Here is a 100,000-nt window from a genome sequence, read left to right as displayed (position 1 = left end):
GACCCGTTCCAGGAAACAGCCCCCGCATCAGACCGTACCCCAAACCGACACAGGTGGACTGGTAGAGTATACCCAGGCGCTTGAGAGAATGGTGTTGAAGGAACTCGGCAAATTGCCCTCGTAACTTCGGAAGAAGAGGGCCCCGTCGCGGCGCAAGCCGGGGCGGGGGGCACAGACCAGGGGGTGGCGACTGTTTACTAAAAACACAGGGCTCTGCGAAGCCGTACAAGGCGACGTATAGGGTCTGACGCCTGCCCGGTGCCGGAAGGTTAAGAGGAGGGGTTCACGCTCCGAATTGAAGCCCCGGTAAACGGCGGCCGTAACTATAACGGTCCTAAGGTAGCGAAATTCCTTGTCGGGTAAGTTCCGACCTGCACGAATGGCGTAACGACTTCCCCGCTGTCTCCAACACCAACTCAGCGAAATTGAACTCTCCGTGAAGATGCGGAGTACCCGCGGTCAGACGGAAAGACCCCGTGCACCTTTACTACAGCTTTGCAGTGGTGCTAGGGATCTCATGTGTAGGATAGGTGGGAGGCTAGGAAACCCGGGCGCCAGCTCGGGCGGAGCCATCCTTGAAATACCACCCTTGAGGTCTCTGGCATCTAACCGCGCTCCGTTCATCCGGAGCCGGGACCCTGCATGGCGGGTAGTTTGACTGGGGCGGTCGCCTCCCAAAGTGTAACGGAGGCGCGCGATGGTGGGCTCAGAGCGGTCGGAAATCGCTCGACGAGTGCAATGGCATAAGCCCGCCTGACTGCAAGACAGACAAGTCGAGCAGAGACGAAAGTCGGCCATAGTGATCCGGTGGTCCCACGTGGACGGGCCATCGCTCAACGGATAAAAGGTACGCCGGGGATAACAGGCTGATGACTCCCAAGAGTCCATATCGACGGAGTCGTTTGGCACCTCGATGTCGGCTCATCACATCCTGGGGCTGGAGCAGGTCCCAAGGGTTCGGCTGTTCGCCGATTAAAGTGGTACGTGAGCTGGGTTTAGAACGTCGTGAGACAGTTCGGTCCCTATCTGCCGTGGGTGTCGGAGTTTTGCGAGGATCTGTCCCTAGTACGAGAGGACCGGGATGGACATACCTCTGGTGCACCGGTTGTCACGCCAGTGGCATGGCCGGGTAGCTAAGTATGGACGGGATAACCGCTGAAAGCATCTAAGCGGGAAACCCACCTCAAAACCAGAACTCCCTTGAGAGCCGTGACAGACCATCACGTCGATAGGAGGCATGTGGACGGGCGGCAACGCCTGAAGCTGAGCCTTACTAATCGCTCGATCGGCTTGATCCTTCCCAGCAGGATGCCCGCGCGCAGCGGCAAGCCCTGGGCGCACGAGCCAACACCGCAAGACCAAGAATGCAGACGTCCTCACTTAACGAAACCCGCCCGTCCGGTCCGGATGGTTCGCGTGTGCCTTGGTGACCTGGTGGTCATGGCGAGGCTCCCAACACCCGATCCCATTCCGAACTCGGCCGTGAAACGCCTCAGCGCCAATGGTACTGCGTCTTAAGACGTGGGAGAGTAGGTCGCCGCCAGGTCACCACGGCACACGCCAAGCCATCAAGGACTTGGATGGATGGGTTTCAATCGCTTGACAATCGGCTTCATGAACGGCAAGGCCGGCGCTTTCCCCCAACGGGAAGCGCCGGCTTTACGTTGTGTCCGACAGAGGGCATTTTTCCGGCCCTGAAACTCAGCCGTAGAGGTCGTTTCGCATCGCATGGTCGTAGTGCGCATCGATGGCCTCCGCGGCGGAGGCGTCCTGCCTGGTCATGGCGGCGAGCATTTGACCGGGGGTCGGAAGCGCGCCGCGCCCGATCCGGGATCCCGGAGCCCACAGCTTGGCCCGGTTCACCGCCTTGCCGCAGTGGAACAGCACCTCGTCCACGCTCACGACGATGACCGTCTTGGGAATTTTCGTCCCCTCGGCGAGGCTGACGCGGAGATCCGCGTCGTCCGAGACGCGACCGCGTCCATTGATCCGCATGAAGACGTCCAGGCCGGGGAACAGGAAGAGCATCCCCAAGAGGTCGTCCTCCAGCAGGTTGCGCATGGACTCGATCCGGTTGTTGCCAGGCCAGTCGGCGAAGGCGACGGTCTTGGCATCGAGCATCCTGACGAAACCCGGCGGGCCGCCGCGCGGCGAGGCGTCCAGACCCGCAGTGCGACCGGTCGCGAGGCAGAAGAAGGTGGCCTTGGCGAGGTAGTCGGCGTGGAAGGAGATCAACTCCGTCATGACCGCCTTCTGGACATGTTCCATCGGCGGGTCGTAAAGCCGGTCGAGGTCGGGCGTGGGGGTAGGGGGATTCTGCGGAATCATGGTTTTCTCCTGTCGCGAGCAGTCTAGCGGGCAACCGAAGGCGGCGCTAAGCTATGGCGGCCATTCGATAACGGGTTGACGCCATGTCCGAGGAACGGTTCGCCTTCGCCGCGAGTGATGCGCGCGAACCGGTCATCGTCGCCATTTACGAGACGCAGGCCGAACATCGCGCGCTAGGGCTGCACAGCCACCCGCGCGGCCAGCTCTCCGGTCTGCGCCGCGGCCTGCTCACCATCGGCACGGAGACGGACACCTGGGTGGTTCCCGCCGAGCACGCGGTCTGGCTTCCGCCCCACCAGCCGCACCATGGCTACACCCACGGGGCCGTCGAGGGGTGGAGCTGCTACATCGCGGAGGCCGCCTGCGCGACGCTGCCGGACCGGCCCTGCATCATCAAGGTGTCCGGCCTGTTGCGCGAGGCGGTGATCCGCGCCTCCGGATGGCGGGGGTGGGAGCTGGACGAGGCGCAATGGCGCCTTGCCATGGTCCTCCTCGACGAACTCAGGGCCTCGCCCATCAATCCCTTTACCCTGCCCATGCCGCGCGATCCGCGCCTTCTCCGGATCGCGCGAGCCTTGCTCGACGACCCCGGGGATCGGCGCGGCATGGACGCCTGGGCTTCCTGGGCGGGCGTGTCCGAAAGGACGCTGAGCCGCCGCTTCGTGGCGGAGACCGGCTACAGCTACACCGCGTGGCGGCAGCGGGCGCGCCTGATGCGCGCGCTGGAGATGCTGGCCGAAGGCGCGCCGGTGACGACCGTGGCCATCGACCTCGGCTATGACAGCGTCAGCGCCTTCATCGCCTTGTTCAAGCGGACACTGGGCGTAACGCCATCTGCCTATTTCGGCTGAGCGGAATGGGGAAGGAACGGGTTGGCACCAAGCGACGTCTGAAACGACGAGGGGCCGCTTGATGAACAAGCGGCCCCTGTAGACACTGTCGTGCCCCGAAACTGGAGCGGGCGAAGGGATTCGAACCCTCGACCCCAACCTTGGCAAGGTTGTGCTCTACCCCTGAGCTACGCCCGCAATGTGGCGCGAGTGACGGGACTTGAACCCGCGGCCTCCGGCGTGACAGGCCGGCGCTCTAACCAACTGAGCTACACCCGCAATATGGCTCCGGATGCTGGACTCGAACCAGCGACACGCGGATTAACAGTCCGCTGCTCTACCGACTGAGCTAATCCGGAACGGAGGCCGGCTTATACGGGTCCCTGCGGCGCAGCGCAAGCAGGAACTTCACCGGAGAGCGAACTTTTTTCGCTGCCACCCTCCGGCGGTCCGGTCAGGCGACCCCGAGCAGGCTCTGCACCGCCCGGACGATGCTGTCCTCGGAGAAGGGCTTCTGGACGACGGAGAGCTGCCCCGGCTCCTCCTTGGGCAGGTTGTCGCTGTAGCCGGTGGTGACCAGGATGGGCAACTCGGGGCGCTGCTCCTGCATGCGGGCAATCAAGCTGGTGCCGTCGAAGTGCGGCATGCGCAGGTCGGTGATCAGGATGTCGGCGGGATCGTTCTGGTCGATCTTGAAGGCATCGAACCCGTTGCGCCCGATGGTCACGCGAAAGCCGCGCTCCTCCAGGGTTTCGGCAATGGTGACCGCGACGACGGGGTCGTCTTCGGCAACGATCACGTGAAAGGTCTGGGGGAAGGTCTGGGACATGACGGACGGGCCTCTTGTCTGCACGGTCCCGATTCCTGTAGCCCATCGGGCGGCGGCAGACCAATGCGCAATAGGTCATAAACCGCTGTCTCCGCCATACCGCCCCCGGCCAAGGTGCCGGCCGTTCAGCGCAGACCGATCGGCGCCAGCCGGTCAGCGGATGATCCGCAGGTTGCTGAGCTGGCCGGCGATGGTGCGGAACACCGTCTGCAGGTCCGTCGGCGTCGGGCTGTCGAAATAATGGTTCGGGCCGGGCGAGGCGCAGCTTTCGTAAAGGGTGCGGGTGGCACTGCTGGCGCTGTCGCCGACGGTGATGGTGAAGAGGGTGATCCCCGCCGCCTTCATGTTGCTGCACAGCGTCAGCATGCGGTTGTTGATCGCCGTCGTCACCTGATTGGTGTCGGTGGTGCCCAGCAGCCCGTCGCTGAGGCGCTGGTAGCTGGTGTAGTCGCCCTGCGGCTTGTACTTGAACCACTCGTTGTTGCCGTCGGTCAGCAGGACGACCGCCTTGGACATGTCGGGCGTGCCGTAATCGAGCGGCAGCGTGTCCGGCGTCGTGCCGCCCCACAGGCCGCGCCACTTCGGCGACAGGGTGAACCATCCCGCCTGCAGCCCTTGGTTCGCCATGGTGCCGCCGCGGTTCACCGGCTTCAGCCCGGCGATCTTGGCGAGCAGCGCCGAGCGGTCGTTGGTCAGCGCCATGATCGGCGGCGGACAGCCGAGATTCGGTCCGGCCATGTCGTTGGTCTGGCGGTAGGTGCCGTCGTCGGTGATGTTCGTGGGGGTCCAGGGGTTGTCGTTGTTGGTCCCGTTGTACTGGTTGTTCGGGTACCAGAAGGGCTTGAACGGCGCGGAGGCCGGCGGGGTGTCGGTCTGGTCCTGCGGCTGGGTGCGCGCCAGGACGCAGCCGCGCCAGCCCTGGGAGGCCCATTTGGTGGCGTCGTAGCTGCCCGCCGCCAGCCAGTTGGTGCGGGTCTTGCCGATGTTGACCTCCGCTGCGTAGGGGGCGATGGAGACCCACAGGTTTTTCGGCGGCGCGCTGCCCGGCCCGAACAGGATGTTGACGAGGTCGGTGGCGGCGCTGCGCAGCTCCCCGATGCGGTTGTTGGTCGCCATGGAGCCGGTGACGTCGAGCACCAGCGCCAGTTCCAGCCCGGCGTTGGCGCGCTGCACCTGATTGGTGACGGAGATGGTCAGCTCGTTCACCTGCAGGACCCGCAGGAAGGTCGTCGGCAGGGTGGCGGTGACCGACACCCCGACGCGCTGGTTCGTCTGGTCCAGCGTCACCGCCGGGGTGCCGATGGCCGCCCCCAGGAAGCCCGGCGGCAGGTTGGCCGCGACGAACATGGCGATGTCGCTCTGGGCGTCCGCCGTGGAGTTCAGCATCTTGCCGGCGGCCAGCGCCCCGGCGTCGATGGCGGTCTGAAGCCGCGACTGCACGAGGAAGGCCCGCCCGTAATCCACCGCCAGCCCGACCATGCCCAGCAGGGGCACCGCGGCGGCGGCGAACATCAGCGCGGTGGCGCCCCGGCGGTCCCGCGTCACCCTCCCCAGAGAGGCGAGCAGGCGGGCCGCGGTAAGGAAGCGTGTCCTCATGGCCCGGTCTCCAGCGTGGTGAGCGTGCCGAGCCGGGGCTGGTAGACGGCGCTGGCGTAGAGCGTCGTGGAGGTCCCGGCGTCGCCGAGCCACGGTCCGCTCAGCAGATAGGGGGTGAAGCGGTAGAACAGCTCGGTGAAGATGGCGTTGTCGCCGGGCTGCTGGGTGAAGCCGGGCGGCAGCGTGGCCGCCCCGCCTGCGGCGCCGTAATGGCTGATGGCGGAGCCGGTGCCGGCCCGTTCCTGCCACATCACCCGCGATCCTTGGCCCATGTTGGCGACCGAGGTGACGATCACCTGCCCGCCGGCCATCAGGTCCAGAGGCTGGGCGACCTCCGTCGCGGCGAGGAACAGCACGCCGACCTCGTTCCCCTTCACCACGGTCATGCCGGCGCGCAGCTTGTCGAACTGGGTGGCGATGTCGCTGACGTTGGCGGCGGTGCGGTTCAGGGTCAGGGTGATGCTGACGTAGCGCACCACGTCCACCGTGGCGGTGACCAGCACGAGAAGGACCGGCGCCAGCAGCGCCATCTCCAGCGCCGCGACGCCGCGGCGGTCGCGCGGCAGGGGCCGGCGCCAGAATGTCGGGACATGTGTCGCCATGCCGGTCACTCCCCCACCATGAAGGGTTCGTTGCGCACGGCCAGCCGGGCCTCGTGGATCAGTTCCGCCCGTCCCAGGACCGTGGCGCCCAGCCCGGTCAGCACCGGCTGGGTGTAGCGCAGCGTGTAGACGACGACCTGCCCGCTGCCGCCCAGCGCCGTCCCGGTCTGATTGGCGTCCCAGTCGGTGGAGCCGCAATTCAGGTCGGTGAGCGAGGTGGAGGGCGGAACCCCGCCGTTGATCTGGCCCAGCGTGGTGAAGGAGGCGTAGCTGTGGCTGCGCACCGACAGGCGGCTCTGGTCGAGCACCCGGCTGGTCAAGCGGTACACCGTGTCGCAGACCTGGGCGCGGCGGTCGGTGAAGCCGGTCGCCAGCTCCCCGGTGAAGCCGCTGCGGGCGGCGGCTCGGGCGGCGTGGTTGAGCAGGCCGTCCACGGTCAGCGAGTAGGACACCTCGGCCAGCGCGATCATGCCCGCGATCAGCGCCGGGGAGACGATCGCCAGCTCCAGCGTGGTCAGGCCCCGGCGGTCACGCGGGAGACGGAGGCCGGGAAGAGGGCGGCTGCGGCTGCGCATGGGGCCGCCTCACGGTTTGAAGGCGACGAACTGACGCGCCGTCTCGTAGAAGGCCAGGTTGGAACGCACGTTGGCGTCGTCGAGGTCGAGCCGGGCCACGCGGGCCGCCGCCTCCAGATCGCCTTTCAGCCCGTAGGCCAGCGCGAGGTTCTGGCGCACGCGGGGGGAGTCCACCCCGCCTTGGACCAGCCCTTCCAGGATCGCCACGCCCTCCGCACTGCCGTTCAGCGCCAGCGACAGGCCGAGGTTGGCCATGGCCGCCGCGTTGTTCGGCTCAGCCTTCAGGACGTGGCGGTATTCGCCCTGGGCCTCCGCGTGCCGCCCGGCGAGATCGAGGGCGACGCCGCGGTTCAGACGAGCGCGCAGGTCGTCGTCGTTGCGGCGGAGCAGGGCGTCGAAGCGGTTCAGCGCGTCGGCGGGGCGGTTGGCGCGGATCAGCGCGCGGCCCAGCGCCGTCTGCACCTCCACATTGTCGGGCACCGCAGCGGCGGCCTTCTGGAGCTCGACCACCGCGTCGGCGGCGGACCCGCTCTCCGACAGGGTTTCGCCCAGCCCGAGCAGGGCGCCGACATGGCCCGGCGCCTGATCCAGCACCGCCCGGTAGAAGCGCACCGCGGAGCCGGTGTTGCCGGCCTCCTGGGCGGCGCGGGCGAGGCGGAGCTGCACGCGCGCTTTGTCGTCCAGCGTGGCGTTGGCCGTCGGGCCGCTCCTCGACCCCACCGGCCCGCCGCCCGGCGCCGAGGCGCAGGCGCTGACCGACAGCAGCAGGAGGGCGGCCGCCGCGGCGCGGCCCAGACCGGAGAGACGCTTGCGGGTCGGGCGCTGGCTGGACGGGAGGAGGGACGGGGTGGCGATCATGGCTGACCTCCCTTGGTCTGGCTGTGGGGCGGGTTGGAGTGGGATTGGCTGGAATGGGTTTGCTGGCTGGTGCCGGCGCTGTCGAAGCTGCGCGAGACGTCGAGCATGGCGGGGCCGCCGACGACGATGAAGACGCAGGGCAGGATGAAGACCACCATGGGCAGGGTCAGCAGCACCGGCAGGCGGGCCGCCTTCTCCTCGAACCGGGCGAGGCGCTGGGCGCGCATCTCCCCGGCCAGGACGCGCAGCGCCTGGGCCAGCGGCGTGCCGTAGCGCATGGCCTGGATCAGCGTCGTCGCCATGCCGCGCACGCCCTCCATGTCCAGCCGGGCGGCCAGATTGTTGAGCGCGCCGCCGCGGTCGGACAGCACGCGCATCTCCGCCGCGGTGGCCGACAGCTCGGCGCTCAGCGCCGGGTAGGCGGTCGCCACCTCGCGGGCCACGCGGTCCACCGCCGCTTCCAGGCCGAGGCCGGCCTCGCCGCAGATCACCAGCAGGTCGAGCGCGTCGGGCAGGCCGTTGCGCACCTCCTCCAGGCGGCGGTCGCGCATCCGGCCCAGCGCCAGATCGGGCAGCCGCCAGCCGAGCAGGGCGCCGGCCACCACCTGCGCCGCCGCACCCGGCGCGCCGATCAGCGAGGGCAGCAGGTCGCCCGCCGCCGCCGGGACCAGCGCCATCCCGGCCCCGATGCACAGCAGCTTGATGCCGAGCAGGGAATAGAGGTGACCGGGCTGGTTGTAGCCGGCGGCGATCAGGCTCTTGCGCATCCGCTCCCGGTCGGCGGAGCCGACGAGCGGCGTGCGGGCCAGCGTGGCGCCGATCCGGCTCAGCAGGCTGCGGCGCTCCGTCTCCGGGGCGGCGGAGGGCGCGGTTCCGGCGCGCAGCCGCTCCAGCCGGGCCAGCAGCCGCTCGCGCAGCGCGCAGGAGCGCAACCCGGCCACCCCGGTCAGGATCATCAGGACGCCGAAGCCGAGAAGGACCGGCTGCGGGATCAGGCCGCCGCTCATGAGGCCGCCGCTCATGACAGGGTCTTCCGGATGAGGAGCTGCATGGAGCCGACGCCGACCAGCAGCAGCCCGCCGGCCACCATCAGCATCGTCTGCCCGCTCGGCTCGTCGATCAGCCGCCACGCGTAGTCGGGGTTCAGCATCGCCATGCCGCCGCCGGCCAGGAAGGGCAGGGCGGCCAGAACGGCGGCGGAGCTGCGCGCCTCCGAGGTCAGGGCGCGGGTGCGCATCTGCACGCGGCGGCGCTGGCGGATCATGTCGGCCAGATTCTCCAGCGGCTCCGTCAGGTTGCCGCCGGTCTCCCGCTGCAGCAGAAGGGTGACGACGAAGAAGCGGAACTCCGGCAGGCGGACGTTGGCGGCGGCGCGGGCCAGCACGGTCTCCAGGTCGATGCCCATGGCCGTCTCGTCGACGATGCGGCGGAACAGCGGGGCGATCGGCTCCGACAGCTCGGTGCCGACCATCCGCAGGCTTTCCGACACCGGGATGCCGGCGCGGGTGGCGCGGACGACGAGGCTGATCGCGTCGGGAAGCTGGTTCATCAGCGCTTCCAGCGTCCTGCGGCGGCTGGCGGCGAAGACGAGGCGCGGGGTGACCAGCAGGGCCACGGCGGCGGCGGTCGTGGCGCCCGCGTCGCCCATCACCGGCCCGCCCAGCCACCAGCACAGGCCCGCGGCGATCACGGCATACAGCAGCGCCCGCCACAGCCGGATGCCCGGCGGCAGATAGACGGTCTGGCGCCGCGCGTAGAAACGCGACATGCGCCGCTTCACCCGGTCGGCGATGGTCAGGGGGCCGGCGCCGGTGATGTCGGGGCTGCCGTCCTCCACCACGGCCCGCGCCTCGGCCGACAGGGCGGCCAGCCGGCGGCGCAGCGCCTTGCGGCGGCGGAACGCGCGCAGGGTGGACAGGGCGAACAGCAGCGTCCCGACGCCGAGGAGGAGGGTGGCGAGCTGAAGGAGGGCCTGGATGCGGTCCATCGCGTGTCCCCTCCCGCTACAGGCCGGTGGTGGCGGTGTTCCAGGCCGCCTCCTGCCCGAAATAGGCCAGCCGGTCGGCGAAGCGCGGGCGCAGGCCGGTGGCGGCATAGCGCCCCTCCAGGATCCCGTCGCGGTTCTCGCCGCGGAACTCGAAGGTGAAGAGGTCCTGGGTCAGGATCACGTCGCCCTCCATGCCGACCAGCTCGGTGACGTGGGTGATGCGGCGCACGCCGTCGCGCATGCGCTGGACCTGGACGATGACGTTGACCGCCCCGGCGATCTGCTGGCGGATGGCGCGGCTGGGCAGGTTCATGCCGGCCATCAGCACCATGTTCTCGACGCGGCTCAGCGCGTCGCGCGGGTTGTTGGCGTGGATGGTCGACATCGACCCGTCATGGCCGGTGTTCATGGCCTGGAGCATGTCGAAGGCCTCCGCCCCGCGCACCTCGCCGATGATGATGCGGTCGGGCCGCATGCGCAGCGCGTTGCGGACGAGGTCGCGCTGCGTCACCTGCCCCTGGCCCTCCAGGTTGGGCGGGCGGGTCTCCAGCCGGACGACGTGAGGCTGCTGGAGCTGGAGTTCGGCGGCGTCCTCGATGGTGATGACGCGCTCCGTCGGCTCGATGGGGCGGGACATGGCGTTGAGCAGCGTCGTCTTGCCCGAGCCGGTGCCGCCGGAGATGATGACGTTCAGCCGGCAGCGACCGATGATCTCCAGCGCGCGGGCCATCGGCTCGGACATGCTGCGGAACTCCACCAGCTCGCGGAAGCCGATGGTGCGGCGGGCGAACTTGCGGATGGAGATGCAGGCGCCGTCGAGCGCCAGCGGCGGCACCACGATGTTGACGCGGCTGCCGTCGGCCAGCCGGGCGTCGACCATCGGGCTGGACTCGTCCACCCGCCGCCCGACCGCCGAGGCGATGCGCTGCGCGATGTTCAGCAGATGCCCGGCGTCGCGGAAGCGCACCGGCATCTCCACCAGCTTGCCGCGCTGCTCGGCGAAGGTGCGGGAGGGGCCGTTGACCATGATGTCGGTGATCGCATCGTCGGCCAGCAGCGGCTCCAGCGGCCCCAGCCCGATCATGTCGTGGACCAGCTCCGTCGCCAGCGTGGCCTGCTCGCGCCCGTTCAACTGGCTGCGGCTGGTGGTGGCAATGTCGTCGATCAGCCGCTCGACCAGCGGGCGCAGCGTCTCCGCCGGCATGTCGGCGATGGTCGCCGGGTCGATGCGGGCCAGCACCTGCGACCGGATGTCGTTCAGGGAGCGGTTGACCGGGCGGACCGCGGCCAGCGGCGGGGCGGGGACCGCCGCCGGTGCGGGGGCCGGGGTGGGCTTCGGCTCCTCGGGCGGCGGGCCGGCCACCGCCAGGGAGGGGGGTGCCGCCTTGCGGCCGAACAGCGTGCTCATCGCCGCACCCAGCGGCGGAACAGGCCGTCCTGGGCGGCGGGCTGGCCGGCGACGTCGGCGCCCAGCCGCTCCATCGCCTCGCGGAAGCGGCGGCAATGGCGGAAGGCCGGCTCGCCGACGCCCGCGGCGACAGCCAGCGGCACCGGGCGGTAGGGCAGGGCGTGTTCCGGCGGCTCGCCCAACGTGCGCATCAGGTCCGCCGCGGGAAGCTCCCCGGGGGCGCCGCGCCGGTTCAGGACGGAGACGAGCCGGCCGCCACCGGCCCGCCGCGCGATGGCGGCGCGCAGCCGCACCAGATCGCGCAGACCGGCGACGCTGGCGTCGCCGACCAGAACCACGATGGAGGCCGCCTCCAGCGCGGCGCGGGCGGCTCCGCCCTGGGCGCGGCCGGCGTCCACGACGACGTAGTTGTGGCGTGCCTGGAGACGGTTCAGCACCGACAGGGCGGCGGTCGGCGCGATGTCGATCACGTCCTCCACCGGCTCCTCCGCCGCCAGGACGGACAGCCGGTCGGAGGCGGCGACCATGGCGCGCTCCATGAACACGTCGTCCACCCGGTCGGGGGCCTCGACCGCCTCGCGCAGCGCCGGCTCGGGCCGCAGGTTGAGGGCCAGCGCCACCGTGCCGTTCTGCAGGTCGAGGTCGACCAGCGCCGTGCGCCCGCGCGCCCCGTCGGCCAGCCAGCAGCCGAGATGCACCGCCACCGTGGTCGTGCCCACGCCGCCGCGCGCGCCGACCACCGCCACCAGCTTGCCCAGCCGGCCCGCCGCCTCGTCCGCCGCGGCGCCGGCGCCAGCGGCGCGCAGCGCCCCCTCCAGCAGGTCGCGGGACAGCGGCTTGAACAGATAGTCGGTGACCCCGATCCGGCGCAGGTCGCGGTAAAGGCCGATGTCGTTGCTGTCGCCGACCGCGATGACCCGCACCGATGGGTCGCAAACCCCGGCCAGCGCCTCCATGGCGGCCAGCGGGTCGGCGACGCCGGACAGATCGACCAGCAGCAGGTCGGTCGAGCGCTGGCGAGCGAGATCGCGGACGGCGCTGCGGATGTCGCCGGTCCGCACCTCGCAGGGCAGCAGGGGCGGGGCCGCGCTGTTCAGCAGGGCGGCGCTGGCCGCGTCGGCGACATAGGCGAGCAGGCGGGGGCCGGTGCCGCGGGCGGCGTCGGCCGGTGACGGCGCGTCGCCGAGGAGGGTGGCGAGCAGGCTCATTGGTCCTCCTGGCTTCCGTTCAGGGCGGGGGACAGCACGAAGGCGCTGGTGCTGTTGCCCTTCACGAAGGGCTTCACCTGGTCGGCGCGGTAGCGCTGGACGGCGCCGGCTATGCGCTGGCCGTCGGCGGGCACGGTCTCCCGGCCCTGCATGAGGTCGCGCGGGTCGGCCAGCATCAGAGCGAGGTTGCGCCGGTTGCTGCAGCCCAGCGCCTCGGTCGGGCTGTTCTGGTACCAGCCGCTGTAGATGTCGCTCCATGCCGCGCAGTCCGGGGCCAGCGCGACGTAGGTGGTCACCTGGAGCGCCGGGGCGCCGGTCTGGTCGGGGGCGAAGGTGACGTTCTCCGGCGGCACACCGGCCGCGCCCAGCAGGGAGGCGACGGCGGACCGCGCCGGGGCGGCCAGCAGCGGACCGGTGACCGTCACGTGGGGGGTGGTGTCGCGGCCGAGCCCGGCCACCGTGCGGGCCACCCGGGCGCGCTCCTCCGCCGCGATGGCGCCGCTGCGCGGGTCGATGGCGAAGGGGACGGCATTGCTGAGCGCCCTCACGGCGGGTACTTGGGCGGTGGGCATCGAAGGGGGCGTCTGTGGCACGGCGCAGCCGCCCAGCAGACCCGTGAGGAGTGGCAGAAGCAGCATCGGCGTTCGCATGGCTCTGGGCATGGCGCTGTGCTCCGCGAAAGGGGTCATTGGAGGCTAAAGCCGGCGTCGCCGTGCAGGCGGGCGGCGCCCGGCCCGATCGCCATCGGGGCGGCGAGCGGGGCGGTGCCGGCCGCGCTGCCGCCGCCCGTCGGGGGCTGCAGGCTCTGGGCGCGGTTCAGGAAGATGCGCTCCACGTCGGTCGCCGCGACGAAGCCGTCGGTCGGGGCGGACAGGGCGTTGGCGGCGGACACCGGACGGACGAGGTAGGGGGTCACGACGATGACCAGCTCCGTCTCGTTGCGGCGGAACTTGCTGGAGTGGAACAGCGCCCCCAGCACCGGTACGTCGCCCAGCCCCGGCACGGCGTCCAGCGTCGCCGTGGTGTTGTTCTGAAGCAGGCCGGCGATGGCGAAGCTCTGCCCGCTGGCCAGCTCGATGGTCGTCTCGGCGCGGCGCACCGACAGGCCGGGGATGCGGATGGAGTCGACCACGACGGCGCCATTGTTGGTCAGTTCGCTGACCTCCGGGCGGACGCGCATGCTGATCTGGCCGCCGCCCAGCACGGTCGGGGTGAAGTCCAGGCTGACGCCGTACTTCTTGAACTGGATGGTGGTGGTGCGGTCGTACTGGGCGACCGGGATGGGGAACTCGCCGCCGGCCAGGAAGCTGGCCGTCTCGCCGGACAGGGCGGTCAGGTTCGGCTCGGCCAGCACGGTGATCAGCCCGTCCTCGGCCAGCGCGTCCACCACCGTGTTGATGTCCACCCGCCCGTTGCTGGAGCGGTAGCTGCCGCCGATGGAGTTGGTGGGAGGGATGGCGCGGATCAGGTTGCCTGCGGCGTCCAGGATGGGCCGTCCGGTGGCGATCCCGAAGGCGAAGGAGCCGATGTTGAACATGCTCTCGAAATTGACGCCCAGCTCCTTGGTCACTTGGCGCGATACCTCGGCGACGCGGACCCGCAGGTTGACCTGGGCGGGGGAGGCGACGGTCAGGCGGTTGGTGACGGTCTGCCCCTGCCCGACGTAGCGTTCGGCCAGCTCGACCATCTGCCGCGCCGTGGCGGGGGAGGAGACGGTGCCGGTCAGCGTGATGCCGTTGCCGTTGCTCTGCACGTCGATGGCGGCGTTGGGTACCTGGGCGACCAGCTTGGACCGCAGGTCGCCGATGGGCATGGTGACGACGACGCTGAAGGAGGCGAGCGGCTTGTTGTCCGCCGACAGGGCGTAGACGCTGGCCCGCCCCGGCGTCTTGGCGACGATGAAGAAGGCCTGCGGGCCGGACGCCTGCACGTCGGCGATCTCCGGGGCGGAGGTGAAGACGCTGGCCGCGGGGGCCGGCAGGTTGACCGGCTGTCCGCCGCCGACCTCCAGCGTGATCTCGCGGGGGCGCTGCTGCGCCTGGACGGGCGACGCGGCCAGCGCCGCGAACAGCCCGGCCAGGAAGGCCGCCCCCATGATCCTGAAGGCCGCGACCCGGCTTGTGGTGTTGATGGTTGCCATCGTCATGATTTCGTCCCCCCAGGGTCGGCGCACCGGTTCAGCGTTCGAGCGTTTCCGTCTTGGAGCCGCGGATGATGAGCAGCGCCGGGCGGCGGGCGGCGGGCGCCTCCGCGCTGTGGGGTGCGGGAAGCTGGCGCAGGGCGGGCGACACGTCCTCGGCCCAAGTCGGGGCCGAGATGGCTTCCGCATCGCCCGTGGCGAGGACGGTCTCGTCGGAAAGCAGGCTGCGCAGCGCCAGTGACAGCTTGCCCATGGCGGCGGCGACGGTGACCGTCTCGCTCTGGCGGGCGGTGACCTCCAGCGTCACGGTGCGGGGGATGCGCCCGTCCGGCCCGTTCTTCGCCATGCCCGCCTCGCCGAGCTGCTGGTCGATGGCGATGACGCGCAGGTTCTGGAGTACGGTTTCGCCGACCGCCCGGCTGCGCAGGTCGCGTCCCGCCTGGGATTCGAAATTCTGGGTCAGGATCAGGTCCACGCGGTCGCCCGGCCAGATCAGCCCGCCGGTCGCGCTGACCGCGTCCACCGCCACCGAGACGGCGCGGCTGCCCGGCGACAGGACGGCGGCGAGGAAGCCGCGCTCCCCCGGCGCGACGATGTGGCCGGCCATGATCGGCTCGCCCGCCGCGAAGGACCGGCGGGTGACGGCGCCGCTGTAGGCGCTTTCGGCCACGCGGCCCCGCACCATGTAGCCGTCCACCAGACGGCCCGGCGGCCAGGCTTCCCAACGCAGATCCTCGGCGCGCAGAAGCATGCCGGTGGAGATCGGGCGGGCGGCGACCAGAACGGAGTCCATCGGCGCCTGGGGCGCCGGGACCGCGACGGCGGCGGTCGGGGCCGGCAGCATCGAGAAGGACACGTAGCCCACCAGCGACAGCCCGACGAGCAGCAGGGACAGGAAAAGCACTCTCAGAACCATGCCGCTCCTCCGGTGGGGTTGGAGAGGGTGAGCAGCCCGCCGGCGGCCAGGGCGACGCCGTAGGGCACGGAATGGCGGGTGGCGATGCGGTGCGCCTCGGCCGCCAGGAGATGGGCCAGGTTGCGGGCCGGGCCGGGCCGGCCGCCGAAGCGGCGCAGCAACCGGCGCGCCGGGCGCGCGTTGCGCAGGGCGAACCATCCGGCGAGATAGAGAAGGGAGAGCACTCCGCCGGCCAGCGCGGTGGCGGTCGCGAAGGGGGCAGCCCGCTCCACCCCGACCAGCAGCAGGATGGCCGAGGCCAGCTTCACGTCCCCGCCACCCAGCCAGCCCCGCCCATGAAGGGCGCACAGGATGAGGAACAGCGTGGCGGCGGCGGCAAGGGTGGCCCAGGGAAAGGGGGCGCCCTGCCACAGGGGAAGCGCGAGACCGAGGCTGGCGAGGAGGATCGACACCGTGTCCGGAATGATGCGCCGGCACAGGTCGTCCGCCGCCGCCCAGCCCAGCGCAAGCCCCGCCATGGGCAGTGCCAAGGAGAGGGGATCGAAGACCGCGATCGTATCCATGGCGGGAGCTTTGCGTGGGAGGGGAGGAGCGGCGTTTACGGAATTTTCGTCGAGGTGCCGCTGACCGTGGAGCCGATGCCGGTGAACAGGGTGCTGACGTTGGTGCCGAAGGTGCGGGCGCCGCCGATGATGACCAGCGCGACGAGCGCCGCCGCCAGACCGTATTCGAGGGCCGTGATGCCCTTGCGATCCTTGGTGGCGGCCTGGGCTGGGGAAATGATGGTGCGGATGTTGGCGAACAGGGTCATTGATTGTCTCCGTTGATAATTGTTATGCGAAGGGTTTTCGCTTCGTCATTGTGAAGCGGAGGGGGCTGATTACTGATTTTCAGGGAATGCACGGCGTCTGTGATTTCAGGATGTCGAAAGCCGGTATTTTAATAAACCTATCGATTGGGGTAGTCCGGCGGGCCGGCATCGTTGTCTTTGCGATCCGTAACGCAACTTTTCGCGCTGCCTTCAGGCAAAGTGCAGGCATCGCCATGTGCAGCGGCGTCGGGTCAAAAAAACGGGAAGGAGAGCGCCGCGCGGGGGCGGGAATGACGATCGGATTGCTTTGAAAGAAAATAATTAGAATTTGAAGTGATTATCGGGCTATGCCGGGATTGTGTGGGTGCCGCGGCGGCCGCTCCCTTCGCGGCGTGCGGAGCATTTGGAGTCCCGACGGTGGTGCGGTCTTCTCCCGAAATGGCGGTGAGCCCTCCGGATGGCGAAGCAGAGTCGGTAGCCGGGTCGGGGTACCCTTTTCCGTCATGCCGAAACCCCCGCACCGGATCGTCCATCCGGGAACGGGGCCGGACGAACGGGGCAAGGGGTTAATCCCGCCGGTCCTACGACCAGTGGCAATAGGTCGCACGTTCGTGATAATGAGAATAACTATCATCCAGGCCGAAGGGCATGGATACTGACCGGCAGGCCCCGCCATGGATTGCCGCCGTGGGCCACCGCCGTCAAGGAGCGAGAGTCAGGATGTCATTGTTCGGCAAATATGTCGCGCCGGCCGCGGCGCTGTCCTCCCTGTTGATCGCTGGCCTGTTGATCACTGGTGGCTCCGGCTTGGCGGCCGATCCGGCGGAGATGCAGAAGGCGGACCTGCAGAAGGCCAAGGCCGAGCTGGGCAAAGCGCTGTTCTTCGACAACAACCTGTCCTCCACGCGCAGCCAGTCCTGCGCGACCTGCCACAACCCGGAATTCGGCTTTGCCGACCCGCGCGGCGCTGCGTCGCTGGGGGCCGACGGCAAGTCGCTGGGCGACCGCAACGCGCCGACCGCCGCCTATGCCCACCTTTCCCCGCGCTTCGGCTTCAAGGCCAACGGGGTTCCCTTCGGCGGGCAGTTCCACGACGGCCGCGCCGCCACCCTCCAGGAGCAGGCCGGCGGCCCGCCGCTGAACCCCGCCGAGATGGCCATGGCCTCCAAGGCGGAGGTGCAGGGGCGGTTGAAAGAGAACGCCGACTACGCGCGGAGCTTCGTCGCCCTCTATGGCGCGGGGGTGCTGGACGACGCCGACCGCGCCTATGACGCGATGACCGACAGCATCGCCGCCTTCGAGACGACCGACGTCTTCTCGCCCTTCGATTCCAAGTACGACCGTTATCTGCGCGGCGAATACAAGATGACCGGCGAGGAGGAGCTGGGGATGACCCTGTTCTTCTCGCAGCAGTTCACCAACTGCAACGTCTGCCACAAGCTGAACGCCATGCCGGCGGCGACGAACGAGGTCTTCACCAACTACGAGTACCACAACATTGGCGTTCCGGTGAACGCGGAGCTGCGGGCGGCCAACGGGGTGGCGGCGACGCATATCGACCGTGGACTGGCCGAGAATCCGGCGCTGAAGGGCCAGAAGGCCCATGAGGGGAAATTCAAGACGCCGACCCTGCGCAACGTCGCGGTCACCGGCCCCTACATGCACAACGGCGTCTTCAAGGACCTGGAGACCGTCGTCCGCTTCTACAACAAGTACAACAGCACCAAGCCGGCAGACCAGATCAACCCGGAGACCGGCAAGCCCTGGGTCAATCCGGAAATCGCCGCCACCGTCTCCATCAAGGAGCTGGAGGAGGGGCCGGCGCTCGACGATCGCCGAATCAAGGCGCTGGTCGCCTTCATGAAGACGCTGACCGACGCCCGCTACGAACCGCTGGTGAAGTGAGCGCGGGCGGGCGGGGCCGCCGCCATGGCCCCGCCGTCGGCCGCAAAATCGGCAATGCGCAGCCTGCTTGGCAATTGCATCTTGACAATGAGAGTGATTAGCGGCGCATGTTGAGAATGCTTCGCACTTTCATGGCTCTGACGCCACCGATCACCGACGCTTGAGGAGACCTTCATGTTCAAGCACGCCTCCGGCTTGGCCGCCGCGGCTCTCATCGCGCTGGCGCCGCTCGCCGCCGACGCCCAGTCGTCCAAGCCCGCCTACAAGGACGTGGTGAAGACCTACGCCGACATCGCCCAGGCCAGCTACGAGGACTCCGCCAGCACCGCCAAGGCGCTGAAGAAGGCCGTCGACGCGCTGGTGGCCAACCCGTCGGAGGCGACGCTGGCCGCCGCCCGCACGGCGTGGCTGAACGCCCGCGTCCCCTACATGCAGACCGAGGCCTTCCGCTTCGGCAACCCGATCGTCGACGAGTGGGAAGGCAAGGTCAACGCTTGGCCGCTCGACGAGGGTCTGATCGACTATGTGGACGACAGCTACGCCGGCGGCGACAGCAACCCGTTCGCCAAGGCCAACGTGATCGCCAACCCGAAGATCAAGGCCGGGGACAAGACCATCGACGCCCGCAAGATCACCAAGGAGCTGCTGGCCGACAAGCTGCATGAGGCCGGCAAGGTCGAGGCCAACGTGGCGACCGGCTACCACGCCGTCGAGTTCCTGCTGTGGGGCCAGGACCTGAACGGCACGGGTCCGGGAGCCGGCGACCGTAAGGCGACCGACTACGCCAAGGGCAAGGACTGCACCAACGGCAATTGCGACCGCCGCGCCCAGTTCCTGACCGTCGCCACCCAGATGCTGGTCGAGGATCTGGAGGAGATGGCCAAGGCCTGGGGCGCCAAGGGCAAGGCCCGCGCGTCCGTCGCCAAGGCCAAGGAGTCGGAGGGCGTCGCCCGCATCCTGACCGGCCTCGGCAGCCTCAGCTACGGCGAGCTGGCCGGCGAGCGCATGAAGCTCGGCCTCATGCTGCACGATCCGGAGGAGGAGCATGACTGCTTCTCCGACAACACCCACAACTCGCACTATTACGACCAGATCGGCATGGTCAACGTCTACAGCGGCCGCTACACCCGCGTGGACGGCAAGGTCGTGACCGGCCCGTCGCTGTCGCAGTATGTCGCCGCCACCGCGCCGGAGGCCGACGCCAAGGTGAAGGAGGCGATGACCGCCACCACCGCCGCGATGAAGGTCATGAAGGACACCGCCGACAGCGGCAAGATGGCCTACGATCAGATGATCGGCACCGACAACGCCGAGGGCAACGCGATCATCGCGACCGCGGTGGACCGTCTGGTCGACCAGAAGAAGGCCCTGGAAGGCGTCGTCGCCGCCCTGGGCGTCTCGGTCGAGCTGGCCGGTTCGGACAGCCTCGACAACCCGTCGGCCGTCGGCAAGTAAGCCGGCGGGCCACGGGTTGCGGTCCCTCTTTCCCGCGTGGGGCGGCGTTGTCCGCTCCCCGCCGACCGCCCGCGCGGGGGAGGGACCGCAGCCCGGCCTTTTCGTCTTTATGAAATGGGGCACTCCGCCCGACCGATGCCCGCCCGACCGATGAAAGCCCGCCTCGCCTTCCTGCTCGCTCTGCTGCCGGCCCTGCCGGCGGCGGGGGGTGACCTCGACGTCCGGATCGGCGAGAAGCTGTTCCGGCGGATGTGGGTCAGCGCCCCGACGGTGACGCACGCCAACGACGGGCTGGGTCCGCTCTACGACGCCCGCTCCTGCGCCGCCTGCCATCCGGCGGCCCGCCAGGGGCGCCCGCCCGATCCCGAGACGTCCGACGACCGCGGCGTCGGCTACGCGCTGAAGCTCAGCGGCGACCCGGTCTACGGGCGGCAGATCCAGACCAACGCGGTGCTCGGCTTCGCCATCGAGGGCAAGCCGTCCCTGAGCTACCGCGAGGAGACGGTGCGATTCCCCGACGGCGACACGGCGACGCTGCGCCGCCCGCTGGTGACCGTCACCGACCTCAATTACGGGCCGCTGGCCGAGGCGACGGCCATCTCCGCCCGCATCGCTCCGTCCGTGCGCGGCATGGGCCTTCTGGAGCGCATCCCCGAGGCCGACATCCTGTCCGGCGCCGATCCGGAGGACCGCGACGGCGACGGCATCGCCGGACGCCCCAACTGGGTGGCGCCGGAGGGCACACGGCAGCTCGGCCGCTTCGGCTGGAAGGCCGTCCACCCGACGCTGCACCGCCAGAATTCGGAGGCCTTCAGCCTCGACATCGGCATGTCGACCCCGGCCTATCCCGAGCCCTGGGGCGACTGCACCCCGGCGCAGACCGAATGCCGGAACGCCCCGCACGGCGATTCCCCGCAGTATGAGGGGTTGGAGATCCCCTCCACGGTGATTGGGCTGATCGACGGCTATCTGCGCACCCTGTCGCCCGACGGCGGGCTGGAGGCGCCGCGCGACACGGCGGGCAGCGCGCTGTTCGCCGCCACCGGCTGCGCGTCCTGCCACCGCCCCTCCTTCACCACGGCGGAGGACGCCGCGCATCCCGTGCTGTCCCGCCGGACGATTTTCCCTTACAGCGACCTGCTTCTCCACGATCTGGGCGAGGATCTGGCCGACGGCGTGGCGATGGGCGAGGCTCGGGGCCGCGACTGGCGCACGACGCCGCTGTGGGGGATGAAGCGGCTGGCAGAGTCCGACGGCAGACTGGCCCTGCTCCACGACGGGCGGGCGCGCAGCGTGACCGAGGCCATCCTGTGGCACGGCGGCGAGGCAGACAGGGCGCGCGGCGCCTTCATGGCCCTGCCGCGCGGCGACCGGGAAACGTTGGTGCGTTTCGTTCTGGGGCTCTAAAGTCCACACGGTTTGAATGGCATAGGTGATGAGATGCAACGCCGCCGCATGATCGGCCTGATGTCGGCCGCCGCCCTGTCGATCCTCCTGCCGGGCAAGCTCGCCCTGGCGGCGCGGGAGCCGGCGGGGGACGCCGCCGTGCTGGGCGGTCTGGTCCGAACCCATGCCCTGCCGCGCTTCGACGCGCTGGCCGGTGCCGCCGGCATCTACGCGGAGCGGCTGGACCAGTTCGCCGCGGCGCCGACCGCGGACGGGCTGGAGAGCTGCCGCGCCGCCCACCGCGCCGTTTACGAGGCCTGGGCCGGCGTCCAGCACCTGCGCGCCGGGCCGCTGTCGATGGAACTGCGCGCCGACCGCATCGCCTTCTGGCCGGAGCGGGCCGGGGTGGTGCAGCGCCAGATCCTCGCCATGCTGAAGAACCGCGATCCGAAGCTGCTGGAGCCGGGCGGGCTGGCCCGCCAGAGCGCCGCGGTGCAGGGGCTGACCGCGCTGGAGCGGCTGCTGTTCGACGAGGGCGTCACCGTCGCGTCGTTCCAGGGGGATGAGGCCGGGCGCTTCCGCGGCGCGCTGGCCGCCGCGGTGGCGCAGAACGTCCTCGCCATCACCCGCGAGGTCCGCGACGGCTGGAAGGCCCTGGAGGCGCCGCTGACCGCCGGGGAGCAGACCGCGCTCGGCCCCGACGCCGGGTCGGCGGTCAACGTCCTCTTCACCGGGTCGCTCACCGCCCTGCAGGTGGTCGCCGACCAGAAGCTGCTGGCGCCGCTCGGCCCCAACACCGGGGAGGCCAAGCCGGCGGTAGCCGAGGCGCTGCGCAGCGGCCAGTCGGCGCGCAACGTCCGCATCAACCTGGAGGCGCTGCGCGCCCTGCTGCTGGGCGAGGGCGGCGGTCCCGGCCTGACCACGCTGCTGCCCGCCGGCGACCCCGGCGCGCAGGCCCGCCGCGCGCTGGAGGAGGGCTTCACCGCCGCGGTCCGCGCCGCCGAGGCGATCCCCACGCCGATCAACGTCGCCGTCGCCGATCCGGCCAAGCGTAAGACCGTGGAAGCCACCCTGCAACGGGCCAAGGACCTGCGCAACCTGCTGACCGGCACCGTCGCGCCGCTGCTGGACATCAGCATCGGCTTCAACGAACTGGATGGAGACTGAGCGATGGACGCGACCCGCCGGGGCACCCTGCTGCTGATTGGCGGCGGCCTGCTTGGAGGAGGGCTGCTTGGTGCCCTCCTGGGGCCGGCGCGGGCGGAGACCGCGGGGGGCACGCTGTTCCTCAACGCCTACGCCACCGCCGCGGCTTCGCCGGACTATGGCGTGGCGGCGCTGGACGGGGCGGGCGGCGTGCGCTTCACCACCCCGACGCCGGGCCGCGCCCACGGCATCGTCGTCCACCCGACCCGGGCCGAGGCGGTCGCCTTCGCCCGCCGTCCGGGGCGCTGGTTCATGCCGCTGTCGTTGGTTGACGGGCACCCGGGGCCGGTGATCCGCGCGCCGGACGACCGCCGCTTCACCGGCCATGGCGCCTTCTCCACCGACGGGCGACTGCTCTACGTGGCGGAGGACGACGTGCCGCGCGAGACCGGGTCGATCGGCGTCTACGACGCGATGGACGGCTACCGCCGCGTCGGCGCGATGCCGACCCACGGGCTGGGGCCGCACGAGCTTCTGATGATCGCGGACGGCACGGTCCTGGCGGTCGGCAACGGCGGCGTCATCACCCACCCGGACACCGGCCGGGCCAAGCTGAACCTGGACGAGATGGACTCCTCGATCACCTACGTCGAGGTGGCGAGCGGGAAACTGCTCGATCAGGTGCGCCTGCCGGAGGAGCATGCGAATCTCGGCATCCGCCACATCGCCGCCCTGGCCGACGGCGGCATCGCCTTCGGCGCGCAGGACGAGCGGCCCGTCGGCATGCTCCAGCCGCTGACCGGCACGCACCGTCCGGGCGGCGGCGCGGTGCGCCTGTTCGAGACGCCGGACGACGAGCTGTCCCGGTTCGAGGGCTACATCGGCAGCGTCGCCGCCGACAAGGGCAAGGTCGCGGCCAGCTCGCCCAAGGGCGGCATCATCGGGCTGTGGGACGACGCCACCGGTGCGTGGCTGGGGTCGGCGGCGCTGCCCGACGGCTGCGGCATTGCCCCGGACGGCGACGGCTTCCTGGCGAGCAGCGGGCTGGGCAATCTCCGGACGGTCGGCGCGGCGCCGGACCTGCCGGGCGACGGCCTGCGGCTCGCCGACTTCCGCTGGGACAATCACATGACTCGTTTTGCCACATGACTCGTTTTGCCGCATGACGCGCCGTCCGTAAGGTCTTCTATGAAAAAGCGCCGGGCGGCGGCCTGTACGGTGGCCCGCCGCCCGCGGTGCTGGTAGGCTTGGGAACACTGCCGCCAAGACACTGCCGCCGGACGCCATGATCGTTGATGAATATCTGGGGTTTCGCGCCGGGGACGAGGTTCTCGACCTTGCGGAGCTGACCGCCGGAACCGCGCGCATCAAGGAACTTCACCTCGTGCCCAGCGACTGGGCGAACGGGCCGACCGTCATCGCCGTGATGGTCAACGGCGCCGAGCGTTACGTCATCCAACTCAAGAAGGTGCACGCCCACGGCGCGGAAGAGCCGGAGGTGCGGGGGCGCCGCGTGGTCCCCCTGCGCCGCAGCCCCCATTGATCCTCTTCCCCGGTCCGGAGGCTTCCATCGTGATGCGTGACTTCTGCCGGCCCGGACGGTCGGCGCTGGTGGCGGCGGAGGCCGCGGTGGCCACCTCGCACCCGCTGGCGAGCGCGGCGGCCCTTGAGATCCTGGCGGCGGGCGGCAACGCCGTGGACGCGGCCATCGCCGCCGTCGCGGTGCAATGCGTGGTCGAGCCGCACATGACCGGCATCGGCGGCGATGCATTCGCCCTCTACGCCCCGGCGAACGGGGCGGTGGTCGCCCTGAACGGCAGCGGACGCGCGCCCGCCGCCGCGAGCGTTGAGCGTCTGGCCGAGCTGGGCGTCACCGGCGAGATCCCGCGCCACGGCGCCCACGCGGTCACCGTGCCGGGCGCCGTCGCCGCCTGGACGCGGCTGCACGCCGACCACGGGCGGCTTCCGCTCGACCGGATCTTCCTCCGCGCCATCCGTTACGCCGAGGAGGGCTACGGCGTCTCCCCGCGGGTGGCCCGGGATTGGGCGGCGGCGGTCCCCCTTCTGGCGGCGGACGAGGGCTGCCGCGCCGTCTTCCTGCCCGGTGGCCGCGCCCCGCGCGCCGGGGAACGCCATGCCCAGCCCTTGCTCGGCCAGCGGCTGCGCGACATCGCGGCGCACGGGGCGGCCGCCTTCTACACGGGGGCGACGGCGGAGTCGCTGGTCGGCTTCCTGCGCGCCCGCGGCGGGTTGCACACGCTGGACGACTTCGTGGCGGCGCAGGACGGGGCGGAGTATGTGACGCCCATCGCGACCGACTACCGCGGCTATGAGATTCTCGAGTGCCCGCCGAACGGCCAGGGCCTCGCCGCGCTGATGATCCTGAACGCGCTGGGCGGCTTCGATCTGTCGCCGTCGGTCGGCGACGCGGACCGCCACCATCTGCACGCCGAGGCGACCAAGCTCGCCTACCACCACCGCGATGTTCTGGTGGGGGAGGGCGGATCGGACGCCGTCGCGGCGCTGCTGTCGGCGGAGGCGACGGCGGCGCTGCGCCGCCGCATCGACCCGGCCCGCGCCCAGGCCCCCGCGCTGTGGACGGAAGCGGAGCACAAGGACACGGTCTGCCTCAGCGTCGTCGACCGCGACGGCAACGCCATTTCCTTCATCAACTCGATCTTCCACAGCTTCGGCAGCGTGCAACTCGACCCGGCGACCGGCGTCCTCCTGCACAGCCGCGGCACCTCCTTCCGCCTGACCGAGGGGCACCCCAACGCCCTGGCGCCACGGCGCCGCCCGCTGCACACCATCATCCCCGGCCTGATCCGCAAGGACGGGCGCGCGGTCTGCCCCTTCGGCGTGATGGGCGGCCATTATCAGGCGGCCGGGCACGGTGCCTTCGTGTCGGCGGTGATCGACCGTGGGCTGGACGTCCAGACCGCCATCGACCAGCCGCGCAGCTTCGCCTTCAACGGCATGCTGGAGATCGAGCCCACCGTGGCGGAGGACACTGCGGCGGAGCTGGCGCGCCGCGGCCACGCGGTGCTCCGCCGGGACGAGCCGATGGGCGGCGGACAGGCGATCTGGATCGACCACGCGGCCGGCCTGCTGATCGCCGGTTCGGACCACCGCAAGGACGGCTGCGCCCTAGGGTTTTGATGGGGACCTCTTGGGAGGGGCGGTTGCGCCGCCCCCCTCGCGTCAGGCGCCCACCACCGGTTCCACCGCCGCGGCGATGGACAGCAGGCGCCGGTCGGCCCCCGCAGCACCCACCAGCATCAGGCCGCTGGGCAGGTCGCCGGCGCGCTGCATCGGCAGGCTGATGGCGCAGCGGTCCAGAAAATTGAACAGCGCGCAGTTGCGCAGCAGCAGCAGGTTCAGCCGTGCGAACTCCGCATCATCGGCGAAGGCGTCGATGCACGGCGCCAGCAGCGGCACGGTCGGCATCAGCAGCGCGTCGTAGTCCGCCGTGGTCCGGTCGGTGCGGGCGATCAGGTCGGCGCGGCGCTGCGTGACCTCGATGTAATCGGCGGCGCTCATGGTCCGGCCGCGCTCGATCCGCACGCGGACGCGGGGATCGTAGAGGTCGCCCTTCTCCGCCAGCAGGTCGCGGTGCCAGTGGGCCGCCTCCGCCGCGGGCAGGCCGCCCTTGGCGTTGGCCGGGCCGACTTCCGCCAACTCCGCCATGGGGATGTCGACGATGCGCGCCCCGGCCTCGGACAGGCGGCGGCAGGCGGCGTCGAAGGCGGCGGCCACCGCGTCCTCCATGCCATCCAGGACCACGGTTTGCGGCACGGCGAAGCGCAGCCCGGCCAGCCCGACCGCCGGCGGCACCCACTCCGCCTCGCCGGCCAGCAAGGCGTCGGCGATGGCGCAGCACTCCACCGTCCGGGCGAGCGGCCCGATGGAATCCAGCGACCAGGACAGCGGCAGGGCGCCGCGCAGCGACACCCGGCGCTGCGTCGGCTTGAAGCCGACGATGCCGCAGAGCGCCGCCGGGATGCGGATCGATCCGCCGGTGTCGGTGCCCAGCGCCAGCGGGACATGGCCGGCCGCCACCGACACCCCGGCGCCCGATGACGAGCCGCCGGGAATGCGCGCGGGATCGGCGGGGTTGCCGGGGGTGCCGTAATGCGGGTTGATGCCGACGCCGGAGAAGGCGAACTCCGTCATGTTGGTCCGCCCCACCACCACCGCCCCGGCGGCGCGCAGCCGGGCCACCGCGTCGGCGTCGCGGCTGGCCGGAACGGCGCCTTCCAGCGCCCGCGACCCGGCCCGCGTGACGTGCCCGGCCTCGTCGAACAGGTCCTTGACCGAGACCGGCAGCCCGGCCAGCGGGGAGGGGCGCGGCCCGGCCCGGCGCAGCAGGTCCTGGGCGTCCGCCGCCGCGCGGGCCGGCTCGGCGTGCAGGGCGGTGTAGGTCTTGCGCGCCTCCTCGCCGCCGGCCGCGATGGCGGCGAGGGCGGCGTCGACGAGCTGGCGGCTGGTGGTGGTGCCGTCGTCGAGCCGGCGGGACAGGGTGGCGATGGTGGGCGTCGTCATGGCGGGAACCGACCGGGTTTGAAGGAGGGAAGGGGTGTCAGGCGTCGCCGGCCAGGGCGCGCAGCTCGGCCAGCCGGGCGGGGGCCAGCGGGATGCCGTCGCGCAGGGTGCGGGCGCGGCGGGCGTAGCGGCGCTCGCCCGGCATGCGGTCCTGCCCCGCCTCCTTGACGTTCCCGATGAGGCCGGCGACGCGGTCGGCAAAGGCGCCGGTCCCGCCGCGCTCCGGGTCGATGACGATGAAGAGCTGGCCGGTGCAGGGCGTCTCGGCGCCGGGATGGGCCGACCAATCGACCTCGCGCGAGTATTTGCCGCCGGTCAGCGCCGCCGCCAGCACCTCGATCATGAAGGCGATGGAGCCGCCCTTGTGGCCGCCGAAGGGCAGCAGGGCGCCGCCGTCGAGAACGGCCTTGGGGTCGGTGGTCGGCTTGCCGTCGCGGTCCACGCCGGAGCCGGCGGGGATGGTGTGCCCCTCGCGCGCTGCGATGCGCACGTCGCCGTTGGCCATGGAGCTGGCCGCCTGGTCGAACACCATCGGGTCGCCGCCAGCCACCGGGGTGGCGAAGGCCATCGGGTTGGTGCCGTAGACGGCGGCCTTGCCGCCCGGCGGGACGACGCAGGCGAAGCTGTTGACGAAGGAGAGCGCGACCAGCCCCTCCCGCGCGAAGGGCTCGACGTCCGGCCACAGGGCGCTGAAATGGTGGGAGTTGCGGATCGCCATCACGGCGACGCCGTTGTCGCGCACCATCTCCAGGAAACGGTCGCGGGCGGCCAGGAAGGCGGGCTGGGTGAAGCCATTGGCGGCATCGACGCGCAGGAAGGCGGGACCGGCCTCCTCCACCGTCGGTTCGGCCCGCCCGTTCACCCATCCGCTCTTCAGCGAGCCCACATAGCCGGGGATGCGGAACACGCCGTGGCTGGTGGAGCCGTCGCGCTCGCAGGACGCGCAGTTCTCCGCCAGGATCGCCGCCACCCGCTCCGACGCACCGTGGCGCCGGAAGATGCGCTCCAGAAGGGCCACCAGATCGGCGAAGGCGACGGGAGTCGCGGTGTCCGCGGTCTGGGCGAAGGCCGCGGCGGCGCGGCGGCTGGGGGTCTCGTCACTCATGCTCGTCCCTTCCGGTTCTCGTGCTCTTTGTCTTTGTGCTTGTCTTGCGGGCGCTCCGGACTCTTACCGGTCCACCGGTCGCCGGGCGCACCATAGCGCGTGGCGGCGGCGCGGGTGAAAGGGAATGGCATCCGAGCGTCCGCAATCGTTCTGCGGGGCGTGGGATTGAAGGGCAGGCTTCGTTTGTAGTCCTGAATGTGCGTAAGTATAACCAACTGACTTTGTTGGCGAATCGGACGGCGACGGGAACCATGTCGCCGCCGGGACCGTTGTCTGGGAGACTGCCGGCCAACGGCGCATCCGCTGGTCGTCACGGTGCTCCGGCACGGAGGAGCGGCAAATTGCCGCGTTCATCGCCACGCGGGCGTGAAAGCGCGCGGAATCAGCCCTGCCATGCTTCCGGTGGGTGTTGACGGGCAGATGTTGCGGTGCACAATAAGCAATGAACCGGACGAGCATTATAAAATGCTTGTTCTGGATCAAGGTCACGGGCCTGCGTTCCTGTCAAACAGACGGGGACACTGCAGACGCCGGTTGCCGCGGTTGAGTGTTTTGTAGAGGGGCTACGATGCGCGATCATTCCAGCCGTCACGGTGATTCCGGTTTCGACGCCGGGGTTCTCTGGGGAACCTCCATCGCTGGCATCGCTCTGTCCGGCCTCATGGCGTTCACCTGGAATCCCGCGGACGCGTCCTCGTCCGGGCCGGCCTCGGCCATCATCGATCGCGGCGCCCACCAGCTCGAACACGCCGCCTGCACGGAGGCGCTGTCCACCCTGCTGGCCCGCTTCCGCGACAACCCGGACGTTCTCTGGATTTGGGTGGAGCAGAGCGTTCCGACGGGCCATGGGCTGGTCGTGCGGACCAAGGCCACCTCGGTGTCGCCCGATGCGCCGCGGCCCTACGCCTTCCGTCCCAACGCCGCCGTGAATCCGGAGCAGGCCTGCGGCTTCTCCAGCAATTCGGTTCACGCCCTGTCGATGGGCGGCATCGCCCAGCCCTATGAAGTGACCGCTCCCGATCCCTGGAGCGTGGCCGGCGGCCCGTAAGGGACTGCGCGGAAAACGGCGTCAGGCCCGGGTGGCCCGCCGGATCCTCTTCTGGACATACATGGCGGCGTCGGCGGCGCGCAGCGCGTGGTCGGGCGTCGTGGTGCCGGGGTCGGCGCTGACCACACCGACGCTCGCCCCCGGATAGTCGAAGGCGCAGCTGTCCAGGCGGTAGGTGCCGCGGATCAGCGGCTCCACCCGCTCGCGCAGAGCGTCGGCGGCGTCATCCCCCTCGGCGCCGGGCGTAGCCCCCATGCCGACGATGATGAACTCGTCGCCGCCCAGCCGGCCCAGCGTGTCGCCCGCCCGCAGCCCAGTGCCGATGCGCCGCCCCACCTCGGTCAGGAACGCATCGCCCGCCTCGTGCCCGTGGGTGTCGTTGATGGCCTTGAAGCCGTCCAGGTCGATGAAGCCGATCAGCACGCTCTGGCCGGCCCGCTCGGCCATGGCGAACAGCCGGTGCAACTCCGCGACCACGGCGCGCCGGTTCGGCAGACCGGTCAGCGCGTCGGTGTAGGAATAGGATTCCAGCGCCGCGTTCAATTCCCGGAACTGGGTCAGGAGTTGTTCGCGCTGGATGTGAAGGGCGATCAGCGAGGCGAACAGGCGCAGCACCTGCTCTCCCTTGGGCGTCAGCGGCTTTTGCTCCGAGCTGGCGGCGCAGAGCGTGCCGAACAGGCTGCCGTCGTCGAGATGGACGGGCGTGCTGACATAGGTGCGGATGCCCAGCGCAGCCGCCGCCTCGGAGTCGCCCCAGCAGTTGGGCACGTCGTCGGTGTAGAGCTTCCCTTCGTCGAGCGCCCGCTTGCACAGCGTGCCCTCCCACGGAACGGCCAGCCCTTCAGGAATGGTCAGGGTTTTGGTGTTGCAGGAGAAGAGAATGCGCTGGATGCCGTGTTCCAGCTCGATCCGGGTGAGGTAGGTGGCCTCCAGCTCCGTCACCAGCTCCAGAAGCGACAGCAGGGGCCGGGTCAGCTCCTCCACCGTCTTCGCCGACGAAAGGGTGTCTGTAAGTTGTGCAAACAGTTCGTCGGCCATGCGGTCAATCACTCTAAAATCAAGCGCTCAAACCCGCATCGCGTGCGGGAACGCAGTTTCATGTCCATTCACGGGAATTTTTATCAAACATCATACTAACGAATGGCCTATGGTGAGGCAACGAAGGAATGATTTCACGCCTATGACGGTGCCGCCGGGTCCTGTGGGGGCTTGGTGCCGAAAAAATCCGCATGGTGGCGTTTGACCGGGCAGGCCGCCGCGGAGTAACCCTTGCCGCGCAACCACCGATACGGGAACCGCAGTTCATGACAGCCCCGCGCGACCGGGTGCTGGACGTCCACGACCGTCCGCCCCCGGCCACCTTTTTCCTGCTCAGCCTCCAGCACCTGTTCGCCATGTTCGGCGCCAACGTGCTGGTGCCGATCCTCACCGGTCTCGACCCGTCGGTGGCGCTCGTCACCAGCGGTCTGGGCACCCTGATCTATCTGGCCTTCACCAAATGGCGGCTGCCCGCCTATCTGGGCTCCTCCTTCGCCTTCATCGGCCCGATCGTCGCCGCCACCCAGATCGGCGGGACCGGCGGCGCGCTGGTCGGGGCCTGTGCGGCGGGGGCGGTCTATGTGGCGGTCGCCCTGCTGATCCGCGCCTTCGGCGTGCGCTGGCTGCTGGCCATCCTGCCGCCCATCGTCGTCGGGCCGGTGATCGTGGTGATCGGCCTCGGCCTCGCCTCGGTCGCCGTGGGCATGGCCCAGAACACCGCCGGCGGCGGCGAGTACAGCCTGCCGCACTTCCTGCTGGCGCTGGCGACGCTGGGCAGCATTTTCCTCTACTCCATCGTGCTGCGCGGCTTCTTCACGGTGGTGCCGATCCTGCTGGGCATCCTGACCGGCTATGCGCTGGGCGTGGTCTTCGGCATGGTGGACTTCGGACCGGTCGCCGCGGCGCCCTTCCTGCGGATGCCCGACTTCCACCTGCTGTTCTCCGGCATGAAGGAGGGCGTCTCGGCCTGGGCGATGATCCTGCTGGTGGCGCCGGTGGCGCTGGTCACCATCGCCGAGCACATCGGCGGGCAGATCGTGCTGAGCCGCGTCGTCGGCCGCAACTTCATCGCCGATCCGGGCCTGCACCGCTCGGTGTTCGGCGACGGGGTGGCAACCATGGTGGCGGGCGCGCTGGGCGGTCCCCCGGCGACGACCTACGGTGAGAACATCGGCGTGCTGGCGGTGACCCGCGTGTTCAGCGTCTGGGTGATCGGCGGGGCGGCGACGCTCGCCATCATCCTGGGCTTCGTGGGCAAGCTGTCGGCTTTCCTGTCCAGCATCCCCACGGCGGTGATGGGCGGCGTGTCCATCGCCCTGTTCGGCGTCATCGCGTCCTCGGGCATCCGCACGCTGATCGAGGGCAAGGTGGATCTGGGCGACAAGCGCAACCTGCTGATCTCCTCGACCATCCTGGTGATCGGCATCGGCGGGGCGTCGCTGAAGTTCGGCGACGGCGGCTTCGTCGTCTCATCGATGGCGCTGGCGGCGCTGATGGGCGTCGTCCTGAACGCAGTCCTGCCGGGCCGCGGCACTGGCGGCGACGCTGAGGCCATCCTGTCCTCCGACCACATCTGAGCAACCGGGTCGCGGCCGGCCAAGGCGGAGTCCCCCTGGGGGCTCCGCCTTTTTTATTCCCCAGCCCTCTTATTCCCCGGCCCTTTTATTCCTCGTTTTGGCCCATCAGGATCGCGTCGATTCGCCCGACCAGTTCGTCGATCCGATAGGGCTTCGCCAGCACCGGGATGCCGGTGGCGCGGGCGATGTCCTCGCTGTAGCCGGTCGCCAGGATGACCGGCAGGCTGGGTCGCCGCTCGCGGGCTTCGCGGGCTAGGTCGATGCCGCTCATCCCACCGGGCATCACCACGTCGCTCAGCAGCACGTCGACCCCGTCGTCCGACAGGTGGGGCAGCGCTTCCTCCGCAGTGGCTGCGGAGAGCACGGCGAACCCGGCGTCCTCCAGCGCCGTGCTGACGGTCATGGCGACGATGGGATCGTCCTCCACCACGAGGACGCGGCCATGGCGCCGCGCGCCAACCGACGGCGGCACGATGGCGGCGGGCAGGGCGGGCTCCACCGCCGGAGTCACGGCGGAGCGGCGGAGCAGAAGATGCACCGTCGTGCCGCGGTCCGGCGCGCTGTCGATCCAGGCGGTGCCGCCGGCTTGCCGGGCGAGGCCGTAGACCTGGGCCAGCCCCAGCCCCGTCCCCTTACCGAGGTCCTTCGTCGTGAAGAACGGCTCGAAGGCGCGGGCTGCCACCGCGGCGGGCATGCCGCAGCCGGTGTCCGACATGGACAGGTGCAGGAATTCGCCCTCCACCCCCCGCGGATCGCCCGGAGGAAACACCGTGTTGACCGCCTCCACCGTCAGCCGCCCGCCCGACGGCATGGCGTCGCGCGCGTTGACGGCGAGGTTGATGACCGCCAGCTCGAACTGGGTCGGGTCCACCTCGACGTGCCAGAGATCGTCGCCAAGGCGGAGATCCAGCGCGATGTCGGCGCGCAGCGCCCGTTCCAGCAGGGCCGACATGGCGAGCATCCGGTCACGCACGCCGATGGATTCCGGGCGCAGGCTGTCGCGCCGGGCGAAGGCCATGAGCTGCTGCACCAGTTTGGCCCCGCGCCCCACCGCCTGCTGCCCGGCGTCGATCAGGGCGTGGACCTGCGGCTCCTCCGTGCGGCGCCCGATCATCGACAGGCATCCTTCCAGCGCCTGGAGCAGATTGTTGAAGTCGTGAGCCACGCCGCCGGTCAACTGGCCGACCGCCTCCATCTTCTGGGCTTGGCGAAGCTGCTCCTCGGTCTGCCGCAGGGCGGCGTCGGCCTCCTTCTGGGCGGTGATGTCGCGGCCCACGGCGTGGATGAAGCGGTCGTCCGGCACGGCGACCCAGGACAGCCAGAGATAACGCCCGTCCTTGTGGCGGTAGCGGTTCTCGAAGCGCGGCGTGATGTGCCCGGCGCCCAGCCGTGCCGCTTCGGCCCGCGTGCGCTCCAGATCGTCCGGATGCACGAAGTCCAAGAAGTTGCGCGTCGCCAGCTCCCCCTCCGACCAGCCCAGCAGGCTGGTCCAGGCCGGGTTCACCGCGCTGATGGCGCCGTCGAAGCGCGCCACCAGCATGACATCGGTGGACAGGCGCCACATGCGGTCGCGGTCGGCGGTGCGTTCGGCGACGCGCTGCTCCAGCGTGGCGTTCAGGTCGCGCAGCGCGTCCTCGGCCCGCTTGGCCTCGGTAACGTCGCTGCCTTCGCAGAAGATCCCGGTCACCCGCCCGTCGGCGTCCTTGATCGGCTGGTAGATGAAGGTGATGAAGCGTACCTCGACGGGCGCGCCGGGTTGGCGGACGACCCGCACCGGCAGGGCGTGCCCGACGAAGGGCTTCCCGCTGTCGTAGACGCGGCCCAGCAGCTCGAAGAAGCCCTGCCCGGCGACCTCCGGCATGGCCTCGTGCACCGGCTTGCCGATCAGGGGGCGGTCGCCGACCAGTTGCCGGTAGGAGTCGTTGGCCAGTTCGAACACATGGTCCGGGCCGCGCAGCACACACATGAAGTTGGGCGCCTGCCGGAACAGGGTGCGCATCTGCTCCCCCTCCGCGGCCAGCCGGGCGTTGGCGCGGCGCAGCGATTCCTCTGCCTGGGCGCGCTCCAGCGCCGACCATGTGCGCTCCGCCACCTCCTCGACCAGCCGGACCTCGTCCGGGTGCCAGCGCCGGGGCTTCCGGTCGTGGACGTAGAGGGCGGCGACCATTCGCCCGTTCTTGACCAGGCTAGCGGTGACGGCGGAGGCGATGTTCAGCGCCGCAAAGGCGGCTTGGCGGTCCGGCGCGGCGAAGCGCGGGTCCGTTGCTGTGTCGTGGATGGTCAGCGTCCCGCCGCCGCGCAGCGTGTCCAGAAGTTCCGGTCCGAAGCTCAGCAGGTCATGGGTGCCGGCCTGATGATCGACGCTGCCATCGGTCCAGTTCCGCTCCGTCGTGAAAAAGCGCGCGGTCTCGTCCATCACGCCGTAACCGACGCGGCTGGCTCCCAGGTGGCGACCCAGGGCTTCCGCCGCCGCCGCCGCCACCGCGAAGGGGTCGGAGAGCTGGCGCAGCCGGGCCTCCAGCTTCAGGTGGAAGTCGGTGCGCCGAGTGGCGAGCACTTGCCCGGTCGTCTCGATGGCGGCGCAGAACATGCCGGGGATGCGCCCGTCCTCGCCGCGCACCGGGGTGTAGGAGAAGGTGAACCAGGCATCCTCGCGGAACCCCCGGCGCTCCATCGGGATCAGCAGATCCTCGTACCAGGACGCCTCGCCGGCCAGCGTGCGGTCGACCAGCGGCTTGATCTGGTGCCAGATGTCCCACCACACCTCGGCGAAGGGGCGGCCGAGCGCCTCCGGGTGCTTGGCCCCGAAGATCGGCACATAGCCGTCGTTGTAGAGGAAGGCCAACTCGGGCCCCCAGGCCACGAACATCGCCTGTCGGGAGGAGAGGACGACGCTGACGATGGTGCGCAGGCTCTGCGGCCAGCCCTCCGGCGGGCCGAGCGCCGTGGATGCCCAGTCGTGGGAGCGCATCCGCTCTCCCATTTCGCCCCCGCCGGACAGGAAATCCAAGTTGCCGCCAATCACCGGCAGGTCGGTCATACGCCGGCTCCGTGACTTTTACGCGGAATTCGGGTGGTTGCTTTGGGGATGCTATCGTCGGTCGTGGCTTTCATCGAGCTTTCGGGCCGAAGCGAAGTTGCGTCTGGTGTCTTAACACATGACGCCCGGAAAGATAGCCCGTCGAAGGGCGGTCTTCCCTAACCGTTCCGGCTGATGCGACCTCCGCGCCACGGTGCGGAGGCCGCCGGGTAGGCTCCGGCTACTCCGCCGCGAAGCCCTGTGCCTGAAGTTGCCAGAGAGAGTTGAACAGCCCGCCGCGCCGCCGCAGCTCCGTGGGGTGGCCGTCCTCGGCGATGCGGCCGTCCATCAGAACCAGCACGCGATCGAAGGCCGACACGGTGGACAGGCGGTGGGCCACCGCGACCACCGTCCGCCCCTGGGCCAGATCGGCCAGCGCCGCCTGGATCTCCTGCTCCGACTGGGTGTCGAGCGCGGAGGTCGCCTCGTCGAGGATCAGGATCGGCGCGTTCTTCAGGAAGGCGCGGGCGATGCCTAGCCGCTGCCGCTGCCCGCCCGACAGCCGCACGCCGCGTTCGCCGACCAGCGTGCCGTAGCCCTCCGGCAACTGCCGGATGAAGCCGTCGCAGAAGGCGTGGCGGGCGGCCTCGAACACCTCCTCGTCGCTGGCGTCGGGGCGGCCGTAGCGGATGTTCTCCAGGATCGGGCGGTGGAACAGAGCGATGTCCTGGGGCACCACGGCGATCTTGGCGCGCAGGTCGTCCTGGGCGAGCGCGGTCAGCGGCTGCCCGTCGATGAGGATGTCGCCGCGCTGCACGTCGTCCAGCCGCTGGATCAGGCTGATGATGGTGGACTTGCCGGCTCCCGACGGCCCGACCAGCCCGACCTTCTGCCCGGCCGGGATGGTCAGGCTGAAATCCTCCAGCACCTTGCGCCCTTCGGGATAGCGGTAGGAGACCCGCTCGAACGCGATGGCACCGCCGCCGGGCGTGGCGGGCTGCGCCGGCACGGGGTCGAGCACGTCGTGCGGGCGGGCGATCACCCGCAGGCTCTCGTCGATGGCACTGACCTGCTGGGTCGCGGTGACCAGCGCGAAGGCGAGGTCGCGGGAGCCATGCAGGATGCGGAAGGTCAGGGCGCTGACGATCACCACGTCGCCGGTCGTGATTGTCCCGTCCCGCCACAGCAGCAGCGCCCACAGCAGCATAGACCCGGCCATCACCCACAGGCAGACGTCATGGACGACGCGGGTCTTCTCCAGATGCATCCAACTGCGGCGGTGCGCCCCGGCCTCGACCGTGAAGGCCTGCCGCAGGCGCTCGCGCTCCCGCCCTCGGGCGGAGAAGGCCTTCACCGTCCAGACGTTGGACACGACATCAACCAACTCGCCGTTGGTGCGGGCGGACTGTTCGGCGAAGGCGTGGTGCACCGTCCGCCCGCGCAGCCCCAGCCCGACGATGGCGACGGCGACCACCACGGCGAACATCACCAGCGCCGCCGCCATGCCCCAATGGATGGTCAGCAGCACCAGCACCGCCCCCAGAAAATCGGTGACCGGCGGGACGATGCTCCAGGTCAGGGTGCGGAAGATGGTGGTGGCGGCGTTCTCGGTGGCGGCGATGCGGTTGCCCAGCGACCCGGCCAGATGCGTCGAGAAGTAGCGCATCGAATGGCCGGTCAGGTGCCGGAACAGGTCCAGCCGCATGTCGACGCCGGTCGCCAGCACGGTCCGGCAGCCGAGCCAGCCGCCCAGCCGCCACAGCACGTTTTCCGCCGCGATGAAGCCCAGGAACAGGCCGAGCGGAGTCCACACGTCCGCCGCCGCCCGGTCGGGGGAGGCCATGGCATCGATCAGCAGCTTCATCCCGTACTGCACGGCGACCGCGCAGCCCGCCGCCGCCACGATCACCGAGAACAGCCCGCCGAACGACCAGGGCCGCCGCCGGATGTAGCGCAGCAGGAAGCGGCCGGGACGGTTCGGGATGGTGTCCTTGCTCGAACCGCTCATTGAGCCGCCTGATACTGCGGCTGGCCGAGCAGCGCGCCGACGCGGGCCTGCGCGCGCTCCAGGGCGGCGGCCAGCGGTTGGTGGAGGCAACGCCCGCCATCCTCGTCGCACAGGCCGTAGAGGCCGGTCTCGCAATGGCGGTCGTTGGCCCAGCCGGGATAGTCGAGGATCGGGTAGAGGCAGACGCCCTCCACCGGCACATCGGCCTTCAAGGCCGCGATCACCTCCCCCGTCACATAGTCGAGCCAGGGCACGCGGGCGTCTCCCTCGGCCCCGGTCTCGGCCACCAGGACCGGGCGGCCGTAACGCCGGTGCACCTCAGCCAGGATGTCGGCGAAGGGGCGGTAGCGCGGGTCGTCGCGTCCGATGGTGCCGCCCTTCAGGAACCACTGGTTGTCGGAGTAGTAGTTGACCCCGATCACGTCCAGATACTCCGGCTTGCCGCCCAGCCCCGGCCAGGCGTAGCCACCGATCATGTCCCACGCCTCGTATTGAGCCAGCCTGGCCTCCTCCGCAGCTCCGGCGTCGCCCTTGCGGTCGGGGCGTGGCAGCACATTGATGACCGGATCGACCTGGACAATGCGGGCGCGCGGGTCGGTGGCGCGGATCGCGTCGATGGCCGCGATGCTGGCGCGGACGAGCTGGTGCTTGAGTTCGGCCCCGCGGCGCTCGGCCATGGGGTTGAAGCGCTTCATGTCGCCGCCGGCCCAGGCCCAGTAGGAGATTTCATTGACCGGGCAATAGGCGGGCGCCTCCACGCCCTCGTCGCGGAGCAGGGCCGCGGTGGCCGCGGCGAAGCGGGCGAAACGCTCCACGAAGCCGGGACGCCAGATGTCGATGTCGTCCGGCCAGCCGTAATGGCAGAGATCCCAGATCACTTGGACCCCGGCCTCCCGCGCCGCGCGGACCATGGGCAGCAGGCTGGACCAGTCGTAGTGGCCCGGCGTGGTCTCGATGAGGTGCCAGCGCACGCCGTCGCGCACGCTGCGCAGGCCGTGGGCGGCCATGCGCCGGTAGTCCTCGGCGGCCAGCCGGTCGTGGCCGGTCGCCGCGAGCAGGTCGAGCCGGCGCCCGTCGTGCCGCCGGTGCGTCGAGCATTCGAAGCCGCCGAGGAAGACGCTGTCGAACAGGGTGGGGGTGTGCATGGGGGGCTCTGTGTTTTTTGGGGCGTTCCGGGTGTGCGGAGTCTTGCCCCCTCCCTAACCCTCCCCCGCTTCGCAGGGGAGGGGATAAGAAAGCGCCCTCCCCCGCTCAGCGGGGGAAAAAGGGTGGGGGCAAGAGTGCGCGCGCTCCTCCTAATCCCCCATCCCCGCGACCCGCACCTCCCGCTCCGCGCCCAGCGAGCCGAAGGCCCGCGCGGCGGCGGCGAGACCGCGGCTCTGCTGCTCCTCCTTCTCCAGGCGGGCGTAGACCGCCAGCGCCTGCGCCACCACCTGATCCATGTTGTAGTAGCGGTAGGTGCCGAGCCGGCCCAGGAAGATCACGTCCGGCGTGCCGTCGGCCAGCGCCTGGTACTTGCGGAACAGCTCCTGGTTCTCCGGGCGGGGGATCGGGTAGTAGGGATCGCCCTGTGCGGAGGGGTACTCGTAGGTGATGCTGGTCTTCGGGTGGCTTTGTCCGGTCAGATGCTTGTACTCGGTGACGCGGGTGTAGGGCACCGCCTCCGACGGCTCGTTCACCACGGCGACGGGCTGGAACCACTCCCGGTCGACCGTCTCGTGCCGGAAGGTCAGGGAGCGGTAGGGCAGCTTGCCGAAGCGGTGCCCGAAATACTCGTCGATCGGGCCGGTGAAGACGATGCGGTCGTAGGCGATCTCGTCGCGCACGTCGTCGAAATCGGTGTTCAGCATCACCTTGATGTTCGGGTGGTCGAGCATGCTCTCGAACATGCGCGTGTAGCCGTTCAGCGGCATCGCCTGGAAGCTGTCGCCGAAATAGCGGTCGTCGTCGTTGGTCCGCGTCGGCACGCGGGCGGTCACCGCCTTGTCGAGCTGCGACGGGTCGAGGCCCCATTGCTTGCGGGTGTAGCCGCGGAAGAACTTCTCGTACAGCTCCCGCCCGACCGCGCCGACCACCACGTCCTCCGAGGTGCGGACGTCGGCCACCGGCTCCGCCCGGCTCTTCAGGAACTCCGCCACGCCGGCCTCGTCGAGGTCCAGCCCGTACAGTTGGTTGACCGTCGTCCGGTTGATCGGGATCGGGACGAGCCTCTCGTCCACCCGCGCCAGGACGCGGTGCTCGTAGGGGCGCCACTTGGTGAAGCGCGACAGGTAGTCGGCGACCGGCTTGGCATTGGTGTGGAAGATGTGCGGGCCGTAGCGGTGGATCAGCACGCCCGCGTCGTCGTAGTGATCGTAGGCGTTGCCGCCGATGTGCGGGCGCCGGTCGATCAGCAGGACGCGCTTGTTCAGCCCCGTCGCCAGACGTTCCGCCAGCACGCTGCCGGCGAAGCCCGCCCCGACGATCAGATAGTCGAAGCCGGAGCGGCGGCCGGCGGCGCGCCCGTTGACGTGCCTGACCGGGTGAGTGGCCGGATGGATCGCCGGTGCCGGGCGGTGGGCCGGCGGTGCGGCGCGTCCGCGCTGGCGGGCCTGTTCCATCAGCGTCTTCATGCGGCCCTGCGTCTTGTCCCAGGACATGTCGCGCAGGACGTGGTCGGCGGTGGCGCGCAGCCGCTCCGGATCGGCGGAGTCGGCCAGGGCGGCCGCGACGGCGGCGACGAAATCCTCCGGTGCGTCGGCGATGCGCACGACGCCGCTGTCGCCATAGCCGCGCACCACGTCGGTGATCGAGGTGGAGACGACCGGGCGCCCGGCGGCCAGATATTCCGGCGTCTTCGTCGGGCTGATGAAGCGGGTGGACTCGTTGCGCGCGAAGGGCATCAGGGCAACGTCCCAGCTCGCCAGATAATGCGGCAGGTCGTCGTAGCTCTTCGGGCCGAGATAGTGGATGTTCGGGCGGCGGGGCAGGTCGGCCGGGTCGATCTTCACCACCGGGCCGACCAGGACGAATTGCCAGTCGGGCCGGGCCGCGGCGGCGGCGTCCAGCAGGGCGATGTCCAGCCGCTCGTCGATGACGCCGTAGAAGCCCAGCCGCGGGTGCGGGATGGCCGCCTGATCGGCGGGCTCCTCGACGATGCCGCGGGCGGCGGCGAAATGGGCGACGTCGACGCTGCTGGGGAAGGCGTGGGCGTTGGGGTGCAGGGTGCGCTTGGCCTCGTAGAGACTGACGCCGCCGGTGAACACCACGTCGGCCCGCGCCATCAGCTGCCGCTCGCGCTCGACCAGCTCCGGCGGGGCGCCGTGGAAGGCCGACAGCTCGTCCATGCAGTCGTAGACCACCAGCGCCCCGCGCAGATGGCCGGACAGGCCGAGGCTCATCGGCGTGTAGTACCAGAGGATCGGGTCGGTCACCCCCTCCTCGGCCAGATAGCGGTCGAGCAGCTGGCGCTGGGCGGTGACGGCCGCCTCGCCGTCCATGCCGGCGGGCAGGCGGGGCACCAGGACGAGGACGCCCTCATCCTCGCGCACGTCCAGCCAGGGCTCGGGCGTATCGTTGTGGATCGGCTCCTCGACGAACAGCACGCGGTGGTCGCGCGCAAATCGCGACATAAGATGTTGTGGCCGCTGGTAAACGAAGCTCCAGCGCAGGTGCGAAAAGCAGATCAGGGTCTGCGAGGGCGGGGTGGTGATCTCAGAGTGTGGAGAGTCGGCGGTCGGACGTGTTCTTTTTCGGTTTCTGCCGATTGGGAACTGGTGTTGGCCGGCCCAACTCATGTGTCCATCCTCTCATCAATGACGTGTCATCGGATTGCCGCCGGGGAATTCGCCACGAATACAGTGGATTTTTGCGGCGCAGCGGAGTGACGTCGAAAACCGGAAACCAATAACGGGGTCGGCGGGGGTGGGTTCCGTGACAGAAATGCGTTGCGGAAAACGGTTCCCCATATTTTCAACGCTCGTTCTTTTGCGCCGGGTTGGCTGAGGTAAGCGCATATTTCAGCGGGCGGGGGTGGTATCCGGGGAAGACTGCGCGTCTCCAGTGTTTTTCGATGCGCGCGGATTTGGTGATGTTTTTCCCTCTTCACTCGACCTGAGCGGGTTCCGTCTTGCGGAAATTAATGCGCATTACGGATTTTCCGTTCATAGTGCATTCAAGGAGTCGGGGAAGTTTGGAAGGAGACGAGGGATGTGCCGAATTTTTGCCGGTCAGGACCCGGAGCGCTTCCGCATGGTAACCCGGCGGGTCCGCCTCAGCGGTCATTCGACGAGTGTCTGTCTGGAAGCGGCCTTCTGGGGCGCACTGGAGGAAATCGCGGCGATGCAGGGCGTTTCGCTGGGGCGCTTCTTGTCAAAGTTGCACGACGAAGTCTTGGCCCGCGGGGTGGAGCGGCGCAATTTTGCCGGCCTTCTGCGCTGCGCCTGTCTGACATACGCCCAGGAAGTGAAGGGCCACCGCCCCTGCGTGGAAGAACTGGAGCGAGAGGCGCGCACCGATTTCGCCGCGGTGGCCGCCGCCGTCCTTCCGGCGGGAATTCCGGCCTCTTTCACCGCCCCGGAAAAAGAACGCGAGACGGCCTGAGCGCAAAAGAGTGCCCCCCTCCTCCGTCCGGAAGAGAGGGGCTGTAATCCGCGGAGCATCCCGAATAATGGGACAGAGCAGCGATCAGATCGCGTTCTTGGCCATTTGGCCGGCGATGTAGTCGGCTTGCCGCAGCGCCAGCGCGACGATGGTCAGGGTGGGATTTTCGGCCCCGCCCGTGGTGAACTGCGAGCCGTCGGAGACGAACAGGTTCGCCACATCGTGGGTCTGGCCCCACTTGTTTACCACGCCGTCGCTTGCCTTCCCGCTCATCCGGTTGGTGCCCAGATTGTGGGTGGACGGGTAGGGCGGCGTCGGGAAGCTGCGGGTCGCCCCCACCGATTCATACAGCGCCATGCCCTGCCGGTAGGCGTGCTGGCGCATGGCGACGTCGTTGGGGTGGTCGTCGAAATGGACGTTGGGGACGGGCATCCCGAACTTGTCCTTCTTGTCGGCGTGCAGGGTGATGCGGTTGCTTTCCTGCGGCATGTCCTCGCCGACCAGCCACATGCCGGCCATGTGGTCGTAGCCGTCGAGCGCCGAGGTGAATTCCCGCCCCCAGGCGCCGGGGTCGAGGAAGGCGGCCATAAAGGGCAGGCCGAGCGACAGGGTCTCGATCTCGTAGCCACCGACGAAGCCGCGGTCGGGCTTGTTCTTCGCCTCGTCGCGGATGATGCCGGCCATGGTGGTGCCGCGGTGCATGCGCACCGGCTTCTCGAACACGCCGTAGACCGAGCCTGTCATGTGCCGCATGTAGTTCCGCCCCACCTGTCCGGAGGAGTTGGCGAGACCGTCCGGGAACAGGGAGGACGCGGAATTCAGCAGCAGCCGGGGACTTTCGATGGAGTTGCCGGCCACCGCGACGATGCGGGCCTTCTGGCGCTGGATCGCCCCGTCCTTGTCGGCGTAGACGACGCCGGTCACCTTGCCCTTGGCGTCATGCTCGATCTTCAGCACCTGGGCGTTGGCGCGGACCTCCAGCTTGCCGGTCTCCTCGCCCTTGGGAATCTCGGCGATCAGGGTCGACCATTTCGCTCCGGACTTGCAGCCCTGGAAGCAGAAGCCGATCTGCTGGCAGCTCCCGCGCCCGTCGCGGGGCGCCGAGTTGATGGCCATGTTGCCGGTGTGGCACTCCGTGTAGCCCATCTTGTCGGCGCCGGCCTTCAGAACCTTGAAGTTGTTGTTGCCGGGCAGGCCGGGGATGCCGTTGGTGCGGGTGACGCCCATGCGGTCCTCGGCCTTGGCGTACCAGGGCTCCAGCTCCTCCAGCGTGATCGGCCAGTCCAGCAGGTTGGCGCCGGCGACCTCGCCGTAGGCGGTCCGCGTCTTGAACTCGTGCGGCTGGAAGCGCAGCGCCGCACCCGCCCAATGCACGGTGGAGCCGCCGACCGCCTTGACGATCCAGGCCGGCAGGCCGGGGAAATCCCGCGACACCCGCCAGCTTCCCGAGGTGGTGCGCGGGTCGAGCCAGGAGATCTGGGCGAAGCTGGCCCATTCGTCGTTCTGGAAATCCTCCATGTTGTGGCGGCCGCCGGCTTCCAGGATCACCGTCTTGATGCCCTTCAGCGCCAGTTGGGTGCCCAGCGTGCCGCCGCCGGCCCCGGAGCCCACGATCACCACGACGCTGTCGTCGTTCAGGTCGAATTTCGCTGCCATGGCTGAAACATCCTTCCTGGGACGGTGGTCAGAGCCACTCGATGTCGTTGAATCCGCGGTCGATGTAGCCGCCCTTGGCCGCGCTCTCGCCCTCGTAGCCGAAGAGCGGCCAGACCTCCTGGTTGTTGTAGATCCCGGTGACCAGCCCGCCGCGCACCGTCTGGAAGAAGGGATCGGCCTCGATCTCGTGCAGCAGCCGGACCCGGTCGGCCTCCCAGCCGACCTCCGCGTAGGGCGCGTCGTGCTTGGCCTTGGCCAGCCGGTCGAGCTTCGCCATGCCGGACTCGTACAGCTCCTTGAGCGCGGCGTCGGCGGCCGCCTTCTCGTCCTGCGCCTTCATGGCGACGGCGTAGAAGCGGTCGGCCAGCCGGTCGTGCGGGTAGATGTCCCGCGACACCCGGATCAGCGAGCGCATGGTGTCGGGCGCCAGCGCCTTGGTCTCATACCCCCAGGCCTCGCGCGGGCAGAGGATCGCCCCGCCCGACACCAGGATGGCCGTCGCCGCCGCGGCGGTGGCCGAGGCCGCCAGGAAGGCGCGCCGGTGCATGGTGGGGTTCGGGACGGGTTTTGCTGTTGTGCTCGTCGGAGAACGCATGGCTTCCTCCCAAGACCGATTATGATTTTTGCTTCGAGGGGGCCGCGCCTGTGTCAGCGGTAGCGGCCGTGGCGCTGCAGGACCTCGATCTTGTAGCCGTCGGGGTCCTGGACGAAGAAGAAGCGGGCCATCAGCGCGCCGTCCCGCGCGAACTCCTTGATCGGGTTGGGGCCGTAGCCGAGCGCGGTGAAGCGCCGGTGTTCCCCGTCCAGATCCTCGACGCAGACGGCCAGATGGCCGTAGCCGTCGCCGTGGGCGTAGGGTTCGCTGCGGCCGTGGTTGATGGTCAGCTCGATCTCGAAGTCGTTTTCGGCGTTGCGCAGATAGACCAGGGTGAAGCCGTCGAAGGCGTAGCGGTCGGCGCATTCCAGGCCGAACGCGCGGGCGTAGAAATCCCGCGACCGTTCCTCGTCGAGGACTCGGATCATCATGTGGATGGCCTTGGCCATGGGGCTGGCTCCGTTCCGGTTGGTGGCTCCAGCATGAATGTTAGTGAGACGGATTGTCAGCGTGGCAGTAAGTATCTACTACAGGCCCGACGCGAAGGGGGTAGCCCGGCCGGCGGCCGCTCATCCCTGCTTTCGGGACGGCGTTCCGGCCACGATGGCGTATCCTCACGGCCTGGAAAAAGGAGCTTCCCATGCGACACAGGACGTGCCGTCCCCTCGCCGCGGCGGGCCTCGCCACGCTGGTGCTTATGGCCGCACCGGTGGCCCAGGCCGCGTCGCCAGCATCGGAGGGGCGGGCGGAATGGCGTGGCTGGCTGTCCGACAGTGCGGGCGGGCTGCGCGACGGGGCGGAGCGCGCGATCATCCTCGGCGGCGCCCTGCTGTACCAGAACCGGCATACGGTGGCGGGGCTGACGCTCGGCTGTCTGACCGGCGGGGCGATGGGGGCGACGGGCGCCGTCGCTGCGGGGGCGGCGACCGGCGGGGCCGCCCTGCCGGCGACCGGCCCGGCGGCGGCGCTGGGCTGCGCCCTGGGGGCGGCGGCGGGTGGGGCGCTGGGCCGCCCGCTCGATCAGCCAATGGAGTAGCCGCCACCACCCTGCGTGGGGAACCATCGTCGGCACCTTCAGTTTGCCTACGAATGGTGAGTGGTGCCGACCCTCACCCATCGCAGCACGGAGGACGGCGCATGGCGCGGCAGATCCCTCTCGATTCCGCGGGGCGTGCCGACGATCCGGAGCGGGACCGGGCGCGCGACGACGGCATGCACGAGATCGCCCCCGATCTGGCCTACCGGCGGCTCGCCATCGTCAACGTCGTCTTCGTCGGCGCGCCGGGGGGCGGCGACCGGCCCAGTGACAGGCAGTGGGTGCTGATCGACGCCGGTATCATGGGCATGGCGGGCCTCATCGCCAGGGCGGCGGAGGAGCGGTTCGGGCCGGACTCGCGACCCGCGGCCATCGTGATGACCCACGGGCATTTCGACCATGTCGGCGCCCTTGAAGAGCTGGCCAAGCGCTGGGAAGCGCCCGTCTACGCCCACGGGCTGGAGCATCCCTATCTCGATGGCAGCGCGTCCTATCCGCCGCCCGATCCGTCGGTCGGCGGCGGCCTGATGTCCCTGATGGCGCCGCTCTACCCCCGCGGGCCGGTGAATGTGGGTGGCCGGCTGCGCCGCCTTCCGGAGGACGGCAGCATTCCGGGTATGCCGGGATGGCGCTGGCTCGCGACGCCGGGGCACAGCCCCGGGCACGTCTCCTTCTGGCGCGCGGCGGACCGCAGCCTCATCGCGGGCGACGCCTTCATCACGACCCGCCAGGAATCCGCCTACGCGGTGGCCGTCCAGGACCCGGAGATGCACGGTCCGCCCATGTACTACACGACGGATTGGCAGAAGGCGCGGGACTCGGTGGCGCTGCTGGCGGGGCTTGAGCCCGAACTTGCGGTCACTGGCCACGGTCCCGCCATGCGGGGAAGCGGCATGCGGGCGGCGCTCCATGAGCTTGCCCGCGATTTCGACCGGATCGCCGTGCCGGACCACGGGACCTACGTCGACGCACCCGCCCGCGCCGAGGACGGCAGCGCCTACCGGTCGCCCTGAGCCGCCGGTCCGTTCACCCTTTCCAGAACGGCTTGCCCATTTCCTCGCGCGCCGCCGCCTCGTCGAAGCCGAGGTCGGCCCAGAGATGCGCGTCCATCCGGGCCAGAGCGCGGCGCAACGCCCGCCGCTCCCGCCAGCCGTTCAGGCGGGCGAGCCAGGAGCCGGCGGTGGGGCTGGTGGTGGGGCCGGCGGTCGTTCCGCTGCGCCGCTTGTCGTGCGTTCCGCTCATGCTCGTCATGCGGCCCTCCCGCCGGTCGGTCATTCCTCGAAGCTGGAAAATCGCGCGTCGGTGCCTGGACGACAAACCATGCTTTCTCATAAGATGGATGAGCGAAAGTCATCCATGGAGCGTCCCATGCGGCGTGCCCTGCCGCCCCTTCACGCCCTGCGCGCCTTCGAGGCGGCGGCCCGCCACGAGAGCTTCTCCAAGGCGGCGGACGAGCTGTGCGTGACGCAGGGTGCGGTCAGCCGGCAGATCATGGGGCTGGAGGAGTGGCTGGGCGTGCCGCTGTTCCGGCGGCTGACCCGCCGGGTCGAACTGACCGACGACGGACGCGCCCTGTTGCCGGTGCTGTCGGAGTCCTTCGACCGCATCGCCGGCACGGCGGCGCGGCTGGCGGCGCGGGGGCGTGATTTGCGGATCAGGGTGGCCTTCTCCTTCGGCATCCGCTGGTTGATGCCGCGACTGGTCCGCTTCCAGGCGCGCCACCCCGACGTGCAGGTGCGGGTGACCGTCGCCTGGAGCAGCGGGTTGGAGTTCGACCCGCAGGAATTCGACGCCGCCATTCCCTATTGCCGGGAGGTGCCGCCGGGCTTCTCCGCCGTGGAGGTGCTGCCGGAGCGCTTGACCGTGGTCTGTCCGCCGGCCCTTGCGGAGCGGTTGCGGGTGCCGATGGACCTCGGCGCCATCACGCTGCTGCACGGCTGTTCGGAGGGGCAGGACTGGCGGGCCTGGCTGGCCGCGGCCGGGCTGCCCTTCTTCGAGGCGCTGCGGCAGGGCGCGGTATTCGACGCCATGGACCCGGCGATGCAGGCCGCCGCCGCCGGGATGGGCGCCACCGTCGCCGACCGCATGCTGTGCGCCGAGGACGTGGCGGCGGGGCGGCTCGTCCTGCCCTTCCCGGAGATCGAGGCGTCGTCCGGCAGCTACTGGTTCGTCTGTCCGGAGGGAATGCAGGACCGCCCCGCCGTCGCCGCCTTCCGCGGCTGGCTGCTGGAGGAGGCGCGCGACGAGATGGCGCAACAAAGCGCTGCGGCGGCTGTTTCCCCGGTTTGAGCCCAGATCCTGATCGGGGGAGCGCCGCCATGGGAGCGCAGGGGGAGCCGCGCAGGGAACTCGACGAGGACACCATCGCCTTCGCCGGGAAGCTGTTCCACTGGGCGCGCTCCGGCGGCACCGCCGAACTGACCGAGCTGCTGGAGATGGGCCTGCCGGCCAACCTGCGCAACGACAAGGGCGACAGCCTGCTGATGCTGGCCAGCTATCATGGCCATGCCGAGCTGGCCCGCAACCTGATGCGCCACGGCGCCGATCCGGAACTGGCGAACGACCGCGGGCAGACGCCGCTGGCCGCCGCCGCCTTCAAGGGCGACGGCGCGGTGCTGCGCGTTCTGCTGGAGGAGGGGGCCGCGGTGGACGGCTGCGGGCCGGACGGACGGACGGCGCTGATGACCGCCGCCATGTTCGACCGTGTGGACATGGTGGAGGTTCTGCTGGTCAGCGGCGCCGACCCCGACGCGCGGGACGCCCGCGGTCTGACCGCCCGCGAGGCGGCGCTCGCCATGGGGGCCGCGAACGCCGCCGCCCGGCTGGCGCCCGGCGGGGAGGCGGCCTGACGGCTTAACGGGGCGGTCCCATCTCCAGCAGCTTGCGGCGTCCCTCGGGGGACAGTTGGCTGAGCACCTCGATCGCGCGGTTGTCCAGACGGCCGCGCAGGTCGGCCTCGGCGGCGTGGGCCTGTTCGAGCGCGCGCCGCAGGCTTTCCGGCTCGAAGGCGGGGGCCTGCATGCTGTCGTGAAGCCGACGGCGCATCGACTCCATGTTCTCGTGCATGCGGTTGATCGTCGCGCGCTCCGCCTCGTAGCCGCGGCGCAGGACCGCTGCGTCGGCGGGGGACAGTTCCCGCTCCGCCCGTTCGACCAGACGCGCGATCCCCTGGCCGGGATCGGGCGGTGGGGGCGGGGGCAGAAGGTGCAGCGCCTGCGCGGCCAGGATGCCGCCCAGCAGCATGTTCATGCCGAGCGAGCCGACCAGAAGATACCAGGGCCAGCGGCGCGGGGCGGTGGGACCGCCGATGGTCCGGCTCATCGGATCGCTCCCAGATAGCTGCTGGTCACCACCACCTCCGCGTAACCGTTCGCCTGGGGGGTTTGCACCGGCAGGATGCCCTGGACGGCGGCCAGGAAGCCCACCATGCCCATGGCGGCGAGGAAACCCGCGGTCGGCCAGAAGCGCATGGGCGGGGCCGAAAGGCTCCAAGGGACGGGGGCGGCCTCCGCCGGCGCGTCCAGCCTTGCCGCGATGCCGTCCATCACCCGCTGCACGCTGCTCTCCTCCACCGCCGGGGCGGCGCGGTCGAGCAGCGCGTCCAGCGCCGCGGCGTCGGCCAGGATGGCCCGCGCCTCGGCGGAGTTTTCGAGAAGGATCAGGGCATCGACGCCGTCCGTCCTGGGCCAGCGGTCGATGTCGCCGCCGTAGAGGTCGGCGAAGCGCTTGAACTCTTTGAGTGTCATTTCTCGTCGCCGTCCTTCTGACGGATCAGGGAGTTGAGACGGGTGCGGACCATGCGCCGCGCCCGGACCAGCAGGCTTTCCATGGCCGAGACCGAAACGTGAAGAACCTCCGATGCTTCCGCGCAACTCATCTCCTGGTAGTAGCACAGGCTGAGCGCCGCCCGCTGCCGTTCCGGCAAGGCGGCGATCGCCGCGTCCACCGCAGCACCGAGCTGGCGCTCCTCCAGCAGCCCGTCGGCGCCGATGGCCGGGTCGACGATCTCCACGGCGTCGTTCAGGGGCTGGAAGCTCTTACGGCGGCGGTAGTCGATCGAGCGGTTGACGACGATGCGGTAGAGCCACGTGGAAAAGCGGGTCCCGTCGCCGCGCCAGCGGTCGGCGTGAGTCCAAATCTGCAGGAAGGCGTCCTGCACGACCTCCTCCGCGTCGCTCGCGTTGCCGACCACCCGGCGGGCGAGCGCGAGGCTCCGGCGCAAGTGACGGCGGGTCAGCCGGTCGAAGGCCGCCCGGTTTCCCGTGGCCGTTTCGGCCATCAGCGATTCGTCGTCATCCTCGTCGATCACCGCCACGCGGCCATCCTCTGCTCCTTCCCAGGCACCGAATTCCATCCGGCCTCGGCGCGCCTTGTGGCCAATGATACGCGGTCGGTCGGGAACTCCTGCGCGGTCCGGATCGGAAATTTGCGGCCGGATGATCCCGACGGCATCAAGCCATTCGTACCCGTGGTCGTGCTGGCGCGCTACACTGCGCCCCCCGACGCCCTGTCCAGGGGCCAGCCGAACGGACCGTCATGAGCGCCAGCCGCGATTCATCCCCCGCCACGCTCCAGGAGACGCTGGCGCAGGCCGTCGTCCATCACCAGAACGGACGGCTGGCGCAGGCGCGGCCCCTCTACGAGCGGGTGCTGCGCCAGATGCCGGACCAGTGCGACGCGCTGCATCTGCTGGGCCTGCTGACGGCGCAGACCGGCGATCCGGAATCCGGGATCGCGCTGATCCGCAAGGCGGTGGCGCAGGACGGCGCCCAGCCGGTCTTCCGCCTCAACCTGGGCCGCGTGCTGGAGGCGGTGGGGCGCTGGGCGGATGCCGCGGATGCCTACGGCCACGCCGCCCGCCTCGACCCGCTGACCCTCGATCATCACCGGTTGGAGGCCGCCGCCCACGTCAAACTGGGACGGGCGGAGGCCGCGGCGCGGGCCCTCCGTCGCCTGCTGGTCCTTCTGCCGGAGGATGGGGAGGCCGCCAACGCGCTGGCCGACGCGCTGTACGATCTGGGACGGCCCGGTCCGGCGGCGGACTGGTACGGGCGGGCGTCGGCGCTTGCCCCCGGCGAGGTGCTGGCGGTCTACAACCAGGGCGCCGCCCTGCGCGACGCCGGGCGCCCGCGCGATGCGCTTGCCGCCTTCCGCCGCGCCGTAGCTCTGGCGCCGCTGCTCGTCCAGGCGCGGGAGCAGGTGACCGGCCTGTGCCATGCGCTGGGCGACCTGTCGGGCGCGGCGGAGGCCGGTCGTCGGCTGATGGCGGTAGAGCCGGCCCACGGCGAAGGTGCGAAGATCCTGGGCGCGGCGCTGGCCGCGACAGGACCCTGGCGGGAGGGGGCGGCGTGGTTGGAGCGGGCGGCGGCGCTGGCCCCGGCCCCCGACGCCCTGCTGGTGCTCGGCAACCTCTGGCAGGAGCGGGGGCATCCTGCGGCGGCGCCGCGTTGCTACCGGCGCGCCCTGGCGCTGGCCCCGGACTCCGGGACGGCGCTGACTGGGCTTGGCATGGCGCTGTCGGCCTTGGGACGGGAAGAGGAGGCTGCCGCCGCCGCCCGCCGCGCCGTCCGCGCCGACCCGGAGGAGGCCGGCCACGCCCTCAACGCCGGGGCCGTCCAGCACCGGGCCAAGCGTCCCGAGGCCGCGCGGGCGTGGTTCCGTCGCGCGTCGGCCTTGCAGCCCGACGGGGCGGCCGGCTGGACCAACCTCGGCTCCCACGCCATCGACGCGGGTGCCTTCGACGAGGCGCTCACCCTGCTGCGGCGGGCGCTGGCCCTGCGCACGGCGGAGCGGGAGGTGCTGGCCAGTTCCAACCTGGGCGTCGCGCTGATGGCGCTCGGCCGCCATGGCGAGGCGGTGGCCGCCCTGCGCGCCGCGCTGGAGCGCGCGCCGCAGGACGCGGAGGTGCGCTCCAACCTGCTGTTCTGCCTGTGCTTTGCCGAAGGGGTCGACCTCGGCGCGGTGTTCGAGGAGCACCGGCGGTTCGAACGCGCCGTGATGCCGGTGCCGCCCGCCGTCCCTCGCTTCGCCGCGGTGGACCGCGATCCGGAGCGCCGTTTGCGCGTCGGCTATCTGTCGCCGGATTTCCAGCGCTACCCGGGGCCGGGCTACCATTTCCTGCTGCCGCTGATCGAGGGCCACGACCGGTCGGCAGTGGAGGTAACCTGCTATTACGCCGACCTGCCGAAGGACGCGGCGACGGACCGCTTCGCCGCGCTGGCCGACCGCTGGCGCGCCGTCGCGGCCCTGCCGGACGGCGAGTTGGAGCGCCTGATCCGGGTGGACGGCATCGACGTGCTGGTGGATTGCGGCGGGCATATGTCGCGCAACCGCATGCCGCTGTTCATCCGCCGCCCGGCGCCGATCCAGGTCAGCCTGCCGCTCTACCCGAACACGACGGGGCTGACGGCGATGGACTACCAGTTTTCCGATCACCGCTTCGCCGCGACGGGTGCGGACGCCCTGCACACGGAAAAGCTGATCCGCCTGCCGGGAAGCGTGCTGTGCTACCGCCCCGCGGAGTCCGCCGCGGCACCGCCGGCCGGTCCGCCGGTGGAGACGGCGGGGGTGTTCACCTTCGGCTCCTTCAACAACCTGACCAAGCTGAACGCCTCCACGCTGGCGCTGTGGGGGCGGGTGCTGGCGGCGGTGCCGGAGGCGCGGCTGATGCTGAAATGGCGGGGGCTGTCCGGTGGCGGGGTGGCGCGGCGGGTGCTGGACGCCTTCGCCGCCCATGGGGTTGAGGAGTCGCGGCTGCTGCTGCGCGGCACCGCCCCGGACCCCTATGAGGATTACCGGTTGCTCGATTGCGCGCTCGACCCCGTCTTCGCCAACGGCGGGACGACGACCTGCGACGCGCTGTGGATGGGGGTGCCGGTGCTGTCCATCGCGGGGGAGGCGATGATCTCGCGCTGGGGCGCCACGATGCTGGGCAGCGTCGGGCTGGGCGCGTTGGTGGTGGAGCGCGAGGACGATTACGTGGCGCTCGCCGTCCGGCTGGCCACGGACCACGCCTTCCTGGAGGCGCAGCGCGCGGGCTTGCGCGAGCGGATGGCGCGCTCCCCGCTGATGGACGAGGCGGGGTACGTCCGGGCGGTGGAGGCCGGCTACCGCATGGCGTGGCGGCGCTGGTGCGCCGGTCTGCCGCCCGCCCGCATCGACATGAGCGCGGCATGACGGACGCCGTCTTCGACCTTTCGTCCGCCCGGCGTATCCTGGTGGTGAAGCTGGACGAGGCGGGCGACTTCGTGCTCGCCACACCCTTTCTGCGCGGTCTGCGGGCCTCGGCGCCACAGGCGCGCATCGTGCTGGCGGTGCGCCCCGCCGTGGCCGACCTCGCCGAGACCTGCCCGCATGTCGACGCGGTGGTGGCGCCCCATCCGAAGCCGGGTGGGGGGATCGACCTGCGCGGCGTCACGCCGGGCGGTGCGGCGGCCTTCGCGGAGGCGTTCCGCGCCGGCTTCGATCTGACGCTGGTCCCTCGCTACGATTTCGACCGCCACGGCGCCACGGCGCTCGCCGCGAACAGCCGCGCCCGCGCGGTCCTTGGCTTCTCGGAGGCCGTCACGCCCTGGAAGGCGTCGGGCAACGCCGGCTTCGACCGCGCCTACACCCACCGGCTGACGCCGCCGCCGGGCCGCCACGAGGTGGAGCAGAACCTCGCCCTGCTGCGCTTCGCCGGCGGTGAACCGGACGGGGACGGGGTGGAACTGCATCTCACCGCTGAGGACCGGGCAGAGGCCGCCCGCCGGCTGGCCGATGCGGTGGGGGAGCGGATCATCGCCGTGGCGCCGGGAGCCGCCGCCGCGCGGCGCGAATACCCCGTGGACCGGCTGGCGGCGGTGGTCGCCGTGGTGGCGATCGCGCTCGGCGCGCGGGTGGCGGTTCTCGGCACGGAGTTGGAGCGGACGGCGGCGGAGCGGATTGCCGCAGCCCTGCCGGGGCGGGTGACCGACCTCACCGGGCGGACCGGGCTGCGCTTGGCGGCGGCGGTGATCGAGCGGACGGCGGGGCTGATCGCCATGGATTCCGGCCCCGCCCATCTGGGAGCCGCCGTGGGCGTGCCGGTCGCCGTCTTCTCCTGCCATCCGGAGGGTGGGGACCCCAACCACTTCCACGCGCCGGAACGCTTCCGCCCCTGGTGCGCGCGGGCGCTGGTGCTGCGGCCCGCGGCGGCGCTTGCGCCCTGCGCGGCGGACAGCTGCATGGCGGCCGAGGCGCATTGCATTGCCTCGATCCCGCCGGACATGGCGGCGGCGCGTATCCTCGCCCTGTTCGGCCGGAGCGGCGGCGCGTCGCCCTGAACCGCCTGCCCGTCGGTCCCTGTGGCCGATGGGCAACCTTTGACGGCGCCGGCCCGGCAAAGCCCTTTCGGAGTGCCGCTTTCCGGCCTGTGGCAGCGCTGCATCACTCCCCGATATTTCGCGATACGGAAGCCACGCCCCTGGCACGAACGCGCTCGGAAACCGTATCTTATATGCATTGCAACATCAGCCGGTCCGTGAGGGATCATGAAGTCGTTCTTGTCCTCGCTTCAGCGGGATTGGGCGTCCTGGAGCCCGGTCGAGCGTTTCGTCGCCGTCGGCTTCGTCACCGTGGCTCCGGTCGCCTCGCTGGCCTTCCTGCTCGCCCACTGACCGGTCCGATTCCGGCGCCGCCCTTTCGGCTCCCGACGGCACGCGCACGCTTCCCTTGGCCCCGTCCTGCGTCCGGTGCGATACAGGAGGAGAGAAGGAACGGACGAACCGTTCCGGCAGGAGAGGGATGACGAATCATGGGCGATAAGGTTGCCATCATCACCGCGGGCGGCAGCGGCATGGGGGCCGCGGCGGCGCGGCGCCTCGCGGCGGACGGATTCAAGGTCGCGGTGCTGTCCTCCTCCGGCAAGGGCGAGGCTCTGGCGGAGGAGTTGGGCGGGATCGGCGTGACCGGCTCGAACCAGTCCGCCGAGGATCTGGAGCGTCTGGTGAGCCGGACGATGGAGCGCTGGGGCCGCATCGACGCGCTGGTGAACAGCGCCGGCCACGGCCCGCGAAAAGGCCTGCTGGATCTGACCGACGAGGACTGGCACAAGGGGATCGAGGTCTATTTCCTGAACGTCGTCCGGGCGGTCCGGCTGGTGACCCCGGTCATGGTCGGGCAGAAGGGCGGGACGATCATCAACATCTCGACCGCCTGGGCCTTCGAGCCGAGCCCGATGTTCCCGACCTCCGCCGTCGCGCGGGCCGGGCTGGCCTCCTTCACCAAGCTGTTCGCCGACCAGTACGCCGCCGACAATGTGCGGATGAACAACGTGCTGCCCGGCTGGATCGACAGCCTGCCGGCGACGGAGGAACGGCGCCAGGGTGTGCCGATGGCCCGCTACGGCAAGAGCGAGGAGATCGCGGCGACCGTCGCCTTCCTCGCCTCCGACGGGGCCGGCTACATCACCGGTCAGAACATCCGGGTGGACGGCGGCCTCATGCGGTCGGTCTGAGCACACATAAAAAAAATCGGTGCGGGTGGCGCCCCTTCCGGAACGCCGCCCGCACCGCGAGGTGAAGCGAGGGGGATCGCCTCAGCTCTTGTTGCCGACGATAGCCTGATACTGCTTCCAGACCTCAGGGTAGCGCCGGACATAGTCCTGGTTGACCTTGTTGGCGATCTCGCGGAACTTCGCCTGCTCCGCCTCGGGCGCCACGGCCAGACGCCCGCCCTGGGCGATCATCTGGTCCATGGTCTTCTTGTCGGCGTCGATGGCGCGCTGCCACTGCTTGGCGATGATCTCGTTGGTGGTCGTCTCCACCACCTGGCGCAGGTCGTCGGGCAGGCCCTTCATCCACTTGTCGTCAACCAGGACGGAGTAGGTGAGCAGGCTCATGCCCGGCACCAGCGAGGCGACCTTGGCGGCGTTGGTGCCGACCATCTCCCAGCCGCCGGCGGAGGTGTAGATGCCGTCGATGGCCCCCTGCATCAGCGCCGCCGCCATTTCGGAGGCGGGCATCGACACCGGGCTGGCCCCGAAGTCGCGCATCAGCAGCTGCAGGACGCGCCCGCCGGTCAGGCGGATCTTGCTGCCCTTCAGGTCGCCGACGGAGCCGACCTCCTTGTCCTTGAACAGGAAGATCAGGTCGGCCGTGCGCATCAGCCCCATGACACGGATGCCCTTGTCGGACACCAGCCCGGACAGCAGCTTGGAGACCTCCTGCGCGGTTTCCGGCTTGGACATCGCCGCGTCGGTGACGGCGAAGGGCAGATTCACCACGCCGTATTGCGGGGCGATGCTCTCAAGCTGCACGCTGACCGGCCAGACCATGTGCACGGCGCCCGACCCGAGGGCGGCGACGGCGTCCTTGTCCTTGTAGAGCGTGCCGGAATGGAAGACCTTCGGCTTGATGCGGCCCTTCGAGCGCTCCTCGATGAGGGCCGCATACTCGTCCATCATCTTGGCGGTCCAGTGGGACGTCGCGATCTCGTCCGTCATCACCATCTCGACCGGCGCCGCCTGCGCGCGGGCTTGTCCCGGCGTCCCGGCGGCCAGCCCGGCCACGGTCATTCCGACCAGCAGCGTCTTCGCCCAGAATGGCCTGAAGAGTGACGGATTGAACATTGGCTTCCCTCCCATGACTGCGTTCGGACGCTTCTGGCCCGCTTGTCCGAACGATCATAGGGGAAAACAGTGCGGCATGCCAACATTATTGTACGGACAACTCTGTGCGATGGGCCGGTGAGCGCCACCGTCAGCTTTTGCGGCGGGACCAGAACAGGACGGCTGCCGCCCCGGCCAGCGGGAAGGCCATCATCAGGGCGAAGGTCTCACCGTAGCTGCCGACCGTGTTGAACAGGGTGGCGAACAGGGCCGGCCCGACGACCACACCGGAGAAGGTGAACATCAGGGCACCGCCCGTCGCCGTGCTGGCCGTTCCCTTCGGCGCGACCCGCGCCACCTCCGCCAGGAATACGCCGTTCCAGCCGATGGCGGCGATGCCGAACACCGTCAGCACGCCGATCACCGCGGGCACCGGCCAGTTCGGTCCCAGACCGGCGGTGGCCAATGCGGCGCTGGCGGACAGCATGCCGATCCCGCCCAGCACCGCCACGCCGGAGCGCAGCCGGTCGGCCAGCAACCCCCAGCCGATGCGCGCCGCCGCCCCCGCCGCCTGCATCACCGACACGGCCAGCCCGGCGGACACGATGGACCAGTGCAGGTCGTGCACCAGCATGCTCACGGTGAAGGCCATCAGCGACAGCTGGATCGCCGAGAAGAAGAAGCCCATCAGCGCGAAGCCGCGCAGTGCCGGGACCCGCCAGACCAGCCGCGGCCCCTCCATCAGGTTGCCGCGGATCGGCAGGCCGGGGCTGCGGTCGTCGTCCCACACCCGGCGGCCCGGCGCGAAGAGGACCAGCAGCAGCGCGAACATGGCGGCCACCGCCAGCGCCGCCCCGCGCCAGCCGGCGATCTCGCCGATTCCCGGCAGGGTCAGCCCGGCCAGCACGCCGGCCAGCGGCACGCCGGTCTGCTTCAGCGAGAAGACCAGATTGCGCCGGGCCGGCGGGGTGAAGCGGTTCAAGAGGTGGGAAGAGGACGGGTTGACCAGCCCGTAGCCGATGCCGAGCAGCACCGACGCCAGCGCCGCGACCCACAGGGACCCGGTGGCGAGTCCCAAACAGCCCACCAGCCCCAGCGCCAGCGCCAGGACGCCGACCGTCCCGGCGCCCCAGCGGCGGACCACCAGACCGGCGAAGGCCGACACCAGCGCGGCGGCGCTGTAGATAACGCTGATCTGGTAGCCGACCGCCTCCGACCCCACCCCCAGCGAGGCGGCGGCCAGCGGGGCGACCGTCGCCAGCGTCAGGACCGACAGGGTGGCGACGGTCTGGACGCTGGTCACCTCCGCCAGCAGCAGGGGAAAGGGGGCGGGCGGGGTTTCTTGCGTGGTCATGGGGGTCCGTACAAGTGGCGGTGGCGCGGTGCGCATGAACAGGCAATCCCTGGCTACAGCATTCCGGCGCGGCGGGCCAATGCCAGGATTCGATGGGACCCCAGCACCAGGGGCCGCTCGACCAACTTGCCGTCGAGCACGCAGACCCCGCCGCCGGCGGCTTCGAAGGCGGACAGAACCCGCCCGGCGCGGAGCACCGCCTCCGGCGACGGGGTGTAGGCGTCGTGAATGGCGACGATCTGCTTGGGATGGATGGCCGAGCGCGCGGTGAAGCCGTGCAGGACGCTGCGCGCCAGCTCCCGGCGGTAGCCCTCCTCGTCGTCCAGCGCGATCCACGGCATGTCCAGCGCGTCCAGCCCGAAGCGGGCGGCGGCGTGCACGATTCGGGTGCGGGCCTGCACCAGCGGCTCCCAGGACAGCGGCACGCGCAGCTCCGCCGACAGGTCGGCCCCGCCGAACATCAGGAAGGACAGACGGGGGGAGGCCGCGGCGATCGCCATGACGTTCTCCAACCCGTCGGCGCTCTCGATCAGCGCGCCGAGCGCGCCGGGCAGATTGCGCTCGTCGAGAAGCCCGGCGGCCAGCCGGACGTCCTCGGCCCCGTCCACTTTCGGCAGCAGGATGCCCGCCCAGCGCGGCGCGGCGCCGTCCGGAAGATCGGTCAAAGCGAGGATGTCGAGCAGGCCGGTGCGGCTGCGCAGCGAATTGGTTCGAACGAAAACCGCCGGCCCGCCCGCGCCGGTGTGTTCCCGCAGGAAGGAACAGACGGCGGCGCGGGCGCTGTCCTTGTCGCCGGGGGCCACCGCGTCCTCCAAATCGATGATGACCGCGTCGGCGCCGGCCCCCAGGGCCTTGGCGAATCGGTCCGGGCGGGCGCCGGGAACGAACAGGTAGGAGCGGCGGACCGGCGATTCCGGCGCCGTTGCTGCGTTCTGCGGATTGTTGGGCATGAAAACGCTTTCCAAGGGTGAGGGGGCGTGTTATTTGTACGTACAACATGCTATCACACGCGCTGAACATGTCACCTTGAAATGATCGGCGCCCCGCACTCACCCCTCCGATCTGCAGACAAGAGACGCCCGCCCATGCCCGATGTTCAGGAACCGCGGACCATCGTCGCCGACCTTGGCCGCTACCTTGAGGATTTCACCGTCGGCGATGTCTACGAGCACCGCCCCGGCCGGACCATCACCGAAGCGGACAACATCCAGTTCAGCCTGCTGACGATGAACCGCCACCCCATGCACTGCGACCACGCCTTCGCCGAGAAGTCGGAGTTCGGCAAGCCGCTGGTCAACAGCGGCCTGACGCTGGCCATGGTGCTGGGCATGACGGTGGACGACGTCTCCTACAAGTCCGTCGCCAACCTCGGCTGGAAGGAGATCAAGCTGGTCGCCCCGGTCTTCCCCGGCGACACGATCTACGCGCGCTCCAAGGTGCTGGACGTCCGCGAATCCAAGAAGCGCCCGACCCAGGGCATCGTGACCACCTACACCGAGGGCTACAAGGCCGACGGCACGGTCTTCGTGACCTTCGAGCGGGCCAGCCTCGTCCCCAAGCGGGGCCACGGCATCGGCGATTGATCCGGGGCGACTGATCCGGACAACCCGGAAAGACCAGATGGCCCGAGAAGAACAAGAGGGAGGAACCATGCCCGCCACCGATCCGACCACCAATTCCATCGCCGCCACGCTGGCGGCCTTCGTCGCCGACACCCCCGACGACGCCATCCCGGCGGAGGTCCGCACCCGCGCGCCTCACCACATGCTGGACGCCGTAGGCATCGCGCTGGCCTCGACGCGCTACGACTTCGCCCATAAGACGCTGACCGCCCTGCGCGGGCTGGCGGGGGAGGGGCCGGTGCCGGTGATCGGCATGCCCGCCTCGCTGCCCGCCCGAGACGCGGCGACGGTCAACGGGCTGCTCTGCCACGGTCTCGACTACGACGACACCCACATCGGCGGCGTCATCCACCCGACCGCCAGCGTGCTGCCCGCCGTCCTGTCGGCGGCGGCGATGACCGGGGCGGACGGCCGTTCCGTGGTCAGCGCCTATGTGCTGGGCGTCGAGGTGGCGGCCCGGCTCGGCGCGGTGGCGCGCGGCGGCTTCCACCAGGTGGGTTTCCACCCGACGGGCATGATCGGCGTGTTCGGCTGCGCGCTGGCCGCCGGCCGTCTGCTCGGCCTGACCCGCGCGCAGTTGGCCGCCGCCCAGGGCATCGCTCTGTCGATGGCGAGCGGCAGCCTGGAATTCCTGGAGGACGGGGCCTGGAACAAGCGCCTGCATCCCGGCTGGGCGGCGGCGGCGGGCATCACCGCGGCGGCGCTGGCCCGTGAGGGCTTCACCGGCGTCACCCGCCCCTATGAAGGCCGGTTCGGCCTGTTCAACGCCTATCTCGGCAAGGAGGCCGGGCGCGCCGAACTCGGCATCGCCACCGCCGGCCTCGGCGGGACGTGGGAGCTGATGGCGACGGCGATCAAGCCCTATCCGGCCTGCCACTTCACCCACGCCTGCGTCGACGCCGCCCTGGAGCTGCGCCGCGACGGCCTCGACATCGCGCGCATCCGCCGCATCGAGGCGCTGGTGCCCGAACAGGTGGTCAAGACCGTCTGCGAGCCGGAGGCCAACAAGAAGCGGCCCTCCAACTCCTACGACGCGCAGTTCAGCGTGCCCTTCCTGGTCGCCGCCGCGCTGGTGCGCGGGCGCCTGACCCTGGCGGAGCTGGAGAACGACGCGCTGGGCGATGCGGCGATCCTCGACATCGCGTCGAAGGTGTCCTACCGCCACGACCCGGACTCGCCCTTTCCCAAGGCCTATTCGGGCGAGTTGGTCATCACGCTCGACGACGGGCGGGAACTCCGTCACCGCGAGCACATCAACCGCGGCGCCGCCGACCGCCCGCTGTCCAACGCCGAGATCGTGGACAAGTACCGCGGCAACGCCGCCATGGCCGTGCATGAGACCGCCGCGGCGCGCATCGCCGACGCCGTCCTCGGCCTCGACGCCAGCCCGCGCGCGGCGGACTCGCTGTCCGTGCTGTCGCCGTCCGTCCGCTGACCATCCAAACCGGGAAACACGCCATGAGCGACACCAACACCATGACCGACGCGGAACGCGACGAGCAGGAGCGCCTGATCCTCGACAGCGTGGACCGCTTCCTCGACCGCCATGTCCGGCCGGTCGCCCTGAAGCTGGAGCATGACGACACCTACCCCGACGAGATCGTCGAGCGGATGAAGGAGCTGGGCCTCTTCGGGGCGACGATCCCCGAGGAATACGGCGGGCTGGGCCTGCGCCCCTCCACCTACGCCAAGATGATCGAGCGCATCTCGTCGGTCTGGATGTCGCTGTCCGGCATCATCAACTCCCACCTCATCATGGCCTTCATCGTTACCAAGACGGGGACGGAGGAGCAGAAGGCCGCCTTCCTGCCGCGCTTCGCCACCGGCGAGCTGCGCGGCGGCCTCGCTCTGACCGAGCCGGATTGCGGCACCGACCTGCAGGCCATCCGCACGGTGGCCAAGCGCGACGGCGACGATTACGTCATCAACGGCTCCAAGACCTGGATCACCAACGGCATCCAGGGAAGCTGCTTCGCCCTGCTGGTCAAGACCGACCCGACGGCGCAGCCCCGCCACAAGGGCATGACGATGTTCCTGGCCGAGAAGGGGCCGGGCTTCAAGGTCAGCCGCAAGCTGGAGAAGCTGGGCTACAAGGGCATCGATTCCGCCGAGCTGGTCTTTGAGGACTACCGCGTCCCGGCCGACCGGCTGATCGGCGGGGTCGAGGGCCGTGGCATGGCCTGCGCCATCTCCGGCCTGGAGCTGGGCCGCGTCAACGTGGCGTCGCGCGGCGTCGGCGTCGCCCAGGCGGCGCTGGACGAATCGGTGAAGTACAGCCAGCAGCGCAAGACCTTCGGCAAGCCGATCCACGAGCATCAGGCCGTGGCGATGAAGCTGGCCGACATGGCGACCCGCGTCTCCGCGGCGCGGCTTCTCGTGCAGCAGGCGGCCAAGGCGCTCGACCGCGGCGAGCGCTGCGACTACGAGGCCGGCATGGCCAAGCTCTTCGCCTCCGAAGCGGCGGTAGAGAATTCCCTGGACGCCATGCGCATCCACGGCGGCTACGGTTACTCCAAGGAGTTCGTGGTGGAGCGGCTCTACCGCGACGCCCCCCTGCTGTGCATCGGCGAGGGAACCAACGAGATCCAGCGCATCATCATCGCCAAGCGGCTGATTGAGCAAAATCCGGTGTGAGGGTGGGTGGTCGCGACGGGCCCCCCTCCCGGCCTCCCCCCGCTTTGCAGGGGGAGGAGAAAAGCCCTCCCCTGCGAAGCGGGGGAGGGTTGGGTGGGGGCCCGTCTCGACCACGCCCACACCACACACCCTGCACACCCCATCAGGGAGACACCGCGTGCTACCCCTCGAAGGCGTCACCGTCATCGCCGTGGAGCAATACGGCGCCGGCCCGTTCGGCACCATGTTGCTGGCCGATCTCGGGGCCGAAGTCATCAAGGTCGAGAATCCCGCCGAAGGCGGCGAGGTCGGCCGGCATGTCGGCCCCCATTTCTTCGGCCCCGGCAACAGCCATTTCTACCAGTCCTTCAACCGCAACAAGCGCAGCATCACCCTCAACCTGAAGCACCCCGAGGGCATGGCGGTGCTGCACGAGCTGGTGCGCCACGCCGACGCCGTGCTGGACAACCTGCGCGGCGACCTGCCGGACAAGCTGGGCCTGACCTACGAGCATCTGAAGGCGGTCAATCCGAAGATCGTCTGCGCCCACCTGTCCGCCTACGGGCGCACGGGGCCGCGGCGGGCTTGGCCGGGCTACGACTATCTGATGCAGGCGGAGGCCGGCTACCTGTCGGTCACCGGCGAGCCGGACGGCCCGCCCGCCCGCTTCGGCATGTCGGTGGTCGACATGATGACCGGCCTGATGACCGCCTTCGGCCTCGTCTCCGGCGTGGTCGGGGCGCGGGCCAGCGGCAAGGGCTCGGACGTCGACGTCAGCCTGTTCGACACGGCGCTGCACAACATGACCTATCTCGCCACTTGGTACCTCAACGGCGGCCACAACCAGGGGCGGGAGCCGCGCTCCGCGCACCCCTCCCTGACCCCGTCGCAGCTCTACCGGACGCGCGACGGCTGGCTGTTCGTCATGTGCAACAAGGAGAAGTTCTGGCCGGTCTTCTGCGACAAGATCGGCAAGCCGGAATGGGGGGACGACCCGCGCTTCCGCAGCTTCAAGGACCGGCTCGCCAACCGCGAGCAGCTCACCGTCCTGCTGGACGAGGTGCTCGGCCAGCGCGACACGGCGGAGTGGGTAGAGATCCTCGGCGGCGCGGTTCCCGCCGCCCCGGTCCTCGACATCGCCCAGTCGCTGGAGAATCCCTTCGTCCGTGAGAGCGACCGGGTGGCCGATTTCGCCTACCCGGACGGGTCGGCCCCAGACGGAAAGGGTAAGGTGCGGATGCTGACCGGGCCGGTGCGCATCGGCGGCGAGCGGCTTCCCACCCGCCCCGCCCCGGCGTTGGGCGCCGACACCGAGGACGTGCTGGGCCGCATCGGCATCGGGCCGGAGCGCATCGCCGCCCTGCGCGAGCAGGGGGCGCTGTGAAGTCCGCCGTTCGCCAGACCTCCGTCCGCCCGTCCGCCGCGGAGGGGCCGCGCTTCCAGGAGATCCTGGAGGCGCTGCGCGCCGACATCTCGGACGGGCGGGTCGGGGTCGGCGAACGGCTGCCGACCGAGCAGGAGCTTTGCCTGCGCTTCTCCGCCAGCCGCTACACGGTGCGGGAGGCGCTGCGCCGGCTCCAGGATCTCGGCCTGATCGCGCGCCGCCAAGGCTCGGGGTCGGTGGTGACCGCCGCCCGGCCCGACGGGCGGTTCCACAACACGCTGTCCAGCCTCGCGGAGATCGGGCAGTACGCCTCCTCCACCCGGCTGGAGGTGCTGGCGGTGGAGAAGATCCTGGTGGAGGGGCGGACGGCGGAGCTTCTGCGCTCCCCGCCGGACACGCCGTGGGTCCGGGTGGTGGCGCTGCGCCGCCAGCCGGGGGAGCGGACTCCGCTCTGCTACACCGAGGTGTTCCTGCCCGCGGCCTTCGACGACGTGGCCCAGGCCATCGGCACCTTTCCGGTCGCCGTCTACGCGGTGCTGGAAAGCCGCTACGGCCTGCGCATCGAGGAGGTCGTACAGTCCATCGAGGCCACCTCGGCGGACGCCAACCTGGCGTCCCGCCTGTCGGTGGAGGTCGGCACCCCGATCCTGGTGGTGATCCGCCATTATCTGGACGCCGAAGGAAACGCGCTGGAGGTTGCGGTCAGCAGCCACGCGGCCGGACGATACCGCTATGAAATGACGCTGCAACGATCCGGGTAAGGGGGCCATTAAGGCCCTGCCCGCGGCGAACGGCCGGAAGAGCCGCGCGGGGACAGCACCGGACGGGAGGGAAGGAATGACGGAAAACTTCATCGGGGACGCCGCGGTTTGCGCGCGGACCCTGGCCAGGATCCAGGGGGTGACCCTGGACGATGCCGACGCCGCCCTGTGCGGGCGCCTGATGGCCGCCGTGCCGGGCGTGCTGGCGGCGGCGCATCCCGGCGGCTCGTTGTTCGACGTGCCGCTGGGCGCCCATGCCGCGCTCATCGCCGGGGAGCGGGCATGACCGATCCCACATCGCTGACCCTGACGGAGGCCGCAAGGGCGGTCCGCGACGGCGCGCTGCGGGCGGAAGCCCTGGCCGACGTCTGCCTGGACCGCATCGCCCGGCTGAATCCAACGCTCAACGCCTTCCTGTCGGTCGAGCCGGAGGAGGCGCTGGCCGCCGCCCGCGCCGCCGACGCGGAGGCGCGGGCCGGGCGGCTGCGCGGGCCGCTGCACGGCGTGCCGCTGGCCCACAAGGACATGTTCTACCGCACCGGAAAGCGCTGCACCTGCGGCTCCCCGACGATCCGCGGCGGGTTCCGCCCGGAGCGGACGGCCACGGTGCTGGAGCGGCTGGACGCGGCGGGGGCGGTGACGCTCGGCACGCTGCACATGGCGGAGTTCGCCATGGGGCCGACCGGGCACAACGCCCATCTCGGGCGCTGCCGCAACCCCTGGGACCCCGACCGCATCACGGGCGGCTCCTCCTCCGGCTCCGGGGCGGCGGTGGCGGGGCGGCTGGCCTTCGGCTCGCTGGGGTCGGACACCGGCGGGTCGGTGCGGCTCCCGGCGGCGCTGTGCGGCGTGGTCGGTCTGAAGCCGACGCAGGGGGCGACGCCGATGGACGGCGTGATGCCGCTGTCGGAAAGCCTGGACTGCGTTGGTCCGCTGGCCCGCAGCGCCGAGGACGCGGCGACGCTGTTCTCGGTCATCACCGGGCGGACGGACGCCGCGGACGGCATCGGCCAGGGGGTCGAGGGGCTGCGGCTGGGCATCCCGCGCCAATTCTACTACGACGGCCTGGACCCCGCCGTGGCCGCCGCGCTGGAACAGGCGCGGGCGGTGCTGGAGCGCGCCGGAGCCCGCTTCGTGGAGGTGAATATTCCCGACCACGGGCCCTACGGCGACCTCGCCAATGTCGTCTTCACGCCGGAGGCGGCGGCGGTCCATGCGCCTTGGCTGCGCGAACGTCCGCAGGACTACGGCCCGCAGGTGCGCGCGCGGCTTCTGCAGGGGCTGATGGTGCCGGCGGCCTCCTACCTCCAGGCGAAGCAGCTTCGCGCGCTTCATCTCCGGGCGATGATCGACGGCCCCTTCGCCCAATGCGACGCGCTGTTCGTCCCCGCCCTGCGCAGCCGCGTGCCGACCGCCGCGCAGACCGACGTGGGCGCCGGGCCGGCGATGGCCGCGGTGGTCGCCGGCGTGGCGGCGCTGACGCGACCGGTGTCCTACCTCGGCCTGCCGGCGCTCGTCACGCCCGCCGGCTTCGATCCGGACGGGATGCCCATCGCCATGCAACTCGTCGGGCGTCCGCAGGCGGAGGCCACGCTGCTGCGCATCGCCGACTCCTACGAGCGCGCCACCGGCTGGCTGAGCCGCGTTCCCCAGACACAGGTCTTCTCGTGAAGGGAGTTCCACCCATGCCGGGAACCGATACATTGACGTCCGCGGCGACTTCCGCGGCCCCGCACACCCAGGCGGAGGATGCCGCCTCGTCGCCGGGCCGCGGCCTGCCGGGCTGGTGGAGCTTCATCGAGGACCGCATCCTCCTGAACGTCGCCACGATCCTGATGATGGCGGCCATCGGCTTCATGTTCTACGAGGCGTCCAGCCGCTCCCTCCTGTCGGAAAGCCACTGGTGGGCGGAGGAGCTGGTCCGCTTCCTGGTGGTGTGGAGCGTCCTGCTGTCGCTGGGCGTCGGCACGCGGCACGGCCACTACATCCGTATGGACCTGCTGCTGAACATGATGCCGCACCGGGTGCGGCTGGCCTTCGCCTGGCTGAACAGTCTGATCGGGCTGGCCTTCAGCGTGCTTCTGGTGATCGCCGGATTCCAGGAGGTCGCTCACCTCCAGGCCATCGGCATGTTCACCGAATCCAACCTCGACCTACCGCTGTGGACGGTTCGGCTGGTGCTGCCGCTGGGCGGGGTGCTCTACGGCTTCGCCTTCGTCGGCAACATCATCCTGCTGCTGCGGGGCCACGACCCCGATCCGCCCGTCGAGGGCGAGAATCTCTGAACGACGGCTGAAAAAGGGAGGAAACACCATGACCACCATCGTTGCCGTCGTCAGCCTGCTGTTCTTCGTGGCCGCGGGCGTGCACATCGCCCTGGCGCTGGGCGTCATCGCGGTCGGCCTGTTGACCTTCAACTTCAACATCCCGGTCGTCCTGGTCGCGCAGATGGCCTGGGACTCCGTGGACAAATACGCGCTGGTCTGCATCCCGTTCTTCATCTTCGCCGGCAACCTGATGTCGCGCGGCAACCTCGCGCTGGTCATCCTGGAGCTGGTCGGAACGATCATCCGCTACTTCCGCGGCGGCATCGCCCTGGCGCTGGCCATGTCCAGCGTGTTCTTCGCGGCGGTCAACGGCTCGTCGGTGGCCTGCGCCGTGGCGCTCGGCCCGGCGGCGGTGAAGCTGATGCCGAAGGAGGGCTACCCACCCCGCTTCGCCGCCTCGCTGGTGGCGGTCTGCGGCACGCTGGGTCTGATGATCCCGCCGTCGCTGACCTTCATCCTGATCGGCTCCATCGTCGGCCTGCCGATCACCGATCTGTTCATCGCCGGCATCGTGCCCGGCCTGTTCGAGGCCTTCCTGCTCGCCGTCACCACGCTGATCGTCAGCCGGCTCAAGGGCTACGGCCATGTCGGCGAGCGTCCGGACTGGAAGGGCTTCGGCCAACGCCTGCCGGGTGCCGCCGGGGCGCTGATGATGCCGGTGCTCATCATCGGCACGATCTACATGGGCTGGTTCACCCCGACCGAGGTGTCGGCTCTCGCCGCCATCTACGCGGTGGTGCTGGTGACGCTGGTCTATCGCACCGCCAACCTTGCCGCGGTGTGGGAGACGGCGCGGGAGTCGGTCCTCCAGACCGTGATGATCTACGGCGTGCTGCTCGGCTCCGGCCTGCTGACCGCGGTGCTGACCCGCCTCGGCCTGTCCGCGGAGTTGACCGCGATGCTCAAGGAGGCGCAGGTCTCCCCCTTCGAGTTCCTGCTGGCGGTCAATCTGCTTCTGCTCGTCATCGGCATGTTCCTGGACGGCGTGTCGATGATCGTGCTGCTGGCGCCGATCCTGTTCCCGATGGCGCAGGCGGTGGGGGTGAACCCGATCCATTTCGCCGTCATCATGACCGCGCTGGTGGAGGTGGCGACCCTGACGCCGCCGGTCGGCCTGAACCTGTTCGTGATGAGCCGCATCACCAAGATGCCGCTCCACTCCATCGTGAAGGGGGTGCTGCCCTTCTACGGGATGCGGGTTGTCGCGCTGGTCGCCATCAACGCCTTCCCGGCCCTGTCGCTGGTCCTGCTCACGTAAGCCTTCCCTCGCGGAGCATCCTCGTACGCCGGTTGCATCGGCGCCCCGGCTCGTCCATCTTCCGGCATCATGAGGGATGCGATGTCGGACGAAGCGGACAGCCTGAAGGACAACAGCGGCGCGGCGGAGCGGGCAGAAACCCCGCTCTACCAGGAGATCGTCCGCACTTTGCTGGAGGAGATCGACGCCGGCGCCTACGCCGTCGGCGACCGCCTGCCGACCGAGCAGGAGCTGTGCAGCCGCTTCGCCGTCAGCCGCCACACGGTGCGCGAGGCGCTGCGCCGGCTTCAGGAGATGGGCTACATCCTGCGCCGCCAGGGATCGGGTTCGGTCCTGGCGGCGCGCCGTGCCGACGGGCGCTTCGTCAACTCCATCAGTTCCCTGGACGAGCTGGTGCAGTACGCCACCTCGACCCGGCTGGAAATCCTCTCGGTGGACCGCATCATCGTGGAGGAGGAACTGGCGGGCCGGCTGGGCTGCCGCCCGGAGACGCAATGGTTCCGCGTCAGCGCCCTGCGCCGCACCCGCGAGACGTCGGAGCCCTTCTCCTACGTCGAGGTCTACATCGACGCCGCCTTCTCCGACGTGGTGCGCAACCTGGAGGTGGTGCAGTACGCCATCTACACGGTGCTTGAGCAGCGCTACGGCGTCCGCATCGCCGAGGTGATGCAGGACATCGAGGCCGCCCCGGCCAGCCTGAACGTCGCCTCGCGCCTGCATGTCCCGCCGCAGTCGCCGATCCTCGTCATCACCCGGCGCTATTTCACCGAAGACGGGCGTCTGGTGGAGATCGCGGTCAACACCCATCCGGGTGCCGGTTTCCGCTACACCATGTCCCTGCAGCGGCGCTGAGAGACACGGCCTCACGGCCGACGGAACAGTGCGCCCCGCGGGTCGAGGCCCTCGCGCAGCCCTTCGGCCAACAGGTTGACGGCCAGCGCGATGGCGGCGACGGTGACCGTCGTCGCGGCGATCAGGTGGGGGGCGTCGCGCAGGTCGGCCAGCCCGTCGCGGATCAGGGTGCCCAGCGACACCGCCGGTTCCTGGATGCCCAGACCCAGGCCGCTCAACGTCGCCTCCGCCACCATGACGGGACCGATGGACAAGGCGGCGCGGATGGCGACCGGCCCGGCGACCGCCGGCAGGAGATGGCGGCGGACCGTGTGCAGCGGTCCCGCGCCCAGGGCGGCGGCGGCGCGCACATGCTCGGCGGTCCGGTTCGTCAGGGCCTGCGCCCGGCACCAGCGGACCTGCGAGGGCCACGCCGCGAGGGCGAGCGTCAGCACCATGGCCTCCGTGCCCGGACCCAGCAGAGCGGATGCGACGATGGCGAGCGACAGCTCGGGAAAGCCTTGCAGCAGGTCGGCGAGCCGAAGCACCGCCGCGTCCGTGCGCCCGCCGATCCAGCCTGCCACACCGCCCGAGGCGACGCCCAGCCCCACCGCCAGTGCGAGCGCCAGCCCGGCAATGGCGAAGGAGGTTCCCGTCCCGGCGATCAACCGGGCGGCGACGTCGCGGCCCAGCCCGTCGCAGCCCAGCGGGTGGGCGGCGGACGGCCCGGCCCAGGCCTGCCCGAGATCCATGGCGGACGGGTCGAGCGGCAGCAGAAGGGCGGCCAGGGCCAACGGCACCGCCAGCGCCGCCGCGAGCAGCAGGCCGGCGCGTCCGGTGAAGGAACGCACGGCGATCACGACGGCTTCCCATCGTCGCGCAAGCCATTGTCGTGCAAGCCATTGTCGCGAAGTCGCGGATCGGCGAGGCCGATCAGCAGCTCGGCGGTCAGGCTGATGGCGATCTGCATCAGGACGAAGACCAGGACGGTGGCTCCGGCGACCGTGTGGTCGCGGGCCAGCACCGCCTGGATGGTCAGCCGCCCCACCCCCGGCAGGGCGAAGACGGTCTCCACCGCCGCCGTGGTGGTGAGGATCGTCCCGGCCACCGATCCGGCCGCCGCCGCCAGCGGCACCAGAGCGTTCGGCAGGGCGTGGCGCAGCAGAACGGCGGTTCGTCCCAGCCCCTTGGCCTGTGCGGTGCGGATGAAGTCGCGTCCCAGCACCTCCATCACCTGGGTCCGTGTCAGGCGGGCGATCATCGCCACCGCCGGCAGGGCAAGCGCCGCCACGGCCCAGGGCGCCGTACCGGACCCCGCCAGCATCAGCCACGTCGCCAGTGCCAGCGGCGGCACCGACAGGGCCATCACCGACCCGATGGTGAGGGCAGTGCCCGGCCACGCCCGCCGGACATCCGCCGCGGCGAGGCCCAGCAGGAGTCCGAGGGGCAGGGCCAGCACCGCCGCACCCGCCATCAGCCCCAACGTCACCGGCAAGGCTTCGCCCAGCAGCGCCGTCACCGGAACGCCGCCATAGCGCAGTGATTGGCCGAGGTCGCCGCGCAGCAGGGCCAGCGTGTAGGACAGGAATTGAACGGCCATCGGCTGATCCAGCCCGGCGTCTTCCCGCAGCCGGCGGATCATTTCCGGGTCGGCGGCCCGCCCGTCGACCATGAGCAGGACCGGATCGCCGGGGAGCGCGTGGGAGGCCAGGAAGCTCGCCAGCATGGCGGCTCCGGCCAGAAGAAGAAGCCCCGGCAGGCGCCGGGCCAATCGCCAAGCCAATCGCCAAGCCAGTCGCCAGGACAGGCCATAGCGGCCGAGGCGGCGTGCCGTCATGGCAACCGGGCGGAATGGTAATCCGTCGTGCCGTCCGGCCGGATGACCACCCCGGTCACGCCGGGCCGCACCAGAGCTACGAACTGCGGCACGGGAAGAGGCACCGCCACGGCCTGCTCCCGGAGCAGGGCTTCGGCGTCCCGATAGAGCGCGTTGCGGGCGTCGGGGTCGGCGAGGCCGCGCGCCCGCTCCATGAGCCGGTCGAAATCCGGGTTGTGCCAACGGACGCGGTTCGTCGGGCTGGCGCTGTGCCATTGGGTGGCGAGCTGGTCCATGGGATCGGGGAAATCCGCCGTCCAGCCGTTGATGAACAGCGCCTCGCGCCCCTCGTTGATCGCCGCCACGAAGGCCGCGCGCTCCTGGATGCGCACGCCGACCGGAATGCCCAGCACCGCGGTGAGCTGGGCGGCGAAATAGGTGGCCTCCTCGCGCACGTTGGGGCCACCGGCGATCTGGAGCGGCGGCAATCCGCGCCCCCCGGCGTGGCCGGACTCCGCCAGAAGCGCCTTGGCCCGGTTCGGATCGGTCGGGGTCAACGGCACCGCGTCGGGGTGGTAGCCGCCCAGGCCAGGCGAGACGAAGCCGTTCGTCAGCAGCGCCCGCCCGGCATGGAGCCCGTTCACCGTGGCGACCCGGTCCAGCGCGTAACGGAACGCCTCGCGCACCCGCCGGTCGCGGAAGGGCGGGTACAGATCCTGGTTCAGGGCAAGATAGCGCACCTGCGCGCGGGGGAAGGCTGCGATCTGCCCGTCGTAGCGCGGCTGACGGACCACCGTGCGCACCGCGTTGTCGGGAAGCGGCGCGACGTCCAGCTCTCCGGCGTCGTAGCGCGCCAGCAGCGTGTTGGTGTCGGGCAGCACCGCCAGGGACACCGCCTCCACGGCTGGAGCACCGCCCCAATAATCGGCGTGGGCCTCCAGACGCACGGATTCGCCGCGCCGCCAGGACGTGAGGCGGAACGGCCCGGTGCCGCCGGACGCCCGCTCGTGCCAAGCCGGCCCGAATTCGTCCTCCATGCCGCGGTCGACGAACAGGAACGGGTAGAGTGGGAACAGCGCGTCGGGTTCGGCCAGCCGCACGACGAGTGTGTGAGGGTCGGGAATGGCGACGCCGGACAGCGAGGCGGCGGTCCCCTGCTGCAACGCCGCGGCCCCCTCGATGCCGCGCAGGTAGAAGGCGCTGTAGCCGGGCTGGGGCGTGCGCGTCAGATGGTGTTCCCAGGTCCACAGGATGTCGGCGGCGGTGAATGGGCGTCCCGAATGGAACCGCACGTCCGGGCGCAGGGCAAAGCGCCACGTCCGCCCGCCGTCCGGCGTCTCCCAACGGGTGGCCAGCGCCGGAACGGCGTTGCCGGCGGCGTCGACGGCGGTGAAGCCCTCGTAGACCTGCCGCAGGACACCGGATGAGACCAAGCCGGGAAAGGCGAACGGATCGATGGTCGTCAGATCGTCGGAAAGGCTGGCCCGCAAGATTCCCGCCGCTGCCGGAAACACGGCACCCGCGACACCGGTCACGATGGCCAGGGCGGTCAGGAGCAGACGCAGAGCGGCGGGCAGGGGCATGATGCGGGACGTTGCGGGGCGATAGGGGCGGGGCGATGGGCGGAAAATAGGAAAAACAGACGCCCCTGCCTCCTTCACGGTCTCCGGCCAGAGCGGAACCGGAACTGCACCGGACGTCCGCCATATGTATGCACAAGAGTGCGTCCATATCCAGGTATTCGCGCGGCCGGCGATGCATCGGGCAGCATACCCGGATTTGATCAGACGCGCGACCCGAAATGCCAGCAGATCGTCGTCACCTGCCGCACGATTCCCGCTTGGTTGCGCAGCCCGGTCTTGCCCAGGATGGACGAGACCTGATTGTAGACGGTGCGCCGCTCCACCCCGCGATCCTCGGCGATCTCGTCGACGCTCCGGCCGGAGCACAGGGCCAGCGCGATCTCGGCTTCCGATCCGGTGATCTGGAGAAGCTCGGCGACGGCGCGCGCCGACACGGCGGGCAGGATATCCGGATCGACGAGAGTCAGGAGGAGGATGCCGGTCATTGGGCCGCCGCTTCCGACGCTTTGGGCCGGCGGCTCCGACAGGGTGGCGAAATAGGGCGACGGCTGGTCCAGGCGCGACACGCGCAACGTGATCGGCGTACGGGTGCGGCGGCGGAAGAAGCCGGCGGCCCGCTTCGACAGTTCCGCCTGTTCGGCGGGTGCGTCCGGGATGATCAGCCGGCCGCCGACCAGGGACAGCCCGTCTCCCCGCGCCACGATGGAGGCGAAGGACTGGTTGCCGTCGATGACCTGGCAGCGCGGCGTCAGAAGCGCCGCCGGGTAGGGCAGGGCATCGAGAAGCCGGACGACGAAGGTGGGCTGGCCCGACGGCGGCAGGACGCTGCCGCCGTTGAGGGAGATCAGGCTGTCGAAGCCGCCCCGGACGCTGTCCTGGACGTTGCTGGTGACGTCGCGCCGGATCTGGTACCACCAGCCGTCCGTGTCGTCCAACCGCTCGTAGGTGATCTGGATGACCCGCCCGTCGGAATGGAGCGTGAAGGACTGCCAGAACCGGTTGAACCGGCGGAGATCCTCGGCATAGCCGATCCATCGCGCCGGATCGGAATAGATGGTGTCCGAGCTGAACTTCTTGTGCTTCACGCATTCCCACACGATGTCGCGGAACGTCACCGAGCGTGAGAAGTCGATGAAGGGATAGATCGTCTTCTGCTTGTCGTTGGTTGCCAGCAGCGTGTCGCTCTTGTCGAAGACGGTGAGCGCGGCGTTCATGTCCCGGGCGCGGCTGGAGAGGTCGTGGACCAGATCGGACATCAATCCTTCCTCCCTTTCGCTGCCAGGGGTGACGGGATGCGCCCCTGACCGTGGCCTGGGCCGCCGGTCAGGGGAGCGTTCGCGGAGCGCGCTGCCAATCGTATGAATTTAGCAGCAAAACAACCGCATCATGCAACGGTCAATACGATGGTATGACGCTCAGGCCGCCTCGACCGTGAGGTAGCAGCCGGCGAGTTCCTCCGTTCCCAGTTCCACGCCGAGCGTCGTCCGGAAGGCGTCCTGGGTGTTGGCGACAGCCTTCTGCCAGGCGGCGGCGTCGGGAGCGTCCGGGTGATGGTGAACCCGGGCGCCGACAAGACGCATCATGTCCGCCTCGTAACGGTCCATGAACAGGATGTGCTCGTGCCAAGCCGCGTCGGCCGCCTTCGTCGGGACCAGGATCAGGTTCGGCTTCGCCGCGACCACGACGAGGAACTGGCGGTAGGCCTCGACCGACGCCGCGGCCTGATCCGACGTGTAGCCGGCCATCTCGAGCCGCTTGTTGATGAAGGAGAGGTCGAGGTTCGCCGGCTGCACGGACGAGACGCGTTCGCTGTTGTCGTTCATTCTCGATGGTCCTTTCAGAAGGGAATGAGGTTCACTTCGGTCCTCGAAGACCTCCGCCCGATGACGCCGGCCCGTGCCTTGCGGGAAAACGTTGCCCGCAGTGGCATCCGGCAGGATTCAGGCGAGAGGTGTCCTGACCGGCGGTGTCCCGCCGGCCGATGCCTGTGCGTGGCACCGTTCGGCTTGATCTGGCTGATGCCGTGGGCAAGCCGCCAAGGCTGCGTTCGCGTGCGCCGCGCGTCCCGTACGCTCCTGCAACAGGCCCGCCATGCGCCCCTCCTGCATACCCGAGTGTATCATAGTAGCGGTTGTGCAAGCGCTCAAGGACATATCGCGTATTTGTATTGAATCTGTCGATGATAGTTTCCCAAGGTGGAATACATACGCGTTCATTTTCTCTGTGGTGATGGCCGATTCTTGTGAAACATCTCACTTGATAGGATCGTTTCCGTTGCTATCCGCGGAAGAGTTGGTATCTTCTGCGTGAGGTTGCAAATCCATGTCATTGTCATGGGGTTCCGGATGCAGGACCGGCGAGCACATCCTTTTTCTTCGCCATGGCTCAACGGACTGCTCGCAGAGGCTTTGCGACGTCCGGTTCTCGACGGGGCCGAGGACGCTCTGATCCTTGCGGACCTCTTCGCCGCGGTTGCGCCGCCGCTCCCCGCGGATGCGATCACCCGGGCCTCACGGGCCAGCGGCTGGCTGCATCAAGCGGTGGCGACGGCGCAGGAACAGCCTCCGCATCGGGTGGGCCGGGACCTGAGGAGCTTCGCCGACTACATGGTCGAGGCGGTGCGGTTGATGCAGCGGCACGGCCATTTCCAAGACCGCAACGACCGTCAGCGGGTGAAGGCCCTCCTGAAGAAAGCGGGTGGGCGTGGGGCGGTGCCGGACCGGACCGCCGCCGCGGAGCGTCTGCTGGCCGCCGCCGAAAGCCCGGACGCGGGGCGGTCGGACGCGATCGCCGAGGCCCTGGGCACCGGGGCGCTCGGTCCGCCGGGCGGTCTCGATTCCGCGACGACGGTGCTGCTCGGATTGGCGGCCCTGCCGGTGGACAAGCGCCGGACGCGGCTGCACGGCATGGGCATGGCCCTGCGGGCGCCATCGCCACCAGGGGGCTGGAATGGCTGAGGCGTCTCACAGGAGAGCGGGTTGCGGACCCCCTCAAGGACTCAGGGCAGCATGATCGCCGACTGCCATTGCTGCAGGAAGCGTTCCCGCTTCAGCCGGTCGAGGAACACCAGCAGGGCCGGGCTGAGGGCGATGGGGTGCAGCGGCGCCGCCGTGCTGGAGCGCAGGCCCGACGCCGACGCCTCCCGCTTGATGCCGGAGGAGATGGCGTAGAGGGCGGAGCGGTCGGCCACCACCTCCTGCCCGCGCGGCGACAGCAGATAGTCGATGAACCGGCCGGCGAGTTGCGGCCGGGGCGCCGTCCGGGGGATCACCGCGACGCGGGAGATGACCAGCGTGTAGTCCTCCGGCACCACGATGCCGATGGGCGCCCCCGCCGCCGCCCGCGCCCGCGCGTAGGAGCCGAGGACGTTGTAGGCGATCAGCACCTCCCCCCGCTCCACCATATCGAGGATCTCGCCGGAGCAGCAGGCCAGCCGCGCCTGGGCGTTGCCCATCATCGCGACGAGCTGCCAGTACTGGCCGAACAGCAGGGCGTCGTGGGATGCCAGCAGATAGCCGATGCCGCTGGTGGCCGTGTCGTAGGTGGCGACGCGCCGGCTGAAGCGCGCCGGGTCGTCCCGCAGCAGCCGGATCAGCGCCGGGCGCGTGCGCGGCACCTCGGCGTCCGGCAGGAGGTCGCGGTTGTAGGCGATCACCGCCGGCTCGAAGGTGAAGCCGAAGGCTTCGCCCCGCCAGTTCGCCCAGTCCGGCAGCGCGTCGGTCAGGGCGGAGCGGTGGGGCTGGGTGTGACCGTCGTTGACCAGCTTCACCTGCAGGTCGGAGGCGGAGCTGATGAGCAGGTCGGGAGTCTCCGCCGCGGCCCCCTTGGCCGGCACGGCCACCGCCTCGGCGTAGAGGTCGGCGGTGTCCATGTCCTTGTAGTCGATGGTGACGTCGGGGTGGAGCTGCTGGAAATCGAGGACCAGCGGCTCGATAGCCTGCCGGTCGGTGGCGGAATGGATGCGCAGCCGCTCCCGCTCGCCGCCGGGGGCGGGGTAGGTGAGCAGCTGCGCCGCCTGCGCGGCCTGCATCCAAGGCGCCCAGAGCAGGGCGACGAGGACCAGAAGGGGCAGCAGGGCCCGCGCGGCCCCTCCCCCCGCCGCGGCCCCTCCCCCCGCCGTGGTGATTCCGCCGCCCACCTCCGGGAAGTCGATGCGTGCGATCAGCCCGCCGCCGGGGCGGTCGAGCAGGGACAAATCCGCTCCGTGCGCCTCGACCACCGAGGTGACGATGGCGAGGCCCAGCCCGCTGCCCGCCACCCCGGCGGCGGAGCTGCCGCGCCCGAACCGCTCCAGCACGCGGCGCTTCTCGGCGTCCGGCACGCCGGGGCCGCGGTCGGCGATCTCCACGCGCAGACCGCGCCCGTTCGGCCGGGAGGTTAGCGTCAGGTCGATGGGGCCGGACGGGCCGGCGTACTTCACCGCGTTGTCGAGCAGGTTGGTCAGCGCCTCGCGCAGGCTGATGGCGTCGCCGGGGACGGTGGCGGGTTCCGCCGCGCGGTCGATGTCCAGGCGGATCGCCGTGTCGCCGGCCACCGCGCGGGCACGCTGGAACACCTGCTCCAGCAAGGCGCCGAGATCGACGTCCTCGGGCTTCAGCGCCTCGCTGCGGTGAATCACCATGGCGTGGTTGAGGAGCTGGCTGGTCAGCTGGCTGGCCTCCACCGCGTTGCGGTGCACGCGCTGGGCGATGCGGTGCAGGGCGTCGGGGTCGTCCTCGTCGATGGCGAGTTCGGCCTGCAGGCGCAGACTGGCCAGCGGTGTGCGGATCTGGTGGGCGGCGTCGGCCAGGAAGGTTTGCATGGTGTCGAGGTTGGATTTGAGCCGCGCCATGAGTTGGTTGATCGCCTGGACGAGCTGCGAGACCTCCTGCGGCGGCGGCATGGCGATGGGGGAGAAGTCGTGGGGCTGCCGCTCGCGGATCATCCGCTCCAGCGAGCCCAGCGGGGCCAGCGCCTGCCGCACCCCGAACCAGATCAGCCCGCCCGCCGCGACCACGGTGAAGGCGATGGGAAGGAAGGCGTTCGCCAGGATGTCGCGGGCCAGCGCTCCGCGCTCCTCCCGCGTCTGGGCGACGGCGATGGTGACCCAGCCGCCGAGGTCCGGCTGTGCCGCGAAGCGCTTCAGGACGGCGACGCGCACCGGCATGCCGCGGAAGGTGGCGTTCTCGAACCGGGTGGCGGAGTCGCTGGCGGCCGCGCCGGCGACCCCGGTCCTGGCGGGCGCCACCGGCAGGTCGTGGTAGCCGGTGACCAGCTCGCCGTCCGGCGCGGTGATCCGGTAGAAGACGCGGTCGCGCCGGGCCTGGGCCAGGATGCCCAGCGAGGAATAGGGCAGGTCGACGGAAAAGCGTCCGTCCTCAACCCGCACCGTGTCGGAGATCGACAGGGCCGACGCCATCAGCAGCCGGTCGAAGGCGGCGTCGGCGGCGCGCTGGGCGTAGGCGCTGACGAACAGGAACAGGCCGGCGGTCAGGACGGCCAGCACGCCGAGCAGCCGGATGAACAGCCGCCGCCGCAGCGAGAATCCCTCAGCCTTCGGCACACACTTCCGCCACATAGCCCAGCCCCCGAACCGTCCGGATCTCCACCGACGCGCCCTCCAGCTTGCGCCGGAGGCGGGAGACATACAACTCGATGGCGTTCAGCGCGGTGGGCTGGTCGAGGCTGAACAGCCGGTCCATCAGGTCCTCCTTCGACAGGACGGTGTTCAGGTTGCTGAGAAACAGCTCCAGCAGCCGGAACTCGCGGCCGCCCAGATCGACGGGACGGGCGTCGATCAGAACTTTCTTGGCCGCGGCGTCGAAGACCAGATTGCCGAACTGCGTGCGCGAGGAGGCGAGCCCGTGCGAGCGGCGCAGCAGGGCGCGGCAGCGTGCCTCCAGCTCCCGCAGGTCGAAGGGCTTCACGATGAAGTCGTCGGCGCCGAGGTCGAGCAGATCGACCCGCACGTTCACCTGCGAGCGGGCGGTCATCACCAGGACCGGCGTGACGTCCCGGCGCTGGCGCAGGCGGTTCAGCAGCGTCTGCCCATCCACCCCCGGCAGCATGATGTCGAGCAGGACGAGCTGGTACGCCTCCTGGCGCAGCAGCTCCTCCGCCTCGTCGCCGGTCGGCGCCCAGTCGACAGCGTAACCCAGCTTGCGCAGCCGGTGGACGATGGCGTCGGCCAGATCCTCGGTGTCCTCGACGACGAGTATGCGCATGGTCCGTCTCCGGCCTTCATAGCCCTCTCCCCTCTGGGGAGAGGGTGGCCCGAAGGGCCGGTGAGGGGGATGCGCGAGGCGGTACGTTCGGCAAAAGCGCAACCCCCTCACCCTAACCCTCTCCCCGCTTTCGGCGGACCAAAGGTCCGCCTGTCGCGTCAGCGCAAACGAAGTTTGCGCGAGAGCGGAGGGGAGAGGGGACATGAGTCCATATCAGTGCGCCATGAAGATGGGAATGGCCGGCGGTTCGCGCAGTACATCGAGCGTCACGCCACCCCACACCCGTTCGCGGACCCGGCTGTGGCCGTAGGCGCCCATCACCAGCAGGTCGCAGCCGGCCTCCGCCGCCGTCTCCTGCAAAGCCCGGCCGACCACGCGGCCCGACGCGGTGACCTTGCGGATGGTCGCCGCGACGCCGTGCAGGGCGAGGTAGGCCGAAAGGCGGTCGGGGTCGGCGGTGCGTCCGGGATCGGCGACCTCCGCCGACAGGATGACCGCCTTGCCGGCGCGTTGCAGAAGCGGCAATGCCGCCGCGACCGCCCGCGAGGCCGCGGCCCCGCCGTCCCAGGCCACGGCGACCGCGGACCCGACCGAGGCCGGTTCGGCCGCCGGCGCCAGCAGCAGGGGGCGGCCCGAGCCGAACAGGGTGGCCTCGATGGCCGGCCCCATGGCGTTGGTCCTGTCGGAGGTCTGGGCGATCACCACCAGATCGGCGAGCCGCGCTTCCTCCGCCAGGGTTTCGGCCAGCGGGCCGGTCGCCTGCTGCCAGGAGGCGGAGAGCCCGTCCGCCGCCTCGCCGCCGGTCAGGCTGTCCGCCTCCGCGGCGCCGAAGCGGTTGCGGAATTCCTCGAACAGGTCGTGGGCGGAGTCGATCACCCGCGCCTGATCCTCCTGCCCGATGCGGATGAGCTGCTCGACCAGCGCCTTGGGGATCGCGGCGCTTTCCACCGAGGTGCGGATTTCGACCTGCGGCATGACGCTCAACCCCTCCACATGGGCGCGGAAGCGGGTGGCGAGCAGAAAGGCCGTGGCGATGGCGCGGCGGTCCAACGGCCGCCCGGTCAGGGGAACCAGTACCTTCTTGATCATCGGAAGCGCTCCGTCACGATAGCCGGGAGGTGTGCATGAGGACTTCGTTGCTGCCGCGCCAGATCATGTCGAGCGCCACATAGGTGATGATGACGAGACCGACCCAGCCGACCCAGCGGTGCTTGTGCAGCACATGCGCGATCATGTTGGCCGCGGCCCCCATCAGCACGACGGACAGCAGCAGGCCGATGACCAGGATGGTGGGGTGGTCCTTGGCGGCGCCGGCCACCGCCAGCACGTTGTCGAGCGACATCGACACGTCGGCGACGACGATCTGCCAGATCGCCGCGCCCACCGTGACCCCGCCGACCGCGGCACCGGCGGCGGCGCTTCCGGACACGCCCACCGGCGTGTCGGGGGCGTCCATCGCCTCGTCGGGCGCCACCTCGTCCGTCCCGTGGGAGCGCAGCTCCCGGTACATTTTCCAGCAGACCCACAGCAGCAGCACGCCGCCGGCCAGCGTCAGCCCGATGATGGCGAGAAGCTGCGTGGTGATCAGGGCGAAGAAGATGCGCAGGACGATGGCCGCACCGATGCCCCAGAAGATCACCTTGCGGCGCTGCGCCAGCGGCACCGCGGCGGCGGCCATGCCGACGACGATGGCGTTGTCGCCGGCCAGAACGAGGTCGATGGCGATGACCTGTCCCAAGGCGGCGAGCTGGGACCAGAGATCGACGCTTTCCATGGAAAAGTCCTTCGAGGAATGGCAGTCTTACGTCGCGGGATGGGTGCCGGACGGGGAGGCGCTGCCGCCCTTGCCCGCCCCATTGCTCCGGTAGCGCAGGACCATCGGGCCGATCACCAGCAGGGCGGCGATGATCAGCAGGACCGCCGAGATCGGGTGGGTCAGGAAGACCGAGGGGTCACCCTGGCTGATCGCCAGCGCGCGGCGGAACTGCTGTTCGGCCAGCGGACCCAGGATCAGCCCGACCACGCAGGGCGCCACCGGCACGTTCAGAACACGCATGCCGAAGCCGGCCAGCCCGATCACCCACAGGATGACCAGATCGATGACGTTGTTGTTCAGCGTGTAGGCGCCGAGCGACGAGAAGACCAGGATGCCGGCGTACAGCCAGGGCCGCGGGATCAGCAGCAGTTTCACCCAGAAGCCGACCAGCGGCAGGTTCAGCACCAGCAGAAGCACGTTGCCGATGTAGAGGCTGGCGATCATGCCCCAGACCAGCTCGGGGTTGTTGTCGAACAGCGTCGGGCCGGGCTGCAGGCCGTACTGCTGGAAGGCGGCGAGCATGATGGCGGCGGTCGCCGAGGTCGGCAGGCCGAGCGACAGCAGCGGCGCCAGCACACCGGCGGCCGACGCGTTGTTGGCGGCCTCCGGTCCGGCGACGGCCTCGATGGCGCCCTTGCCGAACTCCTCCGGCTTCTTCGCCAGACGCTTCTCGACCAGATAGGACAGGAAGGTCGGGATCTCGCTGCCGCCCGCCGGCAGGGTGCCGATGGGGAAGCCCAGCAGCGTGCCGCGCAGCCATGGCTTCCACGAGCGCGCCCAGTCCTCGCGGCTCATCCATTTGGAGCCCTTGAGCGCGTAGATCTCCTCCGTCTCGAAGCGGTGGCGGGAGGCGACGTAGAGTGTCTCGCCGACCGCGAACAGGCCGACCGCGACGACCACCGTGTCGATGCCGTCCAGCAATTCCGGCACGCCGAAGGCCAGCCGCGCCTGACCGGTCTGCATGTCGATGCCGACCAGACCCAGCGCCAGCCCGAGGAACAGGCTGGCCAGACCGCGGGCCAGCGAGCTGCCCAGCACCGCGGTGACGGTGGTCAGCGCCAGCACCATCAGTGCGAAATACTCGGCCGGGCCGAACAGCAGGGCCATCTTGACCATCAGCGGTGCGACGAAGGTCAACGCCGCGGTGGCGATGGTGCCGGCGATGAAGGAGCCGATGGCGGCGGTCGCCAGCGCCTGGGCGCCGCGGCCTTGGCGGGCCATGGCGTGGCCGTCGATGGCGGTGACGATGCTGCCGGACTCGCCCGGCGCGTTCAGCAGGATCGAGGTCGTCGAGCCGCCGTACATCGCGCCGTAATAGATGCCGGCGAACATGATGAAGGCGGAGGTCGGCTCCAGCCCGTAGGTGACCGGCAGCAGCAGCGCCACGGTCAGCGCCGGGCCGATGCCGGGCAGCACGCCGACCGCGGTGCCCACCGTCACGCCGATCGCCGACCACAGAAGGTTGTAAGGGGTCAGCGCCACGAGGAAGCCATGGCCCAGGGCGGCAAGGGTGTCCATTGTGCAGTTTCCTTCCCGAAGCGGGGGCCCGAAGCAGGGGCCCGAAGCAGGGCTTGTCCGGCGTTCCTACTCGGCGTCGGGGGACGTGAGCCGTTCGACGATGCTGCCCTCGGGCAGGTTCAGGCCGAGCCCGTAATTGAAGGCCACGAAGGTGAAGGCGGCGAGCGCCAGCCCGATGGCGAGATTGACCATCAGCCGCCGGCCGCCGAAGGCGCGGGAGACCGCGGCGAACAGGATGGTGGTGGAGGGTATCCAGCCCAACGTGTCAAGCAGCAGGAACTGGACGGCCAGCCCCGCCGCGACCAGCGCCACCGCCCACAGGTCCAGTTCCAGCCCCTCGGCGTGGGCGACGGCCCCGGCGAAGGCTTCGCGCAACAGGGACAGGCCGACCAGGACCAGGCCGCCCGAGATCAGGTAGGGGAACAGGGCAGGGCCGACCACCGCCCGGCCGACGCTCGGGGTCAGCATGGTCTCGACCGCGATCAAGCCCCCAAGGGCGAACAGCCCGCCGCCCAGCACCGCCTCTCCGGCGCGCATGCTCCGACCGGTGGTCATCGCTTCATCCTCCCAGACTGTTTTTTTGCGGACCGGTGGGCGCGGCGACCGCGCCCACCCGGTTCGGTTCTCACTTCACGAGGCCGATGTCCTTCAGCGTGCCCTCGATCTGCGCGCGCTCCTGCTTCAGGAAAGAGGCGAACTCGGCTGAGGGCTGGTAGAGGTCGATCCAGCCGCGCTGCTTCACGGCCTGCTTCCACTCGTCGCTGGCGACGGCCTTGGCGACGGCTTCCTGGAGTTCCTTCAGCTCGGCCGGCTTGGCGGAGGCCTGGGCGAAGACGCCGCGCCAGTTCACGAACTCCAGGTCGACGCCCTGCTCCTTCAGGGTCGGCGTGTCGGAGCCCGGCAGGCGCTGCGGGGCGGAGACGGCGATGGCGCGCAGCTTGCCCGCCTGGAACTGCGGGGCGAACTCGCTGTAGCCGCCCATGCCGAGCGTGACGTGGCCGCCCAGCGCCGAGGCCAGCAGCTCGCCGCCGCCCGCGGTGGCGACGTAGTTGACCTTGTTCGGATCTACGCCGACCGACTTGGCGATCAGGCCGGCCAGGATCTGATCGCTGCCGCCCGCCGAGCCGCCGCCCCAGGAGACCGAGCCGGGGTCCGCCTTGAACTTCTTGATCAGGTCGTCGAAGGTCTTGATGGGCGAATCCGGCGGAACGACGATGGCGGTGTACTCGCCGGTCAGCCGGGCCAGCGGGGTCACCTGATCGAGCGTCACCGCCGACTTGTTGGTGACGATGGCGCCCAACATGATCTGGCCGCCGACCAGCACCGTCGGGGTGCGCTTCTTGGCGGTGACGAACTGGGCGAGGCCGACCGTGCCGCCGGCGCCGGGGATGTTCACGACCTGGATGTTGGAGGCCAGCTTCTGGTCCTGAAGGACCTGCTGGAGCGTGCGGGCGTGCTGGTCCCAGCCGCCGCCGGGGCTGGCCGGGGCGATGATCTCCAGCCCCTTTATCTCGGCCAGCGACGGGGTGGCGGCGAGGGTTGCCGTGGCGAGGACGGCGGCGGTCAGGACGCCCTTCACGGCGCCCGGCATGCGGATGGTCATGACGCTTCGCTCCATGGGTATGTTTTGTTTTGAAAACCGGCAGACCACCGCCGGCTGTCGGTCACTTGACGAGGCCGAGGTCCGTCAGCACGCCTTCGATCCGCGTCCGCTCGTCCTTCACGAAGGCGGCGAACTGGTCGGGCGGCAGGTAGAGGTCGATCCAGCCGCGCTCCTCGGCGATGCGCTTCCACTCGTCGGTGCGGACCATGGCGCCGACCGCATCGTCCAGCACCTGCTTCTCCGACGCCTTCAGGTTGCCCGGCGCCATCACGGCGCGCCAGTTCACCAGTTCCACATCAACGCCCTGCTCCTTGAAGGTCGGGACGTCGATGCCGGGAAGGCGCTGCGGGGCGGAGATCGCCAGCGCGCGCAGCTTTCCGGCCTGGAGCTGCGAGGCCATCTCGTTGTAGCCGCCGGTCGCCACGGTGATGTGCCCGCCGAGCACCGAGGCCATCATCTCGCCGCCCGCTCCGGCGGCGATGTAGTTCATCTTGGAGACGTCGCCGCCGATCGCCTTGACCAGCAGGCCGTAGAGGATGTGGTCGGGGCTGCCGACGGCGAAGCCGCCCCAGGAGACCGAGCCGGGATCGGCCTTGAACTTCCTGACGAGGTCGTCGAGCGTCTTCAGCGGTGAATCCGCGGCCACGACGATGGGCTGGTACTCGCCGGTCAGGCGGGCCAGCGGGGTCACCTGATCGAGCGACACCGGCGACTTGTTGATCAAGATCGCGCCGATCATGCCGAGGCCGGAGATCATCAGGCCGGGGTTGCGCTTCTTGGCGGTGACGAACTGGCTGAGGCCGATGGTGCCGCCGGCGCCCGGGATGTTGACCACCTGGACGCTGGAGGCCAGCTTGTGCTCCTGAAGCACCTGCTGCATGGCGCGCGCGTGCTGGTCATAGCCGCCGCCGGCGTTGGCGGGGGCGATGATCTCCAGATTCTTGATCTCCGCGGACGCGGGAGCGGCGAACAGGGCGGCAGCGGCCAGCACGGCCGCCGCCAGCATCCCCTTGGCGGGGTTGCCGAGGCTCATGGTGTTTCCTCCGAGTGGACTTTTTTGCTTTTGGACGGCGCTTGCTGCGCCTTACGGTGCCTTGGCGGTGGACCTCTGCGGGCGCGCCTCATAGAGGAGGACGGAGCCGCCGGCCCCCGCGCCGCAGGCGGCGCCATAAAAGAGCGGGGTTCGCTCGTCCGCCGATGCGGTCTTCGCCGTGGGTTCCGCCGGCTTTCGGGCTGCGGATTCGGTCGCCATGGTGGAGGTTCCGGGAACGGTGGTTGGTTGTTCCAACTGTTTAACAGGCGAACCTGTCATGAACCTGTCAGCCACCAGCCGGTCATGCAAAATTTCGGCGCTCCACCCGGAAGAGGCGGAGACCGGTTCATGGCGGTTTTCCCCCCGCCGGGGTGATGGGGAGGAGCACTTTGCCCCCTCCCTAACCCTCCCCCGCTATCGCAGGGGAGGGGACAAAATCTCCCTCCCCTGCGAAGCGGGGGAGGGCCGGGGTGGGGGCAAGAACCCCCCGGAATCTACCGCACCACCAGCAGGAACAGCCCCTGGCCGAGATAGACGGTGCCGGTCAGGGCGACCAGACGCTGGCTCCAGCTGCGGAACTGGGCGTCGCTCATGGCGTCGAGCACGTGGCGCGACAGATTGGTCCCCAGAACGGCCATGCCGATGCACAGGGCCGTCACCGTGATGTCCAGCGCCTCCGTCTCCGACGCCGCGACGAGGGAGCCGAAATAGACCGTCTTGAACAGATGGCCGAAGACCTGCATCGTCGCCTTGGTCGCGACGACGCTCTGTCGCGACAGGCTGGACTTCACGAAGAACACATCGAGCAGCGGCCCCGAGATGCCGGCGATCAGCTGCACGCCCATGCACAGGACGCCGGCCAATGTGCTGTGGCCGCGCCGCGACACGTTCGGCGACCAGTACGACGGAACCGCCATCGCCATGAAGGGCGAAAGCCCCAGCACGATCAGCGATTCCGCCTTGCCGGGCACGTAGCGGATCAGGGTGAAGACGGCGACCGCAACCGCCCCGCCCAACAGGAACCGGGCCACGATCCCCCATTGCACGTGCCGCCGCCACAGCCACGCCCGCCAGCCGTTGGCGGTCATCTGCGTGATCCCGTGCAGCAGCATGGCCGAGGACACCGGCAGCAGCACCAGCAGCAACCCCATCAGCACCATGCCGCCGGCCATGCCGAACAGGCCCGACAGGAACGAGGTCACCAGCGCCGCAAGGCCGAGTCCGAGTGTCAGGGGAACCGTCAGCATCCCGCTTATCCGAAAGTTTTCTTTGGCTGTGGGCGGCATGATGCCCCTGGCACGCTTGCGCCGCAAACGGGATTGTCTGATGCTGACCCCCAGGAAATGTTGGGGTGCATGGAGAGGGATCGGATGCGGCGCCTGCCATCGCTGAACGCCTTGCGGGCGTTCGAGGCCGCGGCCCGGCACGGCAGCTTCACCGGGGCGGCGAGCGAGCTGAACGTCTCGCAGGCCGCGGTCAGCCGCATGGTGCGCCTGCTGGAGGAGCGGATGGGCTTCCCGCTGTTCGAGCGGCGGGCCAACGCGCTGGAGCTAACCGACCGTGGGCGGGCGCTGCAACCCGGCCTGACCGGCGCCTTCGACGCGATCGCGGACAGCGTGGAACGGGTCGCCGCCATGCGCGACGGCCCGGTGCTGACGCTGGGGGTGGGCGCCACCTTCGCGGTGCGCTGGCTGATCCCGCGCCTGTCGGCCTTCCACGAGAGCCACCCCGACGTGGAGGTTCGCATCGCCACCGGCGGCGCCGGCGCGCCGATCCGCGAGGACTGGACCTGCGCCCTGCTGCTGGGCGACGGGCATTGGCCGGGCTATGAGGTGGAGGAGCTGTTCACCGCCGACATGCTGCCGGTCTGCGCGCCGGCCCTGGCGCGGACCCTGCGCCATCCGGAGGATCTGCTGTCGGCGACGCTGCTCTCGGTGTCGCACTGGGCGGACGACTGGCCGCACTGGTTCGCCTCGGCGGGGCTGGCGCCGCCGGCCGTGAAGGGGCTGTCCTTTGGCAGCTACGCCATGACCTTGCAGGCGGCGGCGGACGGGGTGGGGGTGGCGCTGGGGGCGCGGCTCTACATCGCCGACGATCTGGCGGCGGGCCGGCTGGTCACGCCCTTCGCGCTGGCCGTGCCGATGGGGCGGGCGTGGTATCTGGTCTCGCGCCCGGTGCGGCACCGCGAGCCCGGCTTCACCGTTTTCCGGGACTGGCTGCGCGCCGCGGTCAGATCGTCGGAACCCGAAAAGAAAAGACCGCCGGAGCGTGCCCCGGCGGTCTGAAGTCGCACTTTGGAGAAACGTCACTCGGCGGAACCGCGCGCACGGTGCGGCCTGCCAACTGGGTTTCAAAGGATAACCGAACGAAAACACTTATACTAGTATATCACTAAACGCGCAAGCCCTTTCGCTCACATGACGGCGCCCATCTGCCAGGGCGTGAACTCGTCGGAGCCGAAGCCCAGCTCCTCGCTTTTGGTCTTCCGGCCCGACGCGGTGTCGAGGATGAGCTGGAAGATCGCCCGCCCGACCTCTTCGATGGTGGCGTCGCCGGTGGCGATGGGACCGCAGTCGATGTCCATGTCGTCGGGCATCTTCCGGAACAGCGGCGTGTTGGTGGCGAGCTTCAGCGACGGCGTCGGCTTGCAGCCGAAGACGGAGCCGCGTCCCGTGGTGAAGCACAGCACATTGGCGCCGCCCGCCACCTGCCCCGTGGCTGACACCGGGTCGTAGCCCGGCGTGTCCATGAAGACGAGGCCCGGCCCGGTGATCGGCTCGGCGTAGCGCACCACCTCGACGAGGTTGGTCGTGCCGGCCTTGGCGACCGCGCCCAGCGACTTCTCCAGGATGGTGGTCAGGCCGCCCTTCTTGTTGCCGGGGGACGGGTTGTTGTTCATCTCGCCGCCGGTGCGGCTGGTGTAGTCCTCCCACCAGCGAATGCGTTCGACCAGCGTCTCGCCGACCGCCGGGCTGACGGCGCGGCGGGTCAGCAGATGCTCGGCGCCATAGACCTCCGGCGTCTCGCTCAGCACTGCGGTGCCGCCGTTGCGGATCAGCAGATCGACGGCGTGGCCCAGCGCCGGGTTGGCGGTGATTCCCGAATAGCCGTCCGACCCGCCGCATTGCAGCGCCAGGATCAGGTGGCTGGCCGGCACGGTCTCGCGCTTCACGTCGTTGACGCGGGGCAGCAGGGCGCGGATGCGCTCCACGCTCGCCCGCACGGTGGCAGCGGTGCCGCCGCTCTCCTGGATCGCCAGCGTCTGCAGGGTGTCGCCGACGGTCAGCCCCTCGACCTCGACCAGCTTGTCGATCTGGTTCACCTCGCAGCCGAGGCCGAGCACGAGCACGGCGGCGAAGTTCGGGTGGCGGGCGTAGCCGGCGATGGTCCGGCGCAGCGCGTCGATGGCGTCGCCCTGGGAACCCATGCCGCAACCGTAGGCGTGGGTCAGCGCGACCACCCCGTCGATGTTGGGGTAGGCGGCCAGCGCGTCGCCGCGGAACTGGTCGGCGATCATCCGCGCCGCGGTGGCCGAGCAGTTCACCGTGGTCAGGATGCCGATGTAATTGCGGGTCGCCACGCGCCCGTCCGGACGGACGATGCCCTGGAAGGTGGCGCGGTCCGCCTCCGGCACGAGGTCGGTGGGGTGGACGTCGGCGCCGAAGGCGTAGTCGCGCTCGAAGCTGTCGCCCACGCCGATGTTGTGGACGTGCACGTGGTCACCCGGCGCGATGGGGGCGGTCGCGAAACCGATGACCTGATTGTACTTGCGCACCGGCTCGCCGACCGCGATGGCCTGCACCGCGACCTTGTGGCCGGAGGGGATCGTGGTCCGGGCGACGACGTCCGTGTCGGGCAGGGTGGTGCCCTCCGGCAGGTCGGCACCGGCAACGACGACGTTGTCCGCGGGATGCAGGCGGATGGTCAGCGATGCCATGGTGGTGGTCCTTATGTAGAGATTCCCTCTCCCCTCTGGGGAGAGGGTTAGGGTGAGGGGGATGCGCGTGGCGGAACGTCCGGCAAAAGCGCAACCCCCTCACCAAGCGCCGTTGGCGCCACCCTCTCCCCGCTCTCGGCGGCCAAAGGCCGCCTGTCGCCGACAGCGCCCGCGAGCGGGCGCGAAAGGGAGGGGAGAGGGGTTTCACGTCAGAGCTTGTAGGCCTTCTTGGCGAGGGTGTAGGCGAGATCCACCGCCACCTCCGCGGCCTCGTCCTCCTCCAGCCGGTGCTCGGCGACGAGCCGGGCCAGGAAGGCGCAGTCGACGCGGCGGGCCACGTCGTGGCGGGCCGGGATGGAGCAGAAGGCGCGGGTGTCGTCGTTGAAGCCGACCGTGTTGTAGAAGCCGGCCGTCTCCGTGATCATCTCGCGGTAGCGGCGCATGCCCTCGGGGCTGTCGTGGAACCACCAGGCCGGGCCGACGCGCAGCGCCGGATAGTGGCCGGCCAGCGGCGCCAGTTCGCGGGCGTAGCTGGTCTCGTCCAGCGTGAACAGGATGATGGTCAGGTCGCGCTCGTTGCCGACGCGGTCGAGCAGCGGCTTCAGCGCCCGCACATACTCGGTGCCGGTCGGGATGTCGGCGCCCTTGTCGCGGCCGAAGCGCTCGAAGACGCCCGGGTTGTGGTTGCGGAAGCTGCCGGGGTGGATCTGCATGACCAGCCCGTCGTCCAGGCTCATCTTGGCCATCTCAGTCAGCATCTGGCCGCGGAAGATTTCCGCCTCGGCCGCCGTGATGGTCCCGCGCAACGCCTTCTCGAACAGCCGCTCGGCGTCGGCGTCCGACAGGTCGGCGGTGGTCGCGGTGGCGTGGCCGTGGTCGGTCGAGGTGGCGCCGCCGACCTCCTTGAAATACTGGCGGCGGTTGCGCAGGGCGGCGAGGTAGCCGGCCCAGGTCCCGGTGTTCTCACCGGACAGCGCGCCCAGAGTCTCGACGTTGGCCTGGAAGCCCTCGAACTCCGGATCGACGACCGGGTCGGGGCGGAAGGCGGTGATGACGCGGCCCTTCCAGCCGCTCTCGCGGATGGCGCGGTGATGCTCCAGCGTGTCGAGCGGGGACTCGGTGGTCGCCAGCAGCTCGATGTTGAAGCGCTCGAACAGGGCGCGCGGCAGGAATTCGGGCTTTTGCAGGCAGGCGTCGATCTGGTCGAAGATGCGGTCGGCGCTGGCCCCGCTCAGCCGCTCTGTCACGCCGAACACCGTCTCGAAGGCGTGGTCGAGCCACATGCGCGTCGGGGTGCCGCGGAACAGGTGCCAGTTCTGCGCCAGCTGACGCCAGATCTTGCGCGGATCGCTCTCCACCGCCCCGCCGTCCTTGCGCGGCACGCCCAGGCTTTCCAACGTCACGCCCTGGCTGTAGAGCATGCGGAAGGCGTAATGGTCGGGCACCACGAACAGCGACGCCGGGTTCGGGAACGCCTCGTTCTTGGCGAACCAGGACGGGTCCGTGTGGCCGTGCGGGCTGATGATCGGCAGGTGGCCCACCTCCGCGTACAGCCGGCGCGCGATGTCGCGCTGCGTGGGATCGCTGGGGAAGAGGCGGTCGGGGTGGAGCATCGTTCATCTCCGGAAAGAGGGATGCCGGACGGGGGGCCGGTGCCCTATTTGAATGGGTGGTTCGGGTGTGGCGCGTGGCGCTGCGCCGGTTGTGCCTCGCATGTCGGAATATATTAATATATCAGTTCCGGATGCAAGGACTTTGTGCGTCCCGCCCACAATTCTGTTGGTAAGACGCGCAATTCAAGAGGGGCCGGTTCGATAAAGTCCGGTCAGAGGCGGCGCGAATCGTGGGCGGCGAAGTCCACGGCCCGCGGGCGGTAGCCGCTGGTGAAGAGGGGGGAGGAGATCACCATGTCGGCGGTCGCCTCGTTGCAGGCCATCGGGATGTTGTAGAGCGTGGCGAGGCGGGTCAGCGCCTTCACGTCCACGTCATGGGGCTGGGCGGTCATCGGGTCGACGAAGAAGACGAGAAGATCGATCCGGCCCTCGGCGATCATCGCGCCGATCTGCTGGTCGCCGCCCAGCGGACCGCTCTTCAGCGAGGTGATGTCCAGTTGGGGGTGGGCCTCCCGGACCAGCCGGCCGGTGGTGCCGGTGGACCAGAAGACGTTCCCCTCCAGCGCGTGGATGTTGGCGCCGAGCCAGCCGATCAGGTCGGGCTTGCGGGCGTCGTGGGCGACGAGGGCGATGCGTTTGCGGTCCACGGTGACGGTCCTTGCGGCTGTGCGCTCCGCGGTGGAGCTTTCTTCAATATACTAGTATACTGATGAGTGGCGCAACGCGCTTCCCGGTGGGACAAACTGGCGCGGAACCGGGGCGCCGCGCGGGGTCAAGGCGTTTGACCCACCCCGCCGGGTATTAGTATATTGCAATGAAGGGCGGACCGTATGCGGCGTGAACCAGCGGGTTCGACGCCGGTGTCCCGGAGATCCGGCGCCCTGAATTTTCCTGGCAGGAGCGGGTGTTGAAAAAGGCGGCGCAGACATCGACGGTGGATTCCGAACAGGCCGAGGGCGTCAAGACGCGGACCCGGCGCCGCACGGCGGCGGCGGTCGCCCGTCCGGCCCAGCGCGGCACCACCGTGGCCGCGACGATCTACCGTGACCTGCGCAACGAGATCGTCTCGCTCCGCCGCAAGCCGGGCGAGCCGGTCGCCGAGAAGGTGATCGCCCAGGACTACGGCGTCAGCCGCACCCCGGTGCGCGAGGCCGTGCTGCGTCTGGCGGACGAGGGGCTGATCGAGATCTTCCCGCAATCGGGCACCTTCGTCTCCCGCATTCCGCTGGGCGCCCTGCCGGAAGCCATCGCCATCCGCAAGGCGCTGGAGGAGGCGACCGTCCGCTACGCCGCCAAGCGCGCCACCCGCAGCCAGATCGCCAAGCTGCGCGCCAACCTGGAACTCCAGCGCGAGATGGAGGCCGCCCAGAATTTCGAAGGCTTCCACCAGGCCGACGAGACCTTCCATGCGCTGCTGGCGGAGACCGCCGGCTACCCCGGATTCTGGAACCTGACGCAGCAGGTGAAGGTGCAGGTGGACCGTTACCGCCTGCTGACTCTGCCGGTGCTCGGCCGGGTGCCGGACGTGATCGCCGAGCATTCGGTCATCATCGAGGCCATCGCCAACAACGACCCGGAGGCGGCGGCGAAGGCCATCGACCTGCATCTGGACTATCTCCAGGTCACCATCGCCGACGCGCAGAAGGCCAACCCGCTCTACTTCACCGCCCCCTCGGAGGACGAGGCCGAGCCGGTCTGAAGGCTGCCTTGCGCTCTTGGCTTTGGACGGGGGCTGATTTCTAATATATCAGTCACGTTCCTCCCAACACCGCGCAAGACAGCCAGGAGACCGCGATGCAATCGCTCTACCGCGCCGATCCGGCCCGCTACACCGCCATGACCTACCGCCGCAGCGGGCGGAGCGGGCTCGACCTGCCGGCCATTTCGCTGGGGCTGTGGCAGAATTTCGGCGGCACCGACGTGTTCGAGACCGGGCGCGCCGTGCTGCGCCGGGCCTTCGACCGCGGCGTCACCCATTTCGACCTCGCCAACAATTACGGCCCGCCGCCGGGCTCGGCGGAGGAGAATTTCGGGCGCGTCCTGGCGACCGACTTCAAGGCCCACCGCGACGAGCTGATCGTCTCCACCAAGGCCGGCTACGACATGTGGCCCGGCCCCTACGGAAGCTGGGGCTCGCGCAAGTATCTGACGGCCAGCCTGGACCAGAGCCTCAAGCGGATGGGGCTCGACTATGTGGACATCTTCTACTCGCACCGCGTCGATCCGCGCACCCCGCTGGAGGAGACGATGGGGGCGCTCGACCACGCCGTGCGGCAGGGCAAGGCGCTCTATGTCGGCATCTCCTCCTACTCGCCGGAGATGACCCGGCGGGCGGCGGCGATCCTTAAGGATCTCGGCACCCCCTGCCTGATCCACCAGCCGTCCTATTCGATGCTGAACCGCTGGATCGAGGGCGGGCTGCTCGACGCGCTGGAGGAGACCGGGATCGGCTGCATCGCCTTCTCGCCACTGGCCCAGGGCATGCTGACCACCAAGTACCTGAACGGCCAGCCCACCGACGCCCGCGCCGCCAAGGGCGGCACGCTGAAGGCGCACTTCCTGTCGCCGGAGAATCTGGAGCGCGTGCGCGCCCTGGACGCCATCGCCCAACGGCGTGGCCAGACGCTGGCCCAGATGGCCATCGCCTGGGTGCTGCGCGACCCGCGGGTGACCTCCGCCCTGGTCGGCGCCCGCAACGTCGAGCAGCTCGACAACTCGCTCGACGCGCTGAAGAACACCGCTTTCACGCCGGAGGAACTGGCCGAGATCGACCGCCACGCCGTCGATGGCGGGCTGAACCTGTGGCAGAACTCGTCGAACGCCGAAGCCGGCTGATCCGCCGAAAGCCGACATGAAAAGGGCCGCGCCGGGTATGCCGGCGCGGCCCTTTTCATGACCCTGCGGAGATCGCCTCAGCGCATGAGGAGGTGGGGAAGCCAGAGTGAGAAGGTGGGAACGTAGGTGACGAGGAGGAGGGTGACGAAGAGGGCGCCGTAGAAGGGTGTGATGGAGCGCATGACCTCGCCGACGGAGACCTCGCCGATGGCGCAGCCGATGAACTGGGTGGTGCCGACGGGCGGGGTGTTGAGGCCGAGCGCGCAGTTGATCAGCATGACGATGCCGAACTGCACCGGGTCCATGCCGTACTGCATGGCGATGGGCAGGAAGATCGGCGTGCAGATCAGGATCGTGCTCGCCATGTCCATGAAGGTGCCGAGCAGGAACAGGATGACGTTGATCAGCAGGAAGATGACCAGCGGGTTGGTCGAGATGCCGGCCATCAGCTCGCCGGTGATCTCGGCCACCTGATAGAGGCCCATGATGTACTGGAACATCGTGGAGACGCCGATCAGCAGCAGGACCACGCCGGTCGTCTTGACCGTCTTGGCGGCGGCGGCCAGGAAATGGTCCCAGGTCAGCGTGCGGTAGACGAAGGTGGTGAGCAGCAGGGCGTAGATCACCGCGATGGAGGCGGACTCGGTGGCGGTGAAGACGCCCGAGGTGATGCCGGCCAGGATGATCACGACGATGAGCAGGCCCGGCGCGGCGGCGGCGAAGGAGCGGCCCAGGATGGCCCAGCCGGGGAAGGTGCCGGCGGGGTAGCCGCGCTTGACCGCGACGTAGTAGGCGGCCCCCAGGTTGCAGACCATCAGCAGCAGGGCGGGGACGATGCCCGCCGCGATCAGCGCGCCGATGGAGGCTTTGCCGCCGGCGGCCAGCGCGTAGATGATCATGTTGTGGCTGGTCGGCATCAGCGCGCCGACGAGCGCGGCGTGGGTGGTGACGTTGACGGCGTAGTCGGCGTGGTAGCCTTCGCGCTTCATCATCGGGATCATCACCGCACCCATGGCCGAGACGTCGGCGACGGGGGAGCCGGCGACGCCGCCGAACAGGGTGCAGGCGACGACGTTGGACATGCCGAGGCCGCCGCGGATGTGGCCGACCATGTTCTTGGCGGTGGCGACGATCTTGTCGGCGACGCCGCCGTGGAGCATCAGCTCGCCGGAGAAGACGAAGAAGGGGATGGCGAGGAAGGAGAAGACGTTCATGCCGGACATCATCTGCTGGAAGATGACGGCGACGGGGAGGCCCTCGTAGAGGATGGTGCACAGCGCCGACAGGCCGATGGCGAAGGCGACCGGGATGCCCAGGACGAGGAAGCCGAAGAAGGTGACGGCGAGAATGGTCAGTTCCATGACGGCGCGACCTCCTCGCCGCGGATGATGGCGACGATGTGCTCGATCGAGAAGAGCACGATCAGGACGCCGGAAAGCACGAGCGGGATGTAGCGGACGGCTTCGGAGACGTGCAGGTTGGGGATGTAGTAGGCGGCGACGGAGGTGCCGAGGACCCAGCCGTTGTAGGCCATGCAGGCGCCGAAGACGCCGACGAGGGCGTAGATGACGATCTCGACCTTGCGGCGGATGACGTCGGGCAGCATGACGAGGAAGGATTCCAGGCCGATGTGGCCGGCGTCGCGGACGCCGACGGCGGCGCCGATGAGGGTGACGTAGAGGACCAGCACGATGGCCAAGCTCTCCGCCCAGGTCGGCGAGTCGTTCAGCACGTAGCGGCCGAAGACCTGATAGAACACCACACAGACGATGGCCATCAGGCCGACCATCGCCACGCACATCCCCGACCATGCCAGACGCGCGTTCACCCGCGTCAGCAGGCCCGCGCTCTGCGGGGGGCTGTGATCCATTGCTTGCAGCTCGACATCCATGCCGCCGGCTCCCCTCAAAGGACGCGGCGCCGCCCTTCGGTCTCCCGAAGGGAAGCGCCGCGTTCGACTGTGCTTACTTCGTGTCCTGGATGCGCTTCACGAGGCCGTCCAGCTTCGGCGTGCTCGCGAACTGCTTGTAGACGGGAGCCATCGCGTCGATGAACTCCTGCTTGTTCGTGACCTCGACGATCTGGGCGCCGGCCTTCACGACCACGTCCTTGGACTTCATCTCACGCTCGTCCCACAGCTTGCGCATGTAGGGGACGGAGTCCTTGGCGGCCTTGCGGATGGCGGCCTGGTCGTCCTTGGACAGGCGGTCCCACGAGACCTTCGAGAAGACCAGCACTTCCGGAGCCATCGCGTGCTCGGTCAGGGTGAAGTACTTGGCGGCCTCGAAGTGGCGCGAGGATTCGTAGGAGGGGTAGTTGTTCTCCGCCGCGTCGACGATGCCGGTCTTCAGCGCGGTGTAGACCTCGCCGAAGGGCATCGGCGTGGCGTTGGCGCCCAGCGCCTGGATCATGGCGACGAACAGGTCGGACTGCTGAACGCGGATCTTGGCGCCCTTCATGTCGGCCAGCGTCTTGTAGGGCTTGGCGGCCGAATACATGCTGCGCGAGCCGCTGTCGTAGAAGGCTAGGCCGACCATGCCCTGGCTTTCCATGGCGGCGAGGATCTCGTCGCCGATCGGGCCATCCAGAACGGCGCGCATGTGCTCGGTGGAGCGGAAGATGAAGGGCAGGGCCGTGACCATCGTCTCCGGGACGACGTTGTTCAGCGGCGCGACGTTGATGCGCATCATGTCGAGCCCGCCGATCTTCAGCTGCTCGATGGTGTCCTTCTCGGTGCCGAGCGCGCCGTTCGGGTAGACCTTCACGCCGAGCTTGCCGCCGGTCCGCTCCTTCAGGAGCTTATCGACGTACTTCACCGCCTCGACGGTCGGATAGTCGGCCGGGTGGATGTCCGCGGAGCGGAAGTCGCGGGCCACGACCGGGGTGGCGAGCAGGGTGCAGGCCGCGCAGGCGGCGAGAAGGGCGGCGCGGATACCGCGGGTCGAAAGATGCATAGCGTGTCCTCCTGGCGATTCTTAAGCAGCGGTTTTTAGGCTGGTTCTTTGGTTTGGACGGTTGGGTCCGGGAGCCGCCCGGCGCGTGTTCCCGCGCGCCGGGCAACGGGTGATGTCATTCAGGCGAGGAAGTCCTCGCGCGGGGGCGTGAAGATGTCGAGCAGGACGCCCGGCTCCAGCGCCACGACGCCGTGCAGGGCGTTGGACGGCACCATGTAGCCGTCGCCGGTGCCCAGCCGCCGGGTGACACCCTCGATGGTGACGTCGAAGGCGCCCTTTTCGACCACGGCGCACTGGACGTGCGGGTGGCGGTGCTGCGGCCCGATGGCGCCGGTCTCGAACTCCACGCGCACCATCATCATGGCGTCGTTGTGGCCGAGGATCTTGCGGCGCACCCCGGCGCCCAGATCCTGCCAGTCCACCGCCTCGTCGATCACGAAAACGTCCGTGCTCATTCTCATCTTCCCCTTACTTTCGCAGGCGGCCCGTCAACGGGCGAGCCAGCCGCCGTCCACCGGCAGGATCGTGCCGTGGACGTAATCGGACGCATCGGAGGCCAGGAACACTGCGGGTCCGCCCATATCGGCGGGCTCGCTCCAGCGTCCGGCGGGGATGCGGGCCAGAATTTCGGCGTTGCGGCGCTCGTCGGCGCGCAGCGCGGTGGTGACGCTGGTCGCGACGTAGCCCGGCGCGATGGCATTCACGTTGATGCCCTTGCCCGCCCATTCATTGGCGAGCAGCCGGGTGATCCCGGCGATGCCGCTCTTCGACGCCGCGTAGGAGGGCACGCGGACGCCGCCCTGGAAGGACAGCATGGAGGCGATGTTGATGATCTTGCCCTTCCGCCCGTTGCCCAGCGCGTAGCGCCCGAAGGCTTGGCAGAGGAAGAAGACCGACTTCAGGTTCACATCCATCACCGCGTCCCAGTCGGCCTCGGTGAAGTCCAGCGGGTCGTCGCGGCGGATCAGCCCGGCGTTGTTGACCAGGATGTCCAGCCCGCCGAGCGTGCCGACCGTCTCCTCCATCAGGGCGGGGATCGGGGCGATGCCGGACAGGTCGGCGGGGATCGCGGCGAAGCGGCGGCCCAGCCCCTCGACCAGGGCGCGCGTCTCGTCCGGCGGGGTGCGCCCGGCCACGGCGATGTCAGCGCCGGCCCGCGCCAGGGCGACCGCGATGGCCTGCCCGATGCCGCCGTTGCCCCCGGTGACCAGGGCGGTCTTGCCGGAAAGGTCGAAGGGGTTGGTCATGACGGGGTGCTTTCTTTCTTCGTCTTCGATGCGTCGTCCGGCTGCGCGCCGGAGAAGAAGAAGGGGTTGGCCCCCTGGGTGTTCGGAACGGACTCCAGCAGGGCGCCGAGATGGATCGTCATCAGCCGCTCCGCCTCGGCCGGGTCGCGCGCGGCGATGGCGTCGACGATGCCGCCGTGCTCGGCCAGGACATGCGGGATGCGGCCGGGCTCCGGCAGGGTCAGGCGGCGGTAGCGGTCCACCTGCATCTTCACCTGCTGGGCCATGCTCCACAGGCCGGGGAAGCCGGCGATCTCGGAAATCAGGCTGTGGAACGCCTCGTCGGCCTCATGGAAACCGTCGAGATCGCCCGCCGCCATCGTCTCCTGCTGGAGCAGGATGTTGGCCCGCAGCGCTGCGATCTGGCTGCGCGCGGCACGGACGGCGGCGTAGCGGACCGCGGTGCATTCCAGCGAGGTGCGGATCACCACCGCTTCGGGAAGGGCGTTGACCGGGATGCGGGCGACGAAGGTGCCGGACTGCGGGAAGATTTCGACCAGCCCGTCGTCGGCCAGCCGCAGCAGAGCCTCACGCACCGGGGTGCGGCTGACGCCGAAGGACTCCGCGACGTGCTTCTCCACAATGGGCTCCCCCGGCTTGCGCCGCATGGCCACGATGTCCCCGCGCAGCGACCGGTAAATCTCCGCGGTGGCCGTGGCGCGGGCGGACAGGCGCGGTTCCTTTGCGGTTCCAAGCACCTTGCCGGGCACGGTCCCCGGAGCGGTTCCGGGCGGTTGAGCGTCCAGGGCGCGCCTGGAAGTCGAAGCCATTGCAGTCCTCCCCATGTGCCGGCCCGTGCCCCATCCGGGGCCGGTCCGTGCTGTTCCTTGAGGAAGAGCATATTAATATATCAGCGTGCCGCGCAAGCCTGATTTTGAGGAAGGGGCGAACATTTTTTCAGGGGGATGGGGAGGGGCGGTGTCAAAGAATTCAGTAGATGATGAATTAGTAGCAGTTGCCAAAAGTGTCGGTTAATAGTGCCGGTCAAAGCCGTTCCTAGGCCAAACGAAATCAATATCTTGAACCAACGAAGGTGGCGTTCTGGCCGGCACTCTAATGCCTGAATTTAAACTATATTCAACAATTATTTTACGAAATTCATTTGATACATTTTCCTCTCTTGATCGATTTACATCCTTGCTCTGGAGGGTTAGCTTCTGTGTTACCGCTTCCCGAGCATGTCAGCTACTTTCACAGCATATCTATCTGTTGTGCCAGAGACAAAGTCGGTTAGGGCATGCAGGGCATCGTAGCTGTTAGTGAGGGAATCCAATGGGAAGCCGAGCGCCCTGGCAACCTGTTCATGATAGGAGCTTAGATTAGCTGTGTTCCAGCCGGCCAAATTGGCCTCATTAAGTAGAGGCAGAAGGCCATCTAGAACTTTATGGATAACATTGCGGCCAAAGATTTCCAGCTCTGTTTTCCGCTTAGCTTTGAAAATTCGGTCCTTAGCAATCTTTTTTATCTCATTAAACTCTTCTGCTTTGATTGATGCTTCAACTAAAGAAATGGAAAATGATCCATCCATGATTCTAGTATAGTTGTCTTTGAATGCCTCCACGCAAGCTGAGATTGCGCCGTTGATTGCCGAGGCCCGGCATCTAGAAACATTATCGGCCTCGCTGTGATCGGGGTAGGCTTCGTTCGATGGCGGCGCAAGCTTTTTAAGTAAATTTATAACCAAGTCGGAAGCAACATCGCCTGCAAGATAGGCATCTTCAAGATCCATAATATTGTAACAAATATCATCGGCTGCCTCCATGAGGAAAGCTAGGGGGTGACGGCGCCACCAGTGACCAATCAATTCTCCCTTACTGTTCCTTACTTCATCTTTTGGAATTCCAAGTTTATTGGCAATGTATTCAAAAGTGCGGGTGTCGTTTTGGAAAAAACCATACTTTTTGAGGCCGATATAGCGCGTCCCATTGAGGTTCCCATGATTTCCGACAAGTCTTCTTGCGTTGGCGGAGACGGGATATTTAGTGAAAGCGCCAAGCCCTCCTAAAGTTAAACGCAGGCCACCATCATTTTTGTACATTTCCGTTCGAGTCAATATGCGAAACCCTTGTGCGTTGCCCTCGAAAAAATTAAATTCTTGGCGTTGCTCTTCAGAGATATCTTCTAGAATTCCCGTTGGGTGTTCGAATTTTTCACGAAACCAGGATGCTATGGCTTCTTCGCCGGAATGTCCGAAAGGTGGATTGCCAATATCATGAGCCATGCAGGCTGTTTGCACTAAGCCCGCAACAACCTCAATCTGCGAGCTTTCAATTTCACCATGTTCGTCCGCCAGCCAATCTCCTACTTCGATTCCCAGCGAACGCCCAACGCTGGTAACCTCTATGCTATGGATCAGGCGTTGATGAAGGTGGTCATTATCGTAAAGGGGGTGAACCTGAGTCTTGTTCGCTAGCCTGCGAAATGGCTGAGAGAACAAAATCCGATCCATATCTTGCAGATAGGCCGAGCGATGTTTCTTTTGCATATAGTTAGGAGCGCCCAAGCGCTCAAGATCTAAGAGGCTTTCCCATTTCATCTGGACATTGTTCCTATCATTAGCGTTCGTTGGGTTGTGCACTTAACTGTTCAAATTTAGCTGAAAGTTATAATCCATCAAAGCGCTTTAATTCCAGAGTTTCTTGGCTTTCACCCGGTCGGTCTCATGCGATAGGGCATTTCCCTAGTTGATCAGTTCAGTTCTGGTGATTCCGTAAATGCTGTTGGACGCTGGCATTGGAGCATTCAGCGCTCCCCAGCGCTTTCATTCTCAATACGGCACCGCCCCTCCCACACCCCCTTGCCAGCCTCCGTCCGCAATGGCATACTAGTATGCAAGTTGACGCGATGGACGCCATGACCGACTCGCCGACCTCATCCGCTTCCACCGACATCCGCGGCCCCCGCCTGCACGGGGTCTACGACGCCCTGCGCGCCGCCGTGCTGTCGGGGGAGATCCGCCCCGGCGAGGGGATTTCGGAAACCCGCGTGGCCGCCCGCTACGGCGTCAGCCGCACCCCGGTGCGCGAGGCCTTCCGCCGGCTGGCCGACGAGGGGTTCCTGCGCATCGTGCCGCAGGTCGGGACCTTCGTGGCGCCGATCCAGCTCGGCGCGGTGTCCGACAGCCAGTTCATCCGCGAGACCCTGGAATGCCGGACCGTGCGTCTGGCCGCTGAGCGGGCGGAGGCGGCGGACGTCGCCTCGCTCACCCGGCTTCTCGACTCGCACCGCGCGGTGATGTCGCCCGACCGCCATTCCGAGTTCTTCGCCCTGGACGAGGCCACCCACGCCGAACTGGCCCGCATCGCCGGGCGCCCGGCGGTGTGGGACCTGCTGGTCGCCGTCAAGGCGCAGCTCGACCGCGTGCGTTTCCTGTCGCTGCACAGCGAAGGCTGGGCGGCGAAGATCGTCGGGGAGCACCAGAGCATCGTGGACCGCGTCGCCGCCCGCGACCCCGACGGGGCGGAGGAGGCCATGCGCGCCCATCTGCGCACCGTCTTCGCCGCGGTGGACGAGATCGCCCGAACCAACAGCCACTTCTTCGAGACGTAAAGCCCTTATGCGGAGTGTTCCATGCGCCTGAGCCCCGACACGCTGCCCTCGCTGCGCCATGGCGCGCAGCGTCCCGGCTATGACCGTGCCGCGCTGACCACCGGAATCGTCCATCTGGGCATCGGCGCCTTCCATCGCGCCCATCAGGCGGTCTACACCGACGACGCCCTGGCCCGGTCCTTCGGTCCCTGGGGCATCGCCGGGGTCAGCCTGCGCAGCCCCGACACGCGCGACGCGCTGGAGCCGCAGGGCGGCCTCTACACCGTCGCGGTGCGCGACGCCGCCGGCGAGCGGCTGCGGGTGATCGGCTCGGTCACCGAACTGCTGGTCGCCCCGGAGAACCCCGCCGCGGTGCTGGACCTCCTGACCCGCCCCTCCGTCCGCATCGTCACCCTGACCGTCACCGAAAAGGGCTATTGCCACGACCCGGCGACCGGCGCGCTGAACGAGGCCCATCCGGACATCGTCCACGACCTCGCCAACCCGGAACGCCCGCGCAGCGTGCCCGGCTTCCTCGTGGAGGCTCTGATCCGTCGCCGCGCCGCCGGGGTGGAGCCCTTCACGGTGCTGAGCTGCGACAACCTGCCGAGCAACGGCGACACCGCGGCGGGCCTGCTGCGCCGCTACGCCGAGCTGCGCGACCCCGCGCTGGGAACGTGGTTCGCCGGGAACGTCGCCTGCCCGAACAGCATGGTCGACCGCATCGTGCCGGCCACCACCGACGCCGACCGCGACCGTGTGTCGGATGGGCTGGGTCTGCGCGACTCCTGGCCGGTGGTGACCGAGCCGTTCAGCCAGTGGGTGATCGAGGACCGCTTCCCCACTGGGCGCCCGGCCTGGGAACTGGAAGGGGCGGAGCTGGTTCCCGACGTCCATCCCTATGAGACGATGAAGCTGCGCCTGCTGAACGGCAGCCACTCCACGCTCGCCTATCTCGGCTACCTCGCCGGTTACGAGACGGTGTCGGACACCATGGCCGATCCGGCCTTCGTCCGGCTGATCCGCGGCCTGATGGACGAGGAGGCCGGGCCGACGCTGCACATGCCGCCGGGCGCCGACCTCGGCCATTACAAGGACGCGCTGATCGAGCGCTTCCGCAATCCCGCCCTGCGCCATCGCACTTGGCAGATCGCCATGGACGGCACGCAGAAGCTGCCGCAGCGGCTGCTCGGCACCATCCGCGACCGGCTGGCCGCCGGAGCGCCCATCGACCGGCTGGCGCTGGGGGTGGCGGCCTGGATGCGCTACGTCTCCGGCACCGACGAGGTCGGCCGCCCCATCGACGTGCGCGATCCCATGGCCGCCAGGCTCGCCGAGCTGGCGGCGGAGGCCGGACCGGACGCCGACCGTCT

The 100,000-nt window shown here is 69.4% G+C and carries 92 protein-coding genes, 3 tRNA genes and 2 rRNA genes (2 of these 97 cut by a window edge); 38 read left to right on the top strand and 59 right to left on the bottom strand.

The window, feature by feature from the left end; all coding sequences use genetic code 11:
• A 23S ribosomal RNA gene (locus tag H1Q64_RS30855) occupies window positions 1-1,298 on the top strand; it begins 1,449 nt to the left of the window's first position.
• Window positions 1,299-1,430: 132 nt separating this feature from the next.
• Window positions 1,431-1,546, top strand: a 5S ribosomal RNA gene (gene rrf, locus H1Q64_RS30850).
• A gap of 155 nt (window positions 1,547-1,701) precedes the next feature.
• On the opposite strand, the gene H1Q64_RS30845 is transcribed toward rrf, so the two are convergent.
• On the bottom strand, window positions 1,702-2,328 hold the full coding sequence (locus H1Q64_RS30845) for an MSMEG_1061 family FMN-dependent PPOX-type flavoprotein (protein ID WP_237908127.1): 627 nt from the start codon (window positions 2,326-2,328) through the stop codon (window positions 1,702-1,704).
• Window positions 2,329-2,411: 83 nt separating this feature from the next.
• On the opposite strand from H1Q64_RS30845, the gene H1Q64_RS30840 reads away from it, so the two are divergent.
• A complete protein-coding gene (locus H1Q64_RS30840; RefSeq protein WP_237908126.1) occupies window positions 2,412-3,179 on the top strand; it encodes an AraC family transcriptional regulator in 768 nt (255 codons plus the stop codon).
• 102 nt (window positions 3,180-3,281) lie between these two features.
• Here H1Q64_RS30840 and H1Q64_RS30835 read toward each other — a convergent pair.
• The 17 genes from H1Q64_RS30835 to H1Q64_RS30755 form a co-directional block, all read right to left on the bottom strand.
• Window positions 3,282-3,356, bottom strand: a tRNA-Gly gene (locus H1Q64_RS30835).
• A 4-nt stretch (window positions 3,357-3,360) separates the two neighbouring features.
• Window positions 3,361-3,437 (bottom strand) — tRNA-Asp (locus H1Q64_RS30830).
• Window positions 3,438-3,441: 4 nt separating this feature from the next.
• Window positions 3,442-3,517 (bottom strand) — tRNA-Asn (locus H1Q64_RS30825).
• A gap of 95 nt (window positions 3,518-3,612) precedes the next feature.
• Complete coding sequence (locus tag H1Q64_RS30820; RefSeq protein ID WP_035682866.1) at window positions 3,613-3,987, bottom strand: response regulator; 375 nt, start codon at window positions 3,985-3,987, stop codon at window positions 3,613-3,615.
• 153 nt (window positions 3,988-4,140) lie between these two features.
• Window positions 4,141-5,583 carry a TadE/TadG family type IV pilus assembly protein gene (locus H1Q64_RS30815; RefSeq protein WP_237908125.1) on the bottom strand — a complete coding sequence of 481 codons (1,443 nt, stop codon included), beginning with the start codon at window positions 5,581-5,583 and terminating at the stop codon, window positions 4,141-4,143.
• Window positions 5,580-6,185, bottom strand: a complete 606-nt coding sequence (locus H1Q64_RS30810) for a TadE/TadG family type IV pilus assembly protein (protein ID WP_237908124.1) — start codon at window positions 6,183-6,185, stop codon at window positions 5,580-5,582. Before H1Q64_RS30810 ends, H1Q64_RS30815 begins: the two co-directional genes overlap by 4 nt.
• Before the next feature lie 5 nt (window positions 6,186-6,190).
• Complete coding sequence (locus tag H1Q64_RS30805) at window positions 6,191-6,760, bottom strand: TadE/TadG family type IV pilus assembly protein (RefSeq protein ID WP_237908123.1); 570 nt, start codon at window positions 6,758-6,760, stop codon at window positions 6,191-6,193.
• A 9-nt stretch (window positions 6,761-6,769) separates the two neighbouring features.
• A complete protein-coding gene (locus H1Q64_RS30800) occupies window positions 6,770-7,618 on the bottom strand; it encodes a tetratricopeptide repeat protein (RefSeq protein WP_237908122.1) in 849 nt (282 codons plus the stop codon).
• A complete protein-coding gene (locus tag H1Q64_RS30795; RefSeq protein WP_237908121.1) occupies window positions 7,615-8,640 on the bottom strand; it encodes a type II secretion system F family protein in 1,026 nt (341 codons plus the stop codon). Before H1Q64_RS30795 ends, H1Q64_RS30800 begins: the two co-directional genes overlap by 4 nt.
• Window positions 8,637-9,605, bottom strand: a complete 969-nt coding sequence (locus H1Q64_RS30790; protein WP_237908120.1) for a type II secretion system F family protein — start codon at window positions 9,603-9,605, stop codon at window positions 8,637-8,639. The genes H1Q64_RS30795 and H1Q64_RS30790 overlap by 4 nt, the downstream gene beginning before the upstream one ends.
• A gap of 16 nt (window positions 9,606-9,621) precedes the next feature.
• Window positions 9,622-11,013: a CpaF family protein gene (locus H1Q64_RS30785; protein ID WP_237908119.1), complete on the bottom strand. Its 1,392-nt coding sequence runs from the start codon at window positions 11,011-11,013 to the stop codon at window positions 9,622-9,624.
• Window positions 11,010-12,221: an AAA family ATPase gene (locus H1Q64_RS30780; protein ID WP_237908118.1), complete on the bottom strand. Its 1,212-nt coding sequence runs from the start codon at window positions 12,219-12,221 to the stop codon at window positions 11,010-11,012. Before H1Q64_RS30780 ends, H1Q64_RS30785 begins: the two co-directional genes overlap by 4 nt.
• Window positions 12,218-12,883 carry a CpaD family pilus assembly protein gene (locus H1Q64_RS30775; protein ID WP_237908117.1) on the bottom strand — a complete coding sequence of 222 codons (666 nt, stop codon included), beginning with the start codon at window positions 12,881-12,883 and terminating at the stop codon, window positions 12,218-12,220. Before H1Q64_RS30775 ends, H1Q64_RS30780 begins: the two co-directional genes overlap by 4 nt.
• A 23-nt stretch (window positions 12,884-12,906) precedes the next feature.
• Window positions 12,907-14,367, bottom strand: a complete 1,461-nt coding sequence (locus tag H1Q64_RS30770) for a type II and III secretion system protein family protein (protein WP_237908116.1) — start codon at window positions 14,365-14,367, stop codon at window positions 12,907-12,909.
• A 31-nt stretch (window positions 14,368-14,398) separates the two neighbouring features.
• Complete coding sequence (gene cpaB / locus H1Q64_RS30765; protein ID WP_237908115.1) at window positions 14,399-15,277, bottom strand: Flp pilus assembly protein CpaB; 879 nt, start codon at window positions 15,275-15,277, stop codon at window positions 14,399-14,401.
• On the bottom strand, window positions 15,268-15,840 hold the full coding sequence (locus H1Q64_RS30760; protein ID WP_237908114.1) for a prepilin peptidase: 573 nt from the start codon (window positions 15,838-15,840) through the stop codon (window positions 15,268-15,270). The genes cpaB and H1Q64_RS30760 overlap by 10 nt, the downstream gene beginning before the upstream one ends.
• A 35-nt stretch (window positions 15,841-15,875) precedes the next feature.
• Entirely contained in the window at window positions 15,876-16,088 is a 213-nt protein-coding gene (locus H1Q64_RS30755; RefSeq protein WP_237908113.1) for a Flp family type IVb pilin, read from the bottom strand.
• On the opposite strand from H1Q64_RS30755, the gene H1Q64_RS30750 reads away from it, so the two are divergent.
• From H1Q64_RS30750 to H1Q64_RS30715, 8 genes are all read left to right on the top strand, one after another.
• Window positions 16,088-16,399 carry a hypothetical protein gene (locus tag H1Q64_RS30750; protein ID WP_237908112.1) on the top strand — a complete coding sequence of 104 codons (312 nt, stop codon included), beginning with the start codon at window positions 16,088-16,090 and terminating at the stop codon, window positions 16,397-16,399. The two genes, H1Q64_RS30755 and H1Q64_RS30750, sit on opposite strands and share 1 nt — an antisense overlap.
• A gap of 409 nt (window positions 16,400-16,808) precedes the next feature.
• Window positions 16,809-17,993 carry a cytochrome-c peroxidase gene (locus tag H1Q64_RS30745; RefSeq protein WP_237908111.1) on the top strand — a complete coding sequence of 395 codons (1,185 nt, stop codon included), beginning with the start codon at window positions 16,809-16,811 and terminating at the stop codon, window positions 17,991-17,993.
• A gap of 174 nt (window positions 17,994-18,167) precedes the next feature.
• On the top strand, window positions 18,168-19,448 hold the full coding sequence (locus tag H1Q64_RS30740; protein WP_237908110.1) for an imelysin family protein: 1,281 nt from the start codon (window positions 18,168-18,170) through the stop codon (window positions 19,446-19,448).
• 150 nt (window positions 19,449-19,598) lie between these two features.
• On the top strand, window positions 19,599-20,855 hold the full coding sequence (locus tag H1Q64_RS30735; RefSeq protein WP_237908109.1) for a di-heme oxidoredictase family protein: 1,257 nt from the start codon (window positions 19,599-19,601) through the stop codon (window positions 20,853-20,855).
• A 33-nt stretch (window positions 20,856-20,888) separates the two neighbouring features.
• A complete protein-coding gene (locus H1Q64_RS30730) occupies window positions 20,889-22,001 on the top strand; it encodes an imelysin family protein (RefSeq protein ID WP_237908108.1) in 1,113 nt (370 codons plus the stop codon).
• 3 nt (window positions 22,002-22,004) lie between these two features.
• The gene (locus H1Q64_RS30725) at window positions 22,005-23,129 is read left to right on the top strand and encodes a DUF1513 domain-containing protein (protein WP_237908107.1); all 1,125 of its coding nucleotides are present in this window, start codon (window positions 22,005-22,007) and stop codon (window positions 23,127-23,129) included.
• Window positions 23,130-23,265: 136 nt separating this feature from the next.
• On the top strand, window positions 23,266-23,523 hold the full coding sequence (locus H1Q64_RS30720; protein WP_149167507.1) for a hypothetical protein: 258 nt from the start codon (window positions 23,266-23,268) through the stop codon (window positions 23,521-23,523).
• Window positions 23,524-23,555: 32 nt separating this feature from the next.
• Window positions 23,556-25,139 (top strand): gamma-glutamyltransferase family protein, encoded by a 1,584-nt coding sequence (locus H1Q64_RS30715; protein WP_237908176.1) that lies wholly within the window; start codon window positions 23,556-23,558, stop codon window positions 25,137-25,139.
• A gap of 42 nt (window positions 25,140-25,181) precedes the next feature.
• Here the strand turns inward: H1Q64_RS30715 and H1Q64_RS30710 are convergent, their stop codons facing one another.
• Both H1Q64_RS30710 and H1Q64_RS30705 read right to left on the bottom strand, forming a co-directional pair.
• Window positions 25,182-26,522, bottom strand: a complete 1,341-nt coding sequence (locus tag H1Q64_RS30710) for an amidase (RefSeq protein WP_237908106.1) — start codon at window positions 26,520-26,522, stop codon at window positions 25,182-25,184.
• 37 nt (window positions 26,523-26,559) lie between these two features.
• Window positions 26,560-27,627, bottom strand: a complete 1,068-nt coding sequence (locus H1Q64_RS30705) for an Ldh family oxidoreductase (RefSeq protein WP_237908105.1) — start codon at window positions 27,625-27,627, stop codon at window positions 26,560-26,562.
• A 568-nt stretch (window positions 27,628-28,195) separates the two neighbouring features.
• Between H1Q64_RS30705 and H1Q64_RS30700 the strand changes: the two genes are divergently transcribed.
• Window positions 28,196-28,675: a hypothetical protein gene (locus H1Q64_RS30700; RefSeq protein ID WP_145677789.1), complete on the top strand. Its 480-nt coding sequence runs from the start codon at window positions 28,196-28,198 to the stop codon at window positions 28,673-28,675.
• A 21-nt stretch (window positions 28,676-28,696) separates the two neighbouring features.
• Here the strand turns inward: H1Q64_RS30700 and H1Q64_RS30695 are convergent, their stop codons facing one another.
• Window positions 28,697-29,713, bottom strand: coding sequence for a sensor domain-containing diguanylate cyclase (locus H1Q64_RS30695; protein WP_237908104.1), 1,017 nt, complete (start codon window positions 29,711-29,713; stop codon window positions 28,697-28,699).
• Window positions 29,714-29,979: 266 nt separating this feature from the next.
• Between H1Q64_RS30695 and H1Q64_RS30690 the strand changes: the two genes are divergently transcribed.
• Window positions 29,980-31,290, top strand: coding sequence for a solute carrier family 23 protein (locus H1Q64_RS30690; protein WP_237908103.1), 1,311 nt, complete (start codon window positions 29,980-29,982; stop codon window positions 31,288-31,290).
• An 85-nt stretch (window positions 31,291-31,375) separates the two neighbouring features.
• Here the strand turns inward: H1Q64_RS30690 and H1Q64_RS30685 are convergent, their stop codons facing one another.
• The 4 genes from H1Q64_RS30685 to glf all read right to left on the bottom strand — a co-directional run bounded on the left by H1Q64_RS30685 (window position 31,376) and on the right by glf (window position 39,928).
• Window positions 31,376-34,330: a PAS domain-containing protein gene (locus tag H1Q64_RS30685; protein ID WP_237908102.1), complete on the bottom strand. Its 2,955-nt coding sequence runs from the start codon at window positions 34,328-34,330 to the stop codon at window positions 31,376-31,378.
• A 220-nt stretch (window positions 34,331-34,550) separates the two neighbouring features.
• Complete coding sequence (locus tag H1Q64_RS30680) at window positions 34,551-36,317, bottom strand: ABC transporter ATP-binding protein (protein WP_237908101.1); 1,767 nt, start codon at window positions 36,315-36,317, stop codon at window positions 34,551-34,553.
• On the bottom strand, window positions 36,314-37,462 hold the full coding sequence (locus tag H1Q64_RS30675; RefSeq protein WP_237908100.1) for a beta-galactosidase: 1,149 nt from the start codon (window positions 37,460-37,462) through the stop codon (window positions 36,314-36,316). The genes H1Q64_RS30680 and H1Q64_RS30675 overlap by 4 nt, the downstream gene beginning before the upstream one ends.
• A 150-nt stretch (window positions 37,463-37,612) precedes the next feature.
• A complete protein-coding gene (gene glf, locus H1Q64_RS30670; protein WP_330874663.1) occupies window positions 37,613-39,928 on the bottom strand; it encodes a UDP-galactopyranose mutase in 2,316 nt (771 codons plus the stop codon).
• Window positions 39,929-40,358: 430 nt separating this feature from the next.
• Between glf and H1Q64_RS30665 the strand changes: the two genes are divergently transcribed.
• Window positions 40,359-40,898, top strand: a complete 540-nt coding sequence (locus H1Q64_RS30665) for a ribbon-helix-helix domain-containing protein (protein ID WP_237908098.1) — start codon at window positions 40,359-40,361, stop codon at window positions 40,896-40,898.
• Between the two features lie 84 nt (window positions 40,899-40,982).
• Here H1Q64_RS30665 and H1Q64_RS30660 read toward each other — a convergent pair whose 3' ends face one another.
• Genes H1Q64_RS30660 through H1Q64_RS30650 form a run of 3 tightly spaced genes read right to left on the bottom strand, consistent with a single transcriptional unit; the run spans window position 40,983 to window position 43,598 of the window.
• Window positions 40,983-42,554, bottom strand: a complete 1,572-nt coding sequence (locus H1Q64_RS30660) for a GMC family oxidoreductase (protein WP_237908097.1) — start codon at window positions 42,552-42,554, stop codon at window positions 40,983-40,985.
• Window positions 42,555-42,582: 28 nt separating this feature from the next.
• Window positions 42,583-43,149 carry a Twin-arginine translocation pathway signal gene (locus tag H1Q64_RS30655; protein ID WP_330874662.1) on the bottom strand — a complete coding sequence of 189 codons (567 nt, stop codon included), beginning with the start codon at window positions 43,147-43,149 and terminating at the stop codon, window positions 42,583-42,585.
• Window positions 43,150-43,202: 53 nt separating this feature from the next.
• Window positions 43,203-43,598, bottom strand: a complete 396-nt coding sequence (locus H1Q64_RS30650) for a VOC family protein (RefSeq protein ID WP_014200037.1) — start codon at window positions 43,596-43,598, stop codon at window positions 43,203-43,205.
• Between the two features lie 191 nt (window positions 43,599-43,789).
• On the opposite strand from H1Q64_RS30650, the gene H1Q64_RS30645 reads away from it, so the two are divergent.
• Both H1Q64_RS30645 and H1Q64_RS30640 read left to right on the top strand, forming a co-directional pair.
• Entirely contained in the window at window positions 43,790-44,185 is a 396-nt protein-coding gene (locus H1Q64_RS30645) for a hypothetical protein (protein ID WP_237908096.1), read from the top strand.
• 101 nt (window positions 44,186-44,286) lie between these two features.
• On the top strand, window positions 44,287-45,198 hold the full coding sequence (locus H1Q64_RS30640; RefSeq protein WP_237908095.1) for an MBL fold metallo-hydrolase: 912 nt from the start codon (window positions 44,287-44,289) through the stop codon (window positions 45,196-45,198).
• A gap of 13 nt (window positions 45,199-45,211) precedes the next feature.
• On the opposite strand, the gene H1Q64_RS30635 is transcribed toward H1Q64_RS30640, so the two are convergent.
• Window positions 45,212-45,436, bottom strand: a complete 225-nt coding sequence (locus H1Q64_RS30635) for a DUF1127 domain-containing protein (RefSeq protein ID WP_237908094.1) — start codon at window positions 45,434-45,436, stop codon at window positions 45,212-45,214.
• Window positions 45,437-45,553: 117 nt separating this feature from the next.
• On the opposite strand from H1Q64_RS30635, the gene gcvA (H1Q64_RS30630) reads away from it, so the two are divergent.
• Both gcvA (H1Q64_RS30630) and H1Q64_RS30625 read left to right on the top strand, forming a co-directional pair.
• Window positions 45,554-46,474, top strand: a complete 921-nt coding sequence (gene gcvA / locus H1Q64_RS30630; protein WP_237908093.1) for a transcriptional regulator GcvA — start codon at window positions 45,554-45,556, stop codon at window positions 46,472-46,474.
• 29 nt (window positions 46,475-46,503) lie between these two features.
• Window positions 46,504-47,034: an ankyrin repeat domain-containing protein gene (locus tag H1Q64_RS30625; RefSeq protein ID WP_237908092.1), complete on the top strand. Its 531-nt coding sequence runs from the start codon at window positions 46,504-46,506 to the stop codon at window positions 47,032-47,034.
• A gap of 4 nt (window positions 47,035-47,038) precedes the next feature.
• Here the strand turns inward: H1Q64_RS30625 and H1Q64_RS30620 are convergent, their stop codons facing one another.
• Genes H1Q64_RS30620 through H1Q64_RS30610 form a run of 3 tightly spaced genes read right to left on the bottom strand, consistent with a single transcriptional unit; the run spans window position 47,039 to window position 48,500 of the window.
• Window positions 47,039-47,506: a periplasmic heavy metal sensor gene (locus H1Q64_RS30620; RefSeq protein WP_237908091.1), complete on the bottom strand. Its 468-nt coding sequence runs from the start codon at window positions 47,504-47,506 to the stop codon at window positions 47,039-47,041.
• A complete protein-coding gene (locus tag H1Q64_RS30615) occupies window positions 47,503-47,931 on the bottom strand; it encodes a hypothetical protein (protein ID WP_237908090.1) in 429 nt (142 codons plus the stop codon). Before H1Q64_RS30615 ends, H1Q64_RS30620 begins: the two co-directional genes overlap by 4 nt.
• Window positions 47,928-48,500, bottom strand: a complete 573-nt coding sequence (locus H1Q64_RS30610; RefSeq protein ID WP_237908089.1) for an RNA polymerase sigma factor — start codon at window positions 48,498-48,500, stop codon at window positions 47,928-47,930. The genes H1Q64_RS30615 and H1Q64_RS30610 overlap by 4 nt, the downstream gene beginning before the upstream one ends.
• 221 nt (window positions 48,501-48,721) lie before the next feature.
• Between H1Q64_RS30610 and H1Q64_RS33920 the strand changes: the two genes are divergently transcribed.
• From H1Q64_RS33920 to H1Q64_RS30585, 4 genes are all read left to right on the top strand, one after another.
• The gene (locus tag H1Q64_RS33920) at window positions 48,722-51,361 is read left to right on the top strand and encodes a tetratricopeptide repeat protein (protein WP_269145442.1); all 2,640 of its coding nucleotides are present in this window, start codon (window positions 48,722-48,724) and stop codon (window positions 51,359-51,361) included.
• The gene (locus H1Q64_RS30590) at window positions 51,358-52,488 is read left to right on the top strand and encodes a glycosyltransferase family 9 protein (protein WP_237908088.1); all 1,131 of its coding nucleotides are present in this window, start codon (window positions 51,358-51,360) and stop codon (window positions 52,486-52,488) included. The genes H1Q64_RS33920 and H1Q64_RS30590 overlap by 4 nt, the downstream gene beginning before the upstream one ends.
• A 207-nt stretch (window positions 52,489-52,695) precedes the next feature.
• Window positions 52,696-52,821, top strand: coding sequence for a hypothetical protein (locus tag H1Q64_RS33915; RefSeq protein ID WP_256380068.1), 126 nt, complete (start codon window positions 52,696-52,698; stop codon window positions 52,819-52,821).
• Window positions 52,822-52,955: 134 nt separating this feature from the next.
• Window positions 52,956-53,660, top strand: coding sequence for an SDR family oxidoreductase (locus tag H1Q64_RS30585; RefSeq protein WP_237908174.1), 705 nt, complete (start codon window positions 52,956-52,958; stop codon window positions 53,658-53,660).
• Window positions 53,661-53,741: 81 nt separating this feature from the next.
• On the opposite strand, the gene dctP is transcribed toward H1Q64_RS30585, so the two are convergent.
• From dctP to H1Q64_RS30570, 3 genes are all read right to left on the bottom strand, one after another.
• A complete protein-coding gene (gene dctP / locus H1Q64_RS30580) occupies window positions 53,742-54,773 on the bottom strand; it encodes a TRAP transporter substrate-binding protein DctP (protein ID WP_237908087.1) in 1,032 nt (343 codons plus the stop codon).
• Between the two features lie 130 nt (window positions 54,774-54,903).
• Window positions 54,904-56,106, bottom strand: coding sequence for an MFS transporter (locus H1Q64_RS30575; RefSeq protein ID WP_237908086.1), 1,203 nt, complete (start codon window positions 56,104-56,106; stop codon window positions 54,904-54,906).
• Between the two features lie 53 nt (window positions 56,107-56,159).
• Window positions 56,160-57,056 (bottom strand): HpcH/HpaI aldolase/citrate lyase family protein, encoded by an 897-nt coding sequence (locus H1Q64_RS30570; RefSeq protein WP_237908085.1) that lies wholly within the window; start codon window positions 57,054-57,056, stop codon window positions 56,160-56,162.
• Window positions 57,057-57,191: 135 nt separating this feature from the next.
• Here H1Q64_RS30570 and H1Q64_RS30565 point away from each other — a divergent pair, with 135 nt between their 5' ends.
• The 10 genes from H1Q64_RS30565 to H1Q64_RS30520 all read left to right on the top strand — a co-directional run bounded on the left by H1Q64_RS30565 (window position 57,192) and on the right by H1Q64_RS30520 (window position 66,923).
• Window positions 57,192-57,689, top strand: coding sequence for a MaoC family dehydratase (locus H1Q64_RS30565; RefSeq protein ID WP_094306085.1), 498 nt, complete (start codon window positions 57,192-57,194; stop codon window positions 57,687-57,689).
• 67 nt (window positions 57,690-57,756) lie between these two features.
• On the top strand, window positions 57,757-59,163 hold the full coding sequence (locus H1Q64_RS30560) for an MmgE/PrpD family protein (protein WP_237908084.1): 1,407 nt from the start codon (window positions 57,757-57,759) through the stop codon (window positions 59,161-59,163).
• A gap of 23 nt (window positions 59,164-59,186) precedes the next feature.
• A complete protein-coding gene (locus H1Q64_RS30555; protein ID WP_237908083.1) occupies window positions 59,187-60,362 on the top strand; it encodes an acyl-CoA dehydrogenase family protein in 1,176 nt (391 codons plus the stop codon).
• A gap of 157 nt (window positions 60,363-60,519) precedes the next feature.
• On the top strand, window positions 60,520-61,725 hold the full coding sequence (locus H1Q64_RS30550) for a CaiB/BaiF CoA transferase family protein (protein WP_237908082.1): 1,206 nt from the start codon (window positions 60,520-60,522) through the stop codon (window positions 61,723-61,725).
• Window positions 61,722-62,486, top strand: coding sequence for a GntR family transcriptional regulator (locus H1Q64_RS30545; protein WP_237908081.1), 765 nt, complete (start codon window positions 61,722-61,724; stop codon window positions 62,484-62,486). Before H1Q64_RS30550 ends, H1Q64_RS30545 begins: the two co-directional genes overlap by 4 nt.
• Window positions 62,487-62,562: 76 nt before the next feature.
• Complete coding sequence (locus H1Q64_RS30540) at window positions 62,563-62,772, top strand: hypothetical protein (RefSeq protein ID WP_237908080.1); 210 nt, start codon at window positions 62,563-62,565, stop codon at window positions 62,770-62,772.
• Complete coding sequence (locus H1Q64_RS30535) at window positions 62,769-64,157, top strand: amidase (RefSeq protein ID WP_237908079.1); 1,389 nt, start codon at window positions 62,769-62,771, stop codon at window positions 64,155-64,157. The genes H1Q64_RS30540 and H1Q64_RS30535 overlap by 4 nt, the downstream gene beginning before the upstream one ends.
• A 14-nt stretch (window positions 64,158-64,171) precedes the next feature.
• Window positions 64,172-64,771 (top strand): TRAP transporter small permease, encoded by a 600-nt coding sequence (locus H1Q64_RS30530; protein WP_237908078.1) that lies wholly within the window; start codon window positions 64,172-64,174, stop codon window positions 64,769-64,771.
• A gap of 28 nt (window positions 64,772-64,799) precedes the next feature.
• A complete protein-coding gene (locus H1Q64_RS30525) occupies window positions 64,800-66,071 on the top strand; it encodes a TRAP transporter large permease (RefSeq protein WP_237908077.1) in 1,272 nt (423 codons plus the stop codon).
• 81 nt (window positions 66,072-66,152) lie between these two features.
• Window positions 66,153-66,923 carry a GntR family transcriptional regulator gene (locus tag H1Q64_RS30520; RefSeq protein ID WP_237908076.1) on the top strand — a complete coding sequence of 257 codons (771 nt, stop codon included), beginning with the start codon at window positions 66,153-66,155 and terminating at the stop codon, window positions 66,921-66,923.
• A gap of 11 nt (window positions 66,924-66,934) precedes the next feature.
• Here the strand turns inward: H1Q64_RS30520 and H1Q64_RS30515 are convergent, their stop codons facing one another.
• From H1Q64_RS30515 to H1Q64_RS30495, 5 genes are all read right to left on the bottom strand, one after another.
• Window positions 66,935-67,762, bottom strand: a complete 828-nt coding sequence (locus tag H1Q64_RS30515) for an ABC transporter permease (RefSeq protein ID WP_237908075.1) — start codon at window positions 67,760-67,762, stop codon at window positions 66,935-66,937.
• Window positions 67,759-68,739, bottom strand: coding sequence for an ABC transporter permease (locus tag H1Q64_RS30510; protein ID WP_237908074.1), 981 nt, complete (start codon window positions 68,737-68,739; stop codon window positions 67,759-67,761). The genes H1Q64_RS30515 and H1Q64_RS30510 overlap by 4 nt, the downstream gene beginning before the upstream one ends.
• On the bottom strand, window positions 68,736-70,301 hold the full coding sequence (locus H1Q64_RS30505; protein WP_237908073.1) for an ABC transporter substrate-binding protein: 1,566 nt from the start codon (window positions 70,299-70,301) through the stop codon (window positions 68,736-68,738). The genes H1Q64_RS30510 and H1Q64_RS30505 overlap by 4 nt, the downstream gene beginning before the upstream one ends.
• 200 nt (window positions 70,302-70,501) lie before the next feature.
• Entirely contained in the window at window positions 70,502-71,557 is a 1,056-nt protein-coding gene (locus H1Q64_RS30500; RefSeq protein ID WP_237908072.1) for a helix-turn-helix transcriptional regulator, read from the bottom strand.
• 159 nt (window positions 71,558-71,716) lie between these two features.
• Window positions 71,717-72,124 carry a glycine-rich domain-containing protein gene (locus tag H1Q64_RS30495; RefSeq protein WP_237908071.1) on the bottom strand — a complete coding sequence of 136 codons (408 nt, stop codon included), beginning with the start codon at window positions 72,122-72,124 and terminating at the stop codon, window positions 71,717-71,719.
• Between the two features lie 585 nt (window positions 72,125-72,709).
• Between H1Q64_RS30495 and H1Q64_RS30490 the strand changes: the two genes are divergently transcribed.
• Window positions 72,710-73,258, top strand: coding sequence for a hypothetical protein (locus H1Q64_RS30490; RefSeq protein WP_237908070.1), 549 nt, complete (start codon window positions 72,710-72,712; stop codon window positions 73,256-73,258).
• Between the two features lie 41 nt (window positions 73,259-73,299).
• Here H1Q64_RS30490 and H1Q64_RS30485 read toward each other — a convergent pair whose 3' ends face one another.
• The 9 genes from H1Q64_RS30485 to H1Q64_RS30445 all read right to left on the bottom strand — a co-directional run bounded on the left by H1Q64_RS30485 (window position 73,300) and on the right by H1Q64_RS30445 (window position 83,721).
• On the bottom strand, window positions 73,300-75,843 hold the full coding sequence (locus H1Q64_RS30485) for an extracellular solute-binding protein (RefSeq protein WP_237908069.1): 2,544 nt from the start codon (window positions 75,841-75,843) through the stop codon (window positions 73,300-73,302).
• Window positions 75,830-76,504, bottom strand: coding sequence for a response regulator transcription factor (locus H1Q64_RS30480; protein ID WP_145627705.1), 675 nt, complete (start codon window positions 76,502-76,504; stop codon window positions 75,830-75,832). The genes H1Q64_RS30485 and H1Q64_RS30480 overlap by 14 nt, the downstream gene beginning before the upstream one ends.
• A gap of 213 nt (window positions 76,505-76,717) precedes the next feature.
• Window positions 76,718-77,593, bottom strand: a complete 876-nt coding sequence (locus H1Q64_RS30475; protein ID WP_237908068.1) for a universal stress protein — start codon at window positions 77,591-77,593, stop codon at window positions 76,718-76,720.
• 13 nt (window positions 77,594-77,606) lie between these two features.
• Window positions 77,607-78,278, bottom strand: a complete 672-nt coding sequence (locus tag H1Q64_RS30470; protein ID WP_237908067.1) for a TerC family protein — start codon at window positions 78,276-78,278, stop codon at window positions 77,607-77,609.
• A 27-nt stretch (window positions 78,279-78,305) separates the two neighbouring features.
• Entirely contained in the window at window positions 78,306-79,838 is a 1,533-nt protein-coding gene (locus tag H1Q64_RS30465) for a tripartite tricarboxylate transporter permease (protein ID WP_237908066.1), read from the bottom strand.
• Between the two features lie 66 nt (window positions 79,839-79,904).
• A complete protein-coding gene (locus tag H1Q64_RS30460) occupies window positions 79,905-80,393 on the bottom strand; it encodes a tripartite tricarboxylate transporter TctB family protein (protein ID WP_237908065.1) in 489 nt (162 codons plus the stop codon).
• A 70-nt stretch (window positions 80,394-80,463) separates the two neighbouring features.
• Window positions 80,464-81,441, bottom strand: coding sequence for a Bug family tripartite tricarboxylate transporter substrate binding protein (locus H1Q64_RS30455; RefSeq protein WP_237908064.1), 978 nt, complete (start codon window positions 81,439-81,441; stop codon window positions 80,464-80,466).
• A gap of 61 nt (window positions 81,442-81,502) precedes the next feature.
• A complete protein-coding gene (locus tag H1Q64_RS30450; protein ID WP_237908063.1) occupies window positions 81,503-82,474 on the bottom strand; it encodes a Bug family tripartite tricarboxylate transporter substrate binding protein in 972 nt (323 codons plus the stop codon).
• 494 nt (window positions 82,475-82,968) lie between these two features.
• The gene (locus tag H1Q64_RS30445; RefSeq protein ID WP_237908062.1) at window positions 82,969-83,721 is read right to left on the bottom strand and encodes a TSUP family transporter; all 753 of its coding nucleotides are present in this window, start codon (window positions 83,719-83,721) and stop codon (window positions 82,969-82,971) included.
• Between the two features lie 123 nt (window positions 83,722-83,844).
• On the opposite strand from H1Q64_RS30445, the gene gcvA (H1Q64_RS30440) reads away from it, so the two are divergent.
• Window positions 83,845-84,759, top strand: coding sequence for a transcriptional regulator GcvA (gcvA, locus tag H1Q64_RS30440; protein ID WP_237908061.1), 915 nt, complete (start codon window positions 83,845-83,847; stop codon window positions 84,757-84,759).
• A 128-nt stretch (window positions 84,760-84,887) separates the two neighbouring features.
• Here the strand turns inward: gcvA (H1Q64_RS30440) and H1Q64_RS30435 are convergent, their stop codons facing one another.
• The 3 genes from H1Q64_RS30435 to H1Q64_RS30425 all read right to left on the bottom strand — a co-directional run bounded on the left by H1Q64_RS30435 (window position 84,888) and on the right by H1Q64_RS30425 (window position 88,671).
• A complete protein-coding gene (locus H1Q64_RS30435; protein ID WP_237908060.1) occupies window positions 84,888-86,411 on the bottom strand; it encodes a UxaA family hydrolase in 1,524 nt (507 codons plus the stop codon).
• A 209-nt stretch (window positions 86,412-86,620) separates the two neighbouring features.
• Window positions 86,621-88,024, bottom strand: coding sequence for a glucuronate isomerase (gene uxaC, locus H1Q64_RS30430; protein WP_237908059.1), 1,404 nt, complete (start codon window positions 88,022-88,024; stop codon window positions 86,621-86,623).
• 212 nt (window positions 88,025-88,236) lie between these two features.
• The gene (locus tag H1Q64_RS30425) at window positions 88,237-88,671 is read right to left on the bottom strand and encodes a methylglyoxal synthase (protein WP_014199988.1); all 435 of its coding nucleotides are present in this window, start codon (window positions 88,669-88,671) and stop codon (window positions 88,237-88,239) included.
• Between the two features lie 260 nt (window positions 88,672-88,931).
• Here H1Q64_RS30425 and H1Q64_RS30420 point away from each other — a divergent pair, with 260 nt between their 5' ends.
• Together H1Q64_RS30420 and mgrA are read left to right on the top strand one after the other, a co-directional pair.
• Window positions 88,932-89,723: a GntR family transcriptional regulator gene (locus H1Q64_RS30420; protein WP_237908058.1), complete on the top strand. Its 792-nt coding sequence runs from the start codon at window positions 88,932-88,934 to the stop codon at window positions 89,721-89,723.
• A gap of 95 nt (window positions 89,724-89,818) precedes the next feature.
• A complete protein-coding gene (mgrA, locus tag H1Q64_RS30415; protein WP_237908057.1) occupies window positions 89,819-90,859 on the top strand; it encodes an L-glyceraldehyde 3-phosphate reductase in 1,041 nt (346 codons plus the stop codon).
• Window positions 90,860-90,936: 77 nt separating this feature from the next.
• Here the strand turns inward: mgrA and H1Q64_RS30410 are convergent, their stop codons facing one another.
• From H1Q64_RS30410 to dgt, 7 genes are all read right to left on the bottom strand, one after another.
• Window positions 90,937-92,220 (bottom strand): TRAP transporter large permease, encoded by a 1,284-nt coding sequence (locus tag H1Q64_RS30410; protein WP_237908056.1) that lies wholly within the window; start codon window positions 92,218-92,220, stop codon window positions 90,937-90,939.
• The gene (locus H1Q64_RS30405; RefSeq protein ID WP_237908055.1) at window positions 92,211-92,750 is read right to left on the bottom strand and encodes a TRAP transporter small permease; all 540 of its coding nucleotides are present in this window, start codon (window positions 92,748-92,750) and stop codon (window positions 92,211-92,213) included. Before H1Q64_RS30405 ends, H1Q64_RS30410 begins: the two co-directional genes overlap by 10 nt.
• Window positions 92,751-92,823: 73 nt before the next feature.
• Window positions 92,824-93,813 (bottom strand): TRAP transporter substrate-binding protein, encoded by a 990-nt coding sequence (locus tag H1Q64_RS30400; protein WP_237908054.1) that lies wholly within the window; start codon window positions 93,811-93,813, stop codon window positions 92,824-92,826.
• Between the two features lie 119 nt (window positions 93,814-93,932).
• Window positions 93,933-94,268 (bottom strand): cupin domain-containing protein, encoded by a 336-nt coding sequence (locus H1Q64_RS30395; RefSeq protein ID WP_014199982.1) that lies wholly within the window; start codon window positions 94,266-94,268, stop codon window positions 93,933-93,935.
• A gap of 33 nt (window positions 94,269-94,301) precedes the next feature.
• Window positions 94,302-95,060, bottom strand: coding sequence for a 2-dehydro-3-deoxy-D-gluconate 5-dehydrogenase KduD (gene kduD / locus H1Q64_RS30390; protein WP_237908053.1), 759 nt, complete (start codon window positions 95,058-95,060; stop codon window positions 94,302-94,304).
• Complete coding sequence (locus H1Q64_RS30385) at window positions 95,057-95,869, bottom strand: GntR family transcriptional regulator (RefSeq protein WP_237908052.1); 813 nt, start codon at window positions 95,867-95,869, stop codon at window positions 95,057-95,059. Before H1Q64_RS30385 ends, kduD begins: the two co-directional genes overlap by 4 nt.
• A gap of 392 nt (window positions 95,870-96,261) precedes the next feature.
• Entirely contained in the window at window positions 96,262-97,635 is a 1,374-nt protein-coding gene (dgt, locus tag H1Q64_RS30380; RefSeq protein WP_237908051.1) for a dGTP triphosphohydrolase, read from the bottom strand.
• A 317-nt stretch (window positions 97,636-97,952) separates the two neighbouring features.
• Here dgt and H1Q64_RS30375 point away from each other — a divergent pair, with 317 nt between their 5' ends.
• Together H1Q64_RS30375 and H1Q64_RS30370 are read left to right on the top strand one after the other, a co-directional pair.
• The gene (locus H1Q64_RS30375) at window positions 97,953-98,648 is read left to right on the top strand and encodes a GntR family transcriptional regulator (protein ID WP_237908050.1); all 696 of its coding nucleotides are present in this window, start codon (window positions 97,953-97,955) and stop codon (window positions 98,646-98,648) included.
• 21 nt (window positions 98,649-98,669) lie between these two features.
• Window positions 98,670-100,000, top strand: partial view of a mannitol dehydrogenase family protein gene (locus H1Q64_RS30370; protein ID WP_237908049.1) — the 5' portion only. It continues 154 nt past the right edge of the window; 1,331 of the gene's 1,485 nt are visible here — the first part of the coding sequence; its start codon is at window positions 98,670-98,672; its stop codon lies off the right edge, out of view.

The sequence above is a fragment of the Azospirillum brasilense genome (assembly GCF_022023855.1).
In the GTDB taxonomy this organism is placed as follows: domain Bacteria; phylum Pseudomonadota; class Alphaproteobacteria; order Azospirillales; family Azospirillaceae; genus Azospirillum; species Azospirillum brasilense_F.
The sequence above is the reverse complement of the archived record's forward strand: the minus strand, read 5'-3'. Positions and strand labels throughout refer to the sequence as shown.

What these genes read in the sequence shown, in the direction of transcription:
- H1Q64_RS30845 (WP_237908127.1), bottom strand. Translation starts at nt 2,328, where the DNA reads ATGATTCCGCAGAATCCCCCTACCCCCACGCCCGACCTCGACCGGCTT.
- H1Q64_RS30840 (WP_237908126.1), top strand. Translation starts at nt 2,412, where the DNA reads ATGTCCGAGGAACGGTTCGCCTTCGCCGCGAGTGATGCGCGCGAACCG.
- H1Q64_RS30820 (WP_035682866.1), bottom strand. Translation starts at nt 3,987, where the DNA reads ATGTCCCAGACCTTCCCCCAGACCTTTCACGTGATCGTTGCCGAAGAC.
- H1Q64_RS30815 (WP_237908125.1), bottom strand. Translation starts at nt 5,583, where the DNA reads ATGAGGACACGCTTCCTTACCGCGGCCCGCCTGCTCGCCTCTCTGGGG.
- H1Q64_RS30810 (WP_237908124.1), bottom strand. Translation starts at nt 6,185, where the DNA reads ATGGCGACACATGTCCCGACATTCTGGCGCCGGCCCCTGCCGCGCGAC.
- H1Q64_RS30805 (WP_237908123.1), bottom strand. Translation starts at nt 6,760, where the DNA reads ATGCGCAGCCGCAGCCGCCCTCTTCCCGGCCTCCGTCTCCCGCGTGAC.
- H1Q64_RS30800 (WP_237908122.1), bottom strand. Translation starts at nt 7,618, where the DNA reads ATGATCGCCACCCCGTCCCTCCTCCCGTCCAGCCAGCGCCCGACCCGC.
- H1Q64_RS30795 (WP_237908121.1), bottom strand. Translation starts at nt 8,640, where the DNA reads ATGAGCGGCGGCCTCATGAGCGGCGGCCTGATCCCGCAGCCGGTCCTT.
- H1Q64_RS30790 (WP_237908120.1), bottom strand. Translation starts at nt 9,605, where the DNA reads ATGGACCGCATCCAGGCCCTCCTTCAGCTCGCCACCCTCCTCCTCGGC.
- H1Q64_RS30785 (WP_237908119.1), bottom strand. Translation starts at nt 11,013, where the DNA reads ATGAGCACGCTGTTCGGCCGCAAGGCGGCACCCCCCTCCCTGGCGGTG.
- H1Q64_RS30780 (WP_237908118.1), bottom strand. Translation starts at nt 12,221, where the DNA reads ATGAGCCTGCTCGCCACCCTCCTCGGCGACGCGCCGTCACCGGCCGAC.
- H1Q64_RS30775 (WP_237908117.1), bottom strand. Translation starts at nt 12,883, where the DNA reads ATGCCCAGAGCCATGCGAACGCCGATGCTGCTTCTGCCACTCCTCACG.
- H1Q64_RS30770 (WP_237908116.1), bottom strand. Translation starts at nt 14,367, where the DNA reads ATGACGATGGCAACCATCAACACCACAAGCCGGGTCGCGGCCTTCAGG.
- cpaB (WP_237908115.1), bottom strand. Translation starts at nt 15,277, where the DNA reads ATGGTTCTGAGAGTGCTTTTCCTGTCCCTGCTGCTCGTCGGGCTGTCG.
- H1Q64_RS30760 (WP_237908114.1), bottom strand. Translation starts at nt 15,840, where the DNA reads ATGGATACGATCGCGGTCTTCGATCCCCTCTCCTTGGCACTGCCCATG.
- H1Q64_RS30755 (WP_237908113.1), bottom strand. Translation starts at nt 16,088, where the DNA reads ATGACCCTGTTCGCCAACATCCGCACCATCATTTCCCCAGCCCAGGCC.
- H1Q64_RS30745 (WP_237908111.1), top strand. Translation starts at nt 16,809, where the DNA reads ATGTCATTGTTCGGCAAATATGTCGCGCCGGCCGCGGCGCTGTCCTCC.
- H1Q64_RS30740 (WP_237908110.1), top strand. Translation starts at nt 18,168, where the DNA reads ATGTTCAAGCACGCCTCCGGCTTGGCCGCCGCGGCTCTCATCGCGCTG.
- H1Q64_RS30735 (WP_237908109.1), top strand. Translation starts at nt 19,599, where the DNA reads ATGAAAGCCCGCCTCGCCTTCCTGCTCGCTCTGCTGCCGGCCCTGCCG.
- H1Q64_RS30730 (WP_237908108.1), top strand. Translation starts at nt 20,889, where the DNA reads ATGCAACGCCGCCGCATGATCGGCCTGATGTCGGCCGCCGCCCTGTCG.
- H1Q64_RS30725 (WP_237908107.1), top strand. Translation starts at nt 22,005, where the DNA reads ATGGACGCGACCCGCCGGGGCACCCTGCTGCTGATTGGCGGCGGCCTG.
- H1Q64_RS30720 (WP_149167507.1), top strand. Translation starts at nt 23,266, where the DNA reads ATGATCGTTGATGAATATCTGGGGTTTCGCGCCGGGGACGAGGTTCTC.
- H1Q64_RS30715 (WP_237908176.1), top strand. Translation starts at nt 23,556, where the DNA reads ATGCGTGACTTCTGCCGGCCCGGACGGTCGGCGCTGGTGGCGGCGGAG.
- H1Q64_RS30710 (WP_237908106.1), bottom strand. Translation starts at nt 26,522, where the DNA reads ATGACGACGCCCACCATCGCCACCCTGTCCCGCCGGCTCGACGACGGC.
- H1Q64_RS30705 (WP_237908105.1), bottom strand. Translation starts at nt 27,627, where the DNA reads ATGAGTGACGAGACCCCCAGCCGCCGCGCCGCCGCGGCCTTCGCCCAG.
- H1Q64_RS30700 (WP_145677789.1), top strand. Translation starts at nt 28,196, where the DNA reads ATGCGCGATCATTCCAGCCGTCACGGTGATTCCGGTTTCGACGCCGGG.
- H1Q64_RS30695 (WP_237908104.1), bottom strand. Translation starts at nt 29,713, where the DNA reads ATGGCCGACGAACTGTTTGCACAACTTACAGACACCCTTTCGTCGGCG.
- H1Q64_RS30690 (WP_237908103.1), top strand. Translation starts at nt 29,980, where the DNA reads ATGACAGCCCCGCGCGACCGGGTGCTGGACGTCCACGACCGTCCGCCC.
- H1Q64_RS30685 (WP_237908102.1), bottom strand. Translation starts at nt 34,330, where the DNA reads ATGACCGACCTGCCGGTGATTGGCGGCAACTTGGATTTCCTGTCCGGC.
- H1Q64_RS30680 (WP_237908101.1), bottom strand. Translation starts at nt 36,317, where the DNA reads ATGAGCGGTTCGAGCAAGGACACCATCCCGAACCGTCCCGGCCGCTTC.
- H1Q64_RS30675 (WP_237908100.1), bottom strand. Translation starts at nt 37,462, where the DNA reads ATGCACACCCCCACCCTGTTCGACAGCGTCTTCCTCGGCGGCTTCGAA.
- glf (WP_330874663.1), bottom strand. Translation starts at nt 39,928, where the DNA reads ATGTCGCGATTTGCGCGCGACCACCGCGTGCTGTTCGTCGAGGAGCCG.
- H1Q64_RS30660 (WP_237908097.1), bottom strand. Translation starts at nt 42,554, where the DNA reads ATGGCAGCGAAATTCGACCTGAACGACGACAGCGTCGTGGTGATCGTG.
- H1Q64_RS30655 (WP_330874662.1), bottom strand. Translation starts at nt 43,149, where the DNA reads ATGCGTTCTCCGACGAGCACAACAGCAAAACCCGTCCCGAACCCCACC.
- H1Q64_RS30650 (WP_014200037.1), bottom strand. Translation starts at nt 43,598, where the DNA reads ATGGCCAAGGCCATCCACATGATGATCCGAGTCCTCGACGAGGAACGG.
- H1Q64_RS30645 (WP_237908096.1), top strand. Translation starts at nt 43,790, where the DNA reads ATGCGACACAGGACGTGCCGTCCCCTCGCCGCGGCGGGCCTCGCCACG.
- H1Q64_RS30640 (WP_237908095.1), top strand. Translation starts at nt 44,287, where the DNA reads ATGGCGCGGCAGATCCCTCTCGATTCCGCGGGGCGTGCCGACGATCCG.
- H1Q64_RS30635 (WP_237908094.1), bottom strand. Translation starts at nt 45,436, where the DNA reads ATGACGAGCATGAGCGGAACGCACGACAAGCGGCGCAGCGGAACGACC.
- gcvA (WP_237908093.1), top strand. Translation starts at nt 45,554, where the DNA reads ATGCGGCGTGCCCTGCCGCCCCTTCACGCCCTGCGCGCCTTCGAGGCG.
- H1Q64_RS30625 (WP_237908092.1), top strand. Translation starts at nt 46,504, where the DNA reads ATGGGAGCGCAGGGGGAGCCGCGCAGGGAACTCGACGAGGACACCATC.
- H1Q64_RS30620 (WP_237908091.1), bottom strand. Translation starts at nt 47,506, where the DNA reads ATGAGCCGGACCATCGGCGGTCCCACCGCCCCGCGCCGCTGGCCCTGG.
- H1Q64_RS30615 (WP_237908090.1), bottom strand. Translation starts at nt 47,931, where the DNA reads ATGACACTCAAAGAGTTCAAGCGCTTCGCCGACCTCTACGGCGGCGAC.
- H1Q64_RS33920 (WP_269145442.1), top strand. Translation starts at nt 48,722, where the DNA reads ATGAGCGCCAGCCGCGATTCATCCCCCGCCACGCTCCAGGAGACGCTG.
- H1Q64_RS30590 (WP_237908088.1), top strand. Translation starts at nt 51,358, where the DNA reads ATGACGGACGCCGTCTTCGACCTTTCGTCCGCCCGGCGTATCCTGGTG.
- H1Q64_RS33915 (WP_256380068.1), top strand. Translation starts at nt 52,696, where the DNA reads ATGAAGTCGTTCTTGTCCTCGCTTCAGCGGGATTGGGCGTCCTGGAGC.
- dctP (WP_237908087.1), bottom strand. Translation starts at nt 54,773, where the DNA reads ATGTTCAATCCGTCACTCTTCAGGCCATTCTGGGCGAAGACGCTGCTG.
- H1Q64_RS30575 (WP_237908086.1), bottom strand. Translation starts at nt 56,106, where the DNA reads ATGACCACGCAAGAAACCCCGCCCGCCCCCTTTCCCCTGCTGCTGGCG.
- H1Q64_RS30570 (WP_237908085.1), bottom strand. Translation starts at nt 57,056, where the DNA reads ATGCCCAACAATCCGCAGAACGCAGCAACGGCGCCGGAATCGCCGGTC.
- H1Q64_RS30565 (WP_094306085.1), top strand. Translation starts at nt 57,192, where the DNA reads ATGCCCGATGTTCAGGAACCGCGGACCATCGTCGCCGACCTTGGCCGC.
- H1Q64_RS30560 (WP_237908084.1), top strand. Translation starts at nt 57,757, where the DNA reads ATGCCCGCCACCGATCCGACCACCAATTCCATCGCCGCCACGCTGGCG.
- H1Q64_RS30555 (WP_237908083.1), top strand. Translation starts at nt 59,187, where the DNA reads ATGAGCGACACCAACACCATGACCGACGCGGAACGCGACGAGCAGGAG.
- H1Q64_RS30540 (WP_237908080.1), top strand. Translation starts at nt 62,563, where the DNA reads ATGACGGAAAACTTCATCGGGGACGCCGCGGTTTGCGCGCGGACCCTG.
- H1Q64_RS30535 (WP_237908079.1), top strand. Translation starts at nt 62,769, where the DNA reads ATGACCGATCCCACATCGCTGACCCTGACGGAGGCCGCAAGGGCGGTC.
- H1Q64_RS30530 (WP_237908078.1), top strand. Translation starts at nt 64,172, where the DNA reads ATGCCGGGAACCGATACATTGACGTCCGCGGCGACTTCCGCGGCCCCG.
- H1Q64_RS30525 (WP_237908077.1), top strand. Translation starts at nt 64,800, where the DNA reads ATGACCACCATCGTTGCCGTCGTCAGCCTGCTGTTCTTCGTGGCCGCG.
- H1Q64_RS30520 (WP_237908076.1), top strand. Translation starts at nt 66,153, where the DNA reads ATGTCGGACGAAGCGGACAGCCTGAAGGACAACAGCGGCGCGGCGGAG.
- H1Q64_RS30510 (WP_237908074.1), bottom strand. Translation starts at nt 68,739, where the DNA reads ATGACGGCACGCCGCCTCGGCCGCTATGGCCTGTCCTGGCGACTGGCT.
- H1Q64_RS30505 (WP_237908073.1), bottom strand. Translation starts at nt 70,301, where the DNA reads ATGCCCCTGCCCGCCGCTCTGCGTCTGCTCCTGACCGCCCTGGCCATC.
- H1Q64_RS30500 (WP_237908072.1), bottom strand. Translation starts at nt 71,557, where the DNA reads ATGTCCGATCTGGTCCACGACCTCTCCAGCCGCGCCCGGGACATGAAC.
- H1Q64_RS30495 (WP_237908071.1), bottom strand. Translation starts at nt 72,124, where the DNA reads ATGAACGACAACAGCGAACGCGTCTCGTCCGTGCAGCCGGCGAACCTC.
- H1Q64_RS30480 (WP_145627705.1), bottom strand. Translation starts at nt 76,504, where the DNA reads ATGCGCATACTCGTCGTCGAGGACACCGAGGATCTGGCCGACGCCATC.
- H1Q64_RS30475 (WP_237908068.1), bottom strand. Translation starts at nt 77,593, where the DNA reads ATGATCAAGAAGGTACTGGTTCCCCTGACCGGGCGGCCGTTGGACCGC.
- H1Q64_RS30470 (WP_237908067.1), bottom strand. Translation starts at nt 78,278, where the DNA reads ATGGAAAGCGTCGATCTCTGGTCCCAGCTCGCCGCCTTGGGACAGGTC.
- H1Q64_RS30465 (WP_237908066.1), bottom strand. Translation starts at nt 79,838, where the DNA reads ATGGACACCCTTGCCGCCCTGGGCCATGGCTTCCTCGTGGCGCTGACC.
- H1Q64_RS30460 (WP_237908065.1), bottom strand. Translation starts at nt 80,393, where the DNA reads ATGACCACCGGTCGGAGCATGCGCGCCGGAGAGGCGGTGCTGGGCGGC.
- H1Q64_RS30455 (WP_237908064.1), bottom strand. Translation starts at nt 81,441, where the DNA reads ATGACCATCCGCATGCCGGGCGCCGTGAAGGGCGTCCTGACCGCCGCC.
- H1Q64_RS30450 (WP_237908063.1), bottom strand. Translation starts at nt 82,474, where the DNA reads ATGAGCCTCGGCAACCCCGCCAAGGGGATGCTGGCGGCGGCCGTGCTG.
- H1Q64_RS30445 (WP_237908062.1), bottom strand. Translation starts at nt 83,721, where the DNA reads ATGCTGACGGTTCCCCTGACACTCGGACTCGGCCTTGCGGCGCTGGTG.
- gcvA (WP_237908061.1), top strand. Translation starts at nt 83,845, where the DNA reads ATGCGGCGCCTGCCATCGCTGAACGCCTTGCGGGCGTTCGAGGCCGCG.
- H1Q64_RS30435 (WP_237908060.1), bottom strand. Translation starts at nt 86,411, where the DNA reads ATGGCATCGCTGACCATCCGCCTGCATCCCGCGGACAACGTCGTCGTT.
- uxaC (WP_237908059.1), bottom strand. Translation starts at nt 88,024, where the DNA reads ATGCTCCACCCCGACCGCCTCTTCCCCAGCGATCCCACGCAGCGCGAC.
- mgrA (WP_237908057.1), top strand. Translation starts at nt 89,819, where the DNA reads ATGCAATCGCTCTACCGCGCCGATCCGGCCCGCTACACCGCCATGACC.
- H1Q64_RS30410 (WP_237908056.1), bottom strand. Translation starts at nt 92,220, where the DNA reads ATGGAACTGACCATTCTCGCCGTCACCTTCTTCGGCTTCCTCGTCCTG.
- H1Q64_RS30405 (WP_237908055.1), bottom strand. Translation starts at nt 92,750, where the DNA reads ATGGATGTCGAGCTGCAAGCAATGGATCACAGCCCCCCGCAGAGCGCG.
- H1Q64_RS30400 (WP_237908054.1), bottom strand. Translation starts at nt 93,813, where the DNA reads ATGCATCTTTCGACCCGCGGTATCCGCGCCGCCCTTCTCGCCGCCTGC.
- H1Q64_RS30395 (WP_014199982.1), bottom strand. Translation starts at nt 94,268, where the DNA reads ATGAGCACGGACGTTTTCGTGATCGACGAGGCGGTGGACTGGCAGGAT.
- kduD (WP_237908053.1), bottom strand. Translation starts at nt 95,060, where the DNA reads ATGACCAACCCCTTCGACCTTTCCGGCAAGACCGCCCTGGTCACCGGG.
- H1Q64_RS30385 (WP_237908052.1), bottom strand. Translation starts at nt 95,869, where the DNA reads ATGGCTTCGACTTCCAGGCGCGCCCTGGACGCTCAACCGCCCGGAACC.
- dgt (WP_237908051.1), bottom strand. Translation starts at nt 97,635, where the DNA reads ATGAAATGGGAAAGCCTCTTAGATCTTGAGCGCTTGGGCGCTCCTAAC.
- H1Q64_RS30375 (WP_237908050.1), top strand. Translation starts at nt 97,953, where the DNA reads ATGACCGACTCGCCGACCTCATCCGCTTCCACCGACATCCGCGGCCCC.